Source organism: Helicobacter suis HS1 (assembly GCF_026000295.1).
GTDB classification, from domain to species: Bacteria; Campylobacterota; Campylobacteria; order Campylobacterales; family Helicobacteraceae; genus Helicobacter; species Helicobacter suis.
Map to the genome: position 1 here is coordinate 113,925 of NZ_AP026769.1, position 115,343 is coordinate 229,267.

Sequence of the window (115,343 nt, forward strand, 5' to 3'; positions counted from 1 at the left end):
ACCATTCCACCCTAAGCCCCTATAATTGGGGCTTATCCACTTCGCTAAACCTCCATAATTTAGCAACCGCGCCGTAAACCCCCTAGCTTTAACTATGGGGATATAAGGCGCATGTTTGGTCGTTTTTCAAGCAAAGTGTGTATAATATAGTTCTATGCTCATCGCCTACAAGCAGAAACTCTACAATTCAAGCAAGAACAAGCAGATAGACAGACTCTTGCGTCTTTATGGCATTTGCTACAATCATTGTATCGCTTTGCATAAGCGGTATTATAGGCTCTATAAGAAGCACTTGAATTTCTACACTTTGAAAAAGCACATCACCAAGCTAAAGAGAACAGCACGCTTTGCTTTTTTGAAAACTCTAGGCTCTCAAACCTTGCAAGAGCTAGTAGGGAGGATAGACAAGGCTTATAAAAAGTTTTTTAAGAAACAAGGCAGACCGCCTAGATTTAAAAAGGTGGCCAACTATCAGTCTTTCACATTTTCACAATGTGGTTATAAAATCCAAGACAACATTATCTCTTTTAATGGCTATCGCTTTAAGTTTGTCAAAACCTACGACCTTGCAGGCAAACCCAAGACCTTAACCATTAAAAGAGATAATCTAGGCGATTATTTCTTGTGCTTGGTGTGCGAAACAGAGGATAACCTTAAGCCCGCAGGCGGTAACAGCGTGGGGCTTGACTTTGGGTTAAAAACTTTTCTCACATGCTCTAATGGCACACAAATCCCATCGCCTTTATTTTTCTCTAAATTCTTGCCTTTGATCCGTGCTTGCTCTCGCTCCCTATCCAAAAAGAAAAGAGGCAGTCATAACCGCCTAAAGGCTAGGCTAAAACTTGCTAGATTGCACCGCAAAGTCCAAAATCTTAGAAAAGACTTTTTCTACAAGATTGCTAATAGCCTAGCCAAACAATACGCCACTATTTTCATTGAAGATTTGAACCTGAAGGGTATGGTTAAACTTTGGGGGCGCAAGATTAATGATTTGGCTTTTGGTGAGTTTGTGGCTATCTTGGAGAGAAAAACCCAAGTGGTTAAGATTGATAGATTCTATCCTAGCTCTAAAACTTGTTCTAATTGTGGAGCACTCAAAGAGGATTTAAGCCTAAAAGATAGGTTTTTTCATTGCCCTTCTTGTGGCTTTTCTTTGGATAGAGATTTGAACGCAAGTATAAATATTCATAGAGTGGGGGCATCCACTCTTGGAGGAGAAGCTGTAAGACCCGCCTAGCGGGCAAGCTTTGATGATCCCAGAATCCCCTAGCTTTAGCTATGGGGAGTATGTCAACATACCTTAATTATTTTATTCTATGACACGCATCTTTAAATCCTAGCTCACAGGCTTTCTTATGATATTCTAAAGCCCTCTGTAGATTTTTTTGCACACCCTCCCCATTCTCATACAAGTTTCCTAAGTTATTATAGCCGGCCGCATCTCCCATGCTTGCTGCTTTCTTGAAATACTCTAGGGCTTTCTTATAACCTTTACTTTGATAAGCTTTTTCAGCAATTGAAAAATACGCATCACCCTCTCCCTTAGCCTGCACACTGCAAAGTACACCCACCAACGCTACACACAACACACTTTTTAGCATTTTTTCTCCTTTGTAGAATTTGCAGAAACCAAGCCTTCATCTTTAAATGCTATCGGCTTATCTTAAAAACACAAAAGAAAATAACGCGATCTTTTGCTTGCCTAGATAAATCATAATAGAAAGCCCAACAGCTGACCAGTTCTGTAGAGCTATCTTGGTGCTTTTGAGAGGGTTCATGGCGCAACCTTGCTAAAATGTCTTTTGTGAGCTCTTTACCTAATTCTACGCCCCATTGATCAAAACTATTAATATTCCAAATCACCCCTTGTATAAAGATTTTATGTTCATAAAGCGCAATTAAAGCCCCCACACTCTTAGGGCAAATGGTTTCTAATAAAATCACATTACTAGGGCGATTACCCGAAAAAATGCGGTGGTGGGCAAGTTTGCTAGCTTTTTGCTCAGAATAACCCATTTTTAAGAGCTCTTTAAAGGCTTCTTCATATTCCTTACCCTCCATAAAAGCCTGTGCTTGGGCAAACATGTTACTCACCAAAATATCATGGTGTTCTGGTAAATGCCCCTCTTTGCTTAGAGAGACAATAAAATCAATCGGGCTAATATGCGTACCTTGATGGAGTAATTGGAAAAACGCATGCTGGGCATTAGTACCCACATCGCCCCAAATAATAGGCCCTGTATCATAATCCACTACTTGCCCCTCTAAAGTGGTGCTTTTGCCATTGCTTTCCATATCTAGTTGTTGGATAAAACGCGGAAAATAGCGCAAATATTGATCATAGGGGGCTATTAAATGGCTACCCGCATCAAAAAGATTAATATACCAAATGCCTAAGAGTGCTAAAATAACCGGCATATTCTGCTCAAAGGGGGCGTTTTTAAAATGCTCATCCATTTCATAAGCCCCCTGTAATAAACTCTTAAAATTTTGCTTGCCTAGATAAATCATAATAGAAAGCCCAACAGCTGACCATAAACTATAACGACCCCCTACCCAATTCCAAAAAGAAAACATGTTTTCTGTATCAATCCCAAAGTCTTGTACCGCTTCTTTATTAGTAGAAACAGCCACAAAATGCTTAGCAATGTGGCATTCATCTAAGGCGTGGGCTAAAAACCATTGGCGCGCGCTTAGCGCATTAGTTAAAGTTTCCTGTGTAGAAAAAGTCTTAGAGGCAATGATAAAAAGCGTGGTTTCTGGATAAATCTTATCTAACACCCCTTGTATTTGCGTACCATCTACATTAGAAATAAAGTGCACATTTAAACGCGGGCTACCGTAGTGTTTAAGTGCCTTACACACCATTAAAGCCCCTAAATCCGATCCGCCTATACCAATATTAACAACATCAGTAATCACTTGATTAGTATAGCCAAGCCACTCCCCACAACGCAGCGCATCGCTAAAGGCCTCCATGCGCTCCAGTACGGCGCGTACCTGTGGGAGAACATTTTGCCCCTCCTCTATAATAGGCGACTCTCCTTGATAACGCAAAGCGGTATGTAAAACAGCGCGCTCCTCTGTGGTGTTGATTTTTGCACCCGAAAACATCGCCTCTATTTTGTGCTTTAGCCCGCATTCTTGGGCTAGAGCTCTTAAGAGTTTTAAAGTGGTGTTGTTGATGCGATTTTTAGAGTAATCTAAATAAATAGAGCCAGTTTTAAGAAAATAACGCGTGGCACGGCTTGGATCTTCTTTAAACATGTCTTTCATATGGATCGTTTTAATGGTGTTAAAATGCTCTAATAAATCCTTAAAGCTCTGTAATTGTGTTAAGGTTTTCATACACTCCTCTAAATTTTTCAAACAAAAATTCCCCCATTATAACCACAAAGTTAAAACCTCTCAACCCACATTAACCCCTCTTTTGTTACAATGCCTTTATTTTTAAGAAAGACCCCCATGCGCTTTATCACAAATAATCTCTTTACCCCCTACACTTTAAACGAGGAATTTCCTATTCTTTATAACTTTGATCAAAGTCAAGCACAGGCTAAACAAGCTCTAGATCGCATGTGTGCGCTTAATATAAACACACAAAGCAACGAACACCAGTTTGAAGATAGCTTTATTGCCCCTGTGCTTGAAATTTTAGGTTGGCAATTTTTACGCCAAGAGGAAAAGATCATTCAAGGCAAATTAGAAAAACCAGACTTTTTACTTTTTGCCACTAAAGAGTGTTTGTTAAAGTACACAGCATTAGAAAGAGATTTAAGACGGGCGAGTAATGAACATTTTGCCGTAATTTTAGAGAGTAAAGCCTCCTCTGTGATCTTAGATAATGGCAAAGTAGAAAACAACCCCCACTACCAGATTTTGCACTACTGCAACGCCTTAAGGCATGATTATGGCTTTTTAACTAATGGGCGTTTTTGGCGCTTTTATAACACCAGTACCCTTTCTACCCATAAAGTCTTTTTTGAGGTGCATTTAGAGGGGATTTTGCAAAATCAGGATTTAGAAGAGTTTTTATACTTTTATCATCTTTTTAGCGCGCAAAACTTCACCCCCAAAGATAGCCCTATAGAAAAGACCTTAGAGTGTAACGCAAAAAACATTGTACAAATTGAACAAGATTTATCTAGTTTAATCTATGGCACAAATGGGCAGGATTCGCTCTTTGAGGACATCGGCGCAGCGCTTTATGCTGTTTATGCCAAGCAAACTAAAGAAGAAGAAAGAGAGATTCTTTTAAAAAACATCTATGAAAACACCCTATATTTTTTATTCCGCTTACTCTTTATTGCCTACTTTGAGGATAGATTTTTAGACAGCCTTAAAGATCACCCCGCCCTTTCTCGTTATTTGAGTCTATACACTTTGTTAGAGGATAAAAAATGGGGAGAAAATAGCGCCAGTTTTGTGGGAATGGCGCGTTTAGAGGAGATTTTTAGGGTTTATAACGCGGGCAATGCTAATTATTCCATGCCTCTTTTTAATGGCGGGCTTTTTGAAGAATCTAAAAGCACCCTTTTTAAAAGGGGGCAAATCATTAATGACACCCTACTAAAGCGCATTCTGACTAAACTTTTTTATTATGACTATGAAAAAGGCTATAAGCGGGGTTATTCTATGCTTAGTATCTCGCATTTGGGTAGTATTTATGAGGGGCTACTTTCCTATCAATTTGCCCTAGCTAGTGAGAATTTATATTATTGCGTGTATGCCACAAATGAGGGGTATTTTGATAGCTATGATCTTAAAAATATCAAAGAAAAACCCAAAAGTACCCAACACTACACACAAGGCCAGCTTTATTTAAAAAATAGCGCCAATTCGCGCAAAAGTAGCGGGAGTTTTTACACCCCAGAGAAAATCACAAAAGAATTAGTCAAACAGGCCTTAGTAGGGTTAAATGATGCCAACATCTTAAATTTTAAAATCCTAGATAATGCCTGTGGATCGGGGGCTTTTTTAATTGAAAGTTTGCACCAAGTGAGCCAAAGGGCATTAAATGGTGAATTTCCCTCTTTAAAACCTCTTTTAGAACAAGAAAAACAAATTGTAGAGGAACAGATTAAAAAATGCGCTGTACCAAGTTTCCCGCTTGATGAGGGTGCTTTGATTAAGCGCTTGGTGCTTAAAAACTTAATTTATGGCATAGATAAAAACCCCTTTGCAATTGAACTAGCTAAACTCGCGCTTTGGATAGATAGCTTTGTTTTTGGTACGCCACTAAGTTTTTTAGAACCCCACCTTAGATGTGGCGATGCCTTGTTAGGTTGTACTTTAGAGGAATTTAAAGAATTTTTGAGAGAAACAGGTCAGATTAAAAATTCTATAGCCTATCAAGGAAGTGTATTTGCGCCAAACTTTTTTGAGGAGTTTAAAAAGCTACAGGAGGATTTTAAAGCCCTAACTAGTATCAAAGACACCACCAAAGAGGAAATAGAGCATTCTAAAGAACTTTTTAAACAAGAATTAAAACCCCTTTTAATCCCTATTAAAGAACTCTTAAATACGCAAGAAAGAGCGCTTAAAGAGGTTAGAAATGCGCTAGATTTAGAAATTGCCAAACACTGCGAGGCGCGGTTTAATAAACTCAACACAGCGTGGCTAGATTTTAGGCGCGAATTAGACATGAGCAATGATAAAGATTTATTTATGGATCAAGAGACTTTAAAAACAAAGAAAACCGTACAAAGAGGCGCGAGTGAAATGCAGGATAATCAAATTTGTTTTGATGCCATTGTGGGCAACCCCCCTTGGGAGAAAACAAAATTTGATGCCAGCGAGTTTTTTGCTAGTTTAAGGAGTAATTACCGAAGGTTCAGTCTTAAAGAGCAAGAGGAGTTGCGCCTCAATGCTTTGGATAAACTCTATATTAAAAAGCAATTTGAATAGGGTATAGAGGAGATTCAAACCTTAAATGCCTATTATAAAACCCATTACCCCCTCAGTAGAGGCGTAGGCGATAGCAATTTGTTTAGATTTTTTATTGAGCGCCAATTAGGGCTTCTTGCCAAAGAGGCTAGGCTATGTGTGGTTATTCCAAGTGCTTTAATGTTTGAGGAGGGCAGTGTAGGGCTACGATCAGCTATTTTAGAAAAATTTAGCCCAGAGTTTTTTTATAGCTTTGAGAATCGCAAAAAGATTTTTGAAGATGTGGATAGCCGTTATAAATTTGCCCTGCTTGGTATTTCTAATAAAAAAGCACACCCAAAGGCCACCATTAAAACCCTCTTTTATTTAGAACAAGTGGAGCAAATTAAAGAATTAAAACCCCTTTTAATCCCTATTAAAGAACTCTTAAATACGCAAGAAAGAGCGCTTAAAGAGGTTAGAAATGCGCTAGATTTAGAAATTGCCAAACACTGCGAGGCGCGGTTTAATAAACTCAACACAGCGTGGCTAGATTTTAGGCGCGAATTAGACATGAGCAATGATAAAGATTTATTTATGGATCAAGAGACTTTAAAAACAAAGAAAACCGGTACAAGAGGCGCGAGTGAAAACGAGACGCTTCCCCTTTTAGAGGGCAAATATATCCACCAGTTTAACGCGCGCTTTAATACGCCGCGCTATCAAGTACAGCGCGCAAAACTTGAGGATAGGCTACAAAGTAAAGAGATCTTTCGGGCTAAAAAAGCAGGCTATAGCGGGGCAATTGCCTTTGAACACCAATATTTTAGGCTAGGGTATAGAGGGGTGTCTAGTGATACAGATGAGCGTAGTTTAATTGTGAGTTTGGTGGCGAAAAATTGTGTGGCCGGGAATAGCATGTTTTTAAGTATTCCCTATGTTTACACTAAAAAGGGCATGGTAGAAATAAAACCTTTGCAATTACTCTTTGCACTAGGGCTTTTAAATTCTTTGGTGGTGGATTTTCTCTTGCGCTTGCGTGCACAAATTAATGTTACTAAAACCTGTTTGCTTGAACTCCCCCTACCCCAGCCTAGCCTAACAGAAATAGAAAACAACCCCACTTTTTTACAGATTGCAAAAAGCGCGCTAGAGTGCCAACTTTTTAACGATAAAGCCGGAGAGTTTGAGGCACTAAAAGCGGTGTTTGAAAGGCGGCTTGATGTGCCCAAAACCTCTAAACTTTATGATATGAAGCGCGCCAAATTAGATATTTTAATCGCCCGGGAAATCTATGGCCTGAGTTTTGAGCAGTTTGTGCATTTGTTAAATTCTTTTAAGGTGCTTGCCAAAAAACAACCGGGCTTTATCGCCGCTTTAAAAAGTTTGTGGACAGAAAGCGGGGATTTTTCTTAATTTTCTCTTAGCTTTCTCTTGGGCGGGAGTTTTGCTTAGCGCTAATGCTATCCATACTACGCATATAATCTTTAAAGGCTTGGGTTAATTCGTTATTGCGCCAAACCACACCTTCATAAACTTCTATATTTTCAAAATGCAAACCCAAGGGGGCTAAATCGTTATTGGTGATATTTCTAGTTCTTATCAACCGGTTAATTATATCTAGCCGCTCTTGTCTTTCTGAATCGCTTAAGGGGGCGGGGGTTGTAACTTCAGGGGCGGGCGGTGTAGGCGCTTGAGTGGGCGCGCTAGTGTTGTTCGCTTCAGGGGCGGGTGTTTGTGTATCCGCTTGAGTGGGATTAACAAACTTAATAAGCCGCCCCCGCATCACATTAAGCCCACTAATGCGGTCATTTAGTTTTTGTAAAGCTTTAGAAAAATCCATTTTGTGCCTTGCTTTTTTGAATGGATTTTACAAGGGGTTTTGATCAGAAAATGCGAAAAAGGGGGTTAATTTTGTTTTTTAGCCTTACTATTCTTGTAAAGCGGGGTTATCTCCTTAATATCTGAAACATTTAGGCCATACACCCAGCCACCCCCCATATCAATTGATACATTATCTTCTTCTTCACCACTACAAACCGCGTAGATTGGACCCATCAGAAAAAAATAAGACACTTTTGACATCATCATTAGCATTTATTAATTTTGTGTAAGAATTTCTTAGCCCGATTGCAAATGCATAAATAACTACCAATACCGCCGTCATTGCCTAGAATATAGCTAGCCTCTAGTTTTCTAAAAGGGGTGCGTTTTTGATTGACTCATAAACTACAGCAAAAGCGCTAATGCTATCCATACTACGCATATAATCTTTAAAGGCTTGGGTTAATTCGTTATTGCGCCAAACCACACCTTCATAAACTTCTATATTTTCAAAATGCAAACCCAAGGGTGCTAAATCGTTATTGGTGATATTTCTAGTTCTTATCAACCGGTTAATTTGTTTATAATTTGGGCTATCCAAAACATGGCGCTCTTGTTTCTCATCTAAGCTTAGCAAAGATAGCGCGCTTTTGATTGTGTTAAGAACTCTTTGAGTGAAGGGGTAGGGGGCGGGTGTTTGTGTATCCGCTTGAGTGGGATTAACAAACTTAATAAGCCGCCCCCGCATCACATTAAGCCCACTAATGCGGTCATTTAGTTTTTGTAAAGCTTTAGAAAAATCCATTTTGTGCCTTGCTTTTTTGAATGGATTTTACAAGGGGTTTTGATCAGAAAATGCGAAAAAGGGGGTTAATTTTGTTTTTTAGCCTTACTATTCTTGTAAAGCGGGGTTATCTCCTTAATATCTGAAACATTTAGGCCATACACCCAGCCACCCCCCATATCAATTGATACATTATCTTCTTCTTCACCACTACAAACCGCAAAATCATAACCCAAAAAAAACCCTCAATAGCAGTGCCTTCATCGCAAATTTGATCATTAACTAAAGTTACTTTAACAACCCAGCCTAGATATTTTGTATAATCCTCTAGTTTAATCATGTTTGCCTTCCAAAAAAGGCACAATGTGAATGCCTCTTTTGCTGAAATGCACCTTACTAAAATTTGTCTTTGTTTTTTCTTTGATCCCACCAAAGGGCATAACTATGCCCTCAAAATCGGGATGTTCAATAATTAGTTTCTTATCCCATATGCGCTTTTCCCCTTGTATGGCCGCCGTTTGTGCTATCCACTCCCTAACCTCCTCAATACTCGGGGCTTTAGTGTAGTAACTCCGCCCTTGTTTATAATTTGGGCTATCCAAAACATGGCGCTCTTGTTTCTCATCTAAGCTTAGCAAAGATAGCGCGCTTTTGATTGTGTTAAGAACTCTTTGAGTGAAGGGGTAGGGTTTCTCATTTTGGAGGCGCTGCGCTAACTTATCAAAATCTAATCGCTCAAGTTTAAAGCCCTCTTTTAAGTCAGGCGCTTCTTTGAAGTGCTCTAAACTGACTAACTCTGTGCCTTGTATCTCAAGCTCATACCAGCGCCCTAACTTCTGACCCACTAGCTTACGCGTATCTCTATGGGTGGCCATTAATAGTGGATTGTCTAACACTTCTTTAGCTAAGAAAAAATCAAACAGATCATTAGCGGGGTTAGCCTTGAGTGTTTCAGATTTTAGAGTAATTGGCAAACTATCTAAATTACCAAAACGCAAACTCCCGCCATTTTGTGAAAGTCGGATCAAAGATTTAAACCGCGCCTTTTTGCTAGCGATATTTTGCAACACGCCTTTAAGTAGGCTAGTAGCTTTTGAATTGCCCGCATAAGTGGCCAACTTGTTTTTAAAAAAGCTAGCTAAGAACTTGTTGTTATCTCTTTCAAATCCCCCCGCTTGAGTACCGCCCTCTTGTGGGATATTTTGAGTAACCGCTATTCCTTTGGCCTTGATCTGTCTTTCTGACCACATAGCAATCTCACACCGACAACCCCAATCAAGTGGCGGGGTGTGATTCTGCCAAAAGGGGTGCTTTCTTGGTAGACAAACATTATCAAAGGCCAAATGCCGCGCGGCGCTATCGTGCCTACTATGAAACACATAATACCAGCCATCGCCATTGCTACTGCCCGCAATGGGTGGGGCACTTTCATAGCGCATTAATTTACCGCGCGTGTTGGCATAAATTAAATACGGAAAGCGGTTTAATTATGGCATGCACGCAGCCACTCTTTCTTGGAAAAATAAATCTTGGGATATTAAAACTTTTTTATGGTTTTATCCTAAAAATTATAGCGCCCCGGGAGGTCTCATCCTAACTTTTGCAAGGCTGGTTTTGAAGTTTAAAAATCTTTGGATACTCTTGCTTTCTTTTTCTTGCTTATTAGCTTTTGATTATAAAATTAGTGGCCGTGTTGGCTCGTTTTCACGCGTAGGGTTTAACAATTCAGCTATCAATTCAAATAAGGGAATCTACCCAACGGGGAGTTATGTTACCACCGTAGGAATGTTACAAATTGATGTTAATTTATTGCCTAAATCTGTAAGTGCGCATAAACTGAAAGCAGGGATTGGAGGAGAACTAGGCGCTCTGGCTTTTGATTCTACAAAAACCCTTATCAATCAAAGCGATCCAAGTGCCGGATACCAACCCGCTGGCTGGTATTATATCGGGCGTTGGCAGGGTTATTTATTAAATGCCCCATGGGCTAAGTCCAACTATGGCAATAGCTTATACGCCCATAACTACATTATTTATAATTCCTATATCAGTTATGCTTACAAAGATATAGCGGGTTGTACTCTGGGGCGTTACCGCAGCCACGCGCTTTTTTTAAGCGATCATAATCAAGGGTTTGAGTGCTTTGTAAAAAAGAAAAGTTGGCGTTTGGATTGGTTTAGTAGCTATGGACGGGGCCGTTCTACTTTGCAATATATCCGCGACTTTTATACTTTTACATTGCACGCGCAATTTTTGGAAGTTTACTTGGGTTTATGGATTTATATGCTTTTGATTATCACTTTTCAGGCAATGTGGGTTCATTCTCACGCATTGGTTTTAATAACGCCCCCATCAACTCAGATAAAGGGCTTTATCCAACTGGTAGCTATGTAACCACCATTGGGGCACTACAAGTAGATGCTAATTTATTACCAAAGTCTATCAGCGCACACAAACTAAGTATAGGGCTTGGTGGAGAAATAGGGGGACTAGCCTATGATTCAACTAGGGCTTTGATAGATCAGAGTGCGCCTAATTCAGGTTTGCAACCAGCTAACTGGTATGAATTTTGGCAATTCAAACGCGATGTTTGCCCGTTTTGGTACGCCTATTAACTACGACACCAAAGATCATACACCCTATGATAGCCGTTTGGATAATCTTTATAATGCTAATGCGCTCACTCTAGTAGCGCGGGGGGGAGGTGCTTATAAAAAGCTTTCTTGGGAAGTGCTAGGCAGGCTTACTTATTCGCCTAAGGCTAATGAACAAGCTTTGGGTTTTACCTGTTTTTATAATGTAACTAAAAATATCCGCGTAATGCTACGGCTTAATTATTATGAAGTGTTCACATACCGCGGGTATAAGGTGGGCTATTCTGGAGCCCCTAATTTCAAATTTGCCCCTACGATTCAGGATCGCAGCTATCTTATGACCTCTATTAGTTATCAATTTGGAGGTTTTACAAAATTTATCAAAAAGTAAGGATAATCCATGCATAACTCTTTGTACTTTTACATTGCACGCGCAATTTTTGGAAGTTTACTTGGGTTTATGGATTTATATGCTTTTGATTATCACTTTTCAGGCAATGTGGGTTCATTCTCACGCATTGGTTTTAATAACGCCCCCATCAACTCAGATAAAGGGCTTTATCCAACTGGTAGCTATGTAACCACCATTGGGGCACTACAAGTAGATGCTAATTTATTACCAAAGTCTATCAGCGCACACAAACTAAGTATAGGGCTTGGTGGAGAAATAGGGGGACTAGCCTATGATTCAACTAGGGCTTTGATAGATCAGAGTGCGCCTAATTCAGGTTTGCAACCAGCTAACTGGTATTATATGGGGCGCTGGGAAGGGTATTTAATGAATGCTTCTTGGAAGTCTGTACGCTTTGAAGATGAATCGCATGCTAAAAATTATATTTTATATAATGCCTATCTGAATTACACCTATAAAGATATTTTTGGAATCATACTAGGCCGCTATATCAGTTCTGAAGCTTTGTTTTTGCGTGGCTATAATCAAGGCTTTACAGTCTTTTTACATCTGGGTAATTTCAAGCTTACATGGTTTAGCACCTATGGCAGGGGTTTAGCCAATGTCCAATTTATCCGGGATTTTTATGCCCCTGTGAGTTATGAGTTTAGTAGTGGCCGCCGTGTCAATTATGGCATGCATGCCATCTCTTTAGTTTATGCAACCAAGCACTACACGATCAAACCCTTCTTTTGGTTTTATCCTAAAAATTTTAACGCCCCCGGCTTACAGGCGAGTGCGACCTTTAATCCGGGTCAGTTCAAAATTCAAACCGATATTTATGCTTGGTTTCCTATTTATAGCGCTGCTCTAGCCAAAACCTATTATCGTGGCAATTTAATAGGCCATGATACGGCCACTCTCTTAGTGCGCCAAAGGTTTTACTACAAAGATTACTATTTTGGTTATGGGGTGTATAAGAATTTTGGCAATGCTAATGCCCAGTTAGGCTGGAATGGTTCGCCTGTTTCTTTTGATACCACAGATGATACCCCCTATGAAGATGCTTATACTAATCTTTATGATGCCAATGCCATTACTTTACATGCCCGTTTAGGTGGGACATTTAAACATTTCTCTTGGTATTTACTAGGCAAACTCACCTTTGCCCCGCGCGCACAATCACAAAGTCTAGGTCTGACATGCGAGTATAATTTAGGTAAACATATCCACTTGATGTTACGCATCAATGGCTACCAAGTAAGCATGCATAGAGGTTATAAAGTGGCCTACTTTGGAGCTCCCAACCCTAAATTTGCCCCCACCACCCAAGATCGCAGTTATGTCATGACTTCTATCAAATACGATTTAGCACTCTAAAAGACTGATTTAATCTAAAATGCTCGTTTTTCTGTTAGAATGGGGGCTTATTTGATCAAAATATAAGGGAGATATGATGTCAGTTAGTTTAGTTAAAGGTGGAAGGATATCTTTAAGCAAAGAAAAACCCGGATTGTCTAAAATTGTTGTAGGGCTGGGCTGGGATGTGAATGCAAGCGATACAGGGCGCGAGTTTGATTTAGACGCTTCTGTATTTTTAACAGATGCCTCTGGTAAAGTTAGCGATGATGCCAATTTTGTGTTTTATAACAATCTTACAAGTAAAGATGGATCTGTAGTACACACCGGAGATAATCGCACCGGAGCCGGTGAGGGCGATGATGAAAGCATTAAAGTTGATTTAAACAAAGTCTCTGCTGATGTTAAAGAAATTAATATTGTAGTTACTATCCATGAAGCTAATGAGCGCAAACAAAATTTTGGCATGGTTAGAAATGCCTTTGTACGCGTTGTAGATGAAAGCGATGGGAAAGAAATTTTGCGTTATGACTTAGAAGAGGATTTTTCTGTTGAAACCGCTTTGATGTTTGGGCGACTCTATAGAGATAGTAATGAGTGGAAATTTGCCGCTGTAGGCACAGGGTTTAAAGAAGGCCTAGCGGGTTTTTGTAGACAATTTGGTGTGAATATTTAAAGGGGTTTTATGGTTAGTCTAGTTAAGGGACAAAAAATTTCTTTAAAGAAAGAAGATGGCAATGCACTTAAATCCTTTTGTGTAGGGGCTAATTGGGGGGCGATTAGTAAAAAAGGTTTTTTTGGCAATACCAAGACTGAAGCGGTGGATTTAGATTTGAGTGTGGGGCTATTTGATCAAAATAAGCGCCTTGTAGATTGTGTGTATTTTGGTAAGAAAGCAAGTAGTGGAATTAAACATAGTGGCGATGATCGCACGGGTGATGTAGGGGGCGATGATGGCTTAGACAATGAAATTATTAGCCTTGCTTTAGATAGTTTAGATCCAGCTATTGAGCAATTAGTTTTTGTACTTAATTCTTATACCCATATTGATTTTGATAAAATCCCCTTTGCCAGTATTAGACTCTATGAGGGCACGCCAGAGAAAGTACAAAATATCTTTGCTTCTTACAATGTGGCTAAAGATGTGGCTTTTGCGGGTAAAGAGGCCATGATTTTAGGCAAACTTTATAAACACAATGGGGAATGGAAGTTTAGCGCTATTGGCGAGCCCACAGCTGATTCTAAATTAGAAACACTTCTAAAAGAGTCCGTGCCTAAATATTTATGACAGAAGGTTATAAACCCCACTTACAAAGCGCGTTGTTGCGCCGTTTGTTTGTGGCGGCTTCTATTAGGCGTTGGAACGATCAAGCCTGCCCGATTGAATTTAGCGAACTAGACAAACAAGCGCATAAGGCGATGGTGGTGGTTTTATTAGCCAATCACCATACAGGTATTGATTGGGATAAATTACTACGCTATTTTTGTTTTGAGTTTTTAAGCCGCGTGGTGTTAACTGATATTAAACCCCCCATTTATCACGAACTACTCAAAAAGCACCGGGAGGCTTTTGCTGATTATGTCTGGGGCGTGTTAGAAGATGAGGTAGAAGGGTATGCTTTTTTTAAACACTTGCATGGCTATTTTTGTAAGCCTCCCACAGATATAGAACACCAACTGTTAAAAGCCGCCCATGACTATGTTTCTGCTTGGGAATTTGATTTTATTGCAAATTTTTATCCCCATGGTTATGGGGTTAAAGATATTAGAAAAAACCTAAATGATGCACTATCTGAGCATGCGCATTTGTTAAATATACCCCATTTAGAATTGCTAGCCTCTATGTTTGGGCAGTTGCGCTTCCAAAAGCGTTGGAGTCAAACCCCTAGAGTTCCACAAACTAGTGTTTTAGGCCATGCGCTATTTGTGGCTTTATGTGCTTTTTTGCTTAGTTTTGATTTAAAAGCTTGTATGCAAATGCGTATCAATCACTTTTTAGGCGGGCTTTTCCATGATTTACCCGAAGTCTTGACGCGTGATATTATCTCTCCAATTAAACATGGCGTATTAGGTTTAGATGTGTACTTAAAATCCCTAGAAGCGCGCGCTATGCAGGAAAATATTTTACAATATGTCAGTCCTGATTTTAAACAAGATTTGCTCTACTTCACTCAAGATGAATTTAAAGATCGCTATATTCACCCAGAAACTCAGAAAATTATTTTTGTTGATTCTATTTCATTATGGCAAGAATATAACCAAGATCCATACAAAAGCATGTGTGGGAGTCTTTTAAAATTTTGTGATCGTTTGAGTGCCTTTTTAGAGGCTAAGATTTCTATTTCACATGGGATTAAAAGCGATGTATTAGTCAATGGAGCGGCTAAAATTAAAGAAAAGTGCATGCATACTTGCATTCAAGGTATTTATTTAGGCGCGCTTTTGGAGGATTTTACCTGAAACTTTGGCTCATCTGTTTTATTGGTTTATTACAAGCTGCAGCCATGATCACTTTAGATACACAGGCTAATGCTAAGCTAGCTACTTCAAATGCCAATGAAAGTACCATGATTGCTAAGTTACAAGAGAATTTGCGCTTATTCCAGCAACTATTAGATCGGGCTAAAAGCCAAGCCAATACTTTAGAACAAATTAAAGACACGCTAGCACAGACTCAAGAATTCATGCGAGCCTCCATCGCCCCATTAGAACCCATGCAAAACTATTTAGAACAAGAACTTAAAACCGCTCAGATTCAAGAAAAAGATTTACAAAAGCGTATGCAGGATTATTTAAAATTCCAGACTATCCAATTAGCCCGCTTAGAAAAAGCCTGTCCTTGGCTAGATTTTAACACCGCTACACTCACCCAAGATCACCCACAAGCCAAACAAATTTTAGAGACTCTTAAACACCACAACCCCCCTTTAGCGCCCAAACCCTTAAGCATGTTACTTTGTGAGCGCGTGCAAGCTAGTGAGGCTAAAGAGAAGTATCAAGAAAATCTTAAAGACATGCAAGAGGCATTACTTAAGGGGGATTTTAAGCACTATAAACAAATCCAAGCCAAGGTCTTTTATCCAGACTCTAAACAAATGCCTTTGATTCCTCTTGATAAACGCTTAGAGCAATTACAAGAGAATTTTTCTAATACCCATTTAGAAGAACAAATCAAAGCCCTTAATTCTCATTTAGCCACAGACTTAAAACAAGCAAAAAATCCCAACGCTAGAGCTTTAGCCTATGCTAACTATAACCAACAAGCACAAGGGCTACAATTGCGGCTACTTTTAGAATTAACCCGCCATTTAGCCTTTCTTAATGAAACTATGGCCATGCAAGCTAGCCTTTTAAATAAACACCTCCCCTTAAAATCTAGTACACCGCTTAATGCTTATGGCTTTCCTAATTAACCTCTAGTATCTAATAAACTTTGCTCAAAATTAAAAAGCGGTTGGGGGGGCTTTGTTACAAAAATCTGGATTTGATCAAAACCCTTTAGCTGATCTTGATTATTCTTGAGATGTTGTGCCACACTCTCATAAGAAACCCCCAAAGATAAACCCACTCCCCCCTCTTGCTTATAAACCACCCCCTCTAAAGGCCCTAAATGTGGGTATAGGGCGTAAAACTCTAGCCGTTCTTGTTCTTTTTTAGCCTTGAATTGTACAAAAGCCTCTTGGTGGCCATCTTGAATAATAAAGCTAGCCACTTGGTGGTGCAAGGAGAGCAAGAGATTACCCAAGATTAAAAAATCTTGGCGGGTGTGGGCGTGGGTAAAATGATGAATCAAGGTTTCTTTATAATCTTGAAAATGCTCTTGGCTTAATAATTTAGGCAAATCTTTTAATTCAAATTTAAGCGGCGCGTCTTTGAGTTGTTCGCTAATGGGGGGCTGGGCTATAAGATTAGAAAGCATAGTTGCCCCCACTGAACTTTTATGCATCAAAGCCCAGTAAGTTTTTCCTAACGCGCACAGAATCTGGCTTTTGGTTTCTAAAATTTGATTACCAAGTTGTAATAAATATTTCTGATCCCCCTTTTTCTCTAAGACTTTTAATAAAAGCGGTAAAGTGGCGTTGAAATTATGGGTATTTTGCGTGTCTTTTAAAAACTCTTGGAGCAGCGAAAGATTTTGTAAGGCGCTAATAGGGTTTAACATGAATTGTAGGTATCTCGCACAAAGTCTAAAATCTCAAAACTCAGATCAAATTTAGTAGAGCATTTAGTGGTTTGGCTTGTAACTTGGTTTAATAAAACTATTTGGTTATTAGTTGCACCTAATGCCTGAGTAGAATTAAGACACACAACTTTACAGCCCTTACCCCCTAAATCTACTGGTTCTAAAAGCTTTTGCGCGCTTGCTAAGGATTCTATGGATTCCTCAGCCTTAAAACCAATTTTATAAAACCCCTCTAAACTTTTTAAAATATCCGGATTTTGCACACATTCTAAATTCCAAGTTGATCCTAAATCTTGTTTTTTTAATTTGCCGGTATAAACATGGGCACTTTTATAATCACTAACGGCAGCTAGCATGAATAAAAAAGGAGGGTTATAAAAATTTTGTTCAGATTTAAGAGCCTTTAGATAATCTTGTGCGCTTTTGACTGAAATACAGGTAATTCCCTCTGGTAATAAAGCAAAAGCACTAGAGATAAAAACCACTTGCGCGCCTTTAAGCCACAGGGCTAAAGCTAGAGAACTTGCCTGTAAACCACTAGAAATATTAGAGATGCAGCGCACAGAATCAATTGCCTCTACACTCCCCCCGCCGGTAACCACTACTCTTTGATCTTGCCAAAAAGAATCAAGGCATAAAGCTTTAACACTAGCCCCCACTATTTCTATTATTTCTGCTAATGCCCCTTTACCGGTTGTATTGCAGGCTAACAGATCGCTTTTTGGTTCTACTATGATGCAACCCCAAGATTTTAACCGTTCTAAGTTTTCTTGTGTGGCTGGTGCTTGTAACATTTGTGTATTCATGGCTGGGGCGATGATTTTAGGGGCATGGCTAGCTAGAAAAGTCGCTGTGAGTGCATTATCTGCTAGTCCATGGGCAAGTTTAGCAAGGGTATTTGCACTAGCTGGTGCTAAGAGTACTAGATCTGCTTTAGCATAGGTGATATGATTAGTACAAGCCTGCTCTTGCATATTCCACCGTTCGTTTTGATCGGTTAGTACGCTAAAGTGGCTTAGAGCTTCAAAACTAAGCGGGGTTACAAATTTACAAGCCCCCGCACTCATCACCACCCGCACATTAGCCCCCATTTTTGCAAAAATGCGCACCAAATCTAAAGCCTTATAAACAGCAATAGACCCACTCACTAAAAGCAAAATATTTTTACCTTGTAAAAGTGTACTATTCATTAAACTAGAGAGCATGTACCATCTCCAAAATCTCTTTTTCTGTGAGATACCAAGGGTTATCTTTACTATTGTAGCTAAATCCTTCGGGTGTGGGTAAACCTTGTTCCCCTAAAAGCGTTTCTGTGTAATTTATGGGCGTTTGAAAAGTAATCGTGGGCTCTAGGATATAAAAATCCTCAAACTCTAAAGCCCTATCATCTGCGCTAATCATCACTTCATGCAATTTTTCCCCCGGTCTAATCCCAACAATTTGTATAGGAATGTGTGGCGCTAAAGCCTTAGCTAAATCTGCAATATTCATACTCGGGATTTTAGGCACAAAGATTTCACCCCCATGCATGCGTTCTAAACTCTTGAGTACAAAGGCCACACCTTTTTTTAAAGTGATCCAAAAGCGCGTCATGCGTGTATCCGTAATAGGGATTTGTGTTGCGCCTAATTTAACTAGCTCTCTAAAAAGAGGGACAACACTACCCCGACTCCCCACCACATTCCCATAGCGCACCACGCTAAACTTAGTCCGCGCACTGCCTTTCATATTATTAGCACTTGTAAAAAGTTTATCGCTGCACAGTTTGGTTGCGCCATAAAGATTAATCGGATTACTTGCCTTATCTGTGCTTAAAGCAATGACTTGTTCTACCTGTGCAGATAAACAGCCCTCAATCACCGCACTAGCCCCTAAAATATTAGTTTTAATGCATTCTAACGGGTTGTACTCAGCAGTAGGGACTTGTTTAAGCGCGGCGGCATGGATACACACATCTACACCCTGCAAGGCGCTTTTAAGGCGATCCTTATCGCGTACATCTCCGATAAAAAAGCGCATTCTAGAATCATCATAGGTTTTAGCCATTTCATACTGTTTGAGTTCATCACGGCTATAAATAATCACCTTTTTGGGCCTGTACTGTTCTAATAAAACTTGGGTACATTGTTGACCAAAGCTCCCCGTACCCCCCGTGATTAAAATAATCTTGTCTTTTAAAAATTCGTCAGCAGGCTTTTTTCTGCTTATCAATCGGTTGAGTATTGATGGAAAAATAGCGCTTGAGACCCATATTTTAAATACCTCCCTTTCTACTCCGCCCCCTCTATGCGTGTTTTTTTTGTGCAAAAAATCCGCGATAAATCCAACTACTTTAAGCCTAAGCATTGGCAAATTTGACGGCGTGCATGTCGCACACCAGCATTTATTACAGGCTCTTGGCCCTCAAAGTGCGGTGTTAGTGGTGGATAAAACAAATCTCAAAGAAGCCCTTACCCCTCTTGACTACCGCCAGCATTTATTAAAAAAATGGGTAGATCAAGTGTATTTTTTAGCCCTAGAAGAGGCTTTTTTATTAGAACCGCCGGAGTTTGTCCGTCTTATTGAGTCTAAATTTTCATGCCTACAAAAAATCGTGGTGGGTTATGATTTTAGATTTGGGCATAAGCGCATGGGCAATGTAGACACATTAAAAACTTTATTAAACCCTAAAATTACCCTAGAGGTGATCCCTGAGATTAAAATTAAGGGCATTTCTTTACACGCTTACCACATCAAAGAATGCATTAAAAAAGGGGATATATCTTTAGCCTGCCAATTTTTAGGACATCCCTTTATGCTAGAGGGGCCTATTATCTCTGGGCAGGGTCTTGGCCACCAAAAACTCTACCCAACCCTTAATATGGCAATCAATCCTGAGATGTTGTTACCTAGTTTTGGGGTGTATGCAACCCATGTTAAATTTCTTGAAAGTTATTTGCCTAGTGTGAGCTTTTTAGGGAATCGGTTGAGTACTGATGGAAAAATAGCGCTTGAGACCCATATTTTAAATACCTCCCTTTCTACTCCGCCCCCCTCTATGCGTGTTTTTTTTGTGCAAAAAATCCGCGATAATGCCTTATTTGATAATTTAAATAGTCTTAAGCACCAGATTAGTTTAGACTTACAAGAGGCAAAACACATCTTAAAGGCATAGACAAGAGCAATTTGTTAAAATAACCCCATTCTCCACTAAAAGGTTTGCCATGCACTTTTCTAAACTCCCTCTTAGTCAAGAGGATTTACCCACTTTACAAAAAATGGCCACTACGCTGCGCTTTTTATGTGCAGACATGGTAGAAAAGGCAAATAGCGGCCACCCCGGTGTAGCGCTGGGTTTAGCCGATGTGGCGGTGGTGCTGGGCTTACATCTTAACTTAAACCCTAAACATGTACAATGGCTTAATCGTGATCGCTTGATCTTTAGTGGCGGGCATGCAAGTTCTCTAGCCTACGCACTTTTACACCTTTGGGGCTTTGAAATTAGTTTAGAAGATCTAAAAGCCTTTAGACAACTTGATTCTAAAACCCCCGGACATTTAGAGTTTGGACACACTCAAGGAATTGAAATCACAACAGGCCCACTAGGGCAAGGTTTTGCTAATGCGGTGGGTTTTGCTCTTGCTAGTACTCTTGCTAAGGATTTTTTAGGGGAGGTTATTTCTCACAAGGTTTACTGTCTATGTGGTGATGGGGATTTACAGGAGGGTATTAGTTATGAAAGCGCCTCTTTTGCGGGGCATTTAGGGCTTAATAATTTGATTGTAATTTATGATAGCAATTCTATCACCATTGAAGGGGAGGCCAATTTAGCCTTTAGTGAGGATATTGCTATGCGCTTTAAATCACAAGGCTGGGAGGTGCTTAGCTGTAATGGGCATGATTTTTTAGAGATTGATAGAACGATTTTACTTGCTAAAACCTGTACTAAACCCGTGCTTATTATTGCTAAAACCACAATTGGTAAGGGGGCTTTAGGGGTGGAGGGGAGTGCTAAGGTTCATGGCGCGCCTTTGGGTTTAAAAACACTTGAGAGCTCTAAAAAAGCCTGTGGGTGGCCTCTTGAGTCTTTTTATATCCCTAAAGAAATTGCCTTGCACTTTAACATGCAAAGAGGCGAGGCTATGCAAAATCTTTGGGAGCAACAAATCACACCAGCTATTCAAGATAAAATCACCCATTTACAAGCCAAAGATTTTAGCCAAGTGATCTACCCTAGCTTTAAAACAGGAGAAAGCCTTGCTACGCGTGCAAGTAATGGGCAAATTTTAAATGCCATTAGCCAAGCTTATCAAGGATTTTTAGGAGGGAGTGCGGATTTAGCCCCCTCTACTAACACCACACTCCACCAAGAGAAAGATTACACACCCTCCCATGTTGGGCGCAATTTACACTTTGGTATTAGAGAACATGCTATGGCAGCTATTAGTAATGGGATAGCTAACTATGGTTTATTTGTACCCTTTTGTGCGACCTTCTTTGTCTTTAGCGATTATTTACTCCCTAGTTTGCGCTTAAGCGCTTTAATGCAAACACCTATCTTTTATATTTTTACCCATGATAGTATTGGAGTTGGCGAAGATGGCCCTACTCACCAGCCTATTGAACACTTAAGCCATTTAAGGGCTTTGCCTAATTTTTATGTGTTTAGACCTATGGATGCCCATGAAAATGTGGCATGTTGGCAGGTGGCCTTGAGGCTTAAATCTAGCTGTGCTTTTGTACTCTCACGCCAAAGTTTAGAGATCATGCCCCCTGTATCATCTGATAGTGTGCAAAGAGGGGGGTATGTTTTATACAAAAGCCCAAGTGAGGCTCAAATTACTCTAGTTAGTAGCGGGAGTGAGGTACAAATTAGTTTAAAAGCCGCCCATTTATTAGAAGAACAAAATATTGCTGTGCAGGTGGTAAGTGTCCCCTGTTTTGATTTACTTTTAAAACAAGATCAAAAATATCTAGAATCGCTTTTTGTCGGGCGCGTGCTTGCAATTGAGGCCAGTAGAGGTTTAGAGTGGTTTAGGTTTGCAGATGCTTTAGTTAATATGGAGAGTTTTGGAAAATCTGCCCCCGGTTCTCTTCTCTTTGAACATTTTGGTTTTACACCGCAAAATATCGCTCAAAAAGCCAAAGATTTATTACAGGAAGTTAAATGTTAGAGGAAAAACCGGTTTTATATGTCTTTAGTAGTAGGCGCGCTTGTAATGCTTTTTATGCCAAACAACAAGATGGATTTTTGCCTGTGGTTTGGAGTGTAAAGGAGTTTTACAACCAGATTAGCTTTATAGATGGGCTCTTAAAAGTCCCTAGAAGTGTACGCCAAGTGCTTTTAGCCCATGCCATTAAAGAAGTCGCCCAAAATTTACCCGAGTCTACAGAACACCTTTTAGTGTTTGAAAAGAGTTTTTTAGGCTATTTAGATAGTAGTACATTTGTGGCACACTTTTTTAACGAGTTGGCTATTTTTGATCTAGATATAAATCAGATTGAAAGCCAAGATATTTATGGTGATTATGCTAACCATTTGGAGGTGTTAAAGCGTATCTTAGCGCATTATCAAGAACAGCTAGAAAAGCATCGTTTTTATGATCGCATTTTGCGTATAGAACCCACCCTTATCTCTGCTGTGCTTGAAAAATTTACACGCATTGAATTTTACTTGGAGGGTTCTTTAAATAACCAAGAACAGCGCTTGCTTTTTAAAGTAGCCTCTTTAGTACCTGTGTTTTTGCATGTTAATTGTGATCGTTATAATAAAGATTTTTTAGGCTTTTTAAAATTAGACCTAGAAGTCAATCACTACTATAAACTGGATTTATCAGCTCTTTTACAAGGTAAACCAGCCATTATAAAAAAACAAGAGCAAAACTTACAGGTAGATCATATCCGTGTTTATGGCTTTAAAACCCGGTTAGAGCAAGTGGGTTTAGCCCTTTTAAGGGTACAAGAATGGTTACAAGATGGATTAGATCCTAGTACTCTAGCTATCATCACCCCGGATTCTTCTATCACTGCCTACCTAAAGCTTTTAGATATAGAAAATAACCTCAACCTTGCTCATGGTCAAGATGTTGAATGGGTCTATTTTGCCTATTTTCAAGCCCTTAAAAACCTACAAATCAACCCGCCCCCTTTAAATGCCTCCCCCTTAGAAGAGCTTGATAAAGTGTGTAAACAAGCAATGGAGCAGGTTTATCCCACTCCCCCCAAACATCTTCAAGATTTCCACGAGGATTTTTATAACAACCTCATGAGCATTAAATCTTTATTAAAAGACTATCCTCTAGCCGATCTCTTAGAACTCTATTTACAAGAATTAAAAAAACAACGCATTGACGATGTCTCTGGAGGCAAGGTTAGGGTTTTAGATGTACTAGAATGCCGCGGGTTATCTTTTGAGCGGGTGGTGTTGTTAGATTTTACTGATCATTTAGTACCCTGTATTCCCGATCACAATTTATTTTTAAATAGTACAACCCGTGCACGCCTTAATATCCCCACCCTCAAAGATCATGAAAATCTACAAAAACATTACTATTACCAAATTTTGCAAAACACTAAACAAGTAGATATTGCCTATTATGTTGATGATAAAACAACTCATTCAAAAATGCTTTTAGAACTAGATTTAAATACACAAATAAGCCCGGCAAACTTTGCCCTCTTTCCCCCTGAAAATAAACACGATTACCTAGATGAAGAGTGTAAAGGCAAAGTGTTAGAGGGTTTTAGCTTTAGCGCTACTAAGTTTAATGATTATTTAACCTGCCCCCGCCGTTTTTATCTTAAATACATCAAAAACTTAACCCCCCCCTCTAAAGATCAATTTAACATGGGCACTTTTTTACACAAACTTTTAAAGAAGCATTATGAAGAACACAAAAACACCCCTGTTAAAGCCTCTGATTTGCTAGAACTAGCGCAAGATGAACAACTAAACGCTTTGCAACGCTTAGAGTTTGAAGTGGCGGTGGATAAAATGAGTGCGTTTTTTGAAAAGGAAAAAGAAATTTTACAATCCAGAGAGGTATTAGTCTGCGAAAAGAAATTTAAAACCTCCATTGCCGGGTTTACATTTAATGGGAAAATTGATCGCATTGATCGCTTAGAAGATGGCAGTTATGCGATTTTGGATTATAAATATAAGAGCAAAGATAAACTAAAAGTAGATACTTTAGAAAACATGGAAGAAAGCCAAGATTACCAGTTAAGTATCTACCATTTAGCTTTGGCCTCTTCTTTGCAAGATGCCCGTATTAGAGTGTATTTTTATGATCTTAAAAAAGGTGAATTGTTGGAGGAATATTTGCAAGTTGTGCATTTTAAACAAGAGCAACTGCAAAACCAACTAAAAAAACTCACTTCTATCATGCCCTTTGAAAAAAGACCTAATAAAGATAATTGTAGCTATTGTCCTTACATGGATATATGTGGTGTGGTTTATGAAAGGGAAAAATATTAGGCTAGGTTTTTATAGTGGCTTACTAGCTTTATTACTGGCTACCTGTTTTGGATCAAGTGGCTTACTTGGCTCTATTGGGGAATTAATAGCCGCTTTACACTTCCATTATTTGGGATATATTGCCTATGTAGATGTGTTTTATTTACTCTATGTCTCTTTTTTAATCCGCCAAAAAAGCCTGAGAGCATTACAATCTCTTTTGGCTAGTTTATTAGGGTTTTTAGCCTTGTTAATGATCCAATCCTTACTGCTACACAGAGGAGAGGTTGGCATGGCTTTATTAGAGGCGATGTTAGATTATATTGGGACTTTAGGGGCATGGGTTGTGGCTTTGATTATTCTTGTATATGCCTATTCTAATCTCTTTCCTAAAAGTTTTACTAGCACTCTAAAACACTTACGGGCAATTTATCGCTCTATCCCAGCTAAACTTAAAACGATCATCACATCAATTAATAACGCTCTTAACATGGTGTTTAAAATTAAACCCACTCCTAAAACTCCCCTACATAAAGATTTCTTTGAACGCGAAAGCCTACCTTTTAAAGTTAAGGTTAGCCACTATACAGAAACACCCAAAGAGGATACACTCCAAGTACGCCTAATTGATCTTCAAAATACCCCCCCTGATCAAACCCTCTCTAACCCTCCTTGCCTAGATATTTCTGCACATCTAGATTTACTCCAACAACGCCACTCCCTAGAAAACCCCCCCATACAAAAGTTAGCCAATTCTAAGCCCTCTTTATTACCCCCACTGATTTACTCAATCCCATTCCAATAATGCCACAACCACAAATGCAAATTCAAGAAAAAAGCCAAAATCTTTTAGCCAAACTGCGCATGTTTAAAATTGAAGGCCAAATAGTTAACACCCATGTAGGTCCTCTGGTAACCACCTTTGAATTCCGCCCCGCTGGCCATGTTAAAGTGAGCCGGGTTTTAAGCCTAACTGATGATCTAGCTATGGCTTTATGTGCCCAATCTATTCGTATACAAGCCCCTATTAAGGGCAAAGATACAATGGGCATTGAAATAGCTAATGCTAAGAGCGCGCCTATTAGTTTAAGAGAGATTTTAGAAAGCCCGGCCTTTGAACAAGCTCCAGCTTTAAGTTTAGCTTTGGGTAAAAACACTTTAGGAGAACCCTATGTTTTAGATTTAAAAACCCTCCCTCATTTGCTCATTGCAGGGAGTACGGGTAGTGGTAAAAGTGTGGGCATGCATGCTATGATTATCTCTTTACTTTATAAAAATACGCCCAGAGAGTTGCAATTTTTAATCATTGATCCAAAACGGGTAGAATTTAGCATGTATGCTAATATCCCCCATTTAAAAGCCCCTATTATTACAGACCCACAGCAAGCTATCAGTGTTCTTAATGAAATGGTGCAGGAAATGGAAGCGCGTTACATGCTTTTAAGTGAACAGCGCGTTAAAAACATTGATGCCTATAATAAAAAGATAAACAAAGAACAACAACTCCCCTTTATCGTCTTTATCATTGATGAATTAGCAGATTTAATGTTAGTGGGGGGAAAGGAAGTAGAAACCCCTATTATTCGCATCGCCCAAATGGGAAGAGCAAGCGGCTTACATCTCATTATCGCCACACAGCGCCCTAGCGTAGATATTTTAACCGGCCTTATTAAAACCAATTTACCCTGTAAAATCAGCTTCAAAGTGGGTTCTAAGATCGATTCGCGCGTTATTTTAGATACAGAAGGCGCGCAAAATCTTTTAGGTAAAGGCGATATGCTCTTAATCCAGCCGGGCAGTAGCGCACCTATACGCCTCCATGGCCCCTATGTGGCTGAGGAGGAGATAGAAAGAATTATTGATTTTATTGAAAGTCAAAGCAACTAATCTATATTTGTAAGCCTGTAATTAGGTACAACCCTTTAAAACTTGTCGGCGATCTATCTATCTTTAACGAGGGATAAGCCCAGTAAGTAAGCTTAAAATATCTTTGCATTTGGGTACTTTACAAAAAATTTTCTTTCAAATTGGAGTTTTCTTTTACTTAATATAATTAGGGCGCTTAACCCACATATTCGCACTCCACACACTCAAAGCCAGAGTATTAGTAGATTATCAAACTAAAGTTACAGGCTTTTAGTGCTAGTGGTAAATATTGTGTCTGTAATCTTGAATATTTAAGAGCGGTATAAATCTTGGATGTGATAGAGTCCGGGTTTTTGCAAGGCTAGCCACTTGGCGGCCTCTAAAGCGCCTTTGGCAAAGATTGTGCGATCGGTGGCGGTGTGGTTAAACTCTAAATATTCGCCGTCTAAATAAAAACCCACAGTATGGCTACCCACCAAATCACCCCCACGCAAACTAGAAAAGCCAATTTCACCCTCTTTGCGTAACCCTTCTCTGTGTTGTTGGCATGCTTGTTTAAAATCTATTCCTCTAGCCTGCGCGCAGGTCTGTCCCAAAGTAAGCGCGCTCCCACTGGGCGCGTCTTTCTTGTAGCGGTGATGGATTTCACTGATTTCAATATCAGCATGGACTAAGTCTTTAGCCACTAAACCCACAACCTTATTAAGTACAGCCATTCCTAAGGACATGTTAGAGGCGTGTAAAACAGGGGCTTTTTGACTTAAATCTAGCAAAGCTTGCCATTCTTTTAAACCAGTGGTACCAGAAACTAAGGGGAGAGGGTGTTTAAGTAAAACTTGGATTAACTGATCTAAAGCCTTAGCAGAGGAAAAATCAACCACGATTTTACAGTGGGCGATAAACTGTTCAATATCATTAGTTACAAAAGTATCTTGCGGGAGAATTTGGGCTAGATTTAAACTCAGATTTTGGCGTACAAAAACGCTAGAAAGACTTAATTGTGGCTGTTTTTGTACTTCTCTAGCCAGTAAACTACCTACTTTACCACTAGCCCCAAAAATACCAACTTGTAACATCAGGTATGAGAATCTAAATAAGCAATCGCAGAAAGAGCAGCCGTAGCTCCATCGCCTGCTGCGCACACCACTTGTTTAGCCGCGCTAGTACGCACATCTCCTGCTGCAAAGAGACCTTTAATATTAGTTTTCATAGATAAATCCACCATAACAGCGCCATAAGAATCGCAGGCACATAGCATGCTCCCATTTTCTTGTTTTAACACTTCATTATTGATCTCATAGCCTACAAAGATAAAAATACCGGGTACGGCTAGTTCTTGTATAGCGCCTGTCTGGGTGTTTTTGAAAACTACCGCATTCACTCCAGAAGCATTGCCTTTAATCTCCTCCACCACAGCTGGGGTTAAAAACTCAATCTTAGGTTCATTCTTAGCACGCGCAACAGTAACAGGCGCGGCGCGGAATTGATCGCGGCGGTGGATTAAATAGACTTTACTACACATTTTAGCCAGATAAAGCGCCTCTTCTAAAGCGGTGTCCCCGCCTCCTAAAACAGCCACTTCTTTATTTTTATAAAAAAAGCCATCACAGGTAGCACAGGTACTCACCCCATTACCCCAAAACTCTGACTCGCCTTTAATCCCCGCTCTTTTAGGCCGCCCACCGGTGGCTAAAATCACACTTTTAGCGCCAATACTCTTACCCTCATCTGTGTAGATTACAAAGCGATCCTCTTGAAAACTAATTTGAGTTACTAAAGTCATTTCTTGCTTTAATCCAAAACGAAAGCATTGTTCTTGCCATGGTTGCATAAAATCTAACCCACTCACCACCTCGCGCACACCCGGGTAATTTTCAATCTCGCTACTAAAGGTGATTTGCCCACCAGGAGCTCCTTTTTCAAATAAAACCACCTCTTTCACGCCTCCCCTTGTTGCATACAGCCCCGCGCTTAAACCCGCAGGGCCCCCACCAATGATTGCAAGGTCTAGTAGAGATGAGTTATTAGAGGAGTTTGTCAATGTTATCCTTTAAAGATTGTTTGGATAGCGCGCCCACGGTTTGGTTGATTACTTTGCCATCTTTCATATAAAGTAAAGTGGGGATACTGCGGATACCATAGCGAGAGGATAGTTCTTCTTGTTCATCTGTATTAACTTTACAAATTTTAGCCTTACCGGCATATTCAGCGGCTAATTCATCAATGATAGGGGCAAGCATTTTACAAGGCCCACACCATGGAGCCCAAAAATCCACCATCACAGCACCATTACCGGTTTCTGCGTCAAAATTTTCACTAGTCAGCTCAACATAACTTGCCATTGCTTTTACTCCTTGTATTTTTAAATTTAGCCCAGCATTGTATAACATAGAATATAAAGCCTACCTTTAGGGTCTCATCATCATTAAAGGGTAATATTTTCAATCCATTCAATCTGGCAGTGGGGGGGAGTACCTTTAAGAGTGATTGCATCAATACAAAAATCATAATTGACTTGGCTTTGTTGTAGATAAACACCAATGCTCTTTTTAATTTTTTCAAGCTTGGAGGGGGTGATTGCATAAACAGGGTCTGTACTTTTACGGCTTTTAACTTCTATAAAATGCAACACCTGATCATACAAGGCAATAATATCAATTTCACCAAAACGGCAAGAAAAATTTTGCGCTAAAATACAATATCCCCTAGCAATCAAATACTGGCATGCAAATTGTTCGGCTAATCTCCCCTTAGTAAAACTCATAAAAACACAGTACCTGTATCTGGCGTACATCATTAGAGGTTCTAAAAGGTTTTAAACTCTGCTCTAAGCTTTGATCATCAATGGGGGGGGTTGTATAAATATGTGTGTTTTGCTCTTGAATGACTAATTTAGCCTCTAGGGCATCTACTAGGTTAGGGGCATTTTTAATAAATTCTAAACGGATATAGCGAGATCTTTTAGGGTGCGAACAAATTGGATAGGGGGTGATGGGCAATTTTAAAGGCTTTCTTTTTTGTTTTAGATTTTTAGACATCTCTACTAGATCGCTAATAACCGCACTAACACCCCGTGCTTTAGATAAGTCTTTAACAACCCCCTTTTTAATCACTAAAGAATCCCCAACAAGACTCACCCCATTCATCACCCCTTCTATTTGTGCTAATAAACTCCGCTTGGGTAATAACATGGGTTCTACCCCCAATGTGATGCCCTCTTTGTACTTGTGGGCATAGGCCACTAATTTAATGCGATAACCTAGTTGTTTGGCATAATGTAAATCAGAGGGTTTGATCTGTTCAATTCCTTCTACATGGATAGTGTTTAGATCAATAAGGCTATTGAAGGCTAAAAAGGCTAGGATTAAAAGCTTATGCGCGCTATCTTGCCCACTGACATCTAAATGGGCGTTGGCTTCTGCATACCCTAAACTCTGGGCTTTTTTAAGCGCCTCTTGAAAATTCTTCCCCAAGGACATTTGGCTTAAAATAAAATTACTTGTACCATTAAAAATCCCTTGTATAGCTGTAATTTCATTGGCCACTAAACCCTCTTTTAATGCCCTAATAATAGGAATTCCCCCTCCTACACTTGCCTCAAAACCAATATTAGCATGCAAAAGATGGGGGTATTTGGCTAGCATCGCCTTATTGGCCGTGATAAAACCTTTATTGCGTTTTAAAGATTCCTTAGCTATTTGGTAGGCTAATTCTACTGCACCGGTAAGTTCTAGTACAATCTGAATATCCGGATCTTCTAAAATGTCTTCTAAAGAATTGCTAAGAGGGAAATTAACCTCCCGTGCTTTAGATAAGTCTTTAACAACCCCCTTTTTAATCACTAAAGAATGCCCACACCGCCTAGCTAGTAAGTCTTGGTGTTTGTTTAGAATTTTAACAACACTTAGCCCCACACAACCTAGCCCCACAATCCCAATATACACAGCACCCGCCATTTATTTGACATCCTTTTTAAGCTCGCTTTGGCTGTGGAATTTGTGGGTGAAAAAATCCACTAAAGAGTCTAGGTATTTGAGAATAAAGGGAGTGATGAGCATAGAAAAGATGATCATTAAAACCAAAAATTGTTGGATATCACCTGCACCCACACGGATAATATCATGATCGCGCAAGAAAGCCAAAACGCCTTGATGCTTTTGCAAGGTTAATAAATTGAGTTTACTTGCACTTAAGAATACAACCAAAGCAAACTCCCCAATTTGGGCGAGTGAAAGCGCTGTTTTGATCGCACTTTGGGCATCTCTAAAAACACGCAAAATTAAATAAAGAACTAAAATTTTTAAGCACATCGCTAGACTAATTAAAAGAATCACAGCAAAGATATTTTCAAATAAAAAGTCTAAATGGATTTGCATGCCCACCGTAACAAAAAAGAGACCTAAAAAAATATTTTTCAAGGATTCAAATTCTTCTTGTACACGGATACGATAACGCGATTTAGAAATAGCAATACCGGCTACAAAAGCCCCTAAAGACATAGAAAAACCAAAAAAGTGGCTTAAGCTTGCTGCGCCTAGAATGATGAGTAAAATTGTACCCATGAACAGCTCAGGTAGGCGACTCTCTGCTGCTAGGTTTAAAATCTTGGTGGCTGTTAATCTGCCCGGTAAAAGTAAAAGGGCTAAAATAATCGCAGAGGAGACAACGGTTTTAATGATGAGTTTTAGGAGGTGATCACCCCCCCCTCCCATGAGCATTAAAATAAGCAAAATCGGGATTGCTGCGATGTCTTGGAAGATTAAAATCCCCACCACAATTTTACCCACAGGAGTATTTAGTTGCTTACTCTCTTCAAAGGATTTTAGTACAATGGCTGTAGAGGAGAGAGAAAAACCCATCGCCACTACCAAAGAAAATCCCCAAGATGATCCCATGACATAATAACCAAAGACCACAAGAACAATGGAGGTAAGCACCACCTGCAACCCTCCAAATAACAAAACTTCTTGTTTCATGCTCTTAAGTTTGTCAAGGTTAAATTCTAGGCCAATCATGAACATTAAAAAGACAATCCCAAAATCTGCAATATCTGAAAGCGATTCAAAATCTGCAATGCGAAATAACGCAGCAATCACTAGTCCTGTTAGGATATAACCAATGATTACGGGCATTTCTATTTTCTTTAATAACAAACCACTAACCACACTCAACCCCAACCCCGCTACAATCACATACAGTGCATGTGTTTCCATAATTCTATGCCCTTAATTCTGCTTGTTTTAAAAACATTGGATTTTTGAAAGCAATTATTAAAAGCGCCCATTATATAATAGATTGGATAAACAAAAAAGGTGTTATGCGTGGAACGGGCAATTGCGCTAGTGGGTGTGTATGAGTTGCAAGGTTTAATCCCGGAGGCTTTAGAGGTTTGTAAAAGTATTCTTAGAAATGATCCACATAACCAACAGGCTTTACAGATGTATAAACGCTTGAGTGCTATCTCTAAACAAAAAGACATTCCCATTATTATTTCCTCAGCTAGAAACGATTTAGACGATAAGGTATAGGCTTTTGAGTGTGGCGCAGATGATTATATCCCCAAACCCTACGATCCTAAAGAACTGACAACTCAAGCAGAATTACAAACACGCCGCTAACATAAAAAGCCACTTCAGGAAGGTAGCTTGCAACAAAGAAGTTCGCTTTTCCGCATCGATTCAGATGCGCGCGAAGTGTTTATGCATAATAAGAAGTTAGAACTTACCCGTGCGGAGTATGAAATCCTTACCCTTTTGATCAGTAAAAAAGGCCATGTGTTTTCTCGCGAATCGGTTTGAGGGGCTTAAGAGTCAATCAACCCAGAAAGTCCTAATAAGAGCATTGATGTGAATTAACGGCGTTTGCGATCTAAAATTGAGAAAGATCCTAAAAAACCAAAGCACATTATTTCAGTGCGGGGAGTTGGCTATAAACTAGAGTTAGAATCAAGAGGCCTATTGATTAATTCTTGTGAGGTAAAAATGATCAGGATACTCATGATAGAAGATGATGCAGAATTAGCCGAAATTTTAAGTGAGTTCTTGAGTCGCCATGGCATTGAGGTTGTTAATTGCGATGAACCCTATACCGGCATTAGTGCAGCCATCACCCACCAGTATGATTTGTTGCTTTTAGACTTGACTTTACCTAATTTAGATGGCTTAGAGGTGTGCAAAAAAATCTCTAAACAAAAAGACATTCCCATTATTATTTCCTCAGCTAGAAACGATTTAGACGATAAGGTACAGGCTTTTGAGTGTGGCGCAGATGATTATATCCCCAAACCCTACGATCCTAAAGAACTCCTTATTCGTATCCAGTCTCTCTTACGCCGCTATCATAAAAAGCCACTTCAGGAAGGTAGCTTGCAACAAAGAAGTTCGCTTTTCCGCATCGATTCAGATGCGCGCGAAGTGTTTATGCATAATAAGAAGTTAGAACTTACCCGTGCGGAGTATGAAATCCTTACCCTTTTGATCAGTAAAAAAGGCCATGTGTTTTCTCGCGAATCGATTGCTATTGAATCTGAGTCAATCAACCCAGAAAGTTCTAATAAGAGCATTGATGTGATCATTGGGCGTTTGCGATCTAAAATTGAGAAAGATCCTAAAAAACCAAAGCACATTATTTCAGTGCGGGGAGTTGGCTATAAACTAGAGTTTTAAGTTGTCATCTTCTATCTTTAGTAAGATTGTTTTTTTATTTGTTGTCTCAATTGCTAGTTTTGCGGCTTTTTCCTATTACTTTATCCATTCTCAAATTGATCATGAGAACTTCCAAACCCAGATCCGCCACCAGCAATTCATCACCACGATTAACCAAGTACTAGCCGATAGGAGTAATCGCTACTCTGCTGAGGTGTATTTACACGAACTAGGTTTTCAAGAGATCACCCCACAAGAGCTCCATGAAATCTTAGCCAACCAGAAAGATAAAGTTGAAGATAGCAAAAACCCTCTAGCCCAAATCATTAAAGTAGGCAATAAGATATTTATCTCTCTTAAAAGTCAGGGTAATACGGTGCAGCATGAAGAGATACATAAAACTTCTTATCGCAATTACTACTTTGCTATTTTATGTGGGGCGCTTTTAATCATTTTAATTTTCATGTTCATGTTACAGGGTTTCATGCCTATTAATGAATTACGCAAAAAAGTACATTTATTTTCTAAGGGTGAGATGAACATTGAATGTAAGATCGATCAACAAGATGAAATCGGCGATTTAGCTTTAGCCTTTGATAATGCTATTAAGAAAATCAAGAGCATGAATGAATCGCGCATTTTATTTTTGCGTGCCATTATGCATGAATTGCGTACCCCTATTACAAAGGGCATGATTGTAGCAGAAATGGTAGGTGATACCCTCCAAAAAGAACGCCTTTTAGCCACTTTTAAACGACTCAATACTTTGATTGAACAATTTGCACGCATCGAACAATTATCCTCTAAGAACTACAAAATCACTAAAGAGGTTTTTTTAATGGATCACTTGCTTGAGCATGTCAAAAATATGCTCTTGCTTGAACATGAGAGTACTTGTATTCAGGCTGATGTACCCAATTGTGTTTTTGAAACCGATTTTGAACTCTTTAGTTTAGTGATTAAAAATCTTTTAGATAATGGGCTTAAATACAGCCCTAACCGACAAGTACGGGTTGAGGTAGTGGGTAAGGATATACGGCTTTCTAATCAAGGTCAAGCGCTTAAAGAAGATTTGATTCATTACTTTAAGCCTTATTTTCAGCATGAAAAACCCAGTGATGCCCACGGGTTTGGGCTTGGCATGTATATCATTAAAAGCGCTTTAGATACTTTGGGATTTCATCTAAGTTATGCCCACCATGAAGGTAAAAACTTTTTTACAATCCATGGTTGTGTTTTACAAGAATTAACCCCCTCCTTTCTTAAATTTCCAGATCCTCAAAAATCTCTTAAAACTTCATGATTGGTTTTTATCACTCCTCTAAGCCCCCACTCCACCAAGCTTTATTGGCTTTACAACACCGTGGCCAGCAAGGCATGCGTTTTATCCTCTCAAATGGTAAAAATCTCATTAACCCCCCCAATTTAGAAACCACAACTTTAGAAAGTAAACATGCCATCGGCCAAAATCTAGGTACGCATCAGGATTTTCAAAACAACCATTCTTTAGCCCTTGCCTTTTGCGGGCGCTTATCTAACACAAATTCCCCCGCCTCTTTTATTCTAAATCTCTTAGAAAAAAGCCAAGCCAAAAGTTTAATAAGCAAGGTACAAGAAATTTTGCCACAGCTACAAGGGGGCTATAGTTTTTTACTCTTGAGTGCAGAGACTTTAATTGCTATACGAGATGTGAAGGGTTTTAGACCCTTAAGTGTAGGTTTTTTAAATGAAGGGTTTATGCTAGCTAGTGAAACTTGTGTTCTGCAGGCTCTAAGGGCAACAAACATTAGAGAGGTTGAAGCGGGGGAAATATTAGTTTTTTCAAAAGAGGGCATGCAAACTTTAAAACAGCCAACAAATAACCCTAGCCCCTGCGTGTTTGAGGCGATTTATTTTAGCCACCCTGCTAGCCAGCTTTTTAACCAGAGTGTTTATACTCTGCGTGAGCATCTGGGTAAAATTCTAGCCAAAGAACAGCCCCTTAAAGCAGATTTAGTAATTCCTATTCCTAATAGTGGCACGCTAGCAGCCCTTTCTTATGCCAAAAGCCTCAACCTACCCTTTGCCCCCCTTCTTAACCTTAATCCCTATGTGGGGCGCTCTTTTATAGAGCCCACGCAAAAAGAACGCCTGCTTAAAGCAGAACAAAAATTCATGCTTGTACCAAATAGTGTTAAAGATAAAAGTTTAATTCTGATAGATGATTCTTTAGTACGCGGTACAACAAGCTCTGTAGTGATACAAATGTTAAAAAGAGCAGGGGCTAAACACATTAGTTTACTTTTAAGCGCCCCCCCTCTTCTCTCCGCTTGCTTTTGGGGGATAGACATTCCAGAGGAGAGCGAGCTTTTAAGTATAGCAGGAGAGGAAGCCTTAAAAATTGGGGCGGATTTTGTGGGGTTTTTATCACTAGATGGGCTTAGAGAGGCTATTGGAATGAATTTTTGTGAAAACTGCTTTAAAAGGAGAGATCATGTTTAAACGCTTTAGACGCCTTAGATCCACACAAACCATGCGTACGCTTGTGTGCCAAACCAAGCTTTGTATACAAGATTTTATCGCCCCTCTTTTTATTGCAGAAGGTTTAGAAGACAAAACCCCCATTGCCTCCATGCCCGGGGTCTATCAAATGGGTCTTAAAGTTTTGCTAGATGAGTGTAGACTTTTGCAAGATTTAGGCATTCAAGCGGTTTTACTCTTTGGTATCCCTAAGCATAAAGACGCTATAGGTTCAGCAGCTCTTGATTCTAATCACCCTGTAGCTCAGGCAACAAGAGCCATCAAAAAGCATTTTCCTCATTTATGTGTGATCGCCGATTTGTGTTTTTGCGAATACACCAATCACGGGCATTGTGGGATTTTAAAAGAGGGGGTTTTAGACAACGATGCCACCCTAGAAATTTTAGAAAAGCAGGCTTTGATCTTAGTAGAAAGCGGGGTGGATATGATTGCCCCTAGCGCTATGCTTGATGGCATGGTAGCTAGTTTACGCAAGGCTTTAGATAAGGCTAATTTTAATCATATTCCTATCATGAGTTATTCAACTAAATTTGCTAGTAGCTATTATGGCCCTTTTAGAGATGCGGCCAACTCAGCCCCTAGTTTTGGAGACCGCAAGAGCTATCAAATGGATTTTGCTAACCGCAGGGAGGCTATTTTAGAAAGCTTAGAAGATGAGGTGCAGGGGGCAGATATTTTAATGATCAAGCCAGCCTTAGCGTATTTAGATATTTTGCGCGATGTCCGTGAACGCACGCTTTTACCTTTGGCGGTTTATAATGTAAGCGGGGAATATGCTATGTTTAAACTTGCACAGGCACAAAATCTCATGGATTATCCAGCGCTTTTATTTGAAACCATGATAGCTTTTAAGCGGGCGGGGGCAGATATAATCATTAGTTATCACGCTAAAGAGATCGCAGAAATTTTACAAAGGGAGGTTTAATGGGAAGAGCTTTTGAATACAGACGAGCGGCTAAGGAAAAACGCTGGGATAAAATGAGTAAAATTTTTCCTAAACTAGCTAAGGCTATTACGCTAGCAGCTAAGGAGGGTGGGGGCGATCCAGCTAGCAATGCTAAATTACGCACGGCTATTTTAAATGCTAAAGCCCAAAACATGCCAAAGGATAATATTGAGGCAGCAATCAAGCGGGCAAGCAGTAGTGAGGGGAATTTGATAGAAATTAGCTATGAGGGGCGGGCTAATTATGGTGTTTTGCTCTTTATTGAGTGCATGACAGATAACCCCACCCGCACCATTGCTAATCTTAAAAGCTATTTTAATAAAACACCCGGGGCCAGTATTCTTAGCAATGGTTCTTTAGAATTCATGTTTTCTAAAAAAAGTGTCTTTGAATGCGCCCTTTCTGATCTAGCTTCTTTAGGGTTTTCAAGCGAAGATGTGGAGTTAGCCTTAATTGATTATGGTTTAGAGTCTTTGGAAATCATTGAAGATGTATTAGTGGCAATAGGTGATTATACGAGTTTTAAAGAACTCCATGAAGGATTTGATGCCTTAAAACTCCCCATTCTAAAAGCCTCTTTACAACGAATCGCTAATACCCCCATTGATTTAAGCGAAGAAGCCCTAGCTGAGAGTAGAAAGCTTTTAGATAGAATAGAAGAAGATGATGATGTCGTCGCGCTTTATACCAACATTTCTTGAGCTAGATAGCGCCTTAAAATCTCACAGGCAGCCAAACTATCTAGTGCGCCGTCTTTGCTGGCTTTTTGGCGTTTTTTGCTAGATAAATGCCAAAGATTAGTAAGCGCCTCTACACTGCTATTATCTTCCTCAACATAAATCACAGGCGCAAAGTTAAGTAGATTAATAAAATGTAAAACGCGTTGGCGTGTGGTGTAGCAGGCATGGGGCAATCCGACGATGAGTTTTGTGGCCTTTTTAGTTTCTAGCAAATGGAGTAATTCTAAACTAGCTTGTTTGCGATTAATCCGTTTAATGGAATTAAGGGGCAGAATAATTTTTTGTGCATAAATCGCAAGACCGATTCGTTTAAGCCCAATATCACAAGCGATGATCATAGCAACACAACCCGCCCATTTTCTCGTTTAACCACCCCTAAAAGTTCTTGTTCTAAGAGAAAATCCCCAAACTGAGCGTACGCCTCCTCAAAACTAGGCGCACTCTGGCAGAATTTCAAAAAAGCATTTTGTGCTTTTTCTTTAGGGGGCTTTGTGTTAAATTTTTGGGCTAATTGATCTAAAAAGGCATCTATATCATAAATCGCTTGGGCTTTATTTTGCGCTAAGAGAGAAAGAGTTCCCTCACTCTCATAAAGCCGCTGGGGTAACACAAAGAGAGGCTTTTTTTGGGCTAGAGCTAAATGAGCGCTTGCCATAGAGCCGCTATTATGGCTTGCTTCTGGAATAATCACCAAATCGCTTAAAGCCACCACTAAACGGTTTCGTTCTAAAAATGAAAAACGATAAGGTTGAAAATTCTCTTGGTATTCACTCACAAGTAAGCCTTCTTTAGCAATGCGCGTAATGGTTGCATGATTACTTGGAGGATAAATTAAATCTAAACTACATGGAGAGATCATAATTGTATGGGGTAATGCATTTTTTTGGGCAATAATATCTACCCCAAAAGCCCCACCACTGACCACCACTCCCCCCATTTGCATAATGCCCTTTGCTAATTTAGCTGTGAGTTGCTGGGTGTAGACACTGGGTTTACGCGTACCTACTAGCGCGATTTTAAAAGGAGCGTTGAAAAGCTCTAAGCGACCCACATAGTATAAATTTTGCGGTGGATTTTTAAGATGCCCTAAGACTGTGGGTAGCGCGTTAAGTAAGGTGTAGTTAAAATGGCTTAATACGGGCAAGTTTGAGCCTTATCCCTTTCTAGCACAATTTCAACTTCTAAAGTATCAATATCGTGGTTAGAATTAGCCCGTACATCAATTTTACTTGTTTGGGTGTATTTTTGCACCACAGCCAAAATTTCTTTTTTCATGTCTTCAATATAAGGCAAGCGCATGCTGCGATCACAGGCTAAAACAAGTCTTAATCGGTCCTTAGCCACACTCGCGCTACTAGAGCTTTTAGAAAATCTAGCAAGCAAATTCATGCAAACCACCCCTTAATAGCCCCAACTAGACCTTTTTTAGCTTTAAATTCAGGAAAGGCAACCTCTTGACCCAAAAGGCGCTGTGTGATTCGTTTAAAAGCTAAAGCGCTAGGGCTTGAGCTATAAATAATGGGCTCTCCTGTGTTAGTGGCTGAAATGATCTTATCATCTTCGGGTACTAAACCAATAAGAGGCAAGGCTAGAATTTTTAATACATCTTCATTGGAAAGCATTTCTTGCTTTTCTACTAACTCAGGCTTGATACGGTTGATTAAAATATCTTTGATCATCTCTTGCCCCTCTTTAACCTTTTGACTCTTAGCATCAATAATTCCAATCACGCGATCGCTATCTCTGACACTGCTAACCTCTGGCGTTACCACAATAATAGCGCGATCGGCAAAGAGCATGGCATGTTCAAACCCGCTTTCAATCCCAGCAGGAGAATCTAATAAAATAAAGTCAAATTGGGTTCTAACTGCATCAAGTAATGCCTGCACTTTAGCCTTGTCTAAAATATTTTTATCCTTACTCTGTGAGGCGGGTAGGAAATAAAGGTCTTTGTTTTTTTTATCATTGATGAGGGCTTGGGGCAATTTACAGTTACCCTCCATCACATCTACAACATCATAAACGATGCGGTTTTCTAAACCTAAAATCATGTCTAAATTGCGCAACCCAATATCAAAATCAATTGCTAAGACTTTTTTGCCTTGCATGGCTAACCCGATGGCTAAATTAGCCGTAGTTGTACTCTTACCCACTCCCCCTTTGCCAGATGTAATTGTGATAACCACGAGTTCCCTTAATTCTTAAATAAATACCCGCGCAAATGCGCCCCGATTTGTTCTATAGGGTGGGTTTTAAAAGCTTTCTTATGGGCTTTTATTTGCGGATAACCCTGTTCTTTTTCCTCTAAAAATTGCCGTGTAAACGCGCCATTTTGAATACTCTTTAACACTTCTTGCATGCGTGTTTTAACACCAGCGCCTACAATTTTATCCCCACTCACAAGCCCGCCATATTCAGCCGTATTAGAAATATGATCTTGCATGCTAGCCACACCCTTAGTATAAATCAAATCTGCAATTACCTTAATTTCATGGATACACTCAAAATAAGCAATCTCCATTGGATAACCGGCTTCTACTAAGGTTTCAAATGCTTTCTCTAATAAAACCACCAGACCGCCACACAGTACCGCCTGTTCGCCAAAAAGATCGCCATGTGTTTCATCTTTAAAAGTGGTTTCTAAAATCCCCACACGGCCACACCCAAGAGCACAAGCATAGCCCAAAGCAATCTCTTTAGCATTTTGTGCGCTATTTTCTTGTTCTACTGCCATGAGAGCAAAAACCCCGCTACCTTGTTGATAAGTCTCACGCACCGCCTTACCCGTGCCCTTAGGCGAAACTAACACCACCCCCACCCCAACAGGTGCTTTAATTTGTTCAAAACAGATACTAAACCCATGGGCAAAAATTAAGGTTTGTCCGGGCTTAATATGGGGCGCAATTTCTTGGCGATAAATATCTCCATGGATTTCATCGGGTAAGAGTAAAACTAGCACATCACAAACTTGTACGCATGCACTAACGCTTAAAACTTCAAACCCATCACTCTTAGCGCGCGCAATGCTAGGGCTTGAAGGGTATAGCCCAATTTTTACATTTACTCCGCTATCTTTAAGATTAAGGGCATGGGCACGGCCATGCGATCCATAGCCTAAAATGGCAATCTTTTTAGATAAAAGTGCACCGGTATCTTGATTGGTGTAGATAGGCAAAGTTTTAAAAGGAGTGGACACAGGTTACCTTTTTGCACTATAATAGCCCCGTATTGTAGGAAAAAACAACTTAAGCTTTGTTTTATAGGAGGAGTTGTGCACCAAAACACCCAACTAGAGCTAAACTTTCTCCAAGACTTATTACTAGAAATTTTACAAGAATTTAGCCCGGCTAGCATCAATCATTTTTTGGCACTTAAAGAGTTATTTAGTAGCTCTGCCCCTCAAGAAATGTTGACAAAACAATTACAGGCTAGTATTGCCTCCGAACAGATTTTAGATGTGATTAAGGCCTTTTCTCTCTATAATATTTTGGCTAATATCATTGAGGAGCGCTACCAGAATAAACAACCCTCTTTGTTAGGCATTACACAGGCCTATAGCTCTCTTAAACAAGAAGGATTTACAGAGAAAACCCTGCAAGAGAAGTTTAGCCAAATTACTTTTTACCCCGTTTTTACTGCCCACCCCACCCAATCCATGCGCCGTACCTTCCTAGAAGCTATTTATGAAATGTATCAAGACCTCTCTACACTTTTTGATAACCCTTGTAGCCCCCATGCAACCAAACATGCTAAAGAGCGCCTAGCTTATCGCTTGCGTCTTTTATGGAATAGCCACCTTGTACGCCAAGAAAAACTAGAAGTACTCTTTGAGCTAGATAACTTACTTTATATTTTGGAAAACTCGCTTTTGTCCAGTTGTTTAGAGTTGTTCCAAGAAATCCAAGAGAAGTTAGAACAACCCTTAGAACATGCTCCAATTCAATTAGGTAGTTGGATAGGGGGCGATCGCGATGGCAATCCTACGGTGAGTAATGATCTAGTGCGCCAAGTGATCTTAATCCAACATGATTTAATCATCAATCTTTATTTAAAACAAATTAAAAAGTTACGCCGTGAGCTTTCTATTTCTGCTGATCTTTGCCCCATTTCAGAGGATTTAAAGGCAGATTTAGAAGCACATTATTCTAAACTGGATTTGACAAGTGCTAGGTTACACATTAAAGAGCCCTTTAGAGCCAAGTTAGTTTTAATGGAGTTAAAGCTAAAAAACCGCCTCATTGCTCTAAATTCCCCTCTACCTATAGATTTCGCTTACCAAGATGCTCAAGAATTACTGGCAGATATTACGCTACTACTTAAAAATCTCAAACCAAGTTTACAGCGCTCTTTATTGCATTTCAAGCACTTGGTACTTTTAGGTGGGTTTCATTTATTGCGCCTAGATTTTAGAGAACATAGAGAGGTTTTTCTTTATGCCGTGAGTGAGGTTTTTAGCCTGCTTGGTTTGTGCTCTGGTTTTCATAGTCTAGGAGAAGATCAAAAATTAGAAATTTTAGATCATGCCCTTAGTTTAGAACCTCTAGCTCTTTCTACACTATTGCCTAAAGTGAGTGAGGAGTGTAAACGCCTCTTAGAGGCTTTTCTAACAATTATATGGGCAAAGATTAGAATTGCTAAGCCTACCTTTGCCTCTATTATTGTCTCTATGACCACTCAAGCTAGCGATTTGCTTTGTGTGTTATGGCTGGCTAAGCAGGCTAGATTAAATCACCCTTACCAAATCTACATCACCCCCCTTTTTGAAACCATCAACGATCTCAACCATGCCCCACGAATTTTACAAACCCTATACGCCAATTCCCACTATAAAGCCTATCTAAAAAGCATGGATAATAAACAAGAGATCATGATTGGCTATTCAGACTCAAGTAAAGATGGGGGGATATTTGCCAGTAATTATAATCTTTACATCGCTATTAGTGAGCTCATGGCTTTAGGAAAAGAATTAGACATTCAGTTTATTTTATTCCATGGACGCGGGGGGAGTGTGAGTCGTGGGGGTGGGAGTTTAGAAGATGCCCTTTTAAGCGCGCCTCTTTATAGCGTGCAAGATACCTTAAAAATCACCGAACAAGGCGAAGTGATTAGTTCTAGATATCTCAACGCCACTAGCGCACATAAAAACCTCTCTAACATCATGGGCGCTTTGTTGAAAAAATCTATTTATGATACACATGGTATTTCTCCACCTAAAAGTCTAGCCACACAAACCATGCAAACCCTCTCTACTCTCTCTTATCAGACCTACCGCCAACTATACACCATGCCCGGTTTTTTAGACTATTTTAAATACGCCACCCCCATTACCTTTATCCAAGAACTCAATCTTGGCTCTCGCCCGGCTAAGCGCAAGGAAAGTAGCTGTATTGAGGATTTACGGGCAATCCCTTGGGTCTTTGCTTGGACTCAAAACCGCAGTATTTTGCCCGCTTGGTATGGGGTGGGTAGTGCTTTGCAAAGTGTGCCTTTAGAACACTTACGCGATCATTACCAAGAGGGAGGGTTTTTTAAGGTCGTGTTAGATAACATCGCTCAGGTGCTTTTAAAGGTTGATCTAGACATTGCTAAACAATACCACTGCTTTGCCCTACACACTCAAAATGCGACTAAGATTTGGGAATGCATTGAAAGAGAGTATCAAATAACCTTGCGCTTAGTATTAGCGGTACGCTTAGAAACAAAACTTTTAGAAAAAGACCCGCTGATACAACAAGGTATTTTATTTAGAAAACCTTATATCAACGCTCTAAACTGCTTACAAATTGAGCTCATTAAAGTCTTTGATCAAGCAGATAGCCTAAAGCAGGCAAAATTAAAGCTAGCCATAGAAAGTACTTTAATAGGCATTGCCCAGGGGCTACGCAATACCGGTTAGGAGTTTTAAATGGTTTGGATTTTTTTAGTATATGCAGCGATGGCTTCTTGGTTGCAGGCCTTAGCCATTGAGACCACCACAGATATTTTTTTAAGAAAGCAAAAATCAGGGCATTTTAGCGGAGTGGTTCTTTACAAAAACACCCCCCAAAAACATTTAATAGTAAAGGGGACTTATAACATTGCAGGCAATACACTTACTTTAAAAGCCACCCAACTTAAAAGGTTGCCCCTTAAAAAATATTCCAAATCTCAGATTTATCCTCTCTCACAAGTACAAGCCTCTGAACAACTGGGTAGTATTTTACCCTCTAAAATTAGCAAGGGTACACATATTTATTTTAAAGAACTAGGTACGCAAAAAGTGTCAAGTATTTTGGGTATGGGTGATTTAAACTCGTACTCTAACTCCAAAACCTCTCATTTTACCTCATCTGCCCACCGGGTAACAAGATTTAGCACAGACCCTACAAAAATAACACGCAACCAACAGAGCCCACAAACCCAAACCACCCTCACAGAATCTAATACGCGTTTTTCTAAACCTAGTTCTCTAGCTACTTTAAGCACCAAAAGTACACCTACAAGCAGACGCACAAGAACTTCTAGCGCGTCAAAAACTTCTAGCACGCGTGCGCGCTCTACTCGCACCGGTACTACCTCGCGTACAACAAGTACAACTAAACGCACCAGTAAAACTTCTAAAACTTCTAGCCGTTCTACTAGGGCTTCTTCTAATCAAGGTTATAATAATACCTCCCCTGCCCTACAAGACTCACAACCCTACACCTCTAATTCTGCTAATAGCCAAGATTTAACAATCTCTAATCCCTCTGATAACCAACCAAGTTATGTTTCTCCTGATGATAATATCTTGCTCCCTATGCCTCAAAGCCCAAGCCCTACACAAATAACAGCCACCCCGTCTAATGCCTCTATCTCCAAACAATTAGAAACGCAAAATACCCCAATAGATTTAGATTCTACTAATGATGATACCCAAGAAGTGGCCTGTGGTTATTGGACTTATGAAGATGATAAATTACAAGCTATCCGCCCTACTTTGGTGCGTCGTTTAGATAGAACTAGCGGGCAGTATTTAGATATTAGCCCTTGTAATTTTGATAGCACGCATGGCAAAAGCGGTAAAATCATTTTAGCCTACACACAACTACCCGATCAAATTCAAGAATTTGCCCCCGTTAAAACCACGCACACTTTCACACTCAGCAAAGCCAATTACTCAGAAAAATTATGCTACCGCGCTAGAACCCGTCAATGCTTATATATTGAGCCTAATAGTGTGCAAGAGTGGACAAGTACCTACTTAACAACTACTATTAGAACCACCAAAACCTATAAACGCCCGCCCCAAGTAGGGAGTGATACCTCCACAGAATATAAACAAATCTTAGATGAGAATAAAGCAGAGCGCAGCACGGTTATTAATAAAGACGATCTACACCTAAGCCCGCAATTTATGGAATTTGTAGAGGTGTATGAGGGAAAGTATTTAGATAGCAACACAGCTAACGCACCAGAATATTTAGCTTGGAAAGAAAAAGTAGTGCGCCCTAATCAAGGTACATGTAGCCAGTATGCAATTGAAGAACTTAGCCGCAATAAAAATGTACTGCCCAGTATCCACAATACCAAAATTGTGTGTGTAAAAAGTGGGGATTATCTGCTAGATCAAAATACGCCATAGATTAATACAGCGCGCTCTGTTTCAGAAAATTTTAATTATATTGTTGTAATATCCCCATGTTTTATTAAAAAAAACGGATTTTTATTACTAAATCCTTCGCCTCAAGTTTCAATGATCTTTCCTGCCTTCTAAAATTTTTAGAACAAGGAGTTTTAGTTGCATAAAAAATTATACTGGGTTTTAATGGCTAGTTTGGTTACTCAAGCAACTCTAGTGGCTAAGGATAAAACCTACACTTTAGGTAAAGTCTCTACATCGGGTCAAAAAGATAAAACAGATTACTCCGGCCATGTCAATCTAGGTTATAGCGGGATTACAGCCCCTAAGAGTTGGCAAGATGAAGAGGTTAAAAAATACACCGGTAGCCGCACGGTGATCTCTAATAAACAACTTACCCAAACCGCTAACCAAAGCATTGAAGAGGTTTTACAAAATGTCCCGGGAATGCAGGTTAGAAATACAACAGGTGTAGGCGCGATGCCCTCGATTCAAATTAGAGGCTTTGGCGCAGGTGGCTCAGGGCATAGCGATGCAACACTAATGTTGGTTAATGGCATTCCTGTTTACATGGCTCCCTACTCTCATATTGAATTAGATATTTTCCCGGTTACTTTCCAAGCCGTAGATCGCATTGATGTGATTAAAGGCGGGGGAAGTGTGCAGTATGGGCCTAATACTTATGGGGGGATTGTTAATATCATCACTAAACCCATTCCTAAGCACTGGGAAAGCCAAGTAGCAGAGAGAGTTACCTATTGGGCTAAGGCTAGAAATGCCGGTTTTGCTAGCCCTCCTTCAAATACAGGCGATTCCTCTTTTCTAAAGTCTTTAAGTAATAATATGCTTTATAACACCTATGTAAGAAGTGGAGGCATGATTAATAAACACTTTGGTGTGCAGGCACAGGCTAACTGGGTTAACGGGCAAGGTTTTAGAGATAATAGCCCAACTAATATCCAAAACTACTGGCTTGATGGAGTCTATGACATTAATGAAAAAAATGGGATTAAAGCCTACTACCAATACTATAAGTTTAATATCGCCCAGCCCGGAAGCCTAAGTAGCCAAAACTACCAACAAAATCGTTTTATGAATCAACGCCCCTTTAATGCCAAAGGTGGGCGATCGCAACGCTTTGGGATTGTGTATGAAAACCACTTTGGCGATTTAGATAAGATAGGTGGGACTTTTAGTTTCACTTATTATGGGCAGTTCATGACAAGAGATTTTCAAGTGAGCTCTAGTTATAACAGCGCTAATATGGTTGAGTGTTTTAGCACAGAAAGCTGTACAGCTCAGGGTCTTGCTGGTTATAACTTAGCCATGCCCTATTATGCGACTAACTATCATGGCTGGGCAGAGGTAGAAAACCCCGTGCGATCTATTAATAATGCCTTTGAACCCAAAGTTAATTTAGTGGTTAAGAGTGGCAAGATTAAACAAACTTTTATTATGGGTTTGCGCTTCATGACAACAACCTTTCTCCAACGCCAGTATATGAACACTAATGAGTGCGCCACACAGACTAGCGGTGAAGGGAAAGGTTTTTTATGTGCGGGGGCAAATGTGATGAGTGGTTGGCAACCCCATATCAAACACGGATTATATCATAACTGGAATGATTGGCACAATAACTACACCGCGATTTATTTAAGCGATCGCATTGAAACGAGCAACGGGCGCTTTTTTGTCGTACCCGGTTTGCGCTATGCTTTAGTACAATATAACAATGAGAACGCCTCTAATTGGGTTTCTATCCCTGAGAATGATTTAAAAAAGATCAAGCACATGAATAACTGGATGCCCTCAGCTAATATTGGCTTTATTCCGGTACAAGGCGATCACACTGTGCTTACTTATTTTAACTTCCAGCGCAGCTATGTTCCCCCCCAATTAGATGTTTTAAGTTATGGTGGGGCGGAGTATTTCACCCAACACTTTGATGAGGTAGAGGCCGGCGCGCGTTATACTTATAAAGAAAATTTTAGTTTTAATGCTGATTACTTCCGCATTTGGGCACGCGATTTTGCAACAGGTCAGTATTCTGTTTACACCAGTGGCCCGATGAAGGGCAATGTACGCCCGGTTGATGGCTATTCTCAAGGCGTAGAGCTAGAGATGTATTATAGACCAATTAAAGGATTACAATTCCATGCGGCCTTTAACTACATTGATACCCGTGTTACAAGCCATAGCCCTTTAACAGATTTAAACGGCGATGTACTCCCCGGCACAAGTTACAATAAACATTTCCCCTTTGTAAGCCCCTATCAGTTTATTTTTGATGCGCGCTACACCTATGCTAAAACCACCTTTGGACTCTCTAGCTATTTTTATAGCCGTGCTTACAGTGGGATTAGCAATAGCACAGCGGGGGGTTATTATGGAACGCAGTATTATAGCGGAGGGAATAATTTTGAAAGTGTAAACAATAGTGGTTATCAATGTGCAGAGTGGTGTATGACCCAACATGAAGGGCTCTTGCCTTGGTATTGGGTGTGGAATATTGAAATAAGCCAGATATTCTGGGAAAGTGGGAGACATAAAATTGTGGGGAGTTTACAGGTGAATAATATCTTTAACATGAAATACTTCTTTACAGGTATTGGCTCTAGTCCAGCAGGGTTACAATCTGCCCCCGGGCGCTCGGTTACGGTGTATTTGAGTTATCAATTCTAAGGCAAATTTAAAGAGATAGGGTATAATGCCCACATTTTCATTAAAAGGTTAGCGATGTTACGATCTCTTTACAGTGCGACAACAGGCATGTTAGGACAACAAACCCATATTGACACCACTTCTAACAACATTGCCAACGTTAATACGGTGGGTTTTAAACGGCAACGGGCAGATTTTAACGATCTATTTTACCAAGCTTTACAGTATGCCGGTACCTCTACTTCTGATACCACTAGATCGCCAAATGGTATTGAAGTAGGCTTAGGGGTGCGCGCTGCTAGCGTAACTAAGATGTTTTCTCAGGGTAGCCCTAAAGAGACAGAAAATAACTTAGACATCGCCATTACTGGTAAGGGCTTTTTTCAGATTCAAATGCCTGATGGCTCCACTGCTTATACCCGTGCAGGTAATTTTAAAATTGATGATCAAGGTAACATGGTTACAACAGAGGGGTATTTACTCATTCCACAAATCACCTTCCCTCAAGACACCACCCAAATTAGTATCGGGGTAGATGGCACGGTTAGTGTTACACAGGGCAATGCAAGTACTTCTAATGTGATAGGCCAGATTACCTTAGCTAATTTTATTAACCCGGCTGGTTTGCATGCTTTAGGGGATAATCTTTTAGCAGTAACTTCAGCTAGTGGACCGGCTATTGTGGGTAATGCTAATAGCGATGGCTATGGGCAATTACGGCAGGGTTTTTTAGAATTAAGCAATGTACGCCTAGTAGAGGAGATGACCGATCTAATCACAGCTCAAAGAGCTTATGAAGCCAACTCAAAGACTATCCAAACGGCAGATAACATGCTCCAGACGGTTAATAGCTTGAAACGATAAGAGGGGTTATTCCCCTATTCTTTCCAACTTCTTAATAATTTTCTCATAGCTATATTCTTGGATTGTGCCGTGTAATTCTTGTGTTATCTTGTAATAATAGTCTGGATCACCTAAAAGTGCATTTATCTTATCTGCCATTTGTTCTGGAAGTGTTACAACAAGCTCTGCACACAATTCTTTAACATTACCCACATCGGTACAGATAAAGGGGATACCAAATTGCATGCTTTCTAAAATCACCATAGGAAAAACCTCTGCATGGCTTCCATGTAAAAACAATATTTTCTTTTTAGCATGGCACTTAGGAAGGTAGTCATCAATTCCATAAAAAAAATACACTTGTTTAAACCCATGTTGGCAATCTAATTGCTCTTTGAGATTCTTAAGACTTTCTAAAGTATTACCTGTATCTAGGTTTCCACAAAAAATGAGGGGGATACTGACTTGACTTAAATAGTAAGCTCTAAGCACAAAATCTTGTCCCTTCTCTTTGTAATAGTTAGAGACATTAAGCACATAGGGTTTTAAAAGAAGGTCTGCTAGTTGTTCTGTTGTTCTGTTGTTCTGTTGTTCTGTTGTTCTGTTGTTCTGTTGTTCTGTTGTTCTGTTGTTCTGTTGTTCTGTTGTTCTGTTGTTCTGTTGTTCTGTTGTTCTGTTAAGGCGCTTGTAATGGTTTTAGGTGGGCAAATGTCTTTTTCAAATACACCATTTGGCAGAATATCTACAGAACAATAAGGTTTAAGATAAGTGTAGGCATGGCTATTTTTGTGCAGAAAATAAACACAATCGTAATATTTAAGAGTTTTCTTTAATTTGTGCCGTAGCCAAGCAATGTAGTACTTTTGCTTGTAGCGCTTAGAGTTAAAATAAAAACGCCTAATAATATCTTTAATCCTCTCTTTATACCCTAATGCCCATTCATGCATAAGACTATACAAGTGGCTGAAGGGAAATGCATGGTTTGAAAGCTATGATGGTAGAGAGATGCTACCTGAGGAGCTAGGTTGTTATGCCAGCCAATATATGCTTTGGATCAAATGTATAGAGTCTAATAAACCTATCTGTATTTTAGAAGATGACTTTGGATTGCAACATAATTTTTATGAAAGTTTGATAGACTGCCTCTCAAGTCCGTTTGATTTAGTACGGCTTTGGGTCTCTTTAGATAAATTCCCACTAGAGATAGAACTTAACTTTCCTTCTCTAGTAATTTTTGTCTCCCCATACATGCCTGTTGTGATCACATATACTAAATGCCCTGCCTTAGCAAGCGCCAAAGTCAACCCATAATCTGCGCTAGCTAATCCAGTTTGTAGAGGGTGGTATTGTTCGGTTGTAAAAAGAATGGTCATAAAAATTCCTTGTTTTTAGACGATTATAGCCACTACGATCTGAAAGGATACCCGTGCTAGATTCCCTAGATATTTACGTTATCTCTCTAAAAAATAGCAAAAGGTACGCCACTTGCCAAGCTGTTGTAGACAATCCACCGCTAAACAACCACCCTATTAAGTTCACTTTCCATATGTTTGATGCCATTGACAAACACAGCCACTATTTTAAAAAAGATTTGGGTTATACCGGGCTTATTGAAAATGTTTATAATCCCAAGTGGCTGAAGGGAAATGCATGGTTTGAAAGCTATGATGGTAGAGAGATGCTACCTGAGGAGCTAGGTTGTTATGCCAGCCAATATATGCTTTGGATCAAATGTATAGAGTCTAATAAACCTATCTGTATTTTAGAAGATGACTTTGGATTGCAACATAATTTTTATGAAAGTTTGATAGACTGCCTCTCAAGTCCGTTTGATTTAGTACGGCTTTGGGCGGGGTTTAGCTATGGAGTAGATGGCTTTACCTCCATCATTAGTACCCAACATGGGGAGCAAGTGTGCTTAACAGATCCGGAAAAAGAAATTATTTTCTTAAAACATTTCTACTTTTCTGTGCTAGACACTTATGGCAACATGGCTTACTACATCACCCCTAAAGCGGCAAAAATCCTGGTGAGTCTTAGTCTTCACTGGTACGAACCAGTCGATCAGTTCTTTAATAAAGTGCATGCCCACAAACTCCCTTGCATGCTTTATATCCCTTTTAGCGTGCTTCCTGATACCCATAACACACAATCTACAATCTACTCCCAAGAAAATGCTACTTTACTCAAAAACGATCCCATCTATAAGAAAAAAACAAAAGTAAGCTACTGGAGAATTTTATTTGAAAAAATACGCAGAATATACTATTACCACTATTTTGTGAGAAAATACGCGTCCTTAACAGATTAGACAATCAATTCTTGAGAAATTTTTTCGTAAGTGTAGTTTTTGACTCTAGTGTGTAGGTTTTCGGCCATGCTGTTGTAATAATCGGGGTTATTTAATAGATGGTCGATCATGTGAGCCATTCCTAAAGAATTTTTAACCACTAAATCTGAGTCAACACCCTCCCCTATACAGATAGTTGGCACTCCAAAAGAAAGACTCTTTAAAACCATAAAAGAGAGACTTTTATAAGAATACAAAGAAGCAGCGTGTAAAAATAGGGTAGCACCTTGGAGCAACTCTAAAGCGCGCTCCTCTCCTACATGAAGAAAATAAACTTCTTTATAACCATGTTGTGCATCTAGTTTAGATTTATAAGCTTGTACAGATTGTAGGTTATAACCTGAAACCTGGCCACCAGCTAATATAAACGGGAGTTTTGTACTGCTAGCATAGAAGGCATCTAAAAGTAAAGTGTGCTGTTCACTTAGAAAGTGTGCCAAAGCTAAAAGATAGGGGCACTTTTTCCAATCTTGGTTAGGGGTAGTACTTTTTAAAATCTTAGCAGGATGGATATCTTTTTCAAAAATACCATTTGGCAAAACACCTATATTGGAGCAATAGGGGGTAAGATAGGTATCAATGTGGCTTTGTGGGTGTGGCAAGAAAAAGACCTTATCAAAATACTTCAAGGATATTTTAATTTTGTGCCTGAGTGTGGGAAGAGTGAAAATTTTGTCATAAATATCAGGCTTGTAAAAGAAATACTTCAAACCTTTTGTAATGGAGTTGAAAATAATTTTTTTGATATAAGCCTTGCGCCCTCTACTCTGAATGTTAACTAAAATCCATTCCTCATGGACTCTCACAACTTTCCTTTTAGCTTTGAGAGTAGGAAGAGAGTCTAAAATTAATAAAAAACTCCATGAGCAAAGTCCAGAAATCACTAATAGATCGCATGTAAAAGAATTTACAAAATTTTGGTAGGCTTCACACTCACCCACATAACCCCCACAAGAAGATTTTAAGGCAATGTCAAATTCTAACACAAACAGGTTAGTTTCTATTTCTGTGGCCTCTTTATCGTTGATATAATGGACTACCCCTTCTCTCTTTATTTTAAGACCATCTGCAGAGTGGCTAGAAGTGATCACATAAACTTGATGTCCCTGCCTGGCAAGCACAGATGTTAAACCATAATCTAGCATGGCTGTTTCAGTAGAGAGAGGGTAGAATTGCTCCGCACAAAAAAGAATGATCATTGTGTTCCTTTAAAAACGGCCATTCTACAATAAATCAGAACAACACTTGCCTACTATATCACTCCAAAAGCTGCTCAAGCTTTTATAAGTGCAAGCCAATTATTTACAGAACCTGTAGATATGTTTTTACTAGAATCTCATAAGCACAAAATCCCTTGTTTTACCTATGTCCCCATGAGTGTTAGTTGGCTTAAAAAATGGCTCTCGGCGTGCTTACTGCCAAGCTATGGTAGAAAACCCTCCACAGAATTACTATTCTTTGGACTTTCGTTTCCATATCTTTGATGCCATTGACAAACACAGCCATTACTTCTCAAAAGATTTAGGTTATACAGGATTTATTGAAAATTCTTACTCAGCTCAAAAGTTAAAGTACAGCAGTTGGTTTTTAAGTGGAGAGGGTAGAGAAATATTGCCTGAAGAACTGGGCTGTTATGCTAGCCATTATTTTTTGTGGCTAAAGTGTATTACACTTAATAAGCCTATAGTGGTATTAGAAAGTGACGCAGAATTGTTACCCAATTTTTATCAGAGTTTAATAGATTGTCTTAACAACCCATTTGATTTTGTACGCCTAGTTACGAGGCTTGAAAAACCTGAGAATTCTGCAATACTAAAATTCTTTTAGCTAATTCTAAGGGGGTATACTCCAATCACACCCAAAGACATCAAAATCGCCATTTAAATGCTCTAAGTAACCAGAACAACACTTGCCTACTATATCACTCCAAAAGCTGCTCAAGCTTTTATAAGTGCAAGCCAATTATTTACAGAACCTGTAGATATGTTTTTACTAGAATCTCATAAGCACAAAATCCCTTGTTTTACCTATGTCCCCATGAGTGTTAGTTGGCATTCCAATCACTTAGACTCCTCAATCGTTACTCCAGAAAATGTTGCAACTATATGTGCGCTCCAAAAAAAGCTGAAAGGACTAGTAAGAAGTTGCAAGGTTGCCTTATGGTCACGCATTGCTAATTTTAGAAAATCATGTAAGTTGCCAAAGTCCAAGGCGCGCCACTAAAACCAATGAGGGCTTTTGCAGTGCAAAGGAACAGTCATCTTATAGTTTACCGCTTGGTTTTTTCATGCACTAAGCGTACAAGTTCTATAGCTATTGTGCGGGGCAAATCAGCCAACATGCCATGCCCTAAATTAAAAATAAAGCCCGGATTTTTGCCCATCACTTCTAAAATGTGCATAACACCCTCTAACATCGCCTCTTGATTATAAAGTCGTGCAGGTTCTAAGTTTCCTTGCAAAACATAACGGTGCCCTAAAATTCTTTTAGCTAATTCTAAGGGGGTACTCCAATCACACCCAAAGACATCAAAATCGCCATTTAAATGCTCTAAGTAACCAGAAATACCCTTAGGGAATACAATAATGGGGATAGTTTTGTGCATGGTTTTAAGGGTGTGGGTGATTTTTTGGATATAAGACCAACCAAATTCTAAATAGGCTTTGCATTCTAAAGCATTTGCCCACGAATCAAAGAGCATGATCGCATCGGCTCCAGCCTTAATTTGCATGGAAAGATAGCCTATGATCTCTGTACTTAGCATGTCTAATAGAGTATGCAAAAGTTTAGGGTCTGTATAGAGGAGTTTTTTACTTTTATGATAAGTCTTACTCCCTTGAGATTCAATCATGTAAGTTGCCAAAGTCCAAGGCGCGCCACTAAAACCAATGAGGGCTTTGCTAGGCTCTAGCTTAGCGCGTACACTAGATAAAGTATCATAGACAAATTCTAATTTTTGATAGGCGGTGTGTAAAACTTGAATGTCTTCTAAACTTTCTATACCTCGTAAAAATTTAGGTCCAAAACCGGGGACAAATTCTAAAGGCAAACCCATAGTATGGGGCAATATCAGAATATCGCTAAAAAGAATGGCCGCATCTACATCTAAGATTTCTACCGGTTGAAGAGTAATAGTACTTGCTAGATCAACATTAGCACATAAATCTAAAAAGTTCTTAGCCTGTTTTCTAATCTCTTGGTATTCACTTAAATAACGACCGGCTTGGCGCATCATCCAAATAGGGGTATAGGGGGTTTGTTTACCTAAACAGGCATCAATAAAAACCATTCAATTCCTTTAATTGAGGTTTAGCACTAGCGCGCATATACTCTACAATTTTCCCATGGAAGCGCGCATAAATAGCGGCTAGATCTAGTTTGTATTCATAAAGGGCGAGGACTTTATCTAAATTATTAGTAATGCCTTGCATAAAAAACTTTTGTAACATGCCATAGTCTTTAATGTCTAACCCTAGTGATAATAAAAACTGGTAAGTGTAGCGATCCACCACCATAACCGGCCGTAAACAAGCATAATTTAAAATTGCATCTGCACTTTCTGGACCAATTCCTAACTGTTTTAAAAGCCACTCACGGTTAACTTGTTTTTGAAAGGTTTTAAAATCCTGAAAATCTCTTAAAATATTTTGGCTAAGCAAACACACATAGCGCGCCTTTTGGCGATAAAACCCGCTAGGGACAATATGGGGGATTAGTTTTTCTATGGAGATTGTGGCTAGATCGTGTAGCGAAGCGTTAGAATCAGCGCTTAAAATCCCGGCTAACTTAAGATTTTCTAAAGATTTAAGCACCTGTTTAAAACGCGTATTCTGGGTTAAGATAGCCCCTAAGATCACTTCAAACTCACCAGCAGAGGGCCACCACAAAGCAGGCGCATTTTTGAGTAAATCTAAGTTTTTAAGCGCGCGTAGAATTTCTAAACTAGAGAGCATTAGATGAAACGCACCAAAACCATGCCGCTAAAGGCATTATTTTTATAAATTTCAATGCGATAAATCTTGCCCTGCCTATCAATGGAAAATTTCTTCTCCAAATCCTTATAGGCAATACTCACCCCCACTTCATTAGGTAATTTTTTGCCATCATTAAGCGAAAAACCAATGACATTTACCCGGTAACCCTCCTTAGGCAAAACCTTAAAGGCTTCTTTAACCTCTAAAATGCTAGCCGGTGTAGCTGTTTTGATTTGCCCATCTACTTCTATTTGGATATTTCTGAGGCTGTGATCAAAATTTAAATATAGGGGGGTTAGGCGAGTCATGAGTTTATTACCATATTTGAGCCAAATTTTGTTTTTGTGGGGCAAGAGACCTAAAATGTAACTTTGAGAATCTAAGCTATTTTTATCTATGGCAACATGCTTAGGGAAGGGAAAAAATTTAAGTCGGGGGCGCAAACCATAGAGGGGTAATAAAATATTTTGATTAAGAGTAAGGGTGAGGGTTTTATCATTGATAAGGCGGTATAAATCAGCAGGTTTGAGGGTAAAATCTTTGGTATAGGTAATTCCTAATTGTTGCATCAAACCCTCAATTGCTAAAAGGTGGTAATAAACCCGTTCATTAAGAGGTAATTCTTTACTAGCTTCATGGGCAAAGGCGGGTTTTTTATGCCGGATAGCAAAATAGGTTAGCGCTTTTTCCATCTCTTTATCCCCCCTAGCGGTGTGGGTATTGCGAATATAATGCCGGTGGAGGGATTTGAGTAGAAATTGGTTGATGTGGTGTGTGGTGTTACGCGATATACGGCCTAAATGCCCGAATTTTACATGGGGGAGTTCTTCTTGATCAATAATGAAAGAATTACCCCAACGCTTAGGGTTAAGCAAGAGACTTTGATAGGAGGGGCGATAAAACCCACTGCCATCATGGAGGTGTAAGATCACATTAACCTCAGAATTCATAATCGCTGCTTTAATAGATTGGATTAAAGCATACTCTGGATCATGGCGGCTGATATAGGCAAACTTGCGGTTTAAATCCCCATAAACACCGCGGTGGTTGCGTAGCATAGAATACCGGTTAAGCACAGGCACCACCCACACATTACCCGATAAGATTTTATAGTGCATTAAAAAGATATTAGTGGTGTTAAACCCACCCGGCTCATCACCTTGAATCCCACCCATTAAGAGCAAGGTAGGGGCTGAGTTGTCCCCCTGTTTTTTAAATACATGGATACTAGCAGCCTTTAAAGAAGCGACACAGATAAGCAATAAAGAGAAAATAACTTTCATGGGCCTTCTTCTACATCAAAATAAGCCGCCATTATACCTAAAACTCAACTAATCGCGTTGTATTTAAAAGGAATAAAAAATGCTTGTTTAACCTATCTTGTAGCAAAGGATAAAAATGTTAAAACAAGACATGTTGCAGGCTTTTGAGAAACACTTAGGCGCGGTGGATACGCAAGAACTAGAAATGTTAGATACCCGGCAAAAATCTAGCAGAATTGAAAAATTTAGCCATGAAATTAAAAGTCTTAATGAAAGCATAGGGGCTTTACAAGTCTTACAGATTGCTTGTAATAAACTTCTTAAATTAGTTCCCTTATCAGATACGCAAGAAGGGCGTATGCAGATGCAAGGAGTTATAGATAAGGCGCAGTTTTTAGGCCATGTACTTTTTGATACACCCCTAATAGTTACGCTAGAGCAGACAAATCTAAGTATAGAGGTTAATAATCCTCTAAAGAGGGCTACAAATGTAGAGGTTTATCTACAAGAAAAGCTAAGAGAAATTAAAAAGGCGTTGTTACAAATCCAAGAGAGTGTTAGCTCTAAACAAGTCTTTAGAAAAACCCCCACTCTTAATACGCCTAGTTTTAATAAGGATACTTTAGACTTCATGAAAACATCTTAACACCCTTTGGAGGGGGAAATTCTAAGATTTAAGTACGGCTAGTTATATTACCTACTCAAACAAATAAAGGTTAGTTTTTGGAGGGCAATACGGGCGTTTGGCACTTTAAAAAACCCGTAGCGATCAATATTAGGTTTTTTAATGTAAAATGGCAGTTTGCAAAAACAAAGTAGGAGCGATAATGGCAGAGATCAGTCGGAGAGATTTTTTAGGCATGGCGCTTTCAGGAGTTGCCGGCGTGGGAGCACTTGCCGGATTAGTGGCGATGAAAAAAACTTGGGACCCTTTGCCTAGCGTGGTGTCTGCAGGCTTTACAACCGTAGATGTTTCTGGAATGCAAGAGGGGAGCTTTTCTGCTGTGGAGTGGCGGGGCAAACCGGTTTATATTATCAAGAAAAAAGCGGGAATGAATTTTGATGCCAAACGGGATTTTAAAATCAGTGGGGGGGTTTTTACAGTGGGCGTACAAATCTGTACGCATTTGGGTTGTATCCCTAATTTTGAATCCATTGAAAAAGGCTTTTTATGTCCTTGCCATGGGGGAAGATTTACCAGCGATGGAGTCAATATCGCCGGTACACCTCCGCCTAAACCTTTTGAAATCCCCCCCTTTAAATTAGAGGGCAGCAAGATCACCTTTGGGGAAGTGGGGCAGGAGTATCAAACTATGGTTGCACACGCATAAGGAGAGGTTATGGCAGAGTTTAAAAAAGCAGAAGGCATAGGAGACTGGCTCGATCAAAGACTTGGGATTAAAAAACTCACCAAAGTCTTGATGACAGAATACTGGATACCCAAAAACATTAACTTCTTATGGGCTATGGGGGTGATTTTACTTGTCCTTTTTACGACTTTGGTGATCTCAGGCATCTTTTTGTTGATGTATTACAAGCCGGATGCCAAATTAGCCTATGACAGCGTAAATTTTACGATCATGCAAGAAGTGGCCTTTGGTTGGCTGTGGAGGCATATCCATGCCACAGCTGCTAGTATGATCTTTGTGATTATCTATATCCATATGTTTGTGGGTATCTATTATGGCTCGTATAAAAAGGGACGGGAGATGATCTGGATTTCAGGCATGCTCTTATTTGTAGTCTTTAGCGCAGAGGCCTTTAGTGGCTACATGTTGCCCTGGGGACAGATGAGTTACTGGGCTGCCTCTGTGATCACCGAGCTTTTTGGCAAAATCCCAGTTATAGGCCCTGATCTTTTAGTGTGGATTAGAGGGAATTATGTAGTAGCCGATGCAACTCTTACTCGCTTTTTTATGTTGCATGTTTTCTTATTGCCTGTAGTCATTATTATGATTATTTGCATGCATTTTTATTCTTTGCGTATCCCGCATGTCAACAACCAAGAGGGCGATGTACTAGATTTTGAAGAGGAGGAGAAAAAATATAAAGAGGGGCATAAAAAAGAATCTAAAGTGATCCCTTTTTGGCCTGTATTTTTATCCAAAGATATTTTTGTAATCTGTGCCTTCATGGTCTTTTTCTTTTATTTGGTGTGCTACCACTACGAGTTTGCCATGGACCCTATTAACTTTGAGCGCGCTAATAGCCTTAAAACCCCGCACCACATTTACCCCGAATGGTATTTCCTCTGGAGTTATGAGGTGTTGCGTGGTTTCTTCTTTAATGGAAACTTAGGTTTGGTGGCTTTTGGAATAGCCCAGATTATCTTTTTCCTTTTGCCCTTTTTAGATAATAGCCCTGTGGTTAGACCCGCTCACAAACGCAAAGCTTTTCAGGTGTGGTTTTGGTTGCTTGTAATAGATATGATTGTCTTAACGATCTTTGGCAAACTCCCGCCTGTGGGCAATAATAAATATGTCGGGTTAGTGGCCTCTTTAACTTTCCTTGCGCTTCTCTTTATTGTTCTGCCTTTGATTAGCCGGGCTGAGAAGAAAGGAGAGTAGGTTATGAAAGAACTTAAGATTTTAGCACTCTTAATTATTGTCATAGGCGCGCTTTACTATGGGGTAGAACCTTATGCCCACTCGGTGATGGAACCAAAGACAGCCCCCGCAGATTTTGCCTTTAAGGATTTAAAACCGATTGATTTAAGCAAGGGCGATGCGAGTAAGGGCAAAAATTTAGTAGCGCAAAACTGCACCGCCTGCCATGGCATTTCTAGCCAAAAAATCAAAGCGCCTATGGATGCAAAGAGTGCCGGCTCAAGCTTTGGGGTGGTCCCTCCTGATCTTTCCGGCGTTGCTAGCGTGCTTAACCCCCAGTTTTTAGCCCACTTTATCAAAGACCCCACTAAGGCAACCAAACTCACCCATAAATACAAAGACAACCACCCCTATCCTATGCCTGCCTTTGCCCAGTTTAGCGATCAAGATTTAGCCGATATTGTGGCTTATTTAAAATCTATCGCGCCTAAAAAATTAGGAGAAAAGGCTGTTTTTGAACAGGCTTGTATGCGTTGTCATAGCATGAAATATGCCAAATTAAAAGCCACCACTGATCCTGCTGATTTGCACCGCTATTTAGGAGCGGCCGTACCCGATCTTTCTATGATGATTAGAAGTCTTGGGCGCGAAAAATTAGAGGTGTTTATCAACGATCCACAAAAACTCTTGCCCGGTACAGCCATGCCACGAGTGGGTTTAAGTAAAGATGCCCAAAAACAGGTGATTCACTATTTAGAAAGAACAGGGGATAGCAAAAAACACCAAAGAAACACTTTGGGGATCAAGATTATGATCTTCTTTGCCGCGATGGCCTTTATTTCTTTCTTGTGGAAACAAAAAGTGTGGAGCGAGGTGCACTAAAGACTTTTAAGCCACGCCTCTATGTGGCTGGCAATTTCAGGGATTTGTAACACTTCTAAATGGCGGGGAGGTTTCTTTAAAAGTGTCTGCACAGAGACGGGGGGTTTGATCCCTTTTTGCTCTAAGAGTTGTAAAGCTTTTTGATCAGAACAATTTTTACCCTCTAAAGCTAAATAAATCGTGCTTGGAAATTTACTCCAAGAAGCGGTAGAGACTAGAATATGTGGGGTGTTTTCTTTAAGCGCATTAAAGGCGGTGGCTGTGTGTGGATCGATAAGATAGCCATGGCTTTTATAAATGTTTGTAATATTTTCTAAACAAGTTTCATCTGTGCAGCTATAACTTTCAAAATGTTTTTGTAGAAGGCTAAGTTCATGCGCAGTGAGGCTATAAAATTGGTGTGTATCAAGTGCTTGCATGCACTCTTGTGTACGCTTAAAACCAAAGAGATAATAAAGCAGGCGTTCAACATTTGAGCTTTTTAAAATATCCATCGCTGGGGCATAAGTTTTTTGTAGACTTCTTTGGCGAATATCATAAACTCCGGTTTTAATAAAGTCCTCTAAAATATTATTAGCATTGGATACCACAGCAATTTTAGAGACAGGTAAATCCATTTCTTTAGCATAAAAGGCCCCTAGGGCGTTGCCAAAATTCCCGCTAGGTACAACAATTTTAATAGGCTCTGCATAATTTATTGTACCTAAACGCACGAGCTCTAAATACCCCCACACATGGTAGACAATCTGAAAAAGCACCCGCCCAAAATTAATAGAATTAGCCACCCCCACACTAAAACCTAGCTTTTCTAAACAATGTTTAAAATCTGGGCTATTTAGAAGGTTTTTAAGTAGACTTTGTGCCTTATCAAAATCCCCCTCTATTCCATAAACCTTAAGATTAGGCGCTTGTGCGGTTTGCATTTGCAGGGCTTGAATTAAACTTGTACCCTTAGAAGGATACAAACAAACCACAAAGACATTTTCAAGCTGGGCTAAACTTTCTAAAGTAGCCGGACCCGTATCCCCACTGGTGGCTACTAAAACCACTAATTTTTGTTGGGCTTTTTTAGCCCCCTCTGAGAGTAAAACCCCTAGGGGTTGTAAGGCCATGTCTTTAAAGGCTAGAGTAGGGCCATGATAAAGTTCTTGAACAAAGAGGGGAAAAGAAAAGCCTTTGAGTTGTTTTAAGGGGGCTTGAATAGAACAACGATTCAAAGCTTTTTCTAAACCATTGATCTCAACCCCCAAATGCATACAAAGCGCTTTGGCAAGGCCTTTATAGTCTAAGGATAAAAATTGTGAAAAATCTAGCTTAGGCCACTCTTTAAGAGTATAAAGACCTTTAGAGGGGCTACTAGGACGCATTAAAGCCTCTTCTAAAGAAAGGCTAGCTTGGCTTCTTGTATCATGTAGTTGCATCATTTAGCTTTAAGTGAAATACTATAGGGTTTGGGGGCGATATAGACATGGCTAAAGTGATGCCAAAAATTAGCCTCGTAAGCATCAGGGCTACGCTCTATACGGCAATGAAACCCGCGCACCATTTCCTCAAAAGGCAAATGATTAGCCACAACACAGGCTAAAATCTCGCGCCGTACCCGCAGAATAAGTACTCTATGCCCCTTTAATTCTTTAATAATAAGCCGTACAGGGATAATTTTAAACTCTTGTGTTTCAAAATTAGCCTGCACAATGGGCGCAACCACCCGCTCAAAATCCTCGCTAGTAGGTACAAAGGTTACAATCTCCTTAGCCTTGTATTTAGCTCCCTGTAAGTGTGTGATGAGTTGTTTAGGATCGTAGTTAAACTGGCGGGTATAAAAATCTACAAATTCTTGTGGTTTTTCTTTTCTTAAAAGATGAATATCCTCGCGCCATTGGACTAAATCAGCGGTTTTAAATTCTAGGGTAAGGGTTTCATCAGGATTAAGCCATTTAACAGCCTGTTCGCTGTGGCTACGGCTGTAAATATCACAGATCTGCTTGCCCTCTTTAAAGGGGTTTTTTGTGTTTAGCTCCTTAATTGCGCTATCGCGTGGGCTATCTTGAAAATAAGGCGTGGCTATGGGCATGACATAGGCGGGTTTACTTAAAGTTAACAAGGTTTCTAGCTGGTATTTAAAGCCCTCTAGGCGCTGGTTATGCAGGGTTGTTTGGGTGGCCTTCTCAGTTTGCATGCAAAAAGGAAAACCTGAAGTCCCCCCGCTAAAGGGCAGACAAAGCAGGGTGAGATCGCTTGGCAAATTAAAGGTATTAAGGTAGTTTCCATAGGCATTGATGATCACATCATGCCCAGATAAGCACACATACAGCCCGCTATCCTCCAATCCATCGCCGGCAGCAAATACGCTAAATTGGAAAAAAGCACTGAATTCATAAATTTCTTGGAATTCCAGAGGATAGATATTGATAAAACCTAAACTTCTTAGAGATTTCTCTACACTTTTAGAGGCAAAATTACCCACAATAAAGGGTTTGTCTTTAGGAAGTAGAGAAAGGGTTTGAGGGTGCAGGCAACTAGAGCGATTAGAGGAGATAAAAATAAAATCTGCCTCCATTAAAGCCCGCACAGCCTCCCTACAGCTAGGTTTTTCTAAATAACCACTCCCCAAAAAGCTAGGCCCTACTAGCCATGGATCGGTGATAAGTTTAGCGCCTCCTGCTTCTATTAAAAGGCAGGCATGGTTAAAATAGCGGATTTTAAAATCACCCTTAAAGCTAGATTGGTAAGGGTTTCTCATATCAATAGAGGTTTGTACGCGCAAAGCCCGCCCTTCTATTTGGTAGCGCAAAGGTTTTTTAGCTACGCCATTTAAATAGGTAAGACTTTCAATGTGTAAAGCCCAGTTACAATAAGGGCAGGTGGATAAACCTTGTTTGTGCTGGAGCTTGCCCCCGCAGTGGTTACAGATTTGATCAATGATCCACTCTACTTCAGGTTTTTCGCCTAACTGGACATTCTTTTTCATGTTTACAATAAATTGCCCGATGTCATTAACCCCTGCTAAAAGCCCTCTAGCCGGCACAATCTGGGTATTTTCAGAGATTTCAAACAGCCCAACACGGCGCATTTTAACGGGAGCTGACTCGTTCTTTTTTGTAGGCGAAATAGCCATGCATCACTCCTAATGCTAAATTTTTATAAAGCCTGCTTGATCCAAGTTGCCACCCTTTGTGCACTCCCGTGCTGTAAATAGGCGCGGATCTTTTGTGACTCTTTAAAAAAGCGATTTCTATCCATATTGTAATAAATTCTTAGCAAATTTTCCGGATTTACATCCTCTTGTACAAATTCGGCATGTAACATGGTTTTTCCACGCCCCGGGCTTTCATTACAAATCGCATTATAAAAAATATTAGCAAGCCCGATGCAGGTGAGTTTAACTAAACTCTTAGCGATGAAAAAATCAAAGGGTCTAGCTTTATAACCTAGCACAAAAGGCGTACCAATAAGAGCGGCCTCTAAAGTGGCTGTACCGCTACAAATAAAGGCAAAAGAGGCTTCATAGAGGCTTTGGTGCGCGTTATAAGAAATTTCAAAGAGCTTAAGATCATGGCCATAAAGAGCCTCTAAATTTTGATCTTTTAAACTAGAGGGCACGATGAGGATACGCTTTTGATCAAGTTGCTTGGCTACTTGCACAAAAACAGGGAAGAGGCGCGTAATTTCTTGTTTGCGGCTTCCGGGCATAAAAACCACCCCCTCACCCTCTAAAGAAGTTTTAACCTGTGTGATCTCATCTAAAAGAGGGTGTCCGACAAACTTTGCCTTTTCTTTGTAATAAGAAGTTTCAAAGGGCAAAATGGCCGCGAGGTGATCGCAATTTTTTTCAATAATAGGCGCGCGGTAGGCCTTCCACGCCCACACCTGTGGCAAAATATAGTAAAAGATTGGCTTATTTGGATATTGTTTTTTAATGCGTTTAGCCAGAGGGATATTAAAAGAGGAGGAATCCATAAGCAAAATCAGATCGGCTTCTTTGGCAAGTTTTGCCATAGCTTGCAGGGCTTTATAAAAGAATAAAAGCCGGTTAAAGACTTCTTTAAAGCCCATAATAGAAAACTCTTTAGGGGAAAAAAGCGGGGTATCTTTAGCTAAAAGAGCGTCATAAATCCCTAGCCACTCCACCCCCAAAAGATGTTCTCTTAAAACTTTTAAATGGACATTAGCGCTCACCTCTAAAGCACTGACTAAAACCTTCATTTAGACTCTTCATCCTCCTTTGTATCCGGTTTTTCTTGATCCTTAGATTGTAAAAGATTTTGGGTTTTTAAGTCTCTAAGTTCAATTTTAAGGGTACTATTTTCTAAGTCTAATCCAAAGACTCGATCTTTAAGCATGCGGTTTTCCCGTAAGAGTACGCGGTATTGGCGGTAGAGTTGATCGCTAAAAAAGCGCTTAGCCGGGCGCGCTTTGGCTATGGAGTGATCTTTTAAATAGATCTCTACAAATTCTACCGGCTGGGGTAAAGGTTCTTGCTCTGAGTCTGGAATTTCTGGCTTGTCTTTTTGCAGATGCAAGAGATCGCGTTGGATTTGATGAGAGAGCAATTCTTGTTTGATTTGCTTAATCGCCTTAGAGTTAGCCTGAAAACCTCTTTGTACCACAATTAAATTTGTCAAACTACGGCTTAAATCTACATTAGAAGACTCTAGCTTAGAACCAGTTGTTTGATCTCATCTTCATAAGCCTGTAATTCTTCTTGGAATTTTTGCCGTTCCTCCTCAAAGAGTTGCACCACCTCCCAGTGCTCCTTCATTTTAGGTGCTTTTTTGATAAATTCCTGAAAAATCGCATCGATCACACCATCTCCAAAGACAAAAGTTGCATTTCTGTGCCCTTACTGATCCGCACATTTTGCGAGCCACAACGGATACATTGCCCATATTCTAAAGTAGCCGGGATAAACACAAAAGAACAATTTAAACAAGTTAATTCTGCCTTTTCCTCCACAATGTCTAAAACTGCGTCTTTACAAATATCTAATTCTTCTTTAAAAGTCTCAAAGGCGCTCATGAAAAGCTGTTTATCCATTGCGCTGCGTTCCCCAATGCTTACCACCACCCTTTCTATTTTAGTGGCGTTATGTTTGCGCGCATGCGCTTCGCACAAATCCATTAGAGAGGAAACGACGGAATATTCATGCACTTAAAAATCCTCTATTGTTTGAGATTAAGCAAAGTATTTAAAATCTGATCGGAGGTGGTAACTGCCTTAGAGTTAGCCTGAAAACCTCTTTGTACCACAATTAAATTTGTCAAACTACGGCTTAAATCTACATTAGAAGACTCTAGCTTAGAACCAGAAACCCCGCCTCTACGCCCCGTATTAGCCGCCCCAATGAGAGCTTTACCTGAGTTACTCGTCTCAGAAAACACACTCCCCCCGTCAGCTTGTAAACCCGCATCGTTGGCAAAATTAGCCAAAGCCACTTGCGCTAAAGAGAGAGTTTTACCATTGCTAAAAGAGCCAAGTAACACCCCGTCATTATCAAAACGCACATCCATTAAATCCCCCGCTTGGTAGCCATTTTGTTCAATGGCATAAGTCTCAGAGATTTTATCCACGCTAGTGATTCCATCAAAGCCTCCGGCCGTACCAAAACTTAGCGTGATGCGCTGGGGCGAATCTGAGCCATTATGGGGCGCAAATTGTAATACGGGAGGATTCATGCCGGCTAAACTCCCGTCTTTATTAAAATGTAAAATCCCCTCTTCAAATACATTAGGGCGATCAGGAGAACTACCCACAATTTCCCCGGGCTCAGGTACAATAGCTCTAAAACGCCACTCTGCTCCCCCTGTTTTATAAAATTCTAAGCGCATGCTATGTTTAGTGCCTAAACTATCTACCAAATCAACGCTACTAGCATGAGTGGCATGGGTTAATCTGGAGGTGGAGGTAGAAACCCCCCCTTCAATTAAGGCAGCCGTATTAAGCGCGCCCATAGTTTTACCAAAGAGTACATTTTTAGTTACTTTATCAGAGGCGTAGTTGGTTACAAAGATATTCAAATTATCTTTAGTGGGATTTCCATCGTCTTTATTGGCAATTTCAAACATGCCATGGTTATTGATTTTTACCGATACAGAGGCAGCTGAGTCTTTATAACTCTTAGCTAAACTAGGGTTTTTTACGATATTGGCATCATGTTGCATGAGCGCGCGTAAATCCTCTGTCGTTTTAAATTGTCCGGTAGTAGAGTCTGCATCAATGCCTTTTGTGTAGCGGTATCTAAAGGCGGTGATACTTTGATCACCCTTAGCAAAATTAGCAAAAGCCCCCGTACCTGCATGGGTTACTACGATGTTTTTAACATGCTCATCGCCCTCTAAACTGTTCTTATTTTCTAAGCGCAACTGGCCATCATCAATATAGGCCTCAACTCCGGTTTTATTTTTCACAGCATTAATCGCATTTTTAGCGGCGGCTAAAGAAGTGATATGGGTTGTGGCTGAGTCGTTGCTAAAGGAAATTTTCGTTCCATTGAGTTCTAGGGTATTGCTATCTTTAGAGGATAAAATGGCTTTTTTCATACTCGCATTTTTATAACTCACCCAAATCCCTTGATCTTCATTGAGTAAAAACGCATCACCATCCTCATTAAATAATGACCCCATATCCTCTGCCATTTGGGTAAGATTGGTGGCTGAATCATATTGGGGTTTGATTCCATCTGCAGGGGTTTTAGTTGAAGAATCAAGCATAAAAACATTGCCTACTTGATCGGCATGGCGTCCTGCATTTAAATTAGCACGCATCGTAATTTTACTGCTTGATCGGGCTGGCATCACCATACCCGGATCAATGCGGATATTTTGTAAGGGTTTTGTGTTATCAATTTTAAGCATATCGGTTTCGCTATCCTTAGAACCCATATCCTTAGGATCGCGCACCCAGCCTTGCACCACATACCCCCCTGTAGTTACTAAGCTTCCATTTGCATCAAAGAGAAATTCCCCGCTACGGGTAAAATTGCGTGTTACGCCTCGATCGGGGCTGATGACAAAAAAACCATCGCCTTCAATGGCTAAATCTGTTTTGACATCGGTATTTTGCAAATTCCCCTGAGAAAAGATTTTAGTGGTGGCATCTACGCCCACACCCAAACCCACAGAAAAGTCATTTTGCCCAGCTAAGCCGTTTTTATAGGGGGCGGTGGCGATGAGTTTAACTTGAGATAACATGTCCACAAAAGAGGCTCTGGAGTATTTAAAGCCGGTGGTGTTGACATTGGCGATATTGTTGCTTTCAATATCTAAGGCGATTTGGTGCGCCTGCATTCCGTTAACACCAGACCATAAAGAGCGGAGCATAGTGATCCTTTAAGTGAATTACTCTATCTAAGCAAAACTTATTCCGGAGAGCAGATTACCCCAGTTTTGTGGTGATTTATAGATTAAGATAAATTTAAAAATGATAGTAGAATGAAGGGCTTAATTTCTGCAAATTCTACAAGGGAAAAAATGCTAAAAAATATTTGGTGTGTGGTGTTGGTGGGTGTTCTTTGTTTAGGTCAGGCTAAGGGAAAGGGCGGTGTGTATTATTCAATGGCTCAAAAAGCCTATCAGAATAAAGATTACCAGAAAGCCCTAGAATATTACAAAAAAGCAGCAAGCATGGGAAATGTAAGGGCTTATTTTAACTTGGGGATTATGTATGGGAATGGGGAGGGTGTAGCACAAGATACCGACAAAGCCATAAAGTATTTTGAAAAAGCCTGTGATCTAGGAGATGTAGACGGGTGTGAAGCAATAAAATGATCAAGGCATACAATTTGTTTGGCTTAAAATAAAAACCACCTCTCCAGCTACCCTTTGCTCTAAAAAATTTAATCCACTTTGCCGGCAAAGAAAGTTTTGTACAAAATTAGACCCATTTTGGGTCAAAAAGATAGAAGCCTTAAAGCAGGGATTTAGATTATTTTGCGTTCTTAACCCTTAACCCCCCTACCCCAAAATCCTTTTTAGCTTGCCCGTGGGTGTTGTGTGTTTGTCTGTTTAGAAGATACCTGTCTCATTAGTCGATCAAATTTTACCAATCAAATTCTACCAACAAGTTTATCATTTGCCCGAGTTCTGCATCAATATCTTTTATAACATGCCCGCTATTTTCTTGTTCTCTTGCCACAATCACCCTTTTTTGGAATTTTTTAACTTGATTTAGCTTACTAAAGCGCAAACCCTTTTTAGCTGGTTTGCTTGTGCCGTTGTTTGTCTATTGGAGATTAGAAGACTTGCCTAGCTTTTGCTCCATTAACCGATCAAATTTCATCAACGAGTCTATTACTTGCTCGACTTCTGCATCAATATCTTTTATAACATGCCGTACTTGTTCTCTTGTTCTCTTGTTCTCTTGTTCTCTTGTTCTCTTGTTCTCTTGTTCTCTTGTTCTCTTGTTCTCTTGTTCTCTTGTTCTCTTGTTCTCTTGTTCTCTTGTTCTCTTACCACAATCACCCTTTTTGAATTTTTCTTATTTACAAAAATTAGGGCAGAGAGCATGGGCAATGGAGAGTTGCATATCTGGGCTAGCTAGTTGGGCATGCCAGCTTTGATCTTTAAAACGCAACAAGGCATGCACACAAGAACTACGCTCAATACAGGCTTCAATCTTTTCTATCCCAAATAAATAATAGGCTTCAAGCACTTCAAAAAGTTTATTAACCATATTAGCCGAGTTAATCGTAATGTGGGGTCCCATTTGCCAATTAGGGTGTTTTAAGACTTTTTCTAAACTTTGGCTAGAAATTTGATTAATGGGCACATCGCGCAAAGCCCCACCGCTAGCGGTGATATATAGACTTTCTATACGCTCTTTAGGGATATTTTGCAATAAATCCCATAGGGGTGTAGATAAGAGGAAACATCTTTAAAATGATAGAGGCTTTGATTAATCCAAGTTGCTATCTTTCCAAAACAAATTTGTTTATTCATAAAAGCTTTAAGCGCGATTTCATTGCTTGTATTAAGTACCGCCCCTAGTTTAGGGTTTTCAAGTAGCATATCTTTTAAACCCCATAGAGGGTATCTAGCTAACTCAATTTCTTCAAATACCAGCGGAGGGGTTTGTAAAATTTCAAGGGGTTTATGCGAGATTTCATGGGCTAAATTAGGGCAGAGAGCATGGGCAATGGAGAGTTGCATATCTGGGCTAGCTAGTTGGGCATGCCAGCTTTGATCTTTAAAACGCAACAAGGCATGCACACAAGAACTACGCTCAATACAGGCTTCAATCTTTTCTATCCCAAATAAATAATAGGCTTCAAGCACTTCAAAAAGTTTATTAACCATATTAGCCGAGTTAATCGTAATGTGGGGTCCCATTTGCCAATTAGGGTGTTTTAAGACTTTTTCTAAACTTTGGCTAGAAATTTGATTAATGGGCACATCGCGCAAAGCCCCACCGCTAGCGGTGATATATAGACTTTCTATACGCTCTTTAGGGATATTTTGCAATAAATCCCATAGGGCAAAGTGTTCGCTATCAATGGGTAGAATTTGGCTTGTATCTAAAAGCCACCCGGCCACAACCAGAGATTCTTTATTAGCTAGGGCTAGGGTTTTACCCTGTTTAAGCGCTACAAGGCTGGGTTCTAGCCCGGCAAAGCCTACTAGTGCATTTAGTACAAGAGAGCTAGAAGCGCTAGCTACTAATTCATTTAACCCCTCAGTTCCTACAAATACCTCTACACCTGTAGGGACTTTTAAAAGAGATAAATCTTGTGGGTCTAAAAGCGCGACCTTTTGGGGGTGGTAGGCTTGAATTTGGGCATTGAGAAGTTCTATATTTTTACCCGCACTCAAACCCTCTATAGACAGATTTAAAGCTTTAGCCACCTCTAAGGTTTGTTTACCAATAGATCCAGTGCTACCTAAAAGAAGGAGAGAATTCATAGAAATGATAAAAGCGGCCCTAATTTAAAATTCAAGCAAAAATACATACTCACTCCCGCAAAAAGCATCGCATCTAAGCGATCTAATATGCCTCCATGTCCGGGCAAAACAAAGCCACTATCTTTTACACCTGCTGCCCTTTTTAAATAACTCTCAAATAAATCCCCTAAAATAGCGCTCAAAGCAACAACTATGCTAACTAAAAGCGCTCGTATAAATCCTAAAGAGGCTATGCCTACTAGTCCTCCTATTAAACTAGCTAGCATAAAACCAATTAAAGCCCCCTCCAAAGTTTTTTTAGGTGAGGTTGGGCTAAGAGAAATACGGCCAAGCCACCGGCCTCCAAAATACGCCCCCACATCGGCTAAAACCACCACCACCACTAACCATGTTACAACCTGTGCTCCAAAATCTTTAAAAAGAGCAAAAAGACATAAAAATGGCAAACTAGGATAAATAAAGGGCAAAACAAAACGCATATCTAAAGCTCTATAGGCTAAAAATCCGGCTACAAAAACCCCCATGAAAAGCGCGCTTTCTATGGGTGCAAAATAACCCAAAACCCACACACAAACAGTCCCAACAAAATACCAAAATCCAAATTTTAGATGATAAGTTTTTTGATAGAGGTACAAGGCTTCATAAAAACCTAGTATATAAACTGCGCCTAAAACCCCCCAAAAGAGAATTATATGATTGATCCAAAGCACCACAACAGCCAATATAATTAAAAGAACTAACACACCCGCATGCGCGCAGACATCATCGCTATTTAAATCCTAATGATCTCCACTGAAATACGCGCAATGCCCATCGCGTTATAAAGCCCTTTATCGCGGGTACTAAAAATTTGTAGGTGAGTAGCTTTAAAAGCTCAAGCGTGGAAATAATGCCTAATTTTTTAAACACTTCTTTAAAGCGCTGTTCATAGGTGTTAACAACCAGCTAGATTCTCATATTGAGCGCGTAGTTGTCGTAGATGGTTCTTATACAGAAATCTTCGTTGATAAACAAACCATCGATCACTTAGACATCAAAAAACTAGAAAATTGTGAACGCTTTAATTTTGTTATGCCCATGCAAAATATCCGCCTTGCAAAGAAAGATTTTACCACTACTTTTAGAGAGACACTTTATGAAATTTTTAAGAAAAACGGCCTAAGTGAGGGGAAATATAGCCGAAACCCTCCATACGCCCTATTTATATTTCAAGAATATAGCAGCAAAAAAGGATCTATCAGGATTTCTTGTTGGCATTGTGAATATCTCAATAATTTTAGCAATGAGTTTCCGCCACTTCAAAAAAGCCGTTCTCTCTAAATATTCTAACTCTCTATTAAGAACGCCCACCTGCTCTAACACACCCGCATGCGCGCAGACATCATCGCTATTTAAATCCTAATGATCTCCACTGAAGTACGCGCAATGCCCATCGCGTTATAAAGCCCTTTATCGCGGGTACTAAAAATTTGTAGGTGAGTAGCTTTAAAAGCTCAAGCGTGGAATCTATGCTCTCCTAATTGATGATCGAATGCTCTATTAAGGGCGAGCTTTACACCGCTACAGACTTAACACTGTCTCCTATGCTCTTAGCCCCGTTTAAAACGGGGGTGATAAGTGAGATGTTAAGGACGCTTTGGCTTTTTTAACTGGTTTTTTAAACTTTCATTAAAGGGTTCTGCACGCTTCTTTAATTTAGCTGAAAAGACTGCTTCTTTTGGGATGATCTTTAAAATGTCCTCCACACTGCGTGTCCGTATGCCATCACACACTCGTTTAAGATCAACAGGCAAGGGTGAGAAACCCTCCATACGCCCTATGAAAATCTGCACATTATTCTGCAACCTCACATTCCTCTCCTCACGCTCGAGAGCGGGGGCAAAGTCGCTATCCTGACTAAAGAGTAAGATCCGATCATCGTTTTTGCATACCTGATTTGGCAGGCACACCAAATCAATTCCTAAGAGCATATCTACTTGTTTTTGTTCTATAAACATTTTTTCGCGTTCTATGACTACTTGTTTGTTTTTTGCATATGCAATACATGGTACTTTCTCAAACTTGAATTTAAGCTTGCCTGTCTGTATGTTTTTTAGAAAACCCTGTATAGTTCCCCAAATCATGCTTAAACTTTTGGATGAGATTGGACTGCGACCTGAATTTTTCATACTCTTCAGGGTAGTTTTCTTCATATTCTTCGATTTTTTCTTTAAGATGGGTATTTTTGATTATTCTTGCTTCTGCTTCTACAAAAGACTCAGATAGATAGAAGTAAATGCACTTAAGTTCTTCATCAGGTTCTAAAAAAGCCTCAAAAAAGGCCTTAAGATGATCCATATTGTTATAAGCAAAATTTGGAGGTCCAAATATAGGACATCCACCTTGCAGATTCGTTAGACGGCGTCTTAAATTTTCCCAGTCCACAAGGATAAAAATCCTTTTTTTCATTTTGAAATCCTTTCATTTTAAAATCCTTTTATATTATTTCTACTGGAAATAGCCAATAACCGGTAACCCAAAAAACATTGGCTTATCTTATGTGCAACATATCTACCTCCTTGTGCAAAATGGAAAACTCCCTCATTCTAATGCGATTGCTCTTAAAACGGTCTATAAGACCTATATCACACATACACCCTTATTTGCTCTCTATCTTTGCGCACCAAATCCCACGCACTAGCCACCCCAAAGCTTTGTTAAAATTGAACCGATAAGTTTCTTGGGCATGAAAATCTATTTTACTTGCAAAACAGCAAGGCGCTATTTTTTAAAACGCTAAATGAAAACCCCAACACCTGCAAAGAGATCAATAAAGGTTAGTAAAATTGCCGCTCTTTTGTAACATCAAGGACAAATCGCCTCTATCATGTGCAAATCAAAGCCCTTAAGCGCGGCGTATTCGGGTTTATCCTGAGTGGTCAAAAGGCAAAAGGTTTTAACCCCCAAGCTTTTTAAAATCAACGCTCCGATGCCAAAATTTTTAAGGGTGTCATGGGTTTTAGCCTGTGGATCGATGCAAATTAAAAATCCGCCCTCTGCTTGCAATTTAGAAAGCACCCGCATTAAAAAGTCATAATCTTTAGGGTGGCTTAAAAGTTTGTGATCCTCTCTAATGATGTGGAATCGTACAAAAGGCGTAGGGTTTTGCACACCAAAGCAATAGACAAAATGTTTCCGTTGCAGATGATCTAAAAAGATCGATTCTTTGCACTCTAAACCCGCAAAATGCGCGCTCTCTTCAGAAAGCAAATGCAAAAGGTTTTCACTCTGCAGGCGGTGGCTTACAATATCAGAGACATATAAAGTTTTTAGATCATGTGTTTTAGCAAAATCTAGTAAAAATTTATCCCCCCTTCTTGCCATCGAGCCATCTTCTTTCATGATCTCACAAATCACACTAATGGGTTTAAGCCCGGCTAACTTGCATAAATCCACGCTAGCCTCTGTATGGCCTGTGCGCACCAAAACCCCCTCTTCTTTAGCAATTAAAGGAAAAATATGCCCCGGACGCACAAAATCCTCTGCTCTGCTTTCCTCTTTACAAAGTAATTCAATGGTAAGCGATCGCTCATAGGCTGAAATGCCGGTTTTGGCTGCTTTAGCATCAATGGATATTGTAAAGGCGGTTTCATGCTTAGAATCATTATGGCTAACCATAGGCTTAAGATCAAATTGGTGCGCGATTTTTTGGGTGAGTGCGACACAGATAAGCCCACGCGCATATTTAGCCATAAAATTGATTTTCTCCGGGGTGCTAAAAATCCCGGCTAGTACTAAATCCCCCTCGTTTTCGCGATCCTCATCATCCATTAAAATCAATAATTCGCCATTTTTCAAGGCTATCAAAGCCTCTTTTAATCTTTTTGCACTATCCATCACTCTCCTTTAAAAGCGCCCATTCTACTCCAAACTTGCTAAGGATTAAAATTTTTTAGGCTAAGTAGGGCAGAAAAGGGCTTGATCTTGTATACTTGTATTTTTGGTGCTAGTAAGGAGTTGGCATGCGTTTTTTAGTTTTAGGGATTTTGTGGGTGAGTTTGTGTTTGGGTGCAGAGGTAAGGGTAGCGGTGGCGGCTAATCTTACACAGGCCATGCAGGTCATTAAAAGCGCTTTTTTAAAAAAGCATAGCGCTCAGGTGCTCCTAAGTTTTGGATCTTCTGGGCATTTTTTTAACCAAATTACACAAGGCGCGCCTTTTGATCTATTCATCAGTGCAGATAAACAGCGACCACTAAGATTACAACAAGAAAAATACACGCCCTACCCTGTTAAAGTGTATGCTAGGGGGGTTTTAGTACTCTGGAGTAAACAAGAAAAAATCCATTCTTTAGAGGCTCTGCAAGGTTCTTTTAAACATCTAGCCATTGCTAATCCTAATTTAGCCCCCTATGGGCGCGCGAGTATGGAGGTCTTGCAAAAATTAAACCTAGCAGATGCCCTAGCGCTTAAAATCGTGCAGGCAGGCTCTATTTCTCAAGCAACCCAGTATGTGCAAAGTGGGGCGGCTAAACTAGGTTTTAGCGCCCTCTCACTAATGCGTAAAGATAGCCATTATTTTATTGTGCCTAAGGAATATTATAGCCCTATTGAGCAGGCGATGGTGTTAACTCAAAAGGGCGGAAAAAATCCCCTTGCTAAGGCTTTAGAGGATTTTATTTTAAGTAAAGATGGGCAAGCAATCTTAAAAAAATACGGCTATTTGGTAGAAGAACTTGGAGAGTGAATTTTTAAATACCCTTCTTCTGACTTTTAAACTTGCCACCCTTACAACTCTTGTTTTGCTCCCTATTGGGCTTGCTTTGGGGGCTTATTTAGCTAATCAAAGGGGTTTATTTAAAATTTTTATAGAGACGCTAACTTGGATGCCTCTAGTTTTACCCCCCACTGTGCTAGGTTTTTATCTTTTGATTCTTTTTGCGCCAAGCAGTGTTTTAGGGGCGTTTTTAGAAAAATATTTGCACCTGAAGCTAGTTTTTAGTTTTAGCGGATTGGTGTTTGGCAGTGTGATTTTTTCTTTGCCCTTCATGGTTAATCCCATCCAAAACGCACTTATAAATCTATCTCCCTCGCTTAAAGAAGCTAGCTACACTCTGGGCAAGGGCAAACTTTATACTTTCTTTTGCGTGCTTTTACCCAATATCAAACCCGCGCTTTTAATGGCTTGCACCACAACATTTGCCCACACGATAGGGGAGTTTGGAGTGGTGATGATGGTAGGGGGGGATATTGAAGGGCAAACCCGCGTGGCTAGTATTGCCATTTTTATACAAGCAGAGGCAAATAACTTACAAATTGCCCACCAGTATGCTGCAATTTTAAGTGGGGTTAGTTTCTTACTTCTCTTTACTATGCTATTTAAGCGCCGTGTAGGTCTGTCTACCATTTAGAATTTTTGTGTTAGAATAGGGGTTAAATCATTAAAAGGTTGCGTGATGATACAAAAAGCGCGTGTGAAGTCTGTTAAGGGTTTTTTGAAAAAAAATACCCCCTTGTGCCTTTGTGTTGGGTTGGCTTTGATCGGGTCTGGATGTGGTTGGTTTAGAAAACCCAGTGTTACACAGCTTATCCCACCCTCAGCCACAGGTCTTCAAGCCCCTATCTATCCCCCCACTACCTTTAACAATGGCCGTAGCCGTTCCATGCCTGTTTTCCCTAAATCTCCACAGATTGAAACGCGTTTTGATAATTCTTCTCAAAATGTAACCCCCCCCACTGCTGGGACAAATGCAATCATTCCAAATAGCCCCATTCTAACCCCTACTAATGTTATTGAGTTAAGCGCTGTAGGCATGGGTGTAGCCCCTGAATCAACCATTTCTCCTTCTCAGGCTTTGGCTTTGGCTAAACGGGCGGCTATTGTTGATGGTTACCGCCAGTTGGGCGAAAAAATGTATGGGATTAGAGTCAATGCTACTGATACGGTTAAAGACATGATCTTACAAAACTCTGTGATTAAAACTAAGGTTAATGCGTTGATTCGTAATGCTGAAATTACAGAAACGATCTATAAAGATGGTTTATGCCAAGTGAGTATGGAACTTAAACTTGATGGGCGTATCTGGTATAATGTTTTCAACAATATCCGCGGGTAATTAGGCGTTTGTGTGGTGAGAAGGTTTTTAGCACTGATACTTTTTGGGGTGTTAGTGAGTGCTTGCCACCACCAAGTTAAACCTAAAAAGCCTCATAAGGTCCATAAACCTAAAACCCATAGACCTCGTAAGCCTAAAAAACCTGAGAAGCCTAAAAAAACCCACAAAAAAGTCTTTATTAAAAAGAGTACTGCAGAGCGCAAAGCAGAACAACAAGCCCAAATTAGAAAAGAGTTGGCTAAGTTTAAACTCATTTATATTTATACCCCCGTGTTTCGCTTTTATGATTATGGAGCCATTGGGCGCAATAAAGAGGGGGATTTAGAATTGGTGCTTTATAAGCTAAGCAAACACTTTGGAGACATCGTTATTAAGAAAAACTATATTTGTTTTTCGGGTACTTGTAGTGCTAAATGGGTTGCGGCTAGGGATATGTTTGGTGAAGTGAGTTATGGTGATCTCTTTGATGATATTGTACTTGGGCGGGATATTTTCCAAGGTATTGGTAAACAAATCCAGCCTAATGGGGTGTTGTTACAGCGTTTTATAGAAAATGGGCAAATGATTTATTATGAGCGCAGTCCTGAAAAAATCCTCTTCCAAAACATGACCACTGGTGTTGCGATTGTGATTCAACCTTATCATCCTCAGTGATTTTAGGGAGTTTTCTTGCATTTACGGTTTTTATGCACTCTCTTACCAGTTTTTCTAGGCGCTAATGGTTTTCAGATGTCCCAGCAAAGCCTTAATGGTACCGCTTTAGATTCGGCCTATATTGCCGGAGCCAGAGGAGCAGATGCGAGTTATTATAACCCTGCTAACATGGGTTTTGAAAACGATTGGGGGGAAAACCGTAGCGAGTTTGAAATCACTAGCACGGTGATTAATATCCCCGCCTTTAAATTCATGGTGCCTACAAGTAATCAGGGGCTTTACTCAGCAACAACGCTTCAAGTCAATAAATCTCAAGAAAATATGGCACAAATCGCACAAGATCTAGGACTTGGCAATTTGGCTAATGCAATTTTGCATCATCTGGTAAATAGTGGCATACAAGATGTAAAACAACTCATTAACGATTTACAGAATATGACTAACCAAAAGGTGATCACAGTGGCCTCTTTGCCTAGTAATCAAGTTGTACCCGGTTGGACCGGTACAACTAATTTTGTCTTGCCTAAATTCTTTTATAAGAGCCGTACGCATAATGGTTTTACCTTTGGAGGGAGTTTTACCGCTCCCTCAGGTCTTGGTATGAAATGGCATGGACAGGGGGGTGAGTTTTTACGCGATGTGTTTATCATGATGGTCCAAGTAGCCCCTAGCATTAGTTATACCATTGGCCAACGCTTTTCTATTGGCCTTGCTGCGCGCGGGCTTTATGCCACCGGGAGTTTTAATAACACCGTTTATGTGCCTTTGCACGGGGCTTCTGTGTTAAGCGGAAATCAAATTGTTGGTTTGCCAAATAATGTTTTTAGTAGCCAAGTTCCCTCTAGTATGCGCGAAAAATTAGCACAAATTGGCGATGAGGCTGCTGCTAATTGTACCCCCAACATGGATCAAAATGGGCCTGCATGCATGCAATATTACAACCAACTTAAAAATGTGATGCGTGATAGCGGATTACAAGAGGCTATTTCAGATTTATACGGCACTTCTAAGGTAGTTCAATCTAGTAATGGGAGTTCTTGGGGCGGGGGGTATAAATTAGGGGCTAGTTTGAAAGTCTTTGATCATGGCATGTTTTCGGTGGTCTATAATAGCAGTGTTACTTTTAATATGCATGGCAATCTCACCGCTTTAACCCAGCTAGGTCCTGCTCTTGGTAATGTACTTACTAAAGGGAGTTTAAATATCAATGTTTCTTTGCCTGAAATCCTCAATGTAGCCTATGCCCATGAGTTTTTCAAACACCATTTGCGTATTGAGGGGGTGTATGAACGCACCTTTTGGAGTCAGGGGAATAAATTTTTAGTAACCCCAGATTTTGCCAATGCGAGCTATCAGGGCGTGGGGGGCACGGTGCAATATCTGAGTTCTGAGACTCTTAAAAAAATGGTAGGGCTAGCAGATTTTAGCGGGGTGATGAATATGGGAGCAGGTTGGAGAGATACCAATACCTTTAGACTTGGCGCAACTTACATGAGCCGTAGTTTACGCCTCATGGGAGCTCTTGCCTACGATCAAGCCCCTAGTCCTCAAGATGCGATTGGTATTCCTGATTCAAATGGCTATGCAATTGCCTTTGGTGCTAAGTATAATTTTAGGGGCTTTGATATTGGCTGGGGCGGTACTTTTATTTTTAAAAGTAACCGCAATAGTTATTACCAATCTAGTAATTTAGGGCAGTTGCGTATGTTTTCTGCCTCTTTGGGTTACCGCTGGTAGCTTTTGATTTGTTAAACTCTATAAAATTTAAGATGAAGGAAAACCATGCCTGTTTCTAGTCTTTATGTGAAAAACCGTATCCGCGGTAAAATCTCTTTACATGAAAGAGGACAAGGTAAGTACCGCGTGCATTTTGGAGCTAAAGATGTGGTGGTGCAAGCTAAATGTCTTTCTACTGAAGTAGAGGACCACCAAGAAGATGATGAGATCACCATTATTCTTAAAGTATTAGAGGTGCTTATCCCTAATTTTACACAACAACTCAAACTAGATCCTATGGCCTTTACAGGACGGATTTTAAGCATTAAACCTGATCCTAAAGAATCCCAAATGAGGCGTGTTGAAGTTAGTTTACATGATTGTAATGTAGATTTTGTTCTAGATCAAGGCTCTGTCGAGCTTTACCATTTAGCCGATGGCAAAGAATTAGTACTTTTTTGTAAGCCTGAGCACACTACTTTTTATTAAAAGACTTGGAGTCTTATTTTAAGATCAATGAAAACACCCTAGCAAGCCTTATCTAAGGCGATCTTTTATTATTTTTGGTTATGATTCTGGCTTGTAAAATGCAATGGGAGTAGAATATGCAAGTTCCCTATAAGGGCAATGGCGTAGCGGTTTGGGCTTTGTGGATTTTAAGCGGCGTGCTGTTTGTTTTATTGGGCTTAGAAACTATGTATGTTAAAGAAAACCACACTTTGATACAAAATTTAGATGTTTTCTTTATCTCTTTAATTCGCTCCCACCCCTCCCCTACAGAAAGCCATTTTTGGCTATCCATTGTGCAAGCTAGTACTTGGTTTGCACAGTCTAAACTTACCATTTCTTTGGCTTTTTTAATCGCGCTTTATTGGGTGTTTTTAAAACGTTATGCTTTGGGGATTTGGTTTTTTAGTACCGTGTTAATTGGCGAAATTGCACTTAAGATTTTTAAAAATGTGATGCAAAGACCGCGCCCCTCTACTAATGGTGTTTTAGCCTTTGCGCATGGTTTTAGTTATCCTAGCGGGCATGCGCTGGCGGCTAGTTTATTTTATGGTTTGCTCTTATTTCTTGTGTGTTTGGGGCATTTGAATAAAAGTGTTAAGGGGATACTGTGTTGTGTGTTATTGCTATGGATTTTGTTTATGATGTATGATAGGGTTTATTTAGGCGTGCATTACCCCACTGATGTGTTAGGAGGCTTTTTTATGGGTATAGCGTGGGTGTCTTGCTCTATGGGATTTTATCTTGGATTTTTAAAACGGCACTAATTTTTAGCCCTTTAGGATAGTTTGTGGATTTTAAGAGTCTACTACAGCAGGTTATCAGTTTTTTTTCAAAACTTAATAGAGCACAAAAGATCACAATCGTTACAGCTGTAACTCTCATTGTAGCCTTTTTGGTGTTTCTACTCATTTATCCCACTCATGATAAGGGTGATTTAAGCGGCTATGGAGTCTTGTTTGAGGGCATGGATAATAGCGATAATGCCTTAATTCTCCAGCATCTCCAACAAAAGCACATTCCCTATAAAATCCCCAAAGAAGACACCATTTTAATCCCCAGAGATCGCATCTATGAAGAGCGCATTTCTTTAGCCTCACAGGGCATTCCCAAAACTAGCAAGGTGGGCTATGAAATCTTTGATATTAAAGATTTTGGGGCAACAGATTTTGATCAAAATATCAAATATATCCGCGCGATTGAAGGGGAACTTAGCCGTACAATTGAAAGCCTCAACCCGATAGAAAAGGCCAATGTACACATTGCTATCCCTAAAGATAGTGTTTTTGTAAGCCATGAGATTCCGCCTACTGCCTCTGTCATGCTTAAAATCAAACCCAACATGCGCCTTTTACCAAGGCAAATCATCGGGATTAAAAACCTCATCGCCGCCTCTGTGCCTAAGCTTACGGTAGAAAATGTTAAATTAGTCAATGAAAATGGCGAGCCTTTAGGAGAAAACGATCAGTTAGATACTACCCGCGAATTAGCCCAAGCCCAGTTGCGTTACAAACAAAACTTTGAAAATATGCTAGAGAGTAAGATCGCTAATATCTTAGCGCCCATTGTAGGCGGGCGAGATAAAGTTGTAGCGCGGGTGAATGCTGAATTTGATTTTAGCCAAAAAAAGAGTACTAAAGAAACTTTTGATCCCAATAATGTTGTGCGCAGCGAGCAGACAATGGAGGAAAAAAAAGAGGGCTTGCCTAAAAAGCAAGTAGGAGGGGTGCCGGGCGTGGTGAGTAATATTGGGCCTGTGCAGGGGATAGCCAATGATCAACTTAAGGAAAAATATGAAAAATCTACTAACACCACTAATTATGAAGTGGGTAAAATGGTCAGTGAGATTAAGGGCGAGTTTGGGGTGCTCACGCGTCTTAATGCAGCCGTTGTAGTAGATGGTAAATACCAGAAGGTTAATAAAAATGGGACGGAGAGCATGGAGTATGTGGCGCTTTCTGCTGCTGAGATGGATCAGATCAATGCGCTAGTTAAACAAGCCATTGGCTATAACCAGAATCGAGGCGATGCGGTTACGGTGAGCAATTTTGAGTTTAATGCTAAATCTACAAAATATGTACCCATGAGTGCGTATGAAAGAGTTGTGGCTACTACAGAGAAGGTTCTAGGTCCCTTTTCCTCTCTCTTTAAATATATCATCGTTGGGTTAGTACTCTATGTCTTTTATAAAAAGATCATTACACCCTTTAGCCAGCGCATGCTAGAAATCCAACCCGATGAGGAGGAACAAGTACAATCTCTCTTTGCGACTGAAGAAGAAGACGATGAGGAGGTAGATAAATTTGGTGAAATGCGTAAGAAAGTAGAAGATCAACTTGGTTTGAGTGCGAGCTTTGATGAGGAAGATGTGAAGTATGATATTATGCTAGAGCGGGTACGCCATTCTTTGAAAGAAAAACCTGAAGAAATCGCCTCTATGTTTAAATTGCTGATTAAAGATGAGGTTGCTATTACTAATACGAAGGAAAAATGATGGCTAAACTAACTCCTAGACAGAAATCACAATTAGACGAATTTACCATGTCTGAAAAGATCGCTATTTTGCTTATTCAAGTAGGTGAGGAAGCAACGGCAGGAATTTTACGGCATTTAGATGTGGATTCAATTACAGAAATTAGTAAGCAAATTGTTCAGCTTAATGGCACAGATAAAGCCATTGGTGCGGCGGTTTTAGAAGAATTCTTTGCCATTTTACAATCCAACCAATACATTAACACCGGCGGGATTGAGTATGCTAGAGAACTTTTAATTAAAGCCTTAGGCCCTGAGCAAGCTAAGATCATTTTAGAAAAGCTTAGCCGTAGTTTACAAACCCAGAAAAATTTCTCTTATCTAGGGCGTATCAAACCCCAACAACTAGCCGACTTTATCATTAACGAGCACCCCCAAACTATCGCGCTGATCTTAGCCCATATGGAATCGCCTAATGCCGCTGAAACTTTAAGTTTCTTTCCAGATGACATGAAAGCTGAAGTAAGTATTAGAATGGCGAGTTTAGGCGATATTTCGCCTCAGGTGGTTAAGCGGGTTTCTACTGTGCTAGAAAATAAACTAGAAGCGCTCACTAGTTATAAAGTAGAAGTAGGGGGCTTGCGTGCGGTGGCTGAAATCTTTAACCGCTTAGGTCAAAAGGCGGCTAAAACCACCCTTGCGCGTATTGAAAACATTGATGCTAAATTAGCCAATGATATTAAAGAGATGATGTTTACCTTTGAGGATATTAGTAGCCTTGATAACTTTGCGATCCGTGAAATCCTCAAAGTGGCGGATAAAAAAGATCTCACCTTAGCCCTTAAAACCTCTACTGAAGAGTTAAAAACCAAGTTTTTAAGCAACATGAGTAGCCGCGCTAGCGATCAATTTATTGAGGAAATGGCGTATTTGGGAGCGGTTAAAATTAAAGATGTTGAATCTGCACAACGAAAGATCATTGAGGTTGTCCAGTCTCTAGCCGAAAAAGGCGTGATCCAAATGGGTGGCGAGGAAGATATTGTTGAATAACTTGGGTGATGAAAATTTAATCCCTAAGGAGGACCTTGAAAAACACAGCATTAGAAAATACACCTTTAAATCCCTAGCCGATCTGGCTACTGAAACACCGGAGGAAAAAAAGCAAAAGAGAGAAGATAAGCAAGAGTTACAAGAAGAATCTGATGAAGAACCGGTTGTACGTTCTATCCAGCAAGAAAACGATCTCATTGAATGTTTGCTTAAAAAAACAGATGAACTCTCTAGCCATTTAGCTAAGCTACAAATGCAGTTTGAAAAAACCCAAGAGGAAAACCAACAACTCATCCAGCAAACTAGAGAAGATAGCTATAAAATTGGTTTTAAAGAGGGTGAGGAAAAGGCTAAGAATGATTTAAACGCTAGCATTGATGCAGAAAAAAAACATCTTTTACAATCTATCACCACTATTGATCAAACCATGCAACAATCACAAGGCCATTTAGAAACTTTAGAGAAAGAATTAAGCGCAATTGCTGTTGAAATTGCTAAAGAAGTGATTGTAAAAGAAGTGGAGCAAAAAAGCCAAGAGGTGGCTTTGGCTTTGGCTAAGGAATTACTCAAAAATATCATGGACGCCACAGATATTTGCATGAAAGTTAATACTCTAGATTATCCTTTTCTCTTACAAAACCTTAAAGACCTACCCAAGATCAAACTTGAGCCTAGCGATGCCATTGCTAAGGGCGGGGTGCTTATTAGCAGTTCTCAGGGTAATATTGATGGGAATTTAATGGCGCGCTATAAAAACCTTAAAGAAAGCGTGCTGGATAATCTAAAGGTCTAATATGCAGCAGTTAGAAGTCTTTCAAAAGGATATAGCAGATTTAGAGCGGGTCTGTGCGCTAATTAGAGAGCGGATTTTAGAAGTGGTGAGTGCTAATGGCGGGCATTTAAGTTCTTCTTTGGGGGCTATTGAGCTCATTGTAGGGTTACATAGCGTTTTTGATAAAAATAAACACCCCTTTATTTTTGATACTAGCCACCAAGCCTACGCGCATAAACTTTTAACAGGGCGCTTTGAAAGTTTTAGTACTCTGCGCCAAATTAATGGCCTAAGCGGGTTTGTTCGGCCTAGTGAATCGCCCTATGATTATTGTATTGCCGGGCATAGCTCGACGGGAATCTCTTTAGGTGTGGGGGTGGCTAAAGCCTATGCACTTAAGGGGATTACTTCTGTACCTGTGGTGATGGTAGGAGATGGGAGTTTGAGCGCAGGGCTAGCTTATGAGGCTTTAGATGAATTAGGCGATCGCAAATACCCGCTTGTGATTATACTTAATGATAATGAAATGAGTATTGCCAAACCTATAGGCGCGATTAGTAATGCCCTTTCTCAGTTAATGGCACGCCCTCTTTATCAATCTTTTCGCGATAAGATCAAGGCTATTTTAAAATCCATGCCAGATAGCGTGAGTTATTTGGCTAATCGCTTTGAAGAATCGCTTAAACTCATCACCCCCGGGATTTTATTTGAAGAGTTAGGCATTAATTATATGGGCCCTCTTGATGGGCATGATTTAGAGGCCATTATTCAAGCGCTTAAATTAGCTAAAGAAACTAAAGGTCCTTTAATTATCCATGCCCAAACCACAAAGGGTAAGGGTTATGAAATTGCTGAGGGCAAATACGAAAAATGGCACGGGGTGGGGCCTTTTGATTTAAAAACAGGGCAGAGTCTAAAAAGCGCGCCTAAGGTGATGAGCCCTACAGAGGTGTATTCTCAAACTCTTTTAGAACTGAGTGCCCAAGATGAAAAAATTGTAGGCGTTACAGCAGCTATGCCGGGGGGCACGGGTCTTGGCAAACTCATAGATACTTACCCTACGCGCTTTTGGGATGTGGCCATTGCTGAACAACACGCTGTAACTTCTATGGCAGCTCTAGCTAAAGAGGGTTTTAAACCCTTTGTAAGCATTTACTCCACTTTTTTACAACGCGCCTTTGATCAGATTGTGCATGATGTAGGGATTATGTCCTTGCCTGTTAAGTTTGCCATTGATCGGGCTGGCATTGTAGGCGAAGATGGCGAAACCCATCAGGGTTTATTAGACCTTGCCTACTTGCGCCCCATTCCTAGCATGACTTTATTAGCCCCTAGAGATAATGCCACTCTCAAACAAGCTATTATTTTTGCTAAAGATCACCAAAGTGGCCCATGTGCTTTTAGATACCCAAGAGGATCGTTTTTATTACCAGAAGATATTTTTGAGGCTAGGCCCTTTGTATATGGAGAGTGTGAGTTGCTTTTAAGTAAGGGGGATATTTTATTTATAGGCTATGGGAATGGAGTGGGGCGGGCTTATCAGACTTTAAAATTGCTAGAGAGTGAGGGGCTTAAAATCGCGCTTTTAGACCTGCGTTTTTTAAAACCTTTAGATAGCGCGCTTAAAGAAATTTTACCCCGTTATACACAAATCTATGTTTTTAGCGATGCGTATTTAATAGGCGGTGTGGCGAGTGCGCTTTTAGAATTTATGGCAGATAGCCCCATTGCGCTTACAAGCTTTGAACTGGGTAATTTTTATATCTCCCATGGCAACACAAAGTTAATAGAACAATCTTTACAAATTGATCCAACTAGTCTGGCAAAACGGGTTTTAGAGAGAAATACATAATCTTAGTAACAAATAGCGAAAGAGCATTTAAATATTTCACGCTCAAAAGTAGATAATTTCATCATGGCGCTTTTAACAGGAATCATGCATGGCAAGCAAGCCAAAAGTGGCTCATCTATTTACTGTAGCATTGACATGCCCAATACCTTTATTTTTCACCCGCATACATCAAAAAATACATAGCAAAACACCACCTTAGGAACATACTATGGAAACGCAGATTTGTTTTTCTGATGCATACAAGCAGCACTCTTTTAGAGAATTTTCTAAAATCCATTCCATGACTTCTTATTTAGCGATGTTCCCCCCTAGTTTGCCACACTATTTTATAGAAAAATAAGAAAGTTGCGGAGATATTGTTTAGATCTATTCTGTGGGCGCGGCACAAGTGTTTTAGAGGGCTGTCGTTTAGGTCGGATTGGTGTGGGCAACGATCTAAGCCCCCTAGCTTTTTGTTTGAGTAAAGCCAAGAGTGATTTGCCAAAACCACGCAATGTTTTGAAAAGATTAAGAGAGTTAAATAGCACGTTTTGCCCACCTAGCATTAATCAAGTAGACCCAAATATTAAAATGCTTTTTGATACAAGTAAAACTTTACCCCAGCTAGTGTATTTGAAAGAGCATTTAAATATTTCACGCTCAAAAGTAGATAATTTCATCATGGCGCTTTTAACAGGAATCATGCATGGCAAGCAAGCCAAAAGTGGCTCATCTATTTACTGTAGCATTGACATGCCCAATACCTTTATTTTTCACCCGCATACATCAAAAAATACATAGCAAAACACCACCTTAAAGCTCCCTGTCAAGATGTTTTTATGCTATTAGAACAGCGTTTGAATCATCTATTTAGCCAATCTGATAGTGTTTTTCAATCTCTTTCACAATACACTAGTGGTTATTGTTTCCAAACAGATGCTATCAAATGCAGCCAAAGAATGTTGCAAAAGTTTGGAAAAAATTCTGTCGCTCTCATTGTAACCTCCCCGCCCTACCGCCTTAGAGGGAGTCTTGTTAAGAGTGGTGGATGTGGCTGATGGTTATTTAAAAAAAACCAAAATACACAAGAATTTAGAGATGATAACCTAGCTTTCAAACCTTATGCCACCTATTTACACAAACTCTTTAATAGTTGGGTAGAGATTTTAAAACCCGGTGGCCGTGCTTGTGTAGTCATTGGGGATGTCCATGATCGGCAATTAGCCTTAGATGTTTGGGAGTTTTGTAAAGGTAGTAGTGGTTTAAAACTAGAAACTATTCTTGTAGATGACATAAAGTTTTCTCCAAAAACCACAAGAATATGGGGAAACAAAAAGGGCCGTGCTACTAAAATAGATCGCATCTTGGTGTTACAAAAGGAGTGAAAAATGCTTGTTACAGATTTTACCGAGCCCATCATAAATGACAGAGAAACTAAAGCCGATTTTTTTGAAAAAATTAAACAAGAAAAGAACTTTGTCGGCTTTCTCTACGAACTAGATTATGAAGGGGCTAAAATTATCCTCAATGACAACGAAAAAAATGCGCTCAAAGGGGTACCTCTTGGTTGTTTTTTGATTGCTATTTATAGCAATGAACTAAGAGAAAATGCCTTAGAGGGAGTCTTGTTAAGAGTGGTGGATGTGGCTGAAATTCCACAAAAGCAAGAGATGATAAAGAGCTTGACAGAAACTTATATCTCTGATACCTCTGAGAAAAAATTAAACATAGACATGGATGTCTACACCCGGTATTACCACCAAAATTCAGGTTTATCTGCTCGCGCCTTGGGAACTTTTTATGTGGATCAAAATGGCAATTTAGTATTTGGCACAGATATAGAAAGTTTTTTGGGGGCGCACAATTACAAGGTGTATAAACCACAAAAAGAAGAGCTTGGGATTATTGTCAATGAAAACATGGTTAGTGATATACACACACCAAAAGAGGAAATAGGGAACTTAAGGTATGCTTCAAGCCAATCCTATGATGAGGATGGAAGCTATGCACCTGCGATCTATTTGCGCACAAATGACATCGTGTCCAGAAGAACTGCATTTTTTGGGATGACTAGAACGGGAAAATCCAATACCATCAAAATTATAGTGAGCGCCATAGAAAAACTCAATGAACAACAGAAACAACAGATAGGCCAGATCATTTTTGATATCAATGGAGAATATACTTTTGCAAATGTGCAAGATGAAACATGTATTTTTGACAAATTTAAAGATAAAAACAAGGTTAAACGCTTTAGCTTGTCTGCGCGCAAAGCACAAGAACATAAAGATGTGGAGCCTATCCAATATAATTTTTACGAAGATGAAACACTCGAGGAATCTTTTGAGCTACTTTGTGATGAAATTGCTCTTAACAAATCTTCTGATTACTTTAAGGCTTTTATGAGTGTGGACATGTTTGATCGAGAGGAGGATGATGATCATCCAGACGCTAAGAGACGCGAAGAAATTAAGAGACACAAACAAAGAAAAAGAGCCATATATCAGTGTATTTTGTATAGAGCTAAGTTTCCAGCTAAGCAAAATTATAAGGTTGAGTTCACGCGTTTCAAACTAGCTGACAAAACCTTAAAAAACAACGACGATCCCAAATACCATGAAGGAGTTTCTCTTGAACTGGCGTGTAAATATTTTGAAAATGTAGACCGTAGTTCTAATAATTTCATTATTCCTGTATAAATTAAGAAATTTGCTTTGTTAAAAGTCTTGAAGGCTACAAATGTGAGTGGATTTAAAGCCTTGATGGGCATGGATAAATTACATTCCAAAGAAGGGAGTGGTGATTCCAAAAAGAAGATAGATTCTGCCTTGCGTGCTGGAGAGATTGTTTTGCTAGATTTATCCACAGCCTCTGGAGCAGTGCAGGAAAAATATATCAGCCGTCTTTGTGCTTATATTTTCCAGCAATCTATGGATAAATTCACTAGCGAACGGACACCTGAGTTTATACAGATGTATTTTGAGGAAGCGCATAATATCTTTCCAAAAGACGATAAAGACTTAAAAAATATCTATAACCGTTTAGCCAAAGAAGGGGCAAAGTTAAACATTGGGATTAGCTATTCCACCCAAGAGGTGAGCTCAATTGCACCAAGCATCTTAAAAAACTCTTAAATGGCTTATATTTCAAGAATATAGCGGTAAAAAAGGATCTATCAGGATTTCTTGTTGGCATTGTGAATATCTCAATAATTTTAGCAAGCAAATAGAGCCTTATCAAAATAATCAGAATGATTTTCAGAACTGCCCTAACTGCCAAGAAAAAGTATATATCACCGATTATCTTGCACTACACACTTTAATAGGTGAAAGAGCCTCCAAGATCAACCACAGAGAAATCGTTGAAAGCGAAGAAGTTAGGGCCTATCTTGCCCGATGCGAAAAAATCCCCCCTCAGATAGATATTCTCAATTTTGACGACACCTGTATAGAATTATCACAAATTAGCAACCAGCTAGATTCTCATATTGAGCGCGTAGTTGTCGTAGATGGTTCTTATACAGAAATCTTCGTTGATAAACAAACCATCGATCACTTAGACATCAAAAAACTAGAAAATTGTGAACGCTTTAATTTTGTTATGCCCATGCAAAATATCCGCCTTGCAAAGAAAGATTTTACCACTACTTTTAGAGAGACACTTTATGAAATTTTTAAGAAAAACGGCCTAAGTGAGGGGAAATATAGCCTTTTAGATACTCTTAAATGGCTTATATTTCAAGAATATAGCGGTAAAAAAGGATCTATCAGGATTTCTTGTTGGCATTGTGAATATCTCAATAATTTTAGCAAGCAAATAGAGCCTTATCAAAATAATCAGAATGATTTTCAGAACTGCCCTAACTGCCAAGAAAAAGTATATATCACCGATTATCTTGCACTACACACTTTAATAGATGAAGCCCGTGGGGCCACAGGGGCACAATCTTATATTATGAGCGTGTGCGAGGTTGTGCTGATGCTTTCTATGTTTAGATATTTGTTTGAAAAAGAACAAGAGACCCAATGGTTGCCTAAAATCCTTTTTATTAAAGATGGACCTTTAGCCCTTTTTAGCAGGCTAGATGATTTTGCTTCTGAGACTGTGCGGCCATTTTTACAATTTCTTTATGAGCGATCGTTAAAAGAACATGTGGGCTATGTTAATTGGATTGGACTAGATAAAAGCGGTGAGTTTGTAGATCATGTAAGAGCTTTAGACTCTAAGATTCCAACGGGAAGCATCTTTTTGCCCGATCTAAACTACATAAGAAAGTACACCACTGGTGATAGAAAAAGTGTCTTTGGAGAAAGAACCTATTTTGGCATCAAAATGTTTATTAAGACAAACCAATCCTTTGTATTAGATGTAGCCATTCCTTTTGGTCCAAATATCAAGTATCAAGACTATATCAAAAAGCCAAATATCAAGGAGTTAGCGTGCTTATTTCCTCATGGAATTATAGAAACCAGCTTGTATTTACCCTTTCTGTATTTTGTCTTTCAAATGCGGCTGTGTTTTTGAGTAATACCCTCTGGGTAGCGCTTTCCAAGTAAGAAAATCCTAGAAGTATTTTCAAAAGAAATGCTAGAAAAATGAAATGTACAACTTAATGAACAAAAAACCCTGAGCATTCTGTAAGACCGAAGTCATAATTTTAATGAGGTCATTCTTTGCCATATAGGCGATGTTATACCTCAGCTTTAAATAATAGAAACTCCATTATCTCATACACCAATGCGTATAGAAAGCATGCTAGAATGCGCCACAATCATTAAACTTTAAAATGTGCTTAGAGTATCCAGCTTTAGTAGAATGTGTTATTAAAGAATAGAGGTAGCATGCGACATTATATGAGAATTATCGCGCTTTTGGCTTGTTCGAGTTTTTGTCTTGGGGTAGCAGAGTTTATAGTTTCTGGGATTTTAACGCGCCTAAGTGTGTATTATGGTGTGTCTAATAGTGAGGCAGGAAATCTAGCAACTTTTTATGCCTGTGGTGTAGTGGTGGGTGCACCCATTGTTAGCGTGCTTATTTCCTCATGGAATTATAGAAACCAGCTTGTATTTACCCTTTCTGTATTTTGTCTTTCAAATGCGGCTGTGTTTTTGAGTAATACCCTCTGGGTAGCGCTTTCTGCGCGTTTTATTAGCGGCCTTATGCATGGCTTATTCTTTGTCATCGCTACAATCATTAGTATTAAAGTTGCGCCCAAATCAAAAACAAGCATGGCATTAAGTCTTATGGCAAGTGGGCTTACTATTGCCCTTGTAACAGGTGTACCTATTGGTATTCTTTTATCCAAAAACTACGGGCTTTTATCTCCCTTTCTCTTGATTGCATGTTTGAGTTTTTTAGTAGCGCTTCTTGCATTTTTTGTCATGCCAAAACTTAGCAGCAAACAGGCAAATTTTAAGAACTTAGGCATTGCCTTTAAATATATCCATATTTGTCAAGGTTTTATAGTAACCGCGCTCTCATGTGGTTCTATGTTTGTTGTCTATATTTATTTGCGTATCTTATTAGAACAGCATGATTTTGATCCAGATAGCATTGCTAACATTTATCTAGGCTTTGGAATAGCCGCCATTTTTGGGAATTTATTTGGGGGCAGGCTTACAGACTCAAAAGGTTCTTTTTCGGCATTGCGCTTTTTATTAACCGTGCAGATGCTTTGTTTATGTGCTATGAGTTTTACCCATAGCTTTTCAAAGGGCGTATTAATCGCAAACATTATGGCCTTTGGATTCTTTGGCTGTGCTCTGATTGCGCCGCTTAAAATGCTAAGTAGCTATTTAGCGCGCACCTTTACACCAGATACAAAAAATGACACCATCGCGTTAAATGAAAGTTCTTTTAATGTAGGAATCACCTTTGCCTCTCTTGTAGGGGGGCTTGTGGCGCGCTATTTGTATGCAGAACTTAATGGTATCTTTGCTGGTTTATTCGCACTTGGGGCACTTATCACTCTTTTATATGGTATTAAAAAAGTTTATTTTCGCCAAAAGTAGTTATACTCATCTTTAGAAAAATACAATCAGGATTAACATGTTACAAACCACTAATTTAGGCATGCGCTATGCTAGTAAAAAGCTCTTTGAAAATGTCAATCTCAAGTTAGACGCGCACAAACGCTATGGACTCATTGGGGCTAATGGAGCGGGCAAGAGTACTTTTTTAAAGATTTTAGCCGGAGAAATTGAACCAAGCAGTGGGGAGGTTGTGATAGATGCTGGGCTTAAAAGTGGGGTTTTAGGCCAAGATCAGTACGCCTTTGAAAATTTTAGCCTTAAAGATGCAGTGCTACTTGGCAATAAAACCCTCTATGAGGCTCTAAAAGAAAAAGAGTATTTGTACGATAGCGCAGATTTAAACGATCCTATAATCAACGAGCGCCTCGCTGCGCTAGAGATGATCTGTGTGCAAGAAGATCCGCTATATGAGTGCGAGGTGGTGGTAGAAAAGATTTTAGAGGATTTAGGCATTCCTGCTAGCCGCCATAGCGATCTGATGCAAAGTTTGCCAAGTAGTGATAAATTTAAAATCTTGCTTGCTCAAGTGCTTTTTCCTAAACCTGATATTTTACTCTTAGATGAACCCACTAACAACCTAGATTTAAACGCTATTGCTTGGTTAGAGGAAAATTTAAAGCGCCATGAGGGCACGATGGTTCTTATCAGCCATGATCGCCACTTTCTTAACGCCGTTTGCACCCATATTTTAGACTTGGATTTTAATACACTTAGGGAGTTTAGTGGCAATTATGATGATTGGTACATCGCCTCTACTTTGATTGCCAAACAAAAAGAAGCCGAGCGTAATAAAAAACTCAAGGAAAAAGAGGAACTGGAGCGCTTTATCGCGCGTTTTTCAGCCAATGCTAGCAAAGCCAGACAAGCCACTAGCCGTCAAAAGCAATTAGAAAAATTAGACATTGAGAGTATCCAAGTTTCTAGTAGGCGCGATCCTAGCATCGTGTTTAAACCCAGTCGGCTCATTGGCAACGAGGCGCTAGAGTGCACACAGATTTGTAAAAAATATGGGGATTTGGTGGTGCTTGAAAAGGTGAGCCTAAAAATCGCCCCGCAGGATAAAATCGCACTCATTGGCCCCAATGGGGTAGGTAAAAGTACGCTGTGTAAAATTTTAATCGGGGATTTAGCCCCAGATAGTGGAGAAGTTACATGGGGAGCGACGGTGCAAAAGGGGTATTTTCCCCAAGATGTGGGCGAAAGCGTCTTTGGGGAGGAGAGTTTGTATCAGTGGTTGTTTAACTTTAATAAAAAGATAGAAAGTGCAGAGGTGCGCAATGCTTTAGGAAGAATGCTTTTTAGCGGAGCAGAGCAGGAAAAGAGTGTAAGCGCACTAAGTGGAGGCGAGAAACACCGTATGGTTTTGAGCAAACTAATGTTAGAGAGGGGGAATTTTTTAATTTTAGATGAGCCTACTAATCATTTAGACCTTGAGGCTATCATCGCGCTAGGCGAGGCGCTTTATAAATTTGAGGGGGCTGTTATTTGTGTAAGCCATGACCGCGAGCTTATTAGCGCCTATGCTAACCGCATTATTGAACTTGTACCCGGTAAAAAGGGCGCAAAAGTGATTGATTTTAAGGGCAGTTATGAGGAGTATTTAGCTAGTCAGGGGTGAAACTTTTTAGTGTCCGGGCTTATTTCACATTTTTTCCTGTGTTCAAAGTGTTCTAGTTTTAAGGTGGATGATGCATAAGGTGGGTTTGCTAGGGATTTTAGAGATTTCTTGGAAAATCTGAAGTGGCAAATTTGCCAACCCGATCACCAGTGGAAGATCAAAGGATTTATTGATAATGAAAAGCAGTTGTTTTCGATCTCTAATGATACAAAAGTAGTCTCCAAAATTTTGGAGATTCACATGTTTCCCTATATTTTAGAGTTTGCTAAGAATTGTGGCTTTGAAGTTATTTTACCAAGCCATCAAAATTACTACCCGGATTTGTCATTTGTATCTAAGATAAATCCAGAGATCAAATACGCTATTGACTTGAAAACAACCTATCGCAATGAAAAAAACCCCAATTTTTGTAATGGCTTCACCCTAGGCTCCCATGGGGAATATTTTAGGAATAGGGAATCTTGTAAAAACATCCAATTTCCTTATAAGAGTCATAGTGGGCATTTTTGTAATACAAAATAGCAAGTGACACGAGTGGGAGTGGGAATACGGCCAATATTGGGAGTATTAAAGTTATTGAGAACATTTTGCACGAAAGGGGGATATTTGCGGAATGGGGGGAGGAGATTTTTGATGATTATTGGATGAACTATGGACGCATCACTAAAAAAGAGTTCCCCCTCTAAAGATTCAAGGTATTAAGTCCAAGATTGTCCCCTATATCAAAGAGCTATTTAGAGCTTGGGATATGTCAGGGATTTATTACGAACCTTTCATGGGAAGTGGTGTGGTTGTGTTTAATTTATCTCCCAAAATAGCGGTTTTTAGCGACAGCAACCCACATATTATTAATTTTTACAATGCCATTAAAAGAGGTGACCTTACTAAAGATTCAGCGCGTGCATTTTTGATTCAAGAAGGTAAAAATTTGGAAAAAAGGGGCAAGAATATTACTTAAAAGTGAGACAGAGATTTAACAAAGGCCAAAACTCCCATGATTTTTTGTTTCTAAACCGCAGCTGTTTTAATGGATTGATGCGTTTTAATTCTAAAGGGGGCTTTAATGTCCCCTATTGTAAAAAAGATCACCGTTTTACTCCTGCTTACATCACAAAAATTACCAATCAAATTGAGTGGGTCAGTAGACGCATCGCCCAAAATGACTACACATTCCTCTGTTGTGATTTTACACAGATTTTTAAAAAGGCGCGAGGTGGTGACTTTACCTATTGCGATCCCCCCTATATTGGCAGACATGCAGACTATTTTAGCTCATGGAGTTATACACACGAGGAAAAACTCCATGATTTACTCAAACACACACAGGCTAGTTTTTTGCTTTCCACTTGGCATAGCAACGCGTACAGACAAAATCCATATACCCACCACTATCAGGAATACCAAATTAAACTCCTCGATCATTTCTATTACTTAGGAGGTAGAGAGGAAAACCGTAGCGCCGTTAAAGAGGCCTTGATACAAAGCAAGAACTTCTGATGCGGTTTGTTTAACTTATCTTAGCACAATACCCCATTCTTGCTAACTTGTAATTAACCTCTAAGAAAACACCTTTATCAAGTGAACCAAGATAAGCGTACACAGCCCCCCACAAATCCCAGCTAATGCATCATCACCCACAACTCCCAATCCGCCTTTCACATCGCGATCAATTTTACCAATAAGCGAGGGTTTATAAATATCAAAGAGTCTAAAGAAAATAAAGCTTAAGAGTACGGGCAAAAACCCCCACCCAGCAATAGCCATAGCCATCCACATGCCCACTAGTTCATCAATAACAATATATTTTTCGTCATGGGTTTGGGTTTGTTCCTCATAAATGTCAATTTGCTTAATGGCAATGAGCCCTATTAAAATGGCGCATAAAAAAAGCGTGTTGGCTGAAGCATACAAAAGAGGCAAACCTAGAAAAAGAGCGACCACACTCCCAGCCGTGCCCGGACCCTTTGGGAATTTCCCCGAATAAAAGAGAGTTAGAAAACAGATACGGTTAAAAAAAGACATCTTACTTTCCTTAGTTTTTCAATATTGTAGCGCATAGATGCAAATTAGAGACTTTTATCCGCGCACATAAGGATTTTATGCTACAATTTCAAACCTTTTAAATTAACCGCTAGAGTTGCAGAGTATCGCGATTTACAGGCCATTTATAACGCGTGTTTAGCTTCTATGGGCTGCCTTCTTTAGAAAAAAGATAGGCATGCTAAGCCTTACTTTCCTCAAAACCTATCCCAATCAAGTTAAGTAACATAGAAAAGGAAAAAGCATGCCATTTTTTAGCAAAAAAGAAAACAGCGAGAATACGCAGCTGCAAACCATTACCAAACTCACAGAGCAAAACAATATTCTAAGTGCCATTAACAGCGCCTTTAATCGATCGATGGTTTTGATTGAGTTTGATATTGAGGGCAAAGTGATTACGGCTAATGAGAATTTTTTAAAAGTGATGGGTTACACTTTAGAGGAAATCAAAGGTAAGCACCATTCAATGTTTTGCGATCCTAAGCTGGTGGCTTCGCCCACTTATAAAGAGGCATGGGCACAACTGCGATCAGGGCAGTTTAAACATGACACTTTTAAACGCATCACTAAGTCAGGTAAGGAGGTGTTTTTAGAGGCCACCTATAACCCTGTTTTAGATGTTAATGGCAAGGTCTTTAAGATTGTTAAAATTGCTACAGATGTTACCGCTAGAGTTGCAGAGTATCGCGATTTACAGGCCATTTATAACGCGTGTTTAGCTTCTATGGCTTTGATTGAGTTTGATATGGAGGGTAATATCATAACAGCTAATGAGAATTTTTTAAAACGAATGGAATATAGCCTTTCTGAAATTAAGGGCAAACACCACTCTATTTTATGCGATCCTGAATTTGTAAAAACCCAAGAATACAGAGATTTTTGGAATCGTTTAAAATCCGGACAATTTACACGAGGCACATTTAAGCGCCTCACTAAATCGGGTAAAACTGTCTATCTAGAGGCTAGCTATAACCCGGTGTTTAATAGAGATGGGGAAATTTATAAATTTATTAAGTTTGCTTGGGATGCTACAGATAGAGAAGAAAAAGCCCACATGGTTATTGATCTGATCAGAGAAAACCAGCAATTAACCGACCATGGAAACGAAATGATTGAAAAAACAACTTCTAATATCCAAAATGTCGCTAACACCATGAAAAACAATAGCAATTTAGTCAACACCCTTAGCGCCCAGTCTGACTCTATTTCTACAATCACACAGACGATTAAAGATGTCGCCGATCAAACAAACTTATTAGCCCTCAATGCTGCTATTGAAGCCGCGCGCGCAGGCGAACATGGACGCGGGTTTGCGGTGGTGGCTGATGAGGTGAGAAAACTTGCCGAGCGCACGGGAAAATCAGTAACTGAAATTTCTGCTATCATTGGCCAAATCCGCGAGATCACCTCCCAAGTGGTAACCGATATTACCGCTGGTACGCAAGAATCCCAAAAGACTGTGGATCTCTCCTATGAGACTAAAAATTTAATGGAGAAAATCAAGGCAGCTAGCGATCGAGTCGCACAAAGAATGGGGGTTTAGCCCTAATCTTTTCCTCTATCTTTTTTAAACAATGATTACACAGCACGGCCACCGGGTTTTAAAATCTCTCTATTAAAGAGTTTGTGTAAAAGGGAGCTTTAAGGTGGTGTTTTGCTATGTATTTTTTGATGTATGTGGGTGAAAAACTAAAGGTTTAAAAGCATTTTAATATTAGGGTCTACTTGATGGATGCTAGGTGGGCAAGACGTGCTATTTAACTCTCTTAATCTTTTCAAAACTTGGCTTTACTCAAACAAAAAGCTAGAGGGCTTAGATCGTTACCTACACCAATCCGACCTAAACGACAGCCTTCTAAAACACTTGTGCCGCGCCCACAGAATAGATCTAAACAATATCCCCGGGTTTTGTATATTTTTCTATAAAATAGTGTGGCAAACTAGGGGGAAACTAGCTAAATAAGAAGTCTAGAGTGGATTTTAGAAAATTTCTTATAAGAGAGTTTATCAAAAATCAAAATTGCCCTCTTGTCCTTTATTCATGCTTGTATACACACTCTGTACATAGGCTTTTCGATCCGGACAATCCAAGACCAAACTACACTGCAAACAGGATTTTTTGCCCTTTCTTTCCTGACAGGCCTGTACTTTTGATAAACAGGTTTCTAGCTTTGTTTCAAATGATTCTGCCATGTTGGTAACACCTGCATTTCTACTTTAGAACCTAAAAAACAAGGGCTTTTGGCATGCAACTCTTCTAAAGAGGTGTTTAAAAGTCTTGTATTCCCATCACTGCCCTCCCCGCCTGCATTTTCTACAATAAAAGCTAAAGGATAGACTTCAAAAAGTTTACGCAACTTACCTTGTGGCGCATCATAAGTAGAGGGGTAACAAAATATCCCCCCCTCCCTAGTTAAAAGGTGGTGGACATCAGCTACCATACTCCCACTATAGCGCAAGCGATACCCTTGTTTAAAAAAATGATCTAAAAATGCCTTATATTCTTGAGTAAAATACTGCCAACTACCACCGGGTGCGATGTTTTTACCTTTTTCTTGGAGTTTTAGATCGCCTTTTTTAACCCAGATTTGCTGGTACTCATCGTATAATTCGTGCTGTACTTGTTTATCTATAGAGATCACTAACTCTAATTTAGCCCCGTAAAGAATATAAGCAGCCATTTGGACTTTTTGGCCTATTTGTGAGTCTTTAAAGCCAAGAGGGGTGCGTGCATATATGCTAAAAATACTCCCCACCAAGAAATTAGCCCCCACCACACTAGAACCATCTAAAGGATCAAAAGCCACTAAAAAATCCCCTAAATCTTTATAGTGCGCCTCTTCTCTTTCCTCACTCATCACCCCCCCCACACTTTTTAAACCCATAAGAGTTTCAAAAATAAGCGCATCTACGGCCAAATCTATGGCTAATTGTCTATCTGCTGTTGGGTTATACCCTTCTGTATAGCTAGTATCCCCCTTTTTGATAGCCTGATAAATTTTAGGGGCTAAAGAGCGCAGGGCTTGTAAAATCTCTGTTTGCATACAGTGTCCTTTGGTTAAAATAAAGGCGCGTCCATTGACTCAGGAATGGGCAAACCCATTAATTTAAGTACACTGGCTGCGACATTATTAAGCCCTCCATGTTTAACACGCGTAACACCCTTGCCCATGACAAAACAATACACTTCATTAGTGCTATGATTGGTAAGCATTTGCCCCTCTTTGGTGTGCATTTGTTCACAGTTGCCATGATCGCTAGTTAAAAGCATAGCATAATCTAATTTTTTAGCAAGTTGTATAACTTGCGCTAAGGCTTTATCTAGTGCTTCTATAGCTAAAACACTAGCCTTAAAATTACCCGTATGGCCAACCATATCCCCATTAGCAAAATTAACAATGATTAAATCCTTACCCTCTTGCATGCTAGCACACACCGCATCGGCTACTTTAAAAGCGCTCATTTCAGGGACTAAATCGTAGGTTTTAACCTTAGGGCTAGGGATTAAAATCCGCTCTTCATTTAAAAAGGGGGTTTCAATGCCTCCATTGATAAAAAAACTCACATGGGCATATTTTTCCGTCTCAGCAATATGTACTTGGCTAAGATTAGCGCTAGATACAACCTGAGCTAGGGTATTTTGAATATCTGGTTTAGAAAAAAGTACCGGGTAGGGAAAATCAGAACTATAAGCCGTCATGGTGGCGATGTAAAGTTTTGGTGCTTCTCTTACAGAGTCTTTAAAGACTTCTAAATCCCCCCCTAAAACCTGAGTGAGCTCGCGCATGCGATCGCTTCTAAAATTGATCATAATAACCCCGTCCCCATCAAACATACCGCTGTATTCTTTAAAACTCACCGGTTCTATAAATTCATCGCTAATCCCTTGATAATACATCTCTTTGATGTAGCGCTCTGGAGTAAATTCTGTTTTATTGCTAGCATGGACAATACTCATATAAGCTTTAAAAATGCGATCGTAGCGTTTATCACGATCCATAGCAAAAAAACGCCCTGAGAGGGTGGCAATCCTAATATTCTCATTACAAATTGAAAGAATCATATTTAAGTACTCTAGCGCGCTTTGTGGCAGTACATCACGCCCATCGCTAATAAGGTGCAAATATACTTTTTTATCCAATCTTTCTAAGAGTAAAGCCATGCTCATGAGATGATCAATATGGGCATGCACGCCCCCATCGCTCATTAAACCGATGACATGCACAGTTTGGGTGTGATCTGTAACACTCTTTAGCGCTAAATTTTCCTCCATTTTATCTTCTGCAAAAGCCTTAGAAATCTTGACTAAATCTTGATAAAGTACGCGCCCAGCCCCTATACACATATGCCCCACTTCTGAATTACCCATTTGCCCCTCAGGTAAGCCCACACTTAAACCATGTGTTTTAAGCAAGCTATGAGGGATATTAGCAAACATCCAATCATAGGTGGGTTTTTTAGCATGGAAAAAAGCATTGCCCTCAGATTCAGGGTTATGCCCGACTCCATCGGTGATAATTAGAAGGGTTTTTTGCATTTTAAAAGACCGGAGATTCTTGCATTAGAATAATGGAATTAGCATCTTTGCTATTTTTAGGGGTTTTTCCTGATGATGGTTGTGGGTGTGTGGTGGTGCTGTGTTGGGGCTTTTGGGGGGTGTTAGAGTAATGAGGTCTACTTTTTTGTCTTTTGCGACTAGATAGAGATTTATGGGTAGAATGGGCTGTATTTAGGGCAATTTTAGGAAGAGCTTTAGACTGAATAATCTTAGGTTCTGGCCGGATTGGGTTTTCATGGTGGATCTCCTCATGGTGGATTGCTGGTATAGGTTTAGGCGCAGATTTTTTTGTAGAATCCACTGCCTCCTCTAAGGCAGGCATCACACTTTGCAGGGTTTTAATTTTAGCCACTATATCCTCGTAGTATTCATTAGCCATCTGATCAAAGTGTTCACTCTTTTGCCAGCGCAAACCCCTATGATAGGATTTAATCATGTCTTTTAAATTCCCCTTGTTAATGCGCTTCCAGCTAACTAAAGTATCTAAAGCCACGCGGGAGGCAAAATTTTGATCTTTAATGAGTAAATCCCCATAAACACCTTGCATAAAACTCGTATCGCGTTCATTGTAGAGTTTAAGTACATGGGGGATATAGGCGTGGTAAATCCCTGCGCTTGGTTCATTAAAATTTACCCGGTACATACCCGCACAAGATTCTTTCCAAGCAATAGCAGCTAGTTCATAGCCTAAATTATCTTTTAAACCATAGCGGTAGGCATACACTAAAACCTGTTTTTGCGCGGGGGTGAAGTTGCGCGGGTCAACACACTCGGCTAAAGTAGCTTTTTTTGCAAAAAGGACACCCGCAAAACAAAATGACACAAATAAAACACCTTTACAAAAAGCACCCACCCTACACTCCATACTAAAACCTCATTAAGAGTTTTTCATTTTATTTTGATATAATCTTAGCATAAGTAACCCTTGATCAGCATAAAATACAGATGACCGCTATAGAACCACAATAGGAGCTTACTTGAATCAAGCTTTACTCGTTGAAATTCTCTTAGAAGAGATGCCAGCTAAGCCTCTCTTGCAGGAATTTATGCATTTAAAAGACAAATGGCGCTCTGTCTTAGAAGAATATGATTTAACAAGTCAGACTGATTTTTATTATACCCCTACACGCCTAGTTTTATACGCTCCAGATTTCCCCACAGAGACTCCAACCCACACCCAAGAACACTTCGGACCTCCTTTAAATGTGGGTATGGATGGGAATACTCTAAATGCTATCGGGCAAAATTTTTATCAAAAACTCCACCTAGACCCTACAGTGGCTCTACAAACCGCTACAAAGGGAGCAAAAGAAGTTTTATACGCCACCACCACAACACCTAGCAAACAAACGGCCACTCTCTTAGATACGCTACTACTAAACTTTCTTAAATCTTTAGATTTTGGTAAAAGCATGGCATGGGGAGATGTGCGCGCGCGTTTTATCCGCCCTATCCACAATATCTGCGTGATTTTTAATAACCAAGTGATTGATTTAAGCGCGTGCATGCAAACCTTTGCTTGTAGTGATAAACGAGCGACAAAACTTCACTTTGCAAAGAGCTTTGATTATTTAAAAACCCCCAGTGTTGAGCATTATTTTGGAGTACTCAAAGAGGGTTTAGTGCTTTTAGACCCTAAAGAGCGGCGTGAAAAAATCCTTACAGAAATCCGCCTTTTAGAACAACACCACCAAATAGAGGTACAGATTAATCCGGATTTATTAGAGGAAATCATCGCTATCACCTCCTACCCCACAGCTTTATACGGGCAATTTGATGCTAAATTTTTAGAACTGCCTGCTGAGATCATCACCACTTCCATGCAAGAGCACCAACGCTATTTTGCAACCTTTAGGGGAGGTGTTTTAAATAATGGCTTTATTGTGGTGAGTAACACGCCTCTAATCCATGTACAAGATTTTACAGAGATCATTGTGGGTAATGAAAAAGTTCTAAGGGCGCGTTTGAGTGATGCGATGTTTTTTTATTATAACGATTTAAATAAGCCCTTTAATTTTAAACAATGCGCGCATGCTTTAGATCAAATTGCCTTTATACAAGGTCTTGGGAGTTTGAAAGATAAAATCAAACGAGAACAACAAATCGCGCGCTATTTAGTGCAAAAATTCATGTTAGAGATAGAAGAAGAGCAAGTATTAGAGGCTTTAAGTCTAGCTAAAATTGATCTACTCAGTGAAGTGGTTTATGAATTTCCAGAATTACAAGGGGTAATGGGTTCTTATTATGCTAAACACCATGGTTACCCCCTCGCTATTTGCATGGCCATTAAAGAACAGTATTTACCCACCGCTGAAAATACGCCCCTCCCTACAACTTTACTAGGCGCTTTGGTGTCTTTAAGCCATAAACTAGATAGTCTGCTTTCTCTTTTTAGTATTGGAAAAATCCCCACAGGTTCTAAAGACCCCTTTGCCTTGCGCCGTAGCTGTAATGGGGTTTTGCGTATTTGTTTGCAGTACCAAATACCTTTTAATTTAGAAAGCGATTTACTAGCTTTACAAAATCTAGGCTATAAACCCTTTGATGTCAAAATATTAAGAGATTTTATACTAGAGCGTTTTCTCCATGTTTTATCCACTATTCCTAATTTTTATCCTAACTTGTATAAGGGAGTTTTACAAGGCATTGAAACCCTCAATCAAGGAGATTATGAAATCTGCCAAATTGATGCCAAAGTCCGGGCTCTTGTAGCTTTTTTTGAAAAAACACAGACTAAAGAATTTGTGGCCGTATTTAAACGAGTGGCTAATATTACACAAGATTACAAGGATACAAAACCAGTTGATCCAGAACTCTTTATAGATTCAAGTGAAGTGGATTTATTTACAGCCTATCATCAGCTAGAAGCTACACATTTTGACTCTTTACAGGATAAAATCCATGCGCTTTTTGCGTTAAAAGAGCCTTTAGAGGTGTTTTTTGATCGCGTACTTGTCAATGATGCTAACCAGCGTATCCAGCATAACCGTAAAGGGTTATTGTGGTTAGTTTATCGCGCGTTTTTAGGTGTGGCTGAAGCCAAAGCTTTATAGACTGTGCGCACTCTTCTTATTTTAGGATTTTTACTAGCATGTTTAAATGCCCGTACCCTCTCCTTAGAAGAGTTTTACAAACGAGTAGAACATAACTCTATGGAACTTATCCAAAAAAAGGCCACTTTCATTAGTCTTTTAGAGGAGCAAAAGTCTACTAATTCTTGGGATTTTCCCTTTATTTCTAATGAAACCTCTATTGTTAGAAACTACCAAGGCATCGCAGAACCCCAACCCAGAACGGTTTTAATGATCAAGCCTAAACTCCCATGGGTGAGTCGTTTGCTAGCTAGAAGTTTATCTATTAAGAATGTGCAGTACCGCAAGAGTTATGAGTTAAGCCGTAATTTGGCTTTCATTGGAGCTAAAAGGCTGTATTTAAATTATATTCTTAATATTGAAAAATACAATGTCTATTCCCGTAGAGAGCAAATTTTTTTATCCCAGCTTAATGCTGCTAAAAGCAAAGTTGCAGCAGGGAGTATGTCTAAGAAGGATTATATCAACTTTAAAAACTCTTATTTAGAATCCAAACTAGCCAAGATCAACACAGAAACCCTCATTATCAACCAAGAACGCATGCTAAATACGATGCTAGCCATTGTAGATCCAGTAGAGCGGGGTTCTGATTTTGGTATTTTTTTAGACAAAAAACACGCGTTAAGGATTTCTGGGTTAAAATTTGAATATGTGCATTTGGGCGAACATGCTTTAGAACGGGTGTTACAACGATCGCTTTATGTAGAAATCCTTGATCTAGCCGCTAAAGATTACCGAGTAAATGCTAATTTGGCTAATCGCAATGTTTTCCAAAACTTTGAATTTGGCTTGGGTTCAGAAAGTTATAACTCAGCCACTAATTTATCTATGGAGTTTTATATTCCCTTGCCTGTAACGCCTAAAAATATCCATCTTAAACGCAAATTCATGGCATTAGAGAATGGTACGCGTGCTCAAAATGAAGTTATGAAACGCAATATCCACATTAATGCAAATGCCTACCTCAACCAATTAGAAACCAAAGAAAAATATATCCGAATCCAAATTGATGCCATTGATAATAAAGCCAAACTTATGGAAATGGGAAGAGTGGCTTATGAAGCCCAAAAGATTGGTTTATTTGAGTATCTTTTTTATCAAAATGCCTACATGGATGCTTTAATTGCTCTAGCTGAGGCTAGAATAGAATATGTTAACATCACAGCTTTATTAGAAGAAACTTTAGGAGAGACCCTGACACACATAGGAAGCGCCTATTGAGAATTTTGGTTTTAGCCTTGTTGCTTTTTGTCTCTCTTAAAGCCTATGATGAAATCATTTTAACCCAAAAGCAGATTGATAGCTTGGGTATTAAAGTGGTGTCTTTAGATCAAAAATTTGCAACCCGTGGATTGCCCTTTAACGCCTACATTGACTTTAATAATTTTAATCTCAAACACACGGTGATTCAAAGTTTAGGCTTTAATGCGACGGTAACGGCTATTTATAAAAGCGAAGGCGAATTTGTCAAAAGAGGCGATTTGATTTGTGAGATTAGTTCTATTGATTTAAGCAATTTATATTTTGAGTTACAAAACAATAAAAACAAACTCAAGGTAGCCTTAGATGTGAGTACAAAGGATCGCAGTCTTTACAAACAAGGTGTGATCGCTAAAAGAGAGTATCAAAATAGCCATTTAATGAGTCAAGAAATGAGTTTACGGGTACACCAATTAGAAACCACCTTTAAAAACTTTGGAATCGATCCAGCAAACCCTTTAGGATCGCATGGTTTTCGTATCATCGCCCGTAATAGCGGGATTCTCTCTATCGCCCCTAAAGTTTTAGGCGAAAAGATTTTACCCTTCACCACCTATATCCGCATCTCAAAAAATAACGATCTAATCGCGCGCATTAAATTATCCGTAGGCCTTGCGCGCTATATCAAAAAAGGGTCTAGAGTTTTTGATGATGATGGCAACATTATTGGGGTGATTCAAAGTATTTCTGTCGTGTTAGATAAAAGTTCTAACACCATTTTAGCCATAGCATTTATCACCAAAGGCCATTTCCATGTAGGAGAAATGATTGATGTTTATGTGGAGGGCACTAAGCCTAAAAATTCCTTGTTTATCCCTTCTAATGCTGTTATTAAAAACAACCAAGATTATTTGGTCTTTGTACGCACAAAAAAAGGTTTCATGCCCACCGTTATAAAAGTGATTGAAGAGCGCAGCCTTACCTTTGTGGTGAGTGATAAAAATATAAGCCCCCAAGCAAAAGTGGCTACCGGATCTCTAGTTAGTTTAAAAGGCATTATTAATCATCTTGGAGATGATTAATGCTAGCCTCGCTGATTGAATTTTCTCTCAGACAACGAGTCATTATTATTATTTGCGCTTTTTTACTCCTTCTCTTTGGGCTTTATAGTTTTTTAACCACCCCAGTAGATGCTTTCCCGGACATGGCGCCTACTCAAGTTAAAATCATTCTCAAATTGCCCGGTAGTTCCCCTGAGGAAATGGAAAATAATGTGGTACGGCCTTTAGAGTTAGAACTCTTAGGTTTAAAAGGAGAAAAATCCCTACGCAGCACCTCTAAGTACTCTATCTGTGATATTACGATTGATTTTGATGATAGCATGGATATTTATCTAGCCCGCAATATTGTAAGTGAAAAATTAGCCTTAGTGATGCCTGATTTACCCGATGATGTAGAGGGCGGCATAGCCCCCATTGTAACCCCGCTTTCTGATATTTTCATGTTTACCATTGATGGGAATTTACCCGGAGTAGACAAACGGCAATTACTAGATTTTGTGATTCGCCCACTACTGCGCACGATTCCGGGCGTGGCTGATGTTAACTCTATTGGCGGGTTTAGCCGTGCCTTTGTGGTGGTGCCTGATTTAAACGACATGGCAAGACTAGGTATTTCTATTAGTGATTTAGAAAAAACCCTTAAAGCCAATTTAAGCAATAGTGGAGCAGGGAGAGTAGATCGCAATGGAGAAACTTATTTAGTGAAGATTCAAACCATTGCCCTCACACCTGAGGAAATTGGCGATATTACAATCCCAACTGCAACAGGTTTTTTACACATTAAAGATTTTGCTAGAGTGATCACCCAGTATAGAACGCGTCTTGGCTTTGTAACTAAAAATGGGATTGATGAAACAACAGAGGGGTTAGTGCTTTCACTCAAGGGGAGTAATTCTAGCGCCATTATTAAAGAGGTGCGTAAAAAGCTTGAGCAAGACATTAAGCCTCTACTGCCTGCAGGGGTGCACACCCATGTTTTTTACGATCGTTCTGAATTCACTCAAAAAGCCATCAACACCGTTACAAAAACCCTCATTGAGGCTATTATTCTTATCATCATCACCTTATTTTTATTCTTGGGTAATTTCCGCGCTTCTCTAGCCGTAGGTGTTATTTTACCCTTAAGTTTATCTGTTGCCTTTATTTTAATTAAGTTTAATGGCATGACTTTAAATTTGATGAGTTTAGGCGGGCTGATTATTGCTATTGGCATGTTAATTGATTCGGCTGTGGTGGTAGTGGAGAATGCCTTTGAAAAATTAGGCCATAACAAAACCACCACGAAACTACATGCAATCTATCGCTCCTCTAAAGAAATTGCCCCTTCTGTAGTGAGTGGGGTTGTAATCATCATCGTTTTTTTTGTACCCATTATGTCCTTACAAGGCATTGAGGGTAAAATGTTTGTGCCTTTAGTTAAAGGTATTGTTTTTGCACTACTTGGCACTCTAGTGCTAGCTATTACAGTTATACCTGTGATTAGTTCTATGGTGCTTAAAGTCCAGCCACACAAAGAAACTTTACTCACCCGATTTTTTTATTGGATTTACACCCCAGCTTTACAATTTGCCCTTAAAAAACCCAAAACCATGCTTGTATGTGCTGTAATCTTTCTTATCTCTAGCCTTTCTCTCTTTCCTTTTATCGGTAAAACTTTCATGCCTAATTTAGATGAAGGGAGTAGTGTATTAAGCATTGAAAGCGTCCCTTCCATTTCTTTAGATCAATCTAAAGATTTGATTTTACGGATTGAAAAAACGATTCGTAAAAATATCAAAGAAGTTAAGGCTATAATAGCGCGTACCGGTTCAGATGAATTAGGATTAGATTTAGGCGGGCTTAACCAAACCGATATGTTTATTTCTTATACTCCTAAAAGCCAATGGTCGGTTAAAACCAAGCAAGAATTACTAGATAAAATCCTAGCATGTTTGGAGGATTATAAAGGGATTAATTTTGCCTTCACCCAGCCTATTGAAATGCGTGTTTCTGAAATGCTTACCGGAGTAAGAGGGGATTTAGCCATTAAAATCTTTGGAGCGGATATAGATAAATTAAACCAACTAAGCGCACAAATTGTAGAGATCATCAAAGGCATTAAAGGTTCTAGCGAAGTTTTTACAACCCTTAATAAAGGCGTGAATTATCTTTATATCACCCCCGATCGGCACGCTATGGCTAATGTCGGTATTAATAGCGATGAATTTTCTAAATTCCTTAAATCGGCTTTAGAGGGAATTATCGTTGAATTTATCCCTACAGGAATCTCGCGCACCCCTGTAATTATCCGCCAAAGAGAGGAGATTTCTACTAATACTGCCCTAATTAAGAGCTTAGAGATGAGCTCGACTCGAGGAGTTGCCGTACCCATTACTTCTATTGCTAACATTTCTGAAGTTGATGGGCCTGTGGCCATTGTACGCGAGGATAGCAAGCGTTTAAGCGTGGTTCGTAGCAATGTAATAGGGCGGGATTTAGACGGATTTGTTAAAGAAGTACAACAAAAAATTAGCGCTAAGGTACAATTACCCCCTAATTATTTCATCACTTATGGAGGGCAATTTGAAAACCAAGAGAGAGCTAATAAACGGCTTGCTACCGTGATCCCACTAAGTATTTTAGTGATTTTTTTTATTCTATTCTTTACCTTTAAAAGTGTACCCCTATCCTTACTCATTTTGCTTAATATCCCCTTTGCAATTACTGGTGGACTCATCGCTCTTTTTCTTAGCCATGAATACCTCTCTGTACCGGCTAGTGTAGGGTTTATCGCGCTTTTTGGGATTGCGGTTTTAAATGGTGTGGTGATGGTGGGTTATTTTAAAGAACTTCTCAAACAAGGTAAAAGCATAGAGGAGGTGGTGTTTATGGGAGCTAAGCGGCGTTTACGCCCTGTTTTAATGACAGCTTGTATTGCTGGTTTAGGTTTAATTCCTTTGCTTTTATCCCATGGCGTGGGTTCTGAAGTGCAAAAACCCCTAGCTATTGTGGTTTTAGGCGGGCTAGTTACCTCCAGCATTCTTATTCTCTTGCTTTTACCGCCCATGTTTATGCTGGTGGCTAAAAAAATCAAGGTAGTGTAGTGATCTTAGTAGAAATGTATGCAGATTTAAAACTTAAGGACATGCTAGTTGATCACCTCTTTGAACATGGCTATGAGGATTTTTATTTCTTTGAATGTTTTAAATACGCCACCTCCTCGCTTTTAACAAGTGAGAAAGAACAGGTAAGCGGGCGTAAAGACTATGGCTTATTTAAAATTTTGCTGGAGGAACAAGAGGCTAGCATTTTGTTAGAGCAAGTACAGCGCCTCTTTAAAAAAGAGGTAACTTTTTATCTACTCCCCCTAACTTCTATCCCTAAATCTGTGCCTTAAAACATGTTAAAATGCACTCTTTATATAAGGAACTAGATGGACATTACGGTTTTTGGGGGAGGGGCTTGGGGAAGGGCGTTAGCATTTGCCTTAGGGCATAAAAACCCTACAAAAATTGTCTCACGCCGCGATTTAACAACCCTACTTATGCCTTTAAATAAAGGGCTTGTACTCAAAGGACATGATCCGATTTTGCAGTGTCCAGCACAGGAGGGTTTATTAGCCGATCTCTTTGTAGTGGCCATTAGTGTACAGCATCTGCGCGCTTGGTTTGAGCAGGCAAATTTACCCTATACGGCTAAGGTTTTAATGGCCTCCAAAGGAATAGAAATTGGGGGGTATTTTGTAAGCGATATAGCCACACATTTCATTCCTATAGATCATCTGTGTTTTCTAGCTGGGCCTAGCTTTGCTAGAGAGATCATGGCAAGTTTGCCATGCGCTTTAGCCATTCATTCTAATAACGCCACTTTAGCCCACACTTTCGCACAGCAACTCCCCGCCTTTATCCGATCCTATGTACAAGATGATATTAGAGGAGGAGAAATTGCTGGGGCTTATAAAAATGTGATTGCTATTGCGGCTGGGGTGTGTGATGGGTTAGAATTAGGGCAAGGGGCTAAGGCCTCTCTTTTATCGCGTGGACTGGTGGAAATGAGTCGTTTTGGGGTGCATTTTGGAGGCAAGCTAGAAACTTTTTTAGGATTATCAGGGGCTGGGGATTTATTTTTAACCGCTAATTCTTTACTCTCGCGCAATTACCGCGTAGGGCTGGGTTTAGCGCAGTATAAGAGTCTAGCTAGCATTGTAGAGGAATTACAAGAAGTGGCTGAGGGGATTAAAACAACAAAGGCCATTGTAGAAATTGCCACCCATGAGAATATCCATGCCCCCATTGCTAAAGAATTAGATTTGCTCTTAGAGGGTAAAAATCCTTTAGAGAGCATGACGGCTTTAATCAAACGCTAAAGGACTTTGATGCTAACTTTTTCAGATATTTTATTAGAACTACAAAGTTTTTGGCATAAACAGGGCTGTATTTTATTACAACCCTATGATATTCCCGCAGGCGCAGGGACTTTTCACCCCGCCACTCTTTTAAGAAGTTTAGATAGTAGCCCTTGGAGTGTGGCCTATGTTGCCCCTTCTAGGCGGCCTACAGATGGGCGCTATGGGCAGAACCCTAATCGCTTGGGTAGTTATTACCAATTCCAAGTTGTAATCAAGCCAAGCCCTAAAAATATCCAAGAAGTTTATTTACAAAGTTTGCAGGCTTTAGGGATTGATTTTAGCAAACATGATGTGCGCTTTGTTGAGGATAACTGGGAATCACCTACTCTAGGGGCTTGGGGGCTAGGTTGGGAGGTGTGGCTAGATGGCATGGAGATCACACAGTTTACCTATTTCCAACAAGTAGGGGGGTTAGCTTGTTATCCAACGCCTATTGAAATCACCTACGGAGTGGAGCGCTTGGCTACTTATATCCAAAAAGTTGATTCCATTTTAGACATCATTTGGACTTTTAAGGATAACCAGCCAGTTTATTATAAAGCCGTGCATTTAGAAAGCGAATACGAATTTAGCCACTACCATTTTACTCATGCCAGCCTAGATTTTCTAACAGAAATGTTTCTTAAAAACCAAGTAGAAGCCAAACATTGCTTAGAGCAAAAATTACCCTTAGTGGCTTATGACTTTGTGATGTTAAGCACGCATTTTTTTAATGTGCTAGATGCCAGAAAAGCTCTATCTGTTGCCAAACGCCAAGAATGCATTTTAAAAATCCGCGAACTAGCCAAAGCCTGCGCTGTTTTATACAAAGAACAAGAAGAAGAGCGCATTAAACGAGTCTTATGTTAAACCTTAAAGTTTTATATGATTTTTTAAACCAACTCTCACCCTTTGATTTGCAAGAATCTTGGGATAATAGCGGTTTAAATTTGGGTAGCTTTGAAAGCGATTATGAAAATATCGCCATTAGTTTAGAAGCCACTTTAGAGATCGCTAGAGAAGTACCAGAAAAAACGATCATTCTAACCCACCACCCTTTATTTTTTAAACCCATTAAAACTTTTAACCCCACCTTTTATCCTGCCAATATCGCCTCTAAACTCTTGGTAAAATCTTGCGCACTCATTGCCATGCACACTAATTTTGATAAAACCCACCTCAACACCCATTTTGCGCGTATGCTAGGTTTTAGCAATCTACATGAGGAGGGTATGGCTTTGATAGGCAATATTGAGCCTATTTCTTTAGAGAGATTAGCTAGCCATATACAAGCTAAATTAAATCTATCTTATTTAGAGCTTGTTAAAGGAAATGATTTAATCACAAAAGTAGCGGTGATATGTGGATCGGGCTGTTCTTATCTATACCAACTCCAAGAGGCGTTTAGTAATCTATGTCTCATCACAGGGGATATTAAATACCACGATGCGATGTATGCTTTGAGTATGGGCATTAGTCTTTTAAATACCCCGCATTATGAAAGTGAAAAATATTTTGCGCCCCTACTAGAAAATTTGCTACAACCCTATTTGGCACAAACTAAACCAAAGTGTGTTAAAGTACGCGACTCAAAAAATCCATTTATTTTTAAGGTTTAACATGAACACCCATTTAGCACAATTAATCCAAATTTCTCAATTAGATAAAGACATGCAAGCCCTAGAACCTTTGATCAAAGCCAAACGCGCTGATCTAGATAAAACCATTGCTCTTAAGCATAAAAAACAAGCCGAGCTAACTTTGCTAGAAGAGGAAAAAGTGGCTTTGAATTTACAAATCCATAAAAACGAACAGATGTTACATGAAACCAATATTAAAGTTGATGGTATCCAAAAAAAGATTTCTCAGGTTAAATCTGAGCGCGAACTGCGCTCTTTAGGGATTGAAGAGGACATCACTAAAGAAAGAGCCAACCAAGCCAATAAAGAAATCGAACGGCTGCAAAATGAAATTGAGCATAAAAATAAACAACAAGAATCAATTAGTACCGCTTTATTAGAACTAGAACAACAAGTTGGAGAACTAGAAAAAAAGGTAGAAACAGACACCGCAGAGCTCAAGGCGCGCCAACAGCAAATCTTGCAACAAAAACAAGAACTGACTTTAAAAATGGATCATAAACTCATCGCCTTTTATGAGCGGATTCGCCGCTGGGCGGGTAATACTTGCGTGGTTTCTGTGAAAAAACAAGCTTGTGGGGGGTGTTTTATCCGGATTAATGATCGCACTTATGCAGAGATTTTAAACAGTAGCGATATTTTAACCTGCCCTCACTGTGGGCGGATTTTATATGTGGATTCACAGACCCAAGAACCTGTGAAAATCTCCTAAGGTTTTTTCGTTTTTAAACCGGTGTATTTTGCTTTACTTGCTTTAGGGCATATCTTAGCCATGCCCTTTTTGGGTTTGCTTAGCCTAAAGGATAAATACAAGCATTCGCTTAAGGCGCGTTTTTTAGCCAAAGGGCATGCTTTAGATTTTAAGCCTAGTTTGTGGTTTCATGCCTGCTCTTTTGGAGAGATCAAATCTTTAGAAACACTCTTAGAACACTTCACAACCACCCCTATTTTACTCACCACAACCACCCAAACTGGCTACGATCTAGCATGCAAAATTGCGAGTAATTACCCTAAAATGCAGGTGCGTTTTTTACTTTTTGAGACCTTGTTGTACCTGTGGCAGAAAGATTTAGCCGGTTTAAAAGCCTTAGTAGTTACGGAGGCAGAATTATGGTATAGCGTATTTGCCTTAGCCAAGAAAGTAGGAGCTAAAACCTTTTTGATTAATGCGCGTATTTCCTCGCGTTCTTACAAACGCTACCAACGATTTAAATGCTTTTATGCCCACCTCTTTAAACAAGTTGATTATATTTATGCCCAAAGTCTAATTGATGCACAACGGCTTAAATCCCTAGGGGCGATGCATATCTCTATATTCCCCAATCTAAAAATTTTTAATTTACCCCGCCTCTCTAAACACTATACTAAACCCTCTAACACTCTTTTTTTAGCCGCTAGCACCCACCCAAGCGAGGAAATTTTGATTTTAAAGGCCTTTTTAGCCCTTAAAGATATGCATTCTAAATTACTCATCGCCCCTAGACACCCCGAACGCTTTAAAGAAGTTAAAACGCTATTAGAGCATACAGCCGGCTTTACTTGTCTATCTAGCGGGCTTAATTGGAGTGAGCGCATTGTACTTTTAGATGTTTTGGGGGTTTTGAATGATTTTTATGCTTTAGCAGATGTGGTGATTTTGGGTGGATCTTTTGTGCCACTAGGGGGGCATAATCCTATTGAACCTGCCTTTTTTAAAACTAAGCTTATTACTGGACCTCATATTTTCAACCAAGAAGCCCTTTTTGCTTATGTGCAAAATTACACCAAAATAGAGGCTAAAGACTTAGTAAATACTCTAGCTACCCATGTACTTTTAAAACCCAGCTATATCAATACGCAAGATCATAACTTAGAAGAATTAGTGCGAGAGATTCATGCTTGAGGCCTATAAAATCTTAGCTAAAAACCTCAATATTTCTCACAAACAGGCTAAAAAATACATTGATATGGGATTAGTGAGTCTACAAGGGAAAAGACTAACCCTAGCGCGCCAAAAATTCCCCTTAGATACGCATTTTCATATCAAAGAGTGTTTAAAAACAGATGTACTGTATCAAGATCAAGAACTATTAGTTTTAAATAAAGCCACCCATATAGATAGCTACACCTTAGAAAGACAACACAAACCCTACAAACTCTTACACCGCCTAGACAAATCTACGAGTGGTCTTCTTTTACTCGCACAAGCTACATTTTACACAAAAGCTTTGCTTGCATTTAAGAAAAGAGAGGTTTATAAAGAGTATCTAGCTTTAATAGAGGGGATACTTAAGAGGCCAAAAACACTCACACAGCCCTTAAGTGTGCGTACCAACCACATGCATTTTAATAAGGGTTTTGTAAAAACCTTTGTAGATTTAAAAGGCAAACCGGCCATTACACATCTTTATCCTATCTATCACACAAAGCAACAGACGCTTTTAAAAGTTGTGATTGAAACTGGAATCACCCACCAAATTAGAGCACATTTAAGCCATATAGGCCACCCCATTGTAGGCGATCTCATTTATGGGGGATCGCCTAACCCTCACTTTTTTCTCCATGCTTATAAACTAGCACTTTTAGAGCACCACTTTAGCGCTCCCATTCCGCCCCATTTTAAGGAGTTTCATGAGTTATTGGAATGAAATTTACACCCACTTTAGCCCTGTGGCTTTTACTTTCTTTAATATCCCTATTCATTGGTATGGTCTAGCCTATGTAGGGGCTTTATTACTAGCCCTTACTTTGGCCTTGCGGGCTTTAAAAACAGACCCTAAACGCTTTCCTATTTCCAAGGCTAATTTTGAAAGCTATTTTCTCTATGCAGAATTGGGGGTGATTTTAGGCGCAAGACTGGGTTATATTTTAATCTACGATCCAAATACGCTTTATTATCTCAAAGCCCCTTGGCAAATTTTTAACCCTTTTTATGAGGGGGAATTTATCGGTATTAGAGGCATGAGCTACCACGGAGGATTAATAGGCTTTTTAGTTGCCTCATGGATTTTTAGTAAGGTAAAAAGGCAAAATTTTTTAATTTATTTAGACCTTATTGCGGTGAGTTTACCTTTAGCCTATGTTTTGGGGCGTATTGGTAATTTTTTAAACCAAGAACTTTTTGGGCGCGTCGTACCTCCCGGGGATACTTTTGGAAAATCTATAGGCATTGTGGTTAATGGCGCTTTACGCTACCCTAGCCAGCTCATTGAAGCATTCTTAGAAGGGTTTTGCGTCTTTGTTGTGGTGCATTTAGCGCGCTCTTTTACAAAGGTACATGGCATGCTCATGGTGGTTTATGGATTTGCTTATGCGGTTGCGCGCTTTTGTGCTGAATATTACCGCGAGCCAGATGCCCAACTAGGTTATTACGCGGGACATTTAAGCATGGGACAACTGTTAAGCTTTGCTATGATAGCTGTTTCATCGCTTTTATGGCTCTATATTGCCCGCACCAATCCAACTCTTGCTAAATCTAGCTAATTGCGCTAAAATGCGGGCTTAATCTTAAAACGAGGGTTACATGGAAAGGATGACATGGAACATAGAGAAGATGCCATTATCAGGTTTTCCGTCTCTTTGCAACAAAATCTTTTAGACGAGTTAGATAACCGCATTATTAGAAATGGTTATTCTTCTCGTTCAGAATTAGTGCGGGATATGATCCGCGAGCGGCTGGTGGAGGATAGTTGGTCTAAGGAACAAACATCTGAGGTAAATGGCGGCTTAACAGTGGCTGTGCTGGTGATTATTTATGATCACCACCAACGCGAACTGAACCAAAGAATGATTGATATCCAGCATGAAAGCCATATTAGTATTTTGTGTACTACCCATGTGCATCTAAATGCTAATAATTGCTTAGAGACTATTATTTTAAGAGGCAAACCGGCAGACATCATGCATTTACATTTAGAAATTGGAGGATTAAAGGGCGTGAAATTTTCCAAGCTCACCAAAGCCTCTAGTTTTGAGCAAAATACTTAGGTTGGCCTGTGGATATTGCTTTATATGGTGGGAGTTTTGATCCGCCTCACATCGCCCATTTAGAAGTCATTTATCAGGCCCTAGAAACTTTAAAAGTAGATCGGCTTTTTGTGCTGGTGGCCTATCAAAATCCTTTTAAAAAAAGCCCATGCTTCGCTCCTAATCAGCGCTTGTTATGGATGCAAGAACTCTTAAAAGATGTAGCTAAAGTAAAAGTCCATGATTTTGAAATCAAACAAAAAAGGCCAGTGCCTAGTATTGAGAGTGTGCGCTATTTTTACCAAAAATTCACCCCCAATAAACTTTACTTTGTAATCGGTGCGGATAATGTAGCAGGGTTAGCGCTTTGGGAGGGATATACAGAATTAAAAGAGCTGGTAGAATTTGTTGTTGTGGAGCGTAAGGGCTATTGTTTAAACCCGCCCCCTGATTTTAAATACACACCTATGTCCTTAGAACACATTACCTGCCCTATTTCATCTAGTAAAATTAGAGAATTATTACACAAACACCAAATCCCACAGCATCTACCCCACATGCTACAAAACCGCGTATTGCAAACCTTTAAGGAAACCCATGCCTACTAGAATTGCTAGAATTGCCACCCTTTTAGAGGATAAAAAAGCCACAGATATTGTAGTTTTTGATCTATGCCAACAAAATTACATTACAGATTATGTCATCATCGCCACCGCGCTAGTGGGCAAACATGCTCTATCTCTTTTAGATCATTTAAAAACAAATCTTAAACCTCTGGGTGAAAAGTTTTATGCTATAGATGCTGAAAATGAGGAGTGGATCATTCTTGATTTAGGCGATTTGATCATCCATGTCTTTACAGAGGTGTATCGGAAGCGCTTTGATCTAGAGGGCTTTTTAAAAACCTATAATAACCCCACTTGATACCCACCCTCCTAGCTATCATTGGCCCTAGTAGCAGTGGTAAGAGTGATTTAGCTTTAGAGTTAGCACAAATTTTAGATGCTGAAATTGTCTCTTTGGATTCTTTAAGTGTGTATCAAGAAATTAACATTGCAGCGGCCAAACCGAGTTTAGAAAATTTGGCCTGTATTAAACACTATGGTATTGATATTTTAAGAATCGATCAAAAGAACAACGCCCAAGTTTTTAAACAAGAGGTACAAAGGGCTATAGCCACTACAACTAAAAAAAAGCTTTTGCTAGTGGGGGGGAGTTCTTTTTATCTAAAAGCACTTATAGACGGGTTAAGCCCCATGCCTATATTAAACAAGCAGCAAGAACAAGAAATTCAAAGACAAATTGCCAAGATAGATCACCCCCATGCCTTTTTAGCACGCATCGATTCAGACTATGCCTCTTATGTTAAAGATACTTACCGCATCACACAGGGGCTTAAAATTTATTTAACAACCCACATGCCCCCCAGTGCCTATTTTAAAGCCCATCCTAAAATTCCTTTTAAATACCCTATTCAAGTTTATGGGCTCTGTATGGATAAAACTAAATTACACGCTAATATCGCTAAACG

General features: G+C 39.6%; 113 protein-coding genes and 8 pseudogenes (2 of these 121 cut by a window edge). 75 read left to right on the plus strand and 46 right to left on the minus strand.

Going from position 1 to position 115,343, the window contains the following annotated elements; all coding sequences use genetic code 11:
* A protein-coding gene (locus OO773_RS00755) for a hypothetical protein (RefSeq protein ID WP_034376718.1) crosses the window boundary here: on the plus strand, positions 1 to 25 show its 3' portion. It extends 875 nt beyond the left edge of the window; the window shows 25 of its 900 coding nt (coding positions 876–900); its start codon lies beyond the left edge, outside the window; its stop codon occupies positions 23 to 25.
* A 129-nt stretch (positions 26 to 154) separates the two neighbouring features.
* Positions 155 to 1,237, plus strand: coding sequence for an RNA-guided endonuclease InsQ/TnpB family protein (locus OO773_RS00760; RefSeq protein WP_073193814.1), 1,083 nt, complete (start codon positions 155 to 157; stop codon positions 1,235 to 1,237).
* Positions 1,238 to 1,304: 67 nt separating this feature from the next.
* On the opposite strand, the gene OO773_RS00765 is transcribed toward OO773_RS00760, so the two are convergent.
* Together OO773_RS00765 and pgi are read right to left on the minus strand one after the other, a co-directional pair.
* Entirely contained in the window at positions 1,305 to 1,601 is a 297-nt protein-coding gene (locus tag OO773_RS00765) for a tetratricopeptide repeat protein (RefSeq protein ID WP_050780194.1), read from the minus strand.
* A gap of 49 nt (positions 1,602 to 1,650) precedes the next feature.
* Complete coding sequence (pgi, locus tag OO773_RS00770) at positions 1,651 to 3,348, minus strand: glucose-6-phosphate isomerase (protein WP_264828594.1); 1,698 nt, start codon at positions 3,346 to 3,348, stop codon at positions 1,651 to 1,653.
* 228 nt (positions 3,349 to 3,576) lie between these two features.
* On the opposite strand from pgi, the pseudogene OO773_RS09905 reads away from it, so the two are divergent.
* A pseudogene (locus OO773_RS09905) lies at positions 3,577 to 7,281 on the plus strand (Eco57I restriction-modification methylase domain-containing protein).
* 7 nt (positions 7,282 to 7,288) lie between these two features.
* On the opposite strand, the gene OO773_RS00785 reads toward OO773_RS09905, so the two are convergent.
* The 4 genes from OO773_RS00785 to OO773_RS00800 all read right to left on the minus strand — a co-directional run bounded on the left by OO773_RS00785 (position 7,289) and on the right by OO773_RS00800 (position 9,912).
* Positions 7,289 to 7,708, minus strand: coding sequence for a hypothetical protein (locus tag OO773_RS00785; RefSeq protein ID WP_264828597.1), 420 nt, complete (start codon positions 7,706 to 7,708; stop codon positions 7,289 to 7,291).
* Positions 7,709 to 8,053: 345 nt separating this feature from the next.
* Positions 8,054 to 8,494: a hypothetical protein gene (locus OO773_RS00790; protein ID WP_264828598.1), complete on the minus strand. Its 441-nt coding sequence runs from the start codon at positions 8,492 to 8,494 to the stop codon at positions 8,054 to 8,056.
* Between the two features lie 65 nt (positions 8,495 to 8,559).
* Positions 8,560 to 8,709, minus strand: coding sequence for a hypothetical protein (locus tag OO773_RS00795; protein ID WP_163499987.1), 150 nt, complete (start codon positions 8,707 to 8,709; stop codon positions 8,560 to 8,562).
* Positions 8,710 to 8,805: 96 nt separating this feature from the next.
* A complete protein-coding gene (locus OO773_RS00800; RefSeq protein ID WP_264828599.1) occupies positions 8,806 to 9,912 on the minus strand; it encodes a polymorphic toxin type 50 domain-containing protein in 1,107 nt (368 codons plus the stop codon).
* Positions 9,913 to 10,081: 169 nt separating this feature from the next.
* Here OO773_RS00800 and OO773_RS00805 point away from each other — a divergent pair.
* The 8 genes and pseudogenes from OO773_RS00805 to OO773_RS00835 form a co-directional block, all read left to right on the plus strand.
* A pseudogene (locus tag OO773_RS00805) lies at positions 10,082 to 10,702 on the plus strand (outer membrane family protein); the annotation flags it as partial.
* A gap of 44 nt (positions 10,703 to 10,746) precedes the next feature.
* Positions 10,747 to 11,037 (plus strand): annotated as a pseudogene (locus tag OO773_RS09910) (outer membrane family protein); the annotation flags it as partial.
* A gap of 22 nt (positions 11,038 to 11,059) precedes the next feature.
* Complete coding sequence (locus tag OO773_RS09915) at positions 11,060 to 11,458, plus strand: outer membrane family protein (protein ID WP_406600090.1); 399 nt, start codon at positions 11,060 to 11,062, stop codon at positions 11,456 to 11,458.
* 9 nt (positions 11,459 to 11,467) lie between these two features.
* Positions 11,468 to 12,838 carry an outer membrane family protein gene (locus tag OO773_RS00815; protein ID WP_176485343.1) on the plus strand — a complete coding sequence of 457 codons (1,371 nt, stop codon included), beginning with the start codon at positions 11,468 to 11,470 and terminating at the stop codon, positions 12,836 to 12,838.
* Positions 12,839 to 12,914: 76 nt separating this feature from the next.
* On the plus strand, positions 12,915 to 13,493 hold the full coding sequence (locus OO773_RS00820) for a TerD family protein (protein WP_034376167.1): 579 nt from the start codon (positions 12,915 to 12,917) through the stop codon (positions 13,491 to 13,493).
* Between the two features lie 9 nt (positions 13,494 to 13,502).
* Positions 13,503 to 14,105 carry a TerD family protein gene (locus tag OO773_RS00825; RefSeq protein WP_006563914.1) on the plus strand — a complete coding sequence of 201 codons (603 nt, stop codon included), beginning with the start codon at positions 13,503 to 13,505 and terminating at the stop codon, positions 14,103 to 14,105.
* On the plus strand, positions 14,102 to 15,277 hold the full coding sequence (locus OO773_RS00830; RefSeq protein WP_232088474.1) for an HD domain-containing protein: 1,176 nt from the start codon (positions 14,102 to 14,104) through the stop codon (positions 15,275 to 15,277). Before OO773_RS00825 ends, OO773_RS00830 begins: the two co-directional genes overlap by 4 nt.
* Before the next feature lie 44 nt (positions 15,278 to 15,321).
* Positions 15,322 to 16,230, plus strand: coding sequence for a hypothetical protein (locus OO773_RS00835; RefSeq protein WP_006563912.1), 909 nt, complete (start codon positions 15,322 to 15,324; stop codon positions 16,228 to 16,230).
* Here OO773_RS00835 and OO773_RS00840 read toward each other — a convergent pair.
* From OO773_RS00840 to pseB, 3 genes are read right to left on the minus strand one after another with little or no spacing between them, the layout of a single operon-like run.
* Positions 16,227 to 16,979, minus strand: coding sequence for a hypothetical protein (locus OO773_RS00840; protein WP_264828601.1), 753 nt, complete (start codon positions 16,977 to 16,979; stop codon positions 16,227 to 16,229). The two genes, OO773_RS00835 and OO773_RS00840, sit on opposite strands and share 4 nt — an antisense overlap.
* On the minus strand, positions 16,973 to 18,205 hold the full coding sequence (gene coaBC, locus OO773_RS00845; RefSeq protein WP_176485303.1) for a bifunctional phosphopantothenoylcysteine decarboxylase/phosphopantothenate--cysteine ligase CoaBC: 1,233 nt from the start codon (positions 18,203 to 18,205) through the stop codon (positions 16,973 to 16,975). Before coaBC ends, OO773_RS00840 begins: the two co-directional genes overlap by 7 nt.
* Positions 18,195 to 19,211 carry a UDP-N-acetylglucosamine 4,6-dehydratase (inverting) gene (pseB, locus tag OO773_RS00850; RefSeq protein WP_264828602.1) on the minus strand — a complete coding sequence of 339 codons (1,017 nt, stop codon included), beginning with the start codon at positions 19,209 to 19,211 and terminating at the stop codon, positions 18,195 to 18,197. Before pseB ends, coaBC begins: the two co-directional genes overlap by 11 nt.
* Positions 19,212 to 19,299: 88 nt before the next feature.
* Between pseB and OO773_RS00855 the strand changes: the two genes are divergently transcribed.
* From OO773_RS00855 to OO773_RS00875, 5 genes are read left to right on the plus strand one after another with little or no spacing between them, the layout of a single operon-like run.
* Positions 19,300 to 20,154 carry a bifunctional riboflavin kinase/FAD synthetase gene (locus tag OO773_RS00855; RefSeq protein WP_264828603.1) on the plus strand — a complete coding sequence of 285 codons (855 nt, stop codon included), beginning with the start codon at positions 19,300 to 19,302 and terminating at the stop codon, positions 20,152 to 20,154.
* Positions 20,155 to 20,203: 49 nt separating this feature from the next.
* The gene (tkt, locus tag OO773_RS00860; protein WP_006563907.1) at positions 20,204 to 22,153 is read left to right on the plus strand and encodes a transketolase; all 1,950 of its coding nucleotides are present in this window, start codon (positions 20,204 to 20,206) and stop codon (positions 22,151 to 22,153) included.
* Complete coding sequence (locus tag OO773_RS00865) at positions 22,147 to 24,456, plus strand: PD-(D/E)XK nuclease family protein (RefSeq protein ID WP_006563906.1); 2,310 nt, start codon at positions 22,147 to 22,149, stop codon at positions 24,454 to 24,456. The genes tkt and OO773_RS00865 overlap by 7 nt, the downstream gene beginning before the upstream one ends.
* Entirely contained in the window at positions 24,437 to 25,240 is an 804-nt protein-coding gene (locus OO773_RS00870; protein ID WP_264828604.1) for a hypothetical protein, read from the plus strand. Before OO773_RS00865 ends, OO773_RS00870 begins: the two co-directional genes overlap by 20 nt.
* A gap of 14 nt (positions 25,241 to 25,254) precedes the next feature.
* The gene (locus tag OO773_RS00875; protein WP_406600082.1) at positions 25,255 to 26,322 is read left to right on the plus strand and encodes a DNA translocase FtsK; all 1,068 of its coding nucleotides are present in this window, start codon (positions 25,255 to 25,257) and stop codon (positions 26,320 to 26,322) included.
* A 290-nt stretch (positions 26,323 to 26,612) separates the two neighbouring features.
* Here the strand turns inward: OO773_RS00875 and dapB are convergent, their stop codons facing one another.
* From dapB to OO773_RS00905, 6 genes are all read right to left on the minus strand, one after another.
* Positions 26,613 to 27,377: a 4-hydroxy-tetrahydrodipicolinate reductase gene (gene dapB / locus OO773_RS00880; protein ID WP_040499057.1), complete on the minus strand. Its 765-nt coding sequence runs from the start codon at positions 27,375 to 27,377 to the stop codon at positions 26,613 to 26,615.
* Entirely contained in the window at positions 27,377 to 28,342 is a 966-nt protein-coding gene (trxB, locus tag OO773_RS00885) for a thioredoxin-disulfide reductase (protein ID WP_006563903.1), read from the minus strand. Before trxB ends, dapB begins: the two co-directional genes overlap by 1 nt.
* Positions 28,326 to 28,643 (minus strand): thioredoxin, encoded by a 318-nt coding sequence (gene trxA, locus OO773_RS00890; protein WP_006563902.1) that lies wholly within the window; start codon positions 28,641 to 28,643, stop codon positions 28,326 to 28,328. Before trxA ends, trxB begins: the two co-directional genes overlap by 17 nt.
* A gap of 83 nt (positions 28,644 to 28,726) precedes the next feature.
* Positions 28,727 to 29,065 carry a YraN family protein gene (locus tag OO773_RS00895; protein ID WP_040499056.1) on the minus strand — a complete coding sequence of 113 codons (339 nt, stop codon included), beginning with the start codon at positions 29,063 to 29,065 and terminating at the stop codon, positions 28,727 to 28,729.
* The gene (locus OO773_RS00900; protein WP_264828605.1) at positions 29,052 to 30,257 is read right to left on the minus strand and encodes a homoserine dehydrogenase; all 1,206 of its coding nucleotides are present in this window, start codon (positions 30,255 to 30,257) and stop codon (positions 29,052 to 29,054) included. The genes OO773_RS00895 and OO773_RS00900 overlap by 14 nt, the downstream gene beginning before the upstream one ends.
* Positions 30,258 to 31,514 carry a cation:proton antiporter domain-containing protein gene (locus tag OO773_RS00905; protein WP_006565303.1) on the minus strand — a complete coding sequence of 419 codons (1,257 nt, stop codon included), beginning with the start codon at positions 31,512 to 31,514 and terminating at the stop codon, positions 30,258 to 30,260.
* Between the two features lie 207 nt (positions 31,515 to 31,721).
* On the opposite strand from OO773_RS00905, the pseudogene OO773_RS00910 reads away from it, so the two are divergent.
* From OO773_RS00910 to OO773_RS00935, 6 genes and pseudogenes are all read left to right on the plus strand, one after another.
* Positions 31,722 to 32,240: pseudogene (locus OO773_RS00910) on the plus strand (winged helix-turn-helix domain-containing protein); the annotation flags it as partial.
* Between the two features lie 42 nt (positions 32,241 to 32,282).
* Positions 32,283 to 32,966 carry an acid response regulator transcription factor ArsR gene (gene arsR, locus OO773_RS00915; RefSeq protein ID WP_006563897.1) on the plus strand — a complete coding sequence of 228 codons (684 nt, stop codon included), beginning with the start codon at positions 32,283 to 32,285 and terminating at the stop codon, positions 32,964 to 32,966.
* A 1-nt stretch (position 32,967) separates the two neighbouring features.
* Entirely contained in the window at positions 32,968 to 34,248 is a 1,281-nt protein-coding gene (locus OO773_RS00920) for an ArsS family sensor histidine kinase (protein ID WP_264828606.1), read from the plus strand.
* Positions 34,245 to 35,426 (plus strand): amidophosphoribosyltransferase, encoded by a 1,182-nt coding sequence (locus OO773_RS00925; protein WP_050780134.1) that lies wholly within the window; start codon positions 34,245 to 34,247, stop codon positions 35,424 to 35,426. The genes OO773_RS00920 and OO773_RS00925 overlap by 4 nt, the downstream gene beginning before the upstream one ends.
* A complete protein-coding gene (gene hemB, locus OO773_RS00930; RefSeq protein ID WP_040499055.1) occupies positions 35,419 to 36,390 on the plus strand; it encodes a porphobilinogen synthase in 972 nt (323 codons plus the stop codon). The genes OO773_RS00925 and hemB overlap by 8 nt, the downstream gene beginning before the upstream one ends.
* On the plus strand, positions 36,390 to 37,112 hold the full coding sequence (locus OO773_RS00935; RefSeq protein ID WP_006563894.1) for a YebC/PmpR family DNA-binding transcriptional regulator: 723 nt from the start codon (positions 36,390 to 36,392) through the stop codon (positions 37,110 to 37,112). Before hemB ends, OO773_RS00935 begins: the two co-directional genes overlap by 1 nt.
* Here OO773_RS00935 and ruvX read toward each other — a convergent pair.
* Genes ruvX through ilvC form a run of 5 tightly spaced genes read right to left on the minus strand, consistent with a single transcriptional unit; the run spans position 37,094 to position 40,326 of the window.
* Positions 37,094 to 37,489 carry a Holliday junction resolvase RuvX gene (ruvX, locus tag OO773_RS00940; RefSeq protein ID WP_006563893.1) on the minus strand — a complete coding sequence of 132 codons (396 nt, stop codon included), beginning with the start codon at positions 37,487 to 37,489 and terminating at the stop codon, positions 37,094 to 37,096. The genes OO773_RS00935 and ruvX overlap by 19 nt on opposite strands.
* Positions 37,486 to 38,295, minus strand: coding sequence for a DNA-processing protein DprA (gene dprA, locus OO773_RS00945; RefSeq protein WP_006563892.1), 810 nt, complete (start codon positions 38,293 to 38,295; stop codon positions 37,486 to 37,488). The genes ruvX and dprA overlap by 4 nt, the downstream gene beginning before the upstream one ends.
* On the minus strand, positions 38,283 to 38,540 hold the full coding sequence (gene minE / locus OO773_RS00950) for a cell division topological specificity factor MinE (RefSeq protein ID WP_034376430.1): 258 nt from the start codon (positions 38,538 to 38,540) through the stop codon (positions 38,283 to 38,285). The genes dprA and minE overlap by 13 nt, the downstream gene beginning before the upstream one ends.
* Complete coding sequence (gene minD / locus OO773_RS00955) at positions 38,537 to 39,337, minus strand: septum site-determining protein MinD (protein WP_006563890.1); 801 nt, start codon at positions 39,335 to 39,337, stop codon at positions 38,537 to 38,539. The genes minE and minD overlap by 4 nt, the downstream gene beginning before the upstream one ends.
* A gap of 8 nt (positions 39,338 to 39,345) precedes the next feature.
* Positions 39,346 to 40,326, minus strand: a complete 981-nt coding sequence (ilvC, locus tag OO773_RS00960) for a ketol-acid reductoisomerase (RefSeq protein WP_006563889.1) — start codon at positions 40,324 to 40,326, stop codon at positions 39,346 to 39,348.
* Between the two features lie 96 nt (positions 40,327 to 40,422).
* Between ilvC and OO773_RS00965 the strand changes: the two genes are divergently transcribed.
* The 4 genes from OO773_RS00965 (at position 40,423) to flgG (ending at position 48,276) form a co-directional block, all read left to right on the plus strand.
* Positions 40,423 to 43,047 carry a phosphoenolpyruvate carboxylase gene (locus tag OO773_RS00965; protein WP_034376427.1) on the plus strand — a complete coding sequence of 875 codons (2,625 nt, stop codon included), beginning with the start codon at positions 40,423 to 40,425 and terminating at the stop codon, positions 43,045 to 43,047.
* A gap of 9 nt (positions 43,048 to 43,056) precedes the next feature.
* Positions 43,057 to 44,754 carry a hypothetical protein gene (locus OO773_RS00970; protein WP_073115432.1) on the plus strand — a complete coding sequence of 566 codons (1,698 nt, stop codon included), beginning with the start codon at positions 43,057 to 43,059 and terminating at the stop codon, positions 44,752 to 44,754.
* 183 nt (positions 44,755 to 44,937) lie between these two features.
* Positions 44,938 to 47,433, plus strand: coding sequence for a TonB-dependent receptor family protein (locus OO773_RS00975; protein WP_141556961.1), 2,496 nt, complete (start codon positions 44,938 to 44,940; stop codon positions 47,431 to 47,433).
* A gap of 54 nt (positions 47,434 to 47,487) precedes the next feature.
* Positions 47,488 to 48,276, plus strand: a complete 789-nt coding sequence (gene flgG / locus OO773_RS00980; protein ID WP_040499053.1) for a flagellar basal-body rod protein FlgG — start codon at positions 47,488 to 47,490, stop codon at positions 48,274 to 48,276.
* A 6-nt stretch (positions 48,277 to 48,282) separates the two neighbouring features.
* On the opposite strand, the gene OO773_RS00985 is transcribed toward flgG, so the two are convergent.
* Both OO773_RS00985 and OO773_RS00990 read right to left on the minus strand, forming a co-directional pair.
* Positions 48,283 to 48,747, minus strand: a complete 465-nt coding sequence (locus tag OO773_RS00985) for a glycosyltransferase (RefSeq protein ID WP_264828607.1) — start codon at positions 48,745 to 48,747, stop codon at positions 48,283 to 48,285.
* Between the two features lie 68 nt (positions 48,748 to 48,815).
* Positions 48,816 to 49,202 carry a hypothetical protein gene (locus OO773_RS00990; protein ID WP_264828608.1) on the minus strand — a complete coding sequence of 129 codons (387 nt, stop codon included), beginning with the start codon at positions 49,200 to 49,202 and terminating at the stop codon, positions 48,816 to 48,818.
* Between the two features lie 58 nt (positions 49,203 to 49,260).
* Here OO773_RS00990 and OO773_RS00995 point away from each other — a divergent pair.
* Positions 49,261 to 49,350: pseudogene (locus OO773_RS00995) on the plus strand (glycosyltransferase family 25 protein); the annotation flags it as partial.
* A gap of 26 nt (positions 49,351 to 49,376) precedes the next feature.
* Here OO773_RS00995 and OO773_RS01000 read toward each other — a convergent pair.
* Positions 49,377 to 49,628 carry a hypothetical protein gene (locus OO773_RS01000; protein ID WP_264828752.1) on the minus strand — a complete coding sequence of 84 codons (252 nt, stop codon included), beginning with the start codon at positions 49,626 to 49,628 and terminating at the stop codon, positions 49,377 to 49,379.
* A 53-nt stretch (positions 49,629 to 49,681) separates the two neighbouring features.
* On the opposite strand from OO773_RS01000, the gene OO773_RS01005 reads away from it, so the two are divergent.
* A complete protein-coding gene (locus OO773_RS01005) occupies positions 49,682 to 50,566 on the plus strand; it encodes a glycosyltransferase family 25 protein (protein WP_233709637.1) in 885 nt (294 codons plus the stop codon).
* Here the strand turns inward: OO773_RS01005 and OO773_RS01010 are convergent.
* The gene (locus OO773_RS01010) at positions 50,563 to 51,804 is read right to left on the minus strand and encodes a glycosyltransferase family protein (RefSeq protein ID WP_040499062.1); all 1,242 of its coding nucleotides are present in this window, start codon (positions 51,802 to 51,804) and stop codon (positions 50,563 to 50,565) included. The genes OO773_RS01005 and OO773_RS01010 overlap by 4 nt on opposite strands.
* Before the next feature lie 178 nt (positions 51,805 to 51,982).
* Here OO773_RS01010 and OO773_RS01015 point away from each other — a divergent pair, with 178 nt between their 5' ends.
* Positions 51,983 to 52,432, plus strand: a complete 450-nt coding sequence (locus OO773_RS01015; protein ID WP_264828609.1) for a glycosyltransferase family 25 protein — start codon at positions 51,983 to 51,985, stop codon at positions 52,430 to 52,432.
* A 352-nt stretch (positions 52,433 to 52,784) separates the two neighbouring features.
* On the opposite strand, the gene OO773_RS09920 is transcribed toward OO773_RS01015, so the two are convergent.
* The 4 genes from OO773_RS09920 to OO773_RS01030 are packed head-to-tail and all read right to left on the minus strand — an operon-like array spanning position 52,785 to position 55,862.
* Positions 52,785 to 52,862, minus strand: coding sequence for a uroporphyrinogen decarboxylase family protein (locus tag OO773_RS09920; RefSeq protein ID WP_406600091.1), 78 nt, complete (start codon positions 52,860 to 52,862; stop codon positions 52,785 to 52,787).
* A gap of 12 nt (positions 52,863 to 52,874) precedes the next feature.
* On the minus strand, positions 52,875 to 53,894 hold the full coding sequence (hemE, locus tag OO773_RS01020; protein ID WP_006563918.1) for a uroporphyrinogen decarboxylase: 1,020 nt from the start codon (positions 53,892 to 53,894) through the stop codon (positions 52,875 to 52,877).
* Entirely contained in the window at positions 53,881 to 54,558 is a 678-nt protein-coding gene (locus OO773_RS01025) for a 3-methyladenine DNA glycosylase (RefSeq protein WP_006563919.1), read from the minus strand. The genes hemE and OO773_RS01025 overlap by 14 nt, the downstream gene beginning before the upstream one ends.
* The gene (locus tag OO773_RS01030; protein ID WP_006563920.1) at positions 54,558 to 55,862 is read right to left on the minus strand and encodes a M99 family carboxypeptidase catalytic domain-containing protein; all 1,305 of its coding nucleotides are present in this window, start codon (positions 55,860 to 55,862) and stop codon (positions 54,558 to 54,560) included. The genes OO773_RS01025 and OO773_RS01030 overlap by 1 nt, the downstream gene beginning before the upstream one ends.
* A gap of 115 nt (positions 55,863 to 55,977) precedes the next feature.
* Here OO773_RS01030 and OO773_RS01035 point away from each other — a divergent pair, with 115 nt between their 5' ends.
* The 4 genes from OO773_RS01035 (at position 55,978) to OO773_RS01050 (ending at position 59,269) form a co-directional block, all read left to right on the plus strand.
* Positions 55,978 to 56,487 (plus strand): flagellar FLiS export co-chaperone, encoded by a 510-nt coding sequence (locus OO773_RS01035; protein ID WP_231102886.1) that lies wholly within the window; start codon positions 55,978 to 55,980, stop codon positions 56,485 to 56,487.
* Positions 56,488 to 56,668: 181 nt separating this feature from the next.
* Positions 56,669 to 57,172, plus strand: coding sequence for a Rieske 2Fe-2S domain-containing protein (locus OO773_RS01040; RefSeq protein WP_006563922.1), 504 nt, complete (start codon positions 56,669 to 56,671; stop codon positions 57,170 to 57,172).
* Positions 57,173 to 57,181: 9 nt separating this feature from the next.
* Positions 57,182 to 58,408 (plus strand): cytochrome b, encoded by a 1,227-nt coding sequence (locus OO773_RS01045; protein WP_034377177.1) that lies wholly within the window; start codon positions 57,182 to 57,184, stop codon positions 58,406 to 58,408.
* 3 nt (positions 58,409 to 58,411) lie between these two features.
* The gene (locus OO773_RS01050; protein WP_006563924.1) at positions 58,412 to 59,269 is read left to right on the plus strand and encodes a c-type cytochrome; all 858 of its coding nucleotides are present in this window, start codon (positions 58,412 to 58,414) and stop codon (positions 59,267 to 59,269) included.
* Here OO773_RS01050 and thrC read toward each other — a convergent pair.
* The 6 genes and pseudogenes from thrC to flgE all read right to left on the minus strand — a co-directional run bounded on the left by thrC (position 59,266) and on the right by flgE (position 66,588).
* Positions 59,266 to 60,690, minus strand: a complete 1,425-nt coding sequence (gene thrC, locus OO773_RS01055; protein ID WP_006563925.1) for a threonine synthase — start codon at positions 60,688 to 60,690, stop codon at positions 59,266 to 59,268. The genes OO773_RS01050 and thrC overlap by 4 nt on opposite strands.
* Positions 60,690 to 62,387 carry an MBL fold metallo-hydrolase gene (locus OO773_RS01060; RefSeq protein WP_006563926.1) on the minus strand — a complete coding sequence of 566 codons (1,698 nt, stop codon included), beginning with the start codon at positions 62,385 to 62,387 and terminating at the stop codon, positions 60,690 to 60,692. Before OO773_RS01060 ends, thrC begins: the two co-directional genes overlap by 1 nt.
* A 23-nt stretch (positions 62,388 to 62,410) precedes the next feature.
* Complete coding sequence (lpxB, locus tag OO773_RS01065) at positions 62,411 to 63,475, minus strand: lipid-A-disaccharide synthase (protein WP_006563927.1); 1,065 nt, start codon at positions 63,473 to 63,475, stop codon at positions 62,411 to 62,413.
* Positions 63,472 to 64,031: pseudogene (gene mua / locus OO773_RS01070) on the minus strand (nickel-binding protein Mua). Before mua ends, lpxB begins: the two are co-directional and overlap by 4 nt.
* A 41-nt stretch (positions 64,032 to 64,072) precedes the next feature.
* The gene (hypA, locus tag OO773_RS01080; RefSeq protein WP_006563929.1) at positions 64,073 to 64,420 is read right to left on the minus strand and encodes a hydrogenase/urease nickel incorporation protein HypA; all 348 of its coding nucleotides are present in this window, start codon (positions 64,418 to 64,420) and stop codon (positions 64,073 to 64,075) included.
* A gap of 11 nt (positions 64,421 to 64,431) precedes the next feature.
* Positions 64,432 to 66,588, minus strand: a complete 2,157-nt coding sequence (flgE, locus tag OO773_RS01085; protein WP_006563930.1) for a flagellar hook protein FlgE — start codon at positions 66,586 to 66,588, stop codon at positions 64,432 to 64,434.
* A gap of 150 nt (positions 66,589 to 66,738) precedes the next feature.
* On the opposite strand from flgE, the gene OO773_RS01090 reads away from it, so the two are divergent.
* Positions 66,739 to 67,035, plus strand: coding sequence for a tetratricopeptide repeat protein (locus OO773_RS01090; protein WP_040499064.1), 297 nt, complete (start codon positions 66,739 to 66,741; stop codon positions 67,033 to 67,035).
* A gap of 552 nt (positions 67,036 to 67,587) precedes the next feature.
* Here OO773_RS01090 and OO773_RS01095 read toward each other — a convergent pair.
* From OO773_RS01095 to OO773_RS01125, 7 genes are all read right to left on the minus strand, one after another.
* Positions 67,588 to 67,722 (minus strand): hypothetical protein, encoded by a 135-nt coding sequence (locus tag OO773_RS01095; RefSeq protein ID WP_264828612.1) that lies wholly within the window; start codon positions 67,720 to 67,722, stop codon positions 67,588 to 67,590.
* Between the two features lie 22 nt (positions 67,723 to 67,744).
* Positions 67,745 to 68,104, minus strand: a complete 360-nt coding sequence (locus OO773_RS01100) for a hypothetical protein (RefSeq protein WP_406600083.1) — start codon at positions 68,102 to 68,104, stop codon at positions 67,745 to 67,747.
* On the minus strand, positions 68,077 to 69,165 hold the full coding sequence (gene dxr, locus OO773_RS01105; RefSeq protein ID WP_264828613.1) for a 1-deoxy-D-xylulose-5-phosphate reductoisomerase: 1,089 nt from the start codon (positions 69,163 to 69,165) through the stop codon (positions 68,077 to 68,079). The genes OO773_RS01100 and dxr overlap by 28 nt, the downstream gene beginning before the upstream one ends.
* Complete coding sequence (locus tag OO773_RS01110) at positions 69,162 to 69,908, minus strand: phosphatidate cytidylyltransferase (protein WP_264828614.1); 747 nt, start codon at positions 69,906 to 69,908, stop codon at positions 69,162 to 69,164. The genes dxr and OO773_RS01110 overlap by 4 nt, the downstream gene beginning before the upstream one ends.
* Positions 69,909 to 70,790: 882 nt before the next feature.
* Positions 70,791 to 71,288: a PIN domain-containing protein gene (locus OO773_RS01115; RefSeq protein ID WP_050780242.1), complete on the minus strand. Its 498-nt coding sequence runs from the start codon at positions 71,286 to 71,288 to the stop codon at positions 70,791 to 70,793.
* Positions 71,233 to 71,613 (minus strand): hypothetical protein, encoded by a 381-nt coding sequence (locus OO773_RS01120; protein ID WP_006564913.1) that lies wholly within the window; start codon positions 71,611 to 71,613, stop codon positions 71,233 to 71,235. Before OO773_RS01120 ends, OO773_RS01115 begins: the two co-directional genes overlap by 56 nt.
* 396 nt (positions 71,614 to 72,009) lie before the next feature.
* A complete protein-coding gene (locus OO773_RS01125) occupies positions 72,010 to 73,041 on the minus strand; it encodes a bifunctional 3,4-dihydroxy-2-butanone 4-phosphate synthase/GTP cyclohydrolase II (protein WP_034376807.1) in 1,032 nt (343 codons plus the stop codon).
* 125 nt (positions 73,042 to 73,166) lie between these two features.
* Here OO773_RS01125 and modA point away from each other — a divergent pair, with 125 nt between their 5' ends.
* The 23 genes from modA to OO773_RS01240 all read left to right on the plus strand — a co-directional run bounded on the left by modA (position 73,167) and on the right by OO773_RS01240 (position 93,407).
* Positions 73,167 to 73,889, plus strand: coding sequence for a molybdate ABC transporter substrate-binding protein (gene modA, locus OO773_RS01130; RefSeq protein ID WP_006564911.1), 723 nt, complete (start codon positions 73,167 to 73,169; stop codon positions 73,887 to 73,889).
* Positions 73,879 to 74,553: a molybdate ABC transporter permease subunit gene (modB, locus tag OO773_RS01135; protein ID WP_006564910.1), complete on the plus strand. Its 675-nt coding sequence runs from the start codon at positions 73,879 to 73,881 to the stop codon at positions 74,551 to 74,553. Before modA ends, modB begins: the two co-directional genes overlap by 11 nt.
* 45 nt (positions 74,554 to 74,598) lie before the next feature.
* On the plus strand, positions 74,599 to 75,258 hold the full coding sequence (locus OO773_RS01140; RefSeq protein WP_370413027.1) for an LPP20 family lipoprotein: 660 nt from the start codon (positions 74,599 to 74,601) through the stop codon (positions 75,256 to 75,258).
* A gap of 12 nt (positions 75,259 to 75,270) precedes the next feature.
* Entirely contained in the window at positions 75,271 to 75,912 is a 642-nt protein-coding gene (locus tag OO773_RS01145; protein ID WP_006564908.1) for an HP0838 family lipoprotein, read from the plus strand.
* Positions 75,913 to 75,987: 75 nt separating this feature from the next.
* The gene (locus OO773_RS01150; protein WP_104705969.1) at positions 75,988 to 77,649 is read left to right on the plus strand and encodes an OmpP1/FadL family transporter; all 1,662 of its coding nucleotides are present in this window, start codon (positions 75,988 to 75,990) and stop codon (positions 77,647 to 77,649) included.
* Positions 77,650 to 77,694: 45 nt separating this feature from the next.
* Positions 77,695 to 78,117, plus strand: a complete 423-nt coding sequence (locus OO773_RS01155; protein WP_034375246.1) for a hypothetical protein — start codon at positions 77,695 to 77,697, stop codon at positions 78,115 to 78,117.
* A gap of 116 nt (positions 78,118 to 78,233) precedes the next feature.
* Positions 78,234 to 78,902 (plus strand): phosphatase PAP2 family protein, encoded by a 669-nt coding sequence (locus tag OO773_RS01160; RefSeq protein ID WP_006564906.1) that lies wholly within the window; start codon positions 78,234 to 78,236, stop codon positions 78,900 to 78,902.
* A gap of 23 nt (positions 78,903 to 78,925) precedes the next feature.
* Positions 78,926 to 80,629 carry a flagellar basal-body MS-ring/collar protein FliF gene (gene fliF / locus OO773_RS01165; protein ID WP_006564905.1) on the plus strand — a complete coding sequence of 568 codons (1,704 nt, stop codon included), beginning with the start codon at positions 78,926 to 78,928 and terminating at the stop codon, positions 80,627 to 80,629.
* On the plus strand, positions 80,626 to 81,657 hold the full coding sequence (fliG, locus tag OO773_RS01170; protein WP_006564904.1) for a flagellar motor switch protein FliG: 1,032 nt from the start codon (positions 80,626 to 80,628) through the stop codon (positions 81,655 to 81,657). Before fliF ends, fliG begins: the two co-directional genes overlap by 4 nt.
* Positions 81,650 to 82,450: a flagellar assembly protein FliH gene (gene fliH / locus OO773_RS01175; protein WP_080552469.1), complete on the plus strand. Its 801-nt coding sequence runs from the start codon at positions 81,650 to 81,652 to the stop codon at positions 82,448 to 82,450. The genes fliG and fliH overlap by 8 nt, the downstream gene beginning before the upstream one ends.
* A gap of 1 nt (position 82,451) precedes the next feature.
* Positions 82,452 to 84,281: a 1-deoxy-D-xylulose-5-phosphate synthase gene (gene dxs / locus OO773_RS01180; RefSeq protein ID WP_006564902.1), complete on the plus strand. Its 1,830-nt coding sequence runs from the start codon at positions 82,452 to 82,454 to the stop codon at positions 84,279 to 84,281.
* Positions 84,282 to 84,489: 208 nt separating this feature from the next.
* The gene (locus OO773_RS01185) at positions 84,490 to 84,621 is read left to right on the plus strand and encodes a hypothetical protein (RefSeq protein ID WP_264828615.1); all 132 of its coding nucleotides are present in this window, start codon (positions 84,490 to 84,492) and stop codon (positions 84,619 to 84,621) included.
* A gap of 5 nt (positions 84,622 to 84,626) precedes the next feature.
* Positions 84,627 to 85,061, plus strand: a complete 435-nt coding sequence (locus OO773_RS01190) for a hypothetical protein (RefSeq protein WP_264828616.1) — start codon at positions 84,627 to 84,629, stop codon at positions 85,059 to 85,061.
* Positions 85,062 to 85,099: 38 nt separating this feature from the next.
* Positions 85,100 to 85,318: a hypothetical protein gene (locus tag OO773_RS01195; RefSeq protein WP_264828617.1), complete on the plus strand. Its 219-nt coding sequence runs from the start codon at positions 85,100 to 85,102 to the stop codon at positions 85,316 to 85,318.
* Positions 85,319 to 85,648: 330 nt separating this feature from the next.
* A complete protein-coding gene (locus OO773_RS01200) occupies positions 85,649 to 86,959 on the plus strand; it encodes an ATP-binding protein (protein WP_264828618.1) in 1,311 nt (436 codons plus the stop codon).
* Positions 86,960 to 87,001: 42 nt separating this feature from the next.
* Positions 87,002 to 87,394, plus strand: a complete 393-nt coding sequence (locus OO773_RS01205) for a hypothetical protein (protein WP_264828619.1) — start codon at positions 87,002 to 87,004, stop codon at positions 87,392 to 87,394.
* Between the two features lie 472 nt (positions 87,395 to 87,866).
* A complete protein-coding gene (locus OO773_RS01210) occupies positions 87,867 to 88,784 on the plus strand; it encodes a DNA double-strand break repair nuclease NurA (protein WP_264828620.1) in 918 nt (305 codons plus the stop codon).
* 317 nt (positions 88,785 to 89,101) lie between these two features.
* On the plus strand, positions 89,102 to 90,271 hold the full coding sequence (locus OO773_RS01215; RefSeq protein WP_040499066.1) for an MFS transporter: 1,170 nt from the start codon (positions 89,102 to 89,104) through the stop codon (positions 90,269 to 90,271).
* 37 nt (positions 90,272 to 90,308) lie between these two features.
* A complete protein-coding gene (locus OO773_RS01220) occupies positions 90,309 to 91,910 on the plus strand; it encodes an ABC-F family ATP-binding cassette domain-containing protein (protein WP_006563934.1) in 1,602 nt (533 codons plus the stop codon).
* Between the two features lie 108 nt (positions 91,911 to 92,018).
* Positions 92,019 to 92,432: a type II restriction endonuclease gene (locus OO773_RS01225; RefSeq protein WP_073115332.1), complete on the plus strand. Its 414-nt coding sequence runs from the start codon at positions 92,019 to 92,021 to the stop codon at positions 92,430 to 92,432.
* Positions 92,433 to 92,476: 44 nt separating this feature from the next.
* Entirely contained in the window at positions 92,477 to 92,596 is a 120-nt protein-coding gene (locus OO773_RS01230) for a type II restriction endonuclease (RefSeq protein WP_305887624.1), read from the plus strand.
* A gap of 62 nt (positions 92,597 to 92,658) precedes the next feature.
* On the plus strand, positions 92,659 to 92,868 hold the full coding sequence (locus OO773_RS01235; RefSeq protein ID WP_050780137.1) for a DNA adenine methylase: 210 nt from the start codon (positions 92,659 to 92,661) through the stop codon (positions 92,866 to 92,868).
* A 2-nt stretch (positions 92,869 to 92,870) separates the two neighbouring features.
* Complete coding sequence (locus OO773_RS01240; protein ID WP_050780138.1) at positions 92,871 to 93,407, plus strand: Dam family site-specific DNA-(adenine-N6)-methyltransferase; 537 nt, start codon at positions 92,871 to 92,873, stop codon at positions 93,405 to 93,407.
* Between the two features lie 60 nt (positions 93,408 to 93,467).
* Here the strand turns inward: OO773_RS01240 and OO773_RS01245 are convergent, their stop codons facing one another.
* Positions 93,468 to 93,932 (minus strand): phosphatidylglycerophosphatase A family protein, encoded by a 465-nt coding sequence (locus tag OO773_RS01245; protein WP_006563935.1) that lies wholly within the window; start codon positions 93,930 to 93,932, stop codon positions 93,468 to 93,470.
* A 376-nt stretch (positions 93,933 to 94,308) separates the two neighbouring features.
* On the opposite strand from OO773_RS01245, the pseudogene OO773_RS01250 reads away from it, so the two are divergent.
* Positions 94,309 to 94,938 (plus strand): annotated as a pseudogene (locus OO773_RS01250) (PAS domain-containing protein); the annotation flags it as partial.
* Positions 94,939 to 95,115: 177 nt separating this feature from the next.
* Positions 95,116 to 95,493 (plus strand): annotated as a pseudogene (locus tag OO773_RS01255) (methyl-accepting chemotaxis protein); the annotation flags it as partial.
* Positions 95,494 to 95,957: 464 nt separating this feature from the next.
* Here OO773_RS01255 and OO773_RS01260 read toward each other — a convergent pair.
* From OO773_RS01260 to OO773_RS01275, 4 genes are read right to left on the minus strand one after another with little or no spacing between them, the layout of a single operon-like run.
* A complete protein-coding gene (locus OO773_RS01260; protein ID WP_073115334.1) occupies positions 95,958 to 96,143 on the minus strand; it encodes a hypothetical protein in 186 nt (61 codons plus the stop codon).
* A complete protein-coding gene (locus OO773_RS01265; RefSeq protein WP_034376107.1) occupies positions 96,116 to 96,994 on the minus strand; it encodes a class 1 fructose-bisphosphatase in 879 nt (292 codons plus the stop codon). The genes OO773_RS01260 and OO773_RS01265 overlap by 28 nt, the downstream gene beginning before the upstream one ends.
* 14 nt (positions 96,995 to 97,008) lie before the next feature.
* Positions 97,009 to 98,487, minus strand: coding sequence for a 2,3-bisphosphoglycerate-independent phosphoglycerate mutase (gene gpmI / locus OO773_RS01270; protein WP_006563938.1), 1,479 nt, complete (start codon positions 98,485 to 98,487; stop codon positions 97,009 to 97,011).
* A 1-nt stretch (position 98,488) separates the two neighbouring features.
* Complete coding sequence (locus OO773_RS01275) at positions 98,489 to 99,331, minus strand: hypothetical protein (RefSeq protein WP_232087230.1); 843 nt, start codon at positions 99,329 to 99,331, stop codon at positions 98,489 to 98,491.
* Between the two features lie 154 nt (positions 99,332 to 99,485).
* Between OO773_RS01275 and glyS the strand changes: the two genes are divergently transcribed.
* The 16 genes in view from glyS to miaA are tightly spaced (at most 60 nt apart) and all read left to right on the plus strand, a layout consistent with a single transcriptional unit that may run on beyond the window.
* Complete coding sequence (gene glyS, locus OO773_RS01280) at positions 99,486 to 101,561, plus strand: glycine--tRNA ligase subunit beta (protein ID WP_231102889.1); 2,076 nt, start codon at positions 99,486 to 99,488, stop codon at positions 101,559 to 101,561.
* Between the two features lie 3 nt (positions 101,562 to 101,564).
* The gene (locus OO773_RS01285) at positions 101,565 to 102,821 is read left to right on the plus strand and encodes a TolC family protein (RefSeq protein ID WP_006563941.1); all 1,257 of its coding nucleotides are present in this window, start codon (positions 101,565 to 101,567) and stop codon (positions 102,819 to 102,821) included.
* A gap of 2 nt (positions 102,822 to 102,823) precedes the next feature.
* Entirely contained in the window at positions 102,824 to 103,882 is a 1,059-nt protein-coding gene (locus OO773_RS01290; RefSeq protein WP_040499070.1) for an efflux RND transporter periplasmic adaptor subunit, read from the plus strand.
* Positions 103,882 to 106,944 carry an efflux RND transporter permease subunit gene (locus OO773_RS01295; protein WP_006563943.1) on the plus strand — a complete coding sequence of 1,021 codons (3,063 nt, stop codon included), beginning with the start codon at positions 103,882 to 103,884 and terminating at the stop codon, positions 106,942 to 106,944. Before OO773_RS01290 ends, OO773_RS01295 begins: the two co-directional genes overlap by 1 nt.
* The gene (locus OO773_RS01300) at positions 106,944 to 107,237 is read left to right on the plus strand and encodes a DUF3240 family protein (protein ID WP_006563944.1); all 294 of its coding nucleotides are present in this window, start codon (positions 106,944 to 106,946) and stop codon (positions 107,235 to 107,237) included. Before OO773_RS01295 ends, OO773_RS01300 begins: the two co-directional genes overlap by 1 nt.
* 36 nt (positions 107,238 to 107,273) lie before the next feature.
* The gene (locus tag OO773_RS01305; RefSeq protein ID WP_006563945.1) at positions 107,274 to 108,206 is read left to right on the plus strand and encodes an NAD(P)H-dependent glycerol-3-phosphate dehydrogenase; all 933 of its coding nucleotides are present in this window, start codon (positions 107,274 to 107,276) and stop codon (positions 108,204 to 108,206) included.
* Between the two features lie 9 nt (positions 108,207 to 108,215).
* Entirely contained in the window at positions 108,216 to 109,097 is an 882-nt protein-coding gene (glyQ, locus tag OO773_RS01310; RefSeq protein ID WP_040499068.1) for a glycine--tRNA ligase subunit alpha, read from the plus strand.
* Entirely contained in the window at positions 109,091 to 109,846 is a 756-nt protein-coding gene (locus OO773_RS01315; RefSeq protein ID WP_034376951.1) for a Nif3-like dinuclear metal center hexameric protein, read from the plus strand. The genes glyQ and OO773_RS01315 overlap by 7 nt, the downstream gene beginning before the upstream one ends.
* A 1-nt stretch (position 109,847) precedes the next feature.
* Entirely contained in the window at positions 109,848 to 110,579 is a 732-nt protein-coding gene (locus tag OO773_RS01320; RefSeq protein WP_176485210.1) for a zinc ribbon domain-containing protein, read from the plus strand.
* A 60-nt stretch (positions 110,580 to 110,639) separates the two neighbouring features.
* On the plus strand, positions 110,640 to 111,749 hold the full coding sequence (gene waaA, locus OO773_RS01325; protein ID WP_247599786.1) for a lipid IV(A) 3-deoxy-D-manno-octulosonic acid transferase: 1,110 nt from the start codon (positions 110,640 to 110,642) through the stop codon (positions 111,747 to 111,749).
* Positions 111,742 to 112,494, plus strand: coding sequence for an RluA family pseudouridine synthase (locus tag OO773_RS01330; RefSeq protein ID WP_006563950.1), 753 nt, complete (start codon positions 111,742 to 111,744; stop codon positions 112,492 to 112,494). The genes waaA and OO773_RS01330 overlap by 8 nt, the downstream gene beginning before the upstream one ends.
* On the plus strand, positions 112,478 to 113,329 hold the full coding sequence (lgt, locus tag OO773_RS01335) for a prolipoprotein diacylglyceryl transferase (protein ID WP_050780139.1): 852 nt from the start codon (positions 112,478 to 112,480) through the stop codon (positions 113,327 to 113,329). The genes OO773_RS01330 and lgt overlap by 17 nt, the downstream gene beginning before the upstream one ends.
* A 54-nt stretch (positions 113,330 to 113,383) precedes the next feature.
* Positions 113,384 to 113,833: a nickel-responsive transcriptional regulator NikR gene (gene nikR / locus OO773_RS01340; RefSeq protein ID WP_006563952.1), complete on the plus strand. Its 450-nt coding sequence runs from the start codon at positions 113,384 to 113,386 to the stop codon at positions 113,831 to 113,833.
* A gap of 8 nt (positions 113,834 to 113,841) precedes the next feature.
* A complete protein-coding gene (gene nadD / locus OO773_RS01345; RefSeq protein ID WP_006563953.1) occupies positions 113,842 to 114,420 on the plus strand; it encodes a nicotinate (nicotinamide) nucleotide adenylyltransferase in 579 nt (192 codons plus the stop codon).
* Positions 114,410 to 114,736 (plus strand): ribosome silencing factor, encoded by a 327-nt coding sequence (gene rsfS, locus OO773_RS01350; RefSeq protein ID WP_034376952.1) that lies wholly within the window; start codon positions 114,410 to 114,412, stop codon positions 114,734 to 114,736. The genes nadD and rsfS overlap by 11 nt, the downstream gene beginning before the upstream one ends.
* Positions 114,733 to 115,343: the 5' portion of a tRNA (adenosine(37)-N6)-dimethylallyltransferase MiaA gene (miaA, locus tag OO773_RS01355; protein ID WP_006563955.1), read on the plus strand. The gene runs 283 nt beyond the window's last position; 611 of the gene's 894 nt are visible here — the first part of the coding sequence; it begins with the start codon at positions 114,733 to 114,735; its stop codon lies beyond the right edge, outside the window. The genes rsfS and miaA overlap by 4 nt, the downstream gene beginning before the upstream one ends.

Bases quoted from the DNA above. Each gene is read 5' to 3' on its own strand.
- OO773_RS00800 (WP_264828599.1), bottom strand. From the start codon at position 9,912: ATGCGCTATGAAAGTGCCCCACCCATTGCGGGCAGTAGCAATGGCGAT.
- OO773_RS01235 (WP_050780137.1), top strand. From the start codon at position 92,659: ATGTCAGGGATTTATTACGAACCTTTCATGGGAAGTGGTGTGGTTGTG.
- modA (WP_006564911.1), top strand. From the start codon at position 73,167: ATGCGTTTTTTAGTTTTAGGGATTTTGTGGGTGAGTTTGTGTTTGGGT.
- minE (WP_034376430.1), bottom strand. From the start codon at position 38,540: ATGAATTTGCTTGCTAGATTTTCTAAAAGCTCTAGTAGCGCGAGTGTG.
- OO773_RS01315 (WP_034376951.1), top strand. From the start codon at position 109,091: ATGTTAAACCTTAAAGTTTTATATGATTTTTTAAACCAACTCTCACCC.
- hemE (WP_006563918.1), bottom strand. From the start codon at position 53,894: ATGGTTTTTATTGATGCCTGTTTAGGTAAACAAACCCCCTATACCCCT.
- OO773_RS01090 (WP_040499064.1), top strand. From the start codon at position 66,739: ATGCTAAAAAATATTTGGTGTGTGGTGTTGGTGGGTGTTCTTTGTTTA.
- OO773_RS01025 (WP_006563919.1), bottom strand. From the start codon at position 54,558: ATGCTCTCTAGTTTAGAAATTCTACGCGCGCTTAAAAACTTAGATTTA.
- OO773_RS00905 (WP_006565303.1), bottom strand. From the start codon at position 31,514: ATGGAAACACATGCACTGTATGTGATTGTAGCGGGGTTGGGGTTGAGT.
- lpxB (WP_006563927.1), bottom strand. From the start codon at position 63,475: ATGAAGGTTTTAGTCAGTGCTTTAGAGGTGAGCGCTAATGTCCATTTA.
- lgt (WP_050780139.1), top strand. From the start codon at position 112,478: ATGAGTTATTGGAATGAAATTTACACCCACTTTAGCCCTGTGGCTTTT.
- OO773_RS00790 (WP_264828598.1), bottom strand. From the start codon at position 8,494: ATGGATTTTTCTAAAGCTTTACAAAAACTAAATGACCGCATTAGTGGG.
- OO773_RS01330 (WP_006563950.1), top strand. From the start codon at position 111,742: ATGCTTGAGGCCTATAAAATCTTAGCTAAAAACCTCAATATTTCTCAC.
- OO773_RS01125 (WP_034376807.1), bottom strand. From the start codon at position 73,041: ATGGATAGTGCAAAAAGATTAAAAGAGGCTTTGATAGCCTTGAAAAAT.
- nikR (WP_006563952.1), top strand. From the start codon at position 113,384: ATGGAACATAGAGAAGATGCCATTATCAGGTTTTCCGTCTCTTTGCAA.
- OO773_RS01050 (WP_006563924.1), top strand. From the start codon at position 58,412: ATGAAAGAACTTAAGATTTTAGCACTCTTAATTATTGTCATAGGCGCG.
- OO773_RS01320 (WP_176485210.1), top strand. From the start codon at position 109,848: ATGAACACCCATTTAGCACAATTAATCCAAATTTCTCAATTAGATAAA.
- OO773_RS01155 (WP_034375246.1), top strand. From the start codon at position 77,695: ATGCCTGTTTCTAGTCTTTATGTGAAAAACCGTATCCGCGGTAAAATC.
- OO773_RS01260 (WP_073115334.1), bottom strand. From the start codon at position 96,143: ATGGCAGAATCATTTGAAACAAAGCTAGAAACCTGTTTATCAAAAGTA.
- OO773_RS01150 (WP_104705969.1), top strand. From the start codon at position 75,988: ATGTCCCAGCAAAGCCTTAATGGTACCGCTTTAGATTCGGCCTATATT.
- OO773_RS00875 (WP_406600082.1), top strand. From the start codon at position 25,255: ATGCAAATTCAAGAAAAAAGCCAAAATCTTTTAGCCAAACTGCGCATG.
- OO773_RS00975 (WP_141556961.1), top strand. From the start codon at position 44,938: ATGGCTAGTTTGGTTACTCAAGCAACTCTAGTGGCTAAGGATAAAACC.
- pgi (WP_264828594.1), bottom strand. From the start codon at position 3,348: ATGAAAACCTTAACACAATTACAGAGCTTTAAGGATTTATTAGAGCAT.
- OO773_RS00900 (WP_264828605.1), bottom strand. From the start codon at position 30,257: ATGGCGGGTGCTGTGTATATTGGGATTGTGGGGCTAGGTTGTGTGGGG.
- OO773_RS00925 (WP_050780134.1), top strand. From the start codon at position 34,245: ATGATTGGTTTTTATCACTCCTCTAAGCCCCCACTCCACCAAGCTTTA.
- OO773_RS00970 (WP_073115432.1), top strand. From the start codon at position 43,057: ATGGTTTGGATTTTTTTAGTATATGCAGCGATGGCTTCTTGGTTGCAG.
- waaA (WP_247599786.1), top strand. From the start codon at position 110,640: ATGCCCTTTTTGGGTTTGCTTAGCCTAAAGGATAAATACAAGCATTCG.
- OO773_RS01115 (WP_050780242.1), bottom strand. From the start codon at position 71,288: ATGATTTGGGGAACTATACAGGGTTTTCTAAAAAACATACAGACAGGC.
- thrC (WP_006563925.1), bottom strand. From the start codon at position 60,690: ATGCAACTACATGATACAAGAAGCCAAGCTAGCCTTTCTTTAGAAGAG.
- hemB (WP_040499055.1), top strand. From the start codon at position 35,419: ATGTTTAAACGCTTTAGACGCCTTAGATCCACACAAACCATGCGTACG.
- OO773_RS01210 (WP_264828620.1), top strand. From the start codon at position 87,867: ATGCAAAATATCCGCCTTGCAAAGAAAGATTTTACCACTACTTTTAGA.
- OO773_RS01245 (WP_006563935.1), bottom strand. From the start codon at position 93,932: ATGTCTTTTTTTAACCGTATCTGTTTTCTAACTCTCTTTTATTCGGGG.
- rsfS (WP_034376952.1), top strand. From the start codon at position 114,410: ATGCCTACTAGAATTGCTAGAATTGCCACCCTTTTAGAGGATAAAAAA.
- OO773_RS01200 (WP_264828618.1), top strand. From the start codon at position 85,649: ATGCTTGTTACAGATTTTACCGAGCCCATCATAAATGACAGAGAAACT.
- OO773_RS01195 (WP_264828617.1), top strand. From the start codon at position 85,100: ATGCTATTAGAACAGCGTTTGAATCATCTATTTAGCCAATCTGATAGT.
- flgG (WP_040499053.1), top strand. From the start codon at position 47,488: ATGTTACGATCTCTTTACAGTGCGACAACAGGCATGTTAGGACAACAA.
- dxs (WP_006564902.1), top strand. From the start codon at position 82,452: ATGCAGCAGTTAGAAGTCTTTCAAAAGGATATAGCAGATTTAGAGCGG.
- OO773_RS00990 (WP_264828608.1), bottom strand. From the start codon at position 49,202: ATGCATGAATGGGCATTAGGGTATAAAGAGAGGATTAAAGATATTATT.
- OO773_RS01035 (WP_231102886.1), top strand. From the start codon at position 55,978: ATGTTAAAACAAGACATGTTGCAGGCTTTTGAGAAACACTTAGGCGCG.
- OO773_RS01265 (WP_034376107.1), bottom strand. From the start codon at position 96,994: ATGCAAACAGAGATTTTACAAGCCCTGCGCTCTTTAGCCCCTAAAATT.
- OO773_RS01305 (WP_006563945.1), top strand. From the start codon at position 107,274: ATGGACATTACGGTTTTTGGGGGAGGGGCTTGGGGAAGGGCGTTAGCA.
- OO773_RS01295 (WP_006563943.1), top strand. From the start codon at position 103,882: ATGCTAGCCTCGCTGATTGAATTTTCTCTCAGACAACGAGTCATTATT.
- OO773_RS00815 (WP_176485343.1), top strand. From the start codon at position 11,468: ATGCATAACTCTTTGTACTTTTACATTGCACGCGCAATTTTTGGAAGT.
- OO773_RS01000 (WP_264828752.1), bottom strand. From the start codon at position 49,628: ATGACCATTCTTTTTACAACCGAACAATACCACCCTCTACAAACTGGA.
- gpmI (WP_006563938.1), bottom strand. From the start codon at position 98,487: ATGCAAAAAACCCTTCTAATTATCACCGATGGAGTCGGGCATAACCCT.
- OO773_RS00865 (WP_006563906.1), top strand. From the start codon at position 22,147: ATGTTAGAGGAAAAACCGGTTTTATATGTCTTTAGTAGTAGGCGCGCT.
- OO773_RS00765 (WP_050780194.1), bottom strand. From the start codon at position 1,601: ATGCTAAAAAGTGTGTTGTGTGTAGCGTTGGTGGGTGTACTTTGCAGT.
- dapB (WP_040499057.1), bottom strand. From the start codon at position 27,377: ATGTTACAAGTTGGTATTTTTGGGGCTAGTGGTAAAGTAGGTAGTTTA.
- OO773_RS00785 (WP_264828597.1), bottom strand. From the start codon at position 7,708: ATGGATTTTTCTAAAGCTTTACAAAAACTAAATGACCGCATTAGTGGG.
- flgE (WP_006563930.1), bottom strand. From the start codon at position 66,588: ATGCTCCGCTCTTTATGGTCTGGTGTTAACGGAATGCAGGCGCACCAA.
- tkt (WP_006563907.1), top strand. From the start codon at position 20,204: ATGCACTTTTCTAAACTCCCTCTTAGTCAAGAGGATTTACCCACTTTA.
- OO773_RS01040 (WP_006563922.1), top strand. From the start codon at position 56,669: ATGGCAGAGATCAGTCGGAGAGATTTTTTAGGCATGGCGCTTTCAGGA.
- OO773_RS00825 (WP_006563914.1), top strand. From the start codon at position 13,503: ATGGTTAGTCTAGTTAAGGGACAAAAAATTTCTTTAAAGAAAGAAGAT.
- OO773_RS01140 (WP_370413027.1), top strand. From the start codon at position 74,599: ATGATACAAAAAGCGCGTGTGAAGTCTGTTAAGGGTTTTTTGAAAAAA.
- OO773_RS01160 (WP_006564906.1), top strand. From the start codon at position 78,234: ATGCAAGTTCCCTATAAGGGCAATGGCGTAGCGGTTTGGGCTTTGTGG.
- OO773_RS01215 (WP_040499066.1), top strand. From the start codon at position 89,102: ATGCGACATTATATGAGAATTATCGCGCTTTTGGCTTGTTCGAGTTTT.
- OO773_RS01030 (WP_006563920.1), bottom strand. From the start codon at position 55,862: ATGAAAGTTATTTTCTCTTTATTGCTTATCTGTGTCGCTTCTTTAAAG.
- OO773_RS00870 (WP_264828604.1), top strand. From the start codon at position 24,437: ATGAAAGGGAAAAATATTAGGCTAGGTTTTTATAGTGGCTTACTAGCT.
- OO773_RS09915 (WP_406600090.1), top strand. From the start codon at position 11,060: ATGTTTGCCCGTTTTGGTACGCCTATTAACTACGACACCAAAGATCAT.
- OO773_RS01010 (WP_040499062.1), bottom strand. From the start codon at position 51,804: ATGATCATTCTTTTTTGTGCGGAGCAATTCTACCCTCTCTCTACTGAA.
- trxA (WP_006563902.1), bottom strand. From the start codon at position 28,643: ATGGCAAGTTATGTTGAGCTGACTAGTGAAAATTTTGACGCAGAAACC.
- OO773_RS01120 (WP_006564913.1), bottom strand. From the start codon at position 71,613: ATGAAAAAAAGGATTTTTATCCTTGTGGACTGGGAAAATTTAAGACGC.
- OO773_RS01045 (WP_034377177.1), top strand. From the start codon at position 57,182: ATGGCAGAGTTTAAAAAAGCAGAAGGCATAGGAGACTGGCTCGATCAA.
- OO773_RS00895 (WP_040499056.1), bottom strand. From the start codon at position 29,065: ATGAGTTTTACTAAGGGGAGATTAGCCGAACAATTTGCATGCCAGTAT.
- coaBC (WP_176485303.1), bottom strand. From the start codon at position 18,205: ATGCTCTCTAGTTTAATGAATAGTACACTTTTACAAGGTAAAAATATT.
- OO773_RS00840 (WP_264828601.1), bottom strand. From the start codon at position 16,979: ATGTTAAACCCTATTAGCGCCTTACAAAATCTTTCGCTGCTCCAAGAG.
- OO773_RS00935 (WP_006563894.1), top strand. From the start codon at position 36,390: ATGGGAAGAGCTTTTGAATACAGACGAGCGGCTAAGGAAAAACGCTGG.
- OO773_RS01185 (WP_264828615.1), top strand. From the start codon at position 84,490: ATGGAAACGCAGATTTGTTTTTCTGATGCATACAAGCAGCACTCTTTT.
- ruvX (WP_006563893.1), bottom strand. From the start codon at position 37,489: ATGATCATCGCTTGTGATATTGGGCTTAAACGAATCGGTCTTGCGATT.
- OO773_RS00830 (WP_232088474.1), top strand. From the start codon at position 14,102: ATGACAGAAGGTTATAAACCCCACTTACAAAGCGCGTTGTTGCGCCGT.
- OO773_RS00820 (WP_034376167.1), top strand. From the start codon at position 12,915: ATGTCAGTTAGTTTAGTTAAAGGTGGAAGGATATCTTTAAGCAAAGAA.
- OO773_RS00760 (WP_073193814.1), top strand. From the start codon at position 155: ATGCTCATCGCCTACAAGCAGAAACTCTACAATTCAAGCAAGAACAAG.
- OO773_RS00835 (WP_006563912.1), top strand. From the start codon at position 15,322: ATGATCACTTTAGATACACAGGCTAATGCTAAGCTAGCTACTTCAAAT.
- dxr (WP_264828613.1), bottom strand. From the start codon at position 69,165: ATGAATTCTCTCCTTCTTTTAGGTAGCACTGGATCTATTGGTAAACAA.
- OO773_RS01220 (WP_006563934.1), top strand. From the start codon at position 90,309: ATGTTACAAACCACTAATTTAGGCATGCGCTATGCTAGTAAAAAGCTC.
- OO773_RS01060 (WP_006563926.1), bottom strand. From the start codon at position 62,387: ATGGCTATTTCGCCTACAAAAAAGAACGAGTCAGCTCCCGTTAAAATG.
- glyQ (WP_040499068.1), top strand. From the start codon at position 108,216: ATGCTAACTTTTTCAGATATTTTATTAGAACTACAAAGTTTTTGGCAT.
- fliG (WP_006564904.1), top strand. From the start codon at position 80,626: ATGATGGCTAAACTAACTCCTAGACAGAAATCACAATTAGACGAATTT.
- arsR (WP_006563897.1), top strand. From the start codon at position 32,283: ATGATCAGGATACTCATGATAGAAGATGATGCAGAATTAGCCGAAATT.